This is a genomic window from Hymenobacter sp. DG01, from assembly GCF_006352025.1.
Lineage (GTDB): Bacteria > Bacteroidota > Bacteroidia > Cytophagales > Hymenobacteraceae > Hymenobacter.
Genome location: NZ_CP040936.1, coordinates 2,746,497 through 2,861,839 on the forward strand (window position 1 = coordinate 2,746,497; position 115,343 = coordinate 2,861,839).

The 115,343-nt window shown below is 61.1% G+C and carries 94 protein-coding genes and 1 pseudogene (2 of these 95 cut by a window edge); 45 read left to right on the plus strand and 50 right to left on the minus strand.

What is annotated here, in order from left to right; all coding sequences use genetic code 11:
* The 8 genes from FGZ14_RS11590 to FGZ14_RS11625 all read left to right on the plus strand — a co-directional run.
* On the plus strand, window positions 1–442 hold the end of the coding sequence (locus FGZ14_RS11590; protein WP_139924420.1) for a hypothetical protein. 461 nt of this gene lie to the left of the window's left edge; the window shows 442 of its 903 coding nt (coding positions 462–903); the start codon falls outside the window, past its left edge; it ends in the stop codon at window positions 440–442.
* Window positions 443–547: 105 nt separating this feature from the next.
* Window positions 548–1,279 (plus strand): endonuclease III, encoded by a 732-nt coding sequence (gene nth, locus FGZ14_RS11595; protein WP_257883212.1) that lies wholly within the window; start codon window positions 548–550, stop codon window positions 1,277–1,279.
* A 46-nt stretch (window positions 1,280–1,325) separates the two neighbouring features.
* Window positions 1,326–1,526: a hypothetical protein gene (locus tag FGZ14_RS11600; RefSeq protein ID WP_139924421.1), complete on the plus strand. Its 201-nt coding sequence runs from the start codon at window positions 1,326–1,328 to the stop codon at window positions 1,524–1,526.
* Window positions 1,527–1,529: 3 nt separating this feature from the next.
* Window positions 1,530–1,799, plus strand: coding sequence for a DUF167 domain-containing protein (locus FGZ14_RS11605; protein WP_139924422.1), 270 nt, complete (start codon window positions 1,530–1,532; stop codon window positions 1,797–1,799).
* A gap of 102 nt (window positions 1,800–1,901) precedes the next feature.
* Complete coding sequence (locus FGZ14_RS11610; RefSeq protein WP_139924423.1) at window positions 1,902–2,702, plus strand: ZIP family metal transporter; 801 nt, start codon at window positions 1,902–1,904, stop codon at window positions 2,700–2,702.
* A gap of 115 nt (window positions 2,703–2,817) precedes the next feature.
* Window positions 2,818–4,227: a 26S protease regulatory subunit gene (locus FGZ14_RS11615; RefSeq protein WP_139924424.1), complete on the plus strand. Its 1,410-nt coding sequence runs from the start codon at window positions 2,818–2,820 to the stop codon at window positions 4,225–4,227.
* A 12-nt stretch (window positions 4,228–4,239) separates the two neighbouring features.
* Window positions 4,240–5,445 carry a tetratricopeptide repeat protein gene (locus FGZ14_RS11620; RefSeq protein ID WP_139924425.1) on the plus strand — a complete coding sequence of 402 codons (1,206 nt, stop codon included), beginning with the start codon at window positions 4,240–4,242 and terminating at the stop codon, window positions 5,443–5,445.
* 46 nt (window positions 5,446–5,491) lie between these two features.
* Window positions 5,492–6,700, plus strand: a complete 1,209-nt coding sequence (locus tag FGZ14_RS11625) for a tetratricopeptide repeat protein (protein ID WP_139924426.1) — start codon at window positions 5,492–5,494, stop codon at window positions 6,698–6,700.
* Between the two features lie 154 nt (window positions 6,701–6,854).
* On the opposite strand, the gene FGZ14_RS11630 is transcribed toward FGZ14_RS11625, so the two are convergent.
* From FGZ14_RS11630 to FGZ14_RS11640, 3 genes are all read right to left on the minus strand, one after another.
* Window positions 6,855–8,192 (minus strand): ammonium transporter, encoded by a 1,338-nt coding sequence (locus FGZ14_RS11630; RefSeq protein ID WP_139924427.1) that lies wholly within the window; start codon window positions 8,190–8,192, stop codon window positions 6,855–6,857.
* A gap of 333 nt (window positions 8,193–8,525) precedes the next feature.
* Window positions 8,526–9,722 (minus strand): threonine synthase, encoded by a 1,197-nt coding sequence (locus tag FGZ14_RS11635; protein WP_139924428.1) that lies wholly within the window; start codon window positions 9,720–9,722, stop codon window positions 8,526–8,528.
* A gap of 65 nt (window positions 9,723–9,787) precedes the next feature.
* On the minus strand, window positions 9,788–10,693 hold the full coding sequence (locus FGZ14_RS11640) for a LysR family transcriptional regulator (RefSeq protein ID WP_139924429.1): 906 nt from the start codon (window positions 10,691–10,693) through the stop codon (window positions 9,788–9,790).
* A gap of 258 nt (window positions 10,694–10,951) precedes the next feature.
* Here FGZ14_RS11640 and FGZ14_RS11645 point away from each other — a divergent pair, with 258 nt between their 5' ends.
* Entirely contained in the window at window positions 10,952–15,358 is a 4,407-nt protein-coding gene (locus tag FGZ14_RS11645; RefSeq protein WP_139924430.1) for a DUF2339 domain-containing protein, read from the plus strand.
* 74 nt (window positions 15,359–15,432) lie between these two features.
* Here the strand turns inward: FGZ14_RS11645 and FGZ14_RS11650 are convergent, their stop codons facing one another.
* Both FGZ14_RS11650 and FGZ14_RS11655 read right to left on the minus strand, forming a co-directional pair.
* On the minus strand, window positions 15,433–16,302 hold the full coding sequence (locus FGZ14_RS11650; protein ID WP_139924431.1) for a M28 family peptidase: 870 nt from the start codon (window positions 16,300–16,302) through the stop codon (window positions 15,433–15,435).
* A 286-nt stretch (window positions 16,303–16,588) separates the two neighbouring features.
* The gene (locus tag FGZ14_RS11655) at window positions 16,589–17,020 is read right to left on the minus strand and encodes a hypothetical protein (RefSeq protein WP_139924432.1); all 432 of its coding nucleotides are present in this window, start codon (window positions 17,018–17,020) and stop codon (window positions 16,589–16,591) included.
* Window positions 17,021–17,130: 110 nt separating this feature from the next.
* Between FGZ14_RS11655 and FGZ14_RS11660 the strand changes: the two genes are divergently transcribed.
* From FGZ14_RS11660 to FGZ14_RS11710, 11 genes are all read left to right on the plus strand, one after another.
* The gene (locus FGZ14_RS11660; protein ID WP_139924433.1) at window positions 17,131–22,737 is read left to right on the plus strand and encodes an MG2 domain-containing protein; all 5,607 of its coding nucleotides are present in this window, start codon (window positions 17,131–17,133) and stop codon (window positions 22,735–22,737) included.
* 163 nt (window positions 22,738–22,900) lie between these two features.
* The gene (locus FGZ14_RS11665) at window positions 22,901–23,230 is read left to right on the plus strand and encodes a hypothetical protein (RefSeq protein WP_139924434.1); all 330 of its coding nucleotides are present in this window, start codon (window positions 22,901–22,903) and stop codon (window positions 23,228–23,230) included.
* 92 nt (window positions 23,231–23,322) lie between these two features.
* Complete coding sequence (gene bamE, locus FGZ14_RS11670) at window positions 23,323–23,811, plus strand: outer membrane protein assembly factor BamE (protein WP_139924435.1); 489 nt, start codon at window positions 23,323–23,325, stop codon at window positions 23,809–23,811.
* A 149-nt stretch (window positions 23,812–23,960) separates the two neighbouring features.
* A complete protein-coding gene (locus tag FGZ14_RS11675; protein WP_139924436.1) occupies window positions 23,961–24,740 on the plus strand; it encodes a protease inhibitor I42 family protein in 780 nt (259 codons plus the stop codon).
* Window positions 24,741–24,816: 76 nt separating this feature from the next.
* On the plus strand, window positions 24,817–27,210 hold the full coding sequence (pbpC, locus tag FGZ14_RS11680) for a penicillin-binding protein 1C (protein ID WP_139924437.1): 2,394 nt from the start codon (window positions 24,817–24,819) through the stop codon (window positions 27,208–27,210).
* Between the two features lie 400 nt (window positions 27,211–27,610).
* Window positions 27,611–28,963 carry a TolC family protein gene (locus FGZ14_RS11685; RefSeq protein ID WP_139924438.1) on the plus strand — a complete coding sequence of 451 codons (1,353 nt, stop codon included), beginning with the start codon at window positions 27,611–27,613 and terminating at the stop codon, window positions 28,961–28,963.
* 168 nt (window positions 28,964–29,131) lie between these two features.
* A complete protein-coding gene (locus FGZ14_RS11690) occupies window positions 29,132–30,301 on the plus strand; it encodes an efflux RND transporter periplasmic adaptor subunit (protein WP_139924439.1) in 1,170 nt (389 codons plus the stop codon).
* A 154-nt stretch (window positions 30,302–30,455) separates the two neighbouring features.
* Window positions 30,456–33,683 carry an efflux RND transporter permease subunit gene (locus FGZ14_RS11695; protein ID WP_139924440.1) on the plus strand — a complete coding sequence of 1,076 codons (3,228 nt, stop codon included), beginning with the start codon at window positions 30,456–30,458 and terminating at the stop codon, window positions 33,681–33,683.
* Window positions 33,684–33,992: 309 nt separating this feature from the next.
* Window positions 33,993–35,333: an SWIM zinc finger family protein gene (locus FGZ14_RS11700; RefSeq protein ID WP_139924441.1), complete on the plus strand. Its 1,341-nt coding sequence runs from the start codon at window positions 33,993–33,995 to the stop codon at window positions 35,331–35,333.
* A 65-nt stretch (window positions 35,334–35,398) separates the two neighbouring features.
* Window positions 35,399–38,467 carry a DUF6493 family protein gene (locus FGZ14_RS11705; protein WP_139924442.1) on the plus strand — a complete coding sequence of 1,023 codons (3,069 nt, stop codon included), beginning with the start codon at window positions 35,399–35,401 and terminating at the stop codon, window positions 38,465–38,467.
* Between the two features lie 26 nt (window positions 38,468–38,493).
* Window positions 38,494–39,408, plus strand: a complete 915-nt coding sequence (locus FGZ14_RS11710) for an alpha/beta hydrolase (RefSeq protein ID WP_139924443.1) — start codon at window positions 38,494–38,496, stop codon at window positions 39,406–39,408.
* Window positions 39,409–39,492: 84 nt separating this feature from the next.
* On the opposite strand, the gene FGZ14_RS11715 is transcribed toward FGZ14_RS11710, so the two are convergent.
* Window positions 39,493–39,798, minus strand: coding sequence for a hypothetical protein (locus FGZ14_RS11715; RefSeq protein ID WP_139924444.1), 306 nt, complete (start codon window positions 39,796–39,798; stop codon window positions 39,493–39,495).
* 200 nt (window positions 39,799–39,998) lie between these two features.
* On the opposite strand from FGZ14_RS11715, the gene FGZ14_RS11720 reads away from it, so the two are divergent.
* Together FGZ14_RS11720 and FGZ14_RS11725 are read left to right on the plus strand one after the other, a co-directional pair.
* Window positions 39,999–40,526: a YMGG-like glycine zipper-containing protein gene (locus FGZ14_RS11720; protein ID WP_110978724.1), complete on the plus strand. Its 528-nt coding sequence runs from the start codon at window positions 39,999–40,001 to the stop codon at window positions 40,524–40,526.
* Between the two features lie 99 nt (window positions 40,527–40,625).
* Complete coding sequence (locus FGZ14_RS11725; protein WP_139924445.1) at window positions 40,626–41,099, plus strand: nuclear transport factor 2 family protein; 474 nt, start codon at window positions 40,626–40,628, stop codon at window positions 41,097–41,099.
* Window positions 41,100–41,205: 106 nt separating this feature from the next.
* On the opposite strand, the gene FGZ14_RS11730 is transcribed toward FGZ14_RS11725, so the two are convergent.
* Both FGZ14_RS11730 and FGZ14_RS11735 read right to left on the minus strand, forming a co-directional pair.
* The gene (locus tag FGZ14_RS11730) at window positions 41,206–42,114 is read right to left on the minus strand and encodes a manganese catalase family protein (protein ID WP_139924446.1); all 909 of its coding nucleotides are present in this window, start codon (window positions 42,112–42,114) and stop codon (window positions 41,206–41,208) included.
* A 174-nt stretch (window positions 42,115–42,288) separates the two neighbouring features.
* Window positions 42,289–42,699 (minus strand): DUF779 domain-containing protein, encoded by a 411-nt coding sequence (locus tag FGZ14_RS11735; RefSeq protein WP_139924447.1) that lies wholly within the window; start codon window positions 42,697–42,699, stop codon window positions 42,289–42,291.
* A gap of 132 nt (window positions 42,700–42,831) precedes the next feature.
* Here FGZ14_RS11735 and FGZ14_RS11740 point away from each other — a divergent pair, with 132 nt between their 5' ends.
* Window positions 42,832–43,536 (plus strand): DUF3239 domain-containing protein, encoded by a 705-nt coding sequence (locus FGZ14_RS11740; protein ID WP_180754335.1) that lies wholly within the window; start codon window positions 42,832–42,834, stop codon window positions 43,534–43,536.
* Window positions 43,537–43,626: 90 nt separating this feature from the next.
* Here FGZ14_RS11740 and FGZ14_RS11745 read toward each other — a convergent pair whose 3' ends face one another.
* A complete protein-coding gene (locus FGZ14_RS11745) occupies window positions 43,627–43,968 on the minus strand; it encodes a hypothetical protein (RefSeq protein ID WP_139924449.1) in 342 nt (113 codons plus the stop codon).
* Between the two features lie 208 nt (window positions 43,969–44,176).
* Window positions 44,177–45,703 (minus strand): aldehyde dehydrogenase family protein, encoded by a 1,527-nt coding sequence (locus tag FGZ14_RS11750; RefSeq protein WP_139924450.1) that lies wholly within the window; start codon window positions 45,701–45,703, stop codon window positions 44,177–44,179.
* A 157-nt stretch (window positions 45,704–45,860) separates the two neighbouring features.
* Here FGZ14_RS11750 and FGZ14_RS11755 point away from each other — a divergent pair, with 157 nt between their 5' ends.
* Window positions 45,861–46,811 (plus strand): AraC family transcriptional regulator, encoded by a 951-nt coding sequence (locus tag FGZ14_RS11755; protein WP_257883213.1) that lies wholly within the window; start codon window positions 45,861–45,863, stop codon window positions 46,809–46,811.
* Between the two features lie 181 nt (window positions 46,812–46,992).
* Window positions 46,993–48,237 (plus strand): MFS transporter, encoded by a 1,245-nt coding sequence (locus FGZ14_RS11760; protein ID WP_257883214.1) that lies wholly within the window; start codon window positions 46,993–46,995, stop codon window positions 48,235–48,237.
* Window positions 48,238–48,330: 93 nt separating this feature from the next.
* Here the strand turns inward: FGZ14_RS11760 and FGZ14_RS11765 are convergent, their stop codons facing one another.
* The 3 genes from FGZ14_RS11765 to FGZ14_RS11775 form a co-directional block, all read right to left on the minus strand.
* A complete protein-coding gene (locus FGZ14_RS11765) occupies window positions 48,331–48,633 on the minus strand; it encodes a hypothetical protein (protein WP_139924451.1) in 303 nt (100 codons plus the stop codon).
* 432 nt (window positions 48,634–49,065) lie between these two features.
* The gene (locus FGZ14_RS11770; RefSeq protein ID WP_139924452.1) at window positions 49,066–55,992 is read right to left on the minus strand and encodes an FG-GAP-like repeat-containing protein; all 6,927 of its coding nucleotides are present in this window, start codon (window positions 55,990–55,992) and stop codon (window positions 49,066–49,068) included.
* A 503-nt stretch (window positions 55,993–56,495) separates the two neighbouring features.
* Complete coding sequence (locus FGZ14_RS11775; RefSeq protein WP_139924453.1) at window positions 56,496–56,696, minus strand: hypothetical protein; 201 nt, start codon at window positions 56,694–56,696, stop codon at window positions 56,496–56,498.
* A 293-nt stretch (window positions 56,697–56,989) separates the two neighbouring features.
* Here FGZ14_RS11775 and FGZ14_RS11780 point away from each other — a divergent pair, with 293 nt between their 5' ends.
* Both FGZ14_RS11780 and FGZ14_RS11785 read left to right on the plus strand, forming a co-directional pair.
* Window positions 56,990–57,319, plus strand: coding sequence for a hypothetical protein (locus FGZ14_RS11780; protein ID WP_139924454.1), 330 nt, complete (start codon window positions 56,990–56,992; stop codon window positions 57,317–57,319).
* 261 nt (window positions 57,320–57,580) lie between these two features.
* The gene (locus tag FGZ14_RS11785) at window positions 57,581–58,666 is read left to right on the plus strand and encodes an acyl-CoA desaturase (protein WP_139924455.1); all 1,086 of its coding nucleotides are present in this window, start codon (window positions 57,581–57,583) and stop codon (window positions 58,664–58,666) included.
* Between the two features lie 92 nt (window positions 58,667–58,758).
* On the opposite strand, the gene rfbD is transcribed toward FGZ14_RS11785, so the two are convergent.
* The 5 genes from rfbD to FGZ14_RS11810 form a co-directional block, all read right to left on the minus strand.
* Window positions 58,759–59,622, minus strand: a complete 864-nt coding sequence (gene rfbD, locus FGZ14_RS11790; protein ID WP_139924456.1) for a dTDP-4-dehydrorhamnose reductase — start codon at window positions 59,620–59,622, stop codon at window positions 58,759–58,761.
* A gap of 84 nt (window positions 59,623–59,706) precedes the next feature.
* Window positions 59,707–60,666: a TIGR03915 family putative DNA repair protein gene (locus tag FGZ14_RS11795; protein WP_139924457.1), complete on the minus strand. Its 960-nt coding sequence runs from the start codon at window positions 60,664–60,666 to the stop codon at window positions 59,707–59,709.
* Between the two features lie 11 nt (window positions 60,667–60,677).
* Window positions 60,678–61,562: an alpha/beta fold hydrolase gene (locus FGZ14_RS11800; RefSeq protein ID WP_139924458.1), complete on the minus strand. Its 885-nt coding sequence runs from the start codon at window positions 61,560–61,562 to the stop codon at window positions 60,678–60,680.
* A gap of 76 nt (window positions 61,563–61,638) precedes the next feature.
* Window positions 61,639–61,824 (minus strand): hypothetical protein, encoded by a 186-nt coding sequence (locus tag FGZ14_RS11805; protein ID WP_139924459.1) that lies wholly within the window; start codon window positions 61,822–61,824, stop codon window positions 61,639–61,641.
* A 94-nt stretch (window positions 61,825–61,918) separates the two neighbouring features.
* The gene (locus FGZ14_RS11810) at window positions 61,919–63,187 is read right to left on the minus strand and encodes a putative DNA modification/repair radical SAM protein (RefSeq protein WP_139924460.1); all 1,269 of its coding nucleotides are present in this window, start codon (window positions 63,185–63,187) and stop codon (window positions 61,919–61,921) included.
* Window positions 63,188–63,400: 213 nt separating this feature from the next.
* Here FGZ14_RS11810 and FGZ14_RS11815 point away from each other — a divergent pair, with 213 nt between their 5' ends.
* The 4 genes from FGZ14_RS11815 (at window position 63,401) to FGZ14_RS11830 (ending at window position 67,868) form a co-directional block, all read left to right on the plus strand.
* A complete protein-coding gene (locus FGZ14_RS11815; protein WP_139924461.1) occupies window positions 63,401–65,305 on the plus strand; it encodes a hypothetical protein in 1,905 nt (634 codons plus the stop codon).
* Window positions 65,306–65,514: 209 nt separating this feature from the next.
* Entirely contained in the window at window positions 65,515–66,351 is an 837-nt protein-coding gene (locus tag FGZ14_RS11820) for a S1 RNA-binding domain-containing protein (RefSeq protein ID WP_139924462.1), read from the plus strand.
* A 219-nt stretch (window positions 66,352–66,570) separates the two neighbouring features.
* On the plus strand, window positions 66,571–67,242 hold the full coding sequence (locus FGZ14_RS11825) for an oxidoreductase (protein WP_139924463.1): 672 nt from the start codon (window positions 66,571–66,573) through the stop codon (window positions 67,240–67,242).
* Between the two features lie 56 nt (window positions 67,243–67,298).
* Complete coding sequence (locus FGZ14_RS11830) at window positions 67,299–67,868, plus strand: hypothetical protein (protein WP_139924464.1); 570 nt, start codon at window positions 67,299–67,301, stop codon at window positions 67,866–67,868.
* A 103-nt stretch (window positions 67,869–67,971) separates the two neighbouring features.
* Here FGZ14_RS11830 and FGZ14_RS11835 read toward each other — a convergent pair whose 3' ends face one another.
* The 9 genes from FGZ14_RS11835 to FGZ14_RS11875 form a co-directional block, all read right to left on the minus strand.
* A complete protein-coding gene (locus FGZ14_RS11835; protein WP_139924465.1) occupies window positions 67,972–68,250 on the minus strand; it encodes a hypothetical protein in 279 nt (92 codons plus the stop codon).
* A 104-nt stretch (window positions 68,251–68,354) separates the two neighbouring features.
* On the minus strand, window positions 68,355–69,338 hold the full coding sequence (locus FGZ14_RS11840) for a DUF4249 domain-containing protein (protein WP_139924466.1): 984 nt from the start codon (window positions 69,336–69,338) through the stop codon (window positions 68,355–68,357).
* A gap of 28 nt (window positions 69,339–69,366) precedes the next feature.
* Entirely contained in the window at window positions 69,367–71,763 is a 2,397-nt protein-coding gene (locus tag FGZ14_RS11845; RefSeq protein ID WP_139924467.1) for a TonB-dependent receptor, read from the minus strand.
* Between the two features lie 253 nt (window positions 71,764–72,016).
* Window positions 72,017–72,676, minus strand: a complete 660-nt coding sequence (locus tag FGZ14_RS11850; protein ID WP_139924468.1) for an OmpH family outer membrane protein — start codon at window positions 72,674–72,676, stop codon at window positions 72,017–72,019.
* 80 nt (window positions 72,677–72,756) lie between these two features.
* Window positions 72,757–73,845 (minus strand): succinylglutamate desuccinylase/aspartoacylase family protein, encoded by a 1,089-nt coding sequence (locus FGZ14_RS11855; RefSeq protein WP_257883215.1) that lies wholly within the window; start codon window positions 73,843–73,845, stop codon window positions 72,757–72,759.
* A gap of 191 nt (window positions 73,846–74,036) precedes the next feature.
* Window positions 74,037–74,981, minus strand: a complete 945-nt coding sequence (gene rimK / locus FGZ14_RS11860) for a 30S ribosomal protein S6--L-glutamate ligase (protein WP_139924469.1) — start codon at window positions 74,979–74,981, stop codon at window positions 74,037–74,039.
* A gap of 83 nt (window positions 74,982–75,064) precedes the next feature.
* Window positions 75,065–75,526, minus strand: a complete 462-nt coding sequence (locus FGZ14_RS11865) for a RimK/LysX family protein (protein ID WP_139924470.1) — start codon at window positions 75,524–75,526, stop codon at window positions 75,065–75,067.
* Between the two features lie 120 nt (window positions 75,527–75,646).
* On the minus strand, window positions 75,647–76,777 hold the full coding sequence (locus FGZ14_RS11870) for a sorbosone dehydrogenase family protein (RefSeq protein WP_139924471.1): 1,131 nt from the start codon (window positions 76,775–76,777) through the stop codon (window positions 75,647–75,649).
* 44 nt (window positions 76,778–76,821) lie between these two features.
* A complete protein-coding gene (locus FGZ14_RS11875; RefSeq protein ID WP_180754336.1) occupies window positions 76,822–77,106 on the minus strand; it encodes a 2TM domain-containing protein in 285 nt (94 codons plus the stop codon).
* Window positions 77,107–77,313: 207 nt separating this feature from the next.
* Here FGZ14_RS11875 and FGZ14_RS11880 point away from each other — a divergent pair, with 207 nt between their 5' ends.
* The gene (locus tag FGZ14_RS11880) at window positions 77,314–77,886 is read left to right on the plus strand and encodes an O-acetyl-ADP-ribose deacetylase (RefSeq protein ID WP_139924473.1); all 573 of its coding nucleotides are present in this window, start codon (window positions 77,314–77,316) and stop codon (window positions 77,884–77,886) included.
* A gap of 86 nt (window positions 77,887–77,972) precedes the next feature.
* The gene (locus FGZ14_RS11885; protein WP_139924474.1) at window positions 77,973–78,431 is read left to right on the plus strand and encodes a DoxX family protein; all 459 of its coding nucleotides are present in this window, start codon (window positions 77,973–77,975) and stop codon (window positions 78,429–78,431) included.
* Window positions 78,432–78,455: 24 nt separating this feature from the next.
* On the opposite strand, the gene FGZ14_RS11890 is transcribed toward FGZ14_RS11885, so the two are convergent.
* Together FGZ14_RS11890 and FGZ14_RS11895 are read right to left on the minus strand one after the other, a co-directional pair.
* Window positions 78,456–79,247, minus strand: coding sequence for an alpha/beta fold hydrolase (locus tag FGZ14_RS11890; protein WP_139924475.1), 792 nt, complete (start codon window positions 79,245–79,247; stop codon window positions 78,456–78,458).
* A 404-nt stretch (window positions 79,248–79,651) separates the two neighbouring features.
* Window positions 79,652–80,206, minus strand: coding sequence for a DUF502 domain-containing protein (locus FGZ14_RS11895; RefSeq protein WP_139924476.1), 555 nt, complete (start codon window positions 80,204–80,206; stop codon window positions 79,652–79,654).
* A gap of 161 nt (window positions 80,207–80,367) precedes the next feature.
* On the opposite strand from FGZ14_RS11895, the gene FGZ14_RS11900 reads away from it, so the two are divergent.
* Entirely contained in the window at window positions 80,368–81,309 is a 942-nt protein-coding gene (locus FGZ14_RS11900) for an AraC family transcriptional regulator (RefSeq protein ID WP_139924477.1), read from the plus strand.
* Between the two features lie 92 nt (window positions 81,310–81,401).
* A complete protein-coding gene (locus FGZ14_RS11905) occupies window positions 81,402–82,154 on the plus strand; it encodes an SDR family NAD(P)-dependent oxidoreductase (RefSeq protein ID WP_139924478.1) in 753 nt (250 codons plus the stop codon).
* An 87-nt stretch (window positions 82,155–82,241) separates the two neighbouring features.
* On the opposite strand, the gene FGZ14_RS11910 is transcribed toward FGZ14_RS11905, so the two are convergent.
* From FGZ14_RS11910 to FGZ14_RS11925, 4 genes are all read right to left on the minus strand, one after another.
* Entirely contained in the window at window positions 82,242–83,126 is an 885-nt protein-coding gene (locus FGZ14_RS11910) for a 4-hydroxy-3-methylbut-2-enyl diphosphate reductase (protein WP_139924479.1), read from the minus strand.
* Window positions 83,127–83,260: 134 nt separating this feature from the next.
* Complete coding sequence (gene cmk, locus FGZ14_RS11915; RefSeq protein ID WP_139924480.1) at window positions 83,261–83,977, minus strand: (d)CMP kinase; 717 nt, start codon at window positions 83,975–83,977, stop codon at window positions 83,261–83,263.
* Between the two features lie 41 nt (window positions 83,978–84,018).
* Entirely contained in the window at window positions 84,019–84,411 is a 393-nt protein-coding gene (locus FGZ14_RS11920) for a hypothetical protein (RefSeq protein ID WP_139924481.1), read from the minus strand.
* Window positions 84,412–84,424: 13 nt separating this feature from the next.
* The gene (locus FGZ14_RS11925) at window positions 84,425–85,168 is read right to left on the minus strand and encodes a hypothetical protein (RefSeq protein WP_139924482.1); all 744 of its coding nucleotides are present in this window, start codon (window positions 85,166–85,168) and stop codon (window positions 84,425–84,427) included.
* 229 nt (window positions 85,169–85,397) lie between these two features.
* Here FGZ14_RS11925 and ade point away from each other — a divergent pair, with 229 nt between their 5' ends.
* The gene (ade, locus tag FGZ14_RS11930; RefSeq protein WP_139924483.1) at window positions 85,398–87,053 is read left to right on the plus strand and encodes an adenine deaminase; all 1,656 of its coding nucleotides are present in this window, start codon (window positions 85,398–85,400) and stop codon (window positions 87,051–87,053) included.
* Between the two features lie 87 nt (window positions 87,054–87,140).
* On the opposite strand, the gene FGZ14_RS11935 is transcribed toward ade, so the two are convergent.
* Together FGZ14_RS11935 and FGZ14_RS11940 are read right to left on the minus strand one after the other, a co-directional pair.
* Window positions 87,141–87,560 (minus strand): response regulator, encoded by a 420-nt coding sequence (locus tag FGZ14_RS11935; RefSeq protein WP_139924484.1) that lies wholly within the window; start codon window positions 87,558–87,560, stop codon window positions 87,141–87,143.
* Window positions 87,561–87,612: 52 nt separating this feature from the next.
* Window positions 87,613–88,587 (minus strand): annotated as a pseudogene (locus FGZ14_RS11940) (PLP-dependent cysteine synthase family protein); the annotation flags it as partial.
* 254 nt (window positions 88,588–88,841) lie between these two features.
* On the opposite strand from FGZ14_RS11940, the gene sucD reads away from it, so the two are divergent.
* The 3 genes from sucD to FGZ14_RS11955 all read left to right on the plus strand — a co-directional run bounded on the left by sucD (window position 88,842) and on the right by FGZ14_RS11955 (window position 90,385).
* Window positions 88,842–89,723, plus strand: a complete 882-nt coding sequence (gene sucD, locus FGZ14_RS11945) for a succinate--CoA ligase subunit alpha (RefSeq protein WP_139924485.1) — start codon at window positions 88,842–88,844, stop codon at window positions 89,721–89,723.
* A gap of 192 nt (window positions 89,724–89,915) precedes the next feature.
* A complete protein-coding gene (locus FGZ14_RS11950; protein WP_139924486.1) occupies window positions 89,916–90,113 on the plus strand; it encodes a hypothetical protein in 198 nt (65 codons plus the stop codon).
* Between the two features lie 68 nt (window positions 90,114–90,181).
* Entirely contained in the window at window positions 90,182–90,385 is a 204-nt protein-coding gene (locus FGZ14_RS11955; protein WP_139924487.1) for a hypothetical protein, read from the plus strand.
* 806 nt (window positions 90,386–91,191) lie between these two features.
* Here the strand turns inward: FGZ14_RS11955 and FGZ14_RS11960 are convergent.
* Both FGZ14_RS11960 and FGZ14_RS11965 read right to left on the minus strand, forming a co-directional pair.
* Window positions 91,192–91,929: a hypothetical protein gene (locus FGZ14_RS11960; RefSeq protein WP_139924488.1), complete on the minus strand. Its 738-nt coding sequence runs from the start codon at window positions 91,927–91,929 to the stop codon at window positions 91,192–91,194.
* 168 nt (window positions 91,930–92,097) lie between these two features.
* Complete coding sequence (locus FGZ14_RS11965) at window positions 92,098–92,832, minus strand: outer membrane beta-barrel protein (protein ID WP_139924489.1); 735 nt, start codon at window positions 92,830–92,832, stop codon at window positions 92,098–92,100.
* 160 nt (window positions 92,833–92,992) lie between these two features.
* Between FGZ14_RS11965 and FGZ14_RS11970 the strand changes: the two genes are divergently transcribed.
* Window positions 92,993–94,390, plus strand: coding sequence for a mercuric reductase (locus FGZ14_RS11970; protein WP_139924490.1), 1,398 nt, complete (start codon window positions 92,993–92,995; stop codon window positions 94,388–94,390).
* A 252-nt stretch (window positions 94,391–94,642) separates the two neighbouring features.
* On the opposite strand, the gene FGZ14_RS11975 is transcribed toward FGZ14_RS11970, so the two are convergent.
* The 7 genes from FGZ14_RS11975 to radC form a co-directional block, all read right to left on the minus strand.
* Complete coding sequence (locus FGZ14_RS11975) at window positions 94,643–95,116, minus strand: hypothetical protein (RefSeq protein ID WP_139924491.1); 474 nt, start codon at window positions 95,114–95,116, stop codon at window positions 94,643–94,645.
* Window positions 95,117–95,614: 498 nt separating this feature from the next.
* Window positions 95,615–97,312 carry a ribonuclease Y gene (gene rny / locus FGZ14_RS11980; protein WP_139924492.1) on the minus strand — a complete coding sequence of 566 codons (1,698 nt, stop codon included), beginning with the start codon at window positions 97,310–97,312 and terminating at the stop codon, window positions 95,615–95,617.
* Window positions 97,313–97,447: 135 nt separating this feature from the next.
* The gene (locus tag FGZ14_RS11985) at window positions 97,448–97,738 is read right to left on the minus strand and encodes a cell division protein ZapA (RefSeq protein ID WP_139924493.1); all 291 of its coding nucleotides are present in this window, start codon (window positions 97,736–97,738) and stop codon (window positions 97,448–97,450) included.
* A 31-nt stretch (window positions 97,739–97,769) separates the two neighbouring features.
* Window positions 97,770–98,033 (minus strand): hypothetical protein, encoded by a 264-nt coding sequence (locus FGZ14_RS11990; RefSeq protein ID WP_257883216.1) that lies wholly within the window; start codon window positions 98,031–98,033, stop codon window positions 97,770–97,772.
* Window positions 98,034–98,205: 172 nt separating this feature from the next.
* Window positions 98,206–100,641 carry a phenylalanine--tRNA ligase subunit beta gene (gene pheT, locus FGZ14_RS11995; protein WP_139924495.1) on the minus strand — a complete coding sequence of 812 codons (2,436 nt, stop codon included), beginning with the start codon at window positions 100,639–100,641 and terminating at the stop codon, window positions 98,206–98,208.
* A gap of 148 nt (window positions 100,642–100,789) precedes the next feature.
* Entirely contained in the window at window positions 100,790–101,431 is a 642-nt protein-coding gene (locus FGZ14_RS12000; protein WP_139924496.1) for a DUF1684 domain-containing protein, read from the minus strand.
* Window positions 101,432–101,603: 172 nt separating this feature from the next.
* Window positions 101,604–102,368 carry a DNA repair protein RadC gene (radC, locus tag FGZ14_RS12005; RefSeq protein ID WP_139924497.1) on the minus strand — a complete coding sequence of 255 codons (765 nt, stop codon included), beginning with the start codon at window positions 102,366–102,368 and terminating at the stop codon, window positions 101,604–101,606.
* Window positions 102,369–102,482: 114 nt separating this feature from the next.
* On the opposite strand from radC, the gene FGZ14_RS12010 reads away from it, so the two are divergent.
* From FGZ14_RS12010 to FGZ14_RS12030, 5 genes are all read left to right on the plus strand, one after another.
* Window positions 102,483–103,730 carry a metallophosphoesterase gene (locus tag FGZ14_RS12010; protein ID WP_139924498.1) on the plus strand — a complete coding sequence of 416 codons (1,248 nt, stop codon included), beginning with the start codon at window positions 102,483–102,485 and terminating at the stop codon, window positions 103,728–103,730.
* 152 nt (window positions 103,731–103,882) lie between these two features.
* Window positions 103,883–104,533: a hypothetical protein gene (locus tag FGZ14_RS12015; protein ID WP_139924499.1), complete on the plus strand. Its 651-nt coding sequence runs from the start codon at window positions 103,883–103,885 to the stop codon at window positions 104,531–104,533.
* Window positions 104,534–104,717: 184 nt separating this feature from the next.
* On the plus strand, window positions 104,718–105,359 hold the full coding sequence (locus FGZ14_RS12020) for a carboxypeptidase-like regulatory domain-containing protein (protein ID WP_180754337.1): 642 nt from the start codon (window positions 104,718–104,720) through the stop codon (window positions 105,357–105,359).
* A gap of 229 nt (window positions 105,360–105,588) precedes the next feature.
* Window positions 105,589–106,494, plus strand: a complete 906-nt coding sequence (uvsE, locus tag FGZ14_RS12025) for a UV DNA damage repair endonuclease UvsE (protein WP_139924501.1) — start codon at window positions 105,589–105,591, stop codon at window positions 106,492–106,494.
* Between the two features lie 30 nt (window positions 106,495–106,524).
* The gene (locus FGZ14_RS12030) at window positions 106,525–106,878 is read left to right on the plus strand and encodes a hypothetical protein (RefSeq protein WP_139924502.1); all 354 of its coding nucleotides are present in this window, start codon (window positions 106,525–106,527) and stop codon (window positions 106,876–106,878) included.
* A gap of 76 nt (window positions 106,879–106,954) precedes the next feature.
* On the opposite strand, the gene FGZ14_RS12035 is transcribed toward FGZ14_RS12030, so the two are convergent.
* The 6 genes from FGZ14_RS12035 to FGZ14_RS12060 all read right to left on the minus strand — a co-directional run.
* The gene (locus FGZ14_RS12035; protein ID WP_139924503.1) at window positions 106,955–107,341 is read right to left on the minus strand and encodes a hypothetical protein; all 387 of its coding nucleotides are present in this window, start codon (window positions 107,339–107,341) and stop codon (window positions 106,955–106,957) included.
* Between the two features lie 209 nt (window positions 107,342–107,550).
* Complete coding sequence (locus FGZ14_RS12040; protein WP_139924504.1) at window positions 107,551–108,762, minus strand: aldose epimerase family protein; 1,212 nt, start codon at window positions 108,760–108,762, stop codon at window positions 107,551–107,553.
* Between the two features lie 125 nt (window positions 108,763–108,887).
* Complete coding sequence (locus FGZ14_RS12045; protein WP_257883217.1) at window positions 108,888–110,546, minus strand: family 43 glycosylhydrolase; 1,659 nt, start codon at window positions 110,544–110,546, stop codon at window positions 108,888–108,890.
* Between the two features lie 40 nt (window positions 110,547–110,586).
* On the minus strand, window positions 110,587–111,651 hold the full coding sequence (locus tag FGZ14_RS12050; RefSeq protein ID WP_139924505.1) for a family 43 glycosylhydrolase: 1,065 nt from the start codon (window positions 111,649–111,651) through the stop codon (window positions 110,587–110,589).
* 152 nt (window positions 111,652–111,803) lie between these two features.
* A complete protein-coding gene (locus tag FGZ14_RS12055) occupies window positions 111,804–113,378 on the minus strand; it encodes a RagB/SusD family nutrient uptake outer membrane protein (RefSeq protein ID WP_139924506.1) in 1,575 nt (524 codons plus the stop codon).
* 38 nt (window positions 113,379–113,416) lie between these two features.
* On the minus strand, window positions 113,417–115,343 hold the 3' portion of the coding sequence (locus tag FGZ14_RS12060) for a TonB-dependent receptor (RefSeq protein WP_139924507.1). The gene runs 1,181 nt beyond the window's last position; the window shows 1,927 of its 3,108 coding nt (coding positions 1,182–3,108); the start codon falls outside the window, past its right edge; the stop codon is at window positions 113,417–113,419.

Here is a 115,343-nt window from a genome sequence, read left to right on the forward strand (position 1 = left end):
CATCACGCGCCAGCAGTACACCAATAGTCCGTACGGCTACAGCCCCTACGGCATGGGCCGGTATGGGTACGGCTACCCCTACGGCGGCTACGGTGGGTTTGGGGGCTACCGCACGGTGCGCCAGGAGTACTTCAGCAAAGACAATGGCCCCATTGAGGACCTGAGCGTACGCAACCTGCAGCTGGCTACTACCGATAACCCCGGCGCCCAGCAGCTATTGGCAGATGCCCGCCGCTACCAGACCCTGACCACCTTAAGCTACGTAGGAGCGGGCGGGCTCCTGCTGGCCGGCGTGTTCTCCAGCTTCAGTACCAGCAACGGCGCCTCTATATCGCCGCTGATGTACGCGGCCATTCCGCTGGCCATCGTGCCACTGGTAATTGGCGGCAAGCAGCAGAACAGCATCAAGCAGGCTATTCTGCTCTACAACCGGGGCCAGTAGCCCTGGCGGCTTCTGACTGATGCGAAAAGCCCCTGCCTACCACGGCCGGGGCTTTTTTTTGCGGTAGGCTCAACCACGGCGGCGGCAAGTTGCGTAGGCAACAGGGTGGCTTCATCCTCCCTACCCCTCGCCCCCGACCCAACCTTTTTCGCCCGCCAGGAGCTGGCCCTGTGGGTGCACGAGCAGCTGTGCACCGAGTACGGGGCGCCGTTCCGGTTTTTCAGCTCCAAAGATCCGCTCAGCGAGCTGATTAGCTCCCTGCTTTCGCACCGCACCCGCAACAAGGATTCGCACCGGGCCTACGAGCAGCTGCGGGCCCGCTTCCCGACCTGGGACCAGGTGCGCGACGCGCCCACCACCGAGGTGGAGGAAGCCATCAGCCCGTGTACCTGGCCCGAGCAGAAAGCGCCCCGCCTGCAGCAGGTGCTGCGCGAAGTGAGCCAGCGCTGCGGCGGCCCCTGCAACCTGGAGTTTCTGGCCGAGCTGCCCATTCCGGAGGCCCGGGCCTGGTTGGAGGAGCTGCCGGGGGTAGGCCGCAAAACCAGCGCCGCCGTACTCCTGTTCAGCACCCTGCGCCGGCCCGCCATGCCCGTTGACAGCCACCACCACCGCGTGGCCCAGCGCCTGGGCCTGATTGGCCCGAAGGTGGGCGAGGCCCCCGCGCACGCGCTGCTGGAGGCCCTGCTGCCCCTCGGCTGGGATGCCCAGCAGGTGTACGACCACCACGAGGCCCTGATGTTTCATGGCCAGAAATGCTGCTACTTCCATACGCCCGCCTGCGGCCGGTGCGTGGTACTGAGTCGCTGCCCCTTCGGGCAGGCCCGCGTGAATACCTGACTTCTTCTACCTTGCTTTCCTTTCGCAACTACCTGCTTTCTGCACCATGAAAACGACCTACGGCCTGCCTGCTTTGCTTTCCGCTTTCTTCCCCGGTTTGAGCCAGCTGGTGAAGGGCCAGATTCTGAAGGCCATCTTCATCTGGCTGGTGGGCGGAGCGGTTGGCTTTCTGCTGAGCTGGACGATTATCGTGCCCGTGGCCCTGTGGGCCTGGAACGTGTACGACGCCTACAACGACCCTGCTTAGTCCGTGCCGGTTCTGCACCTGAAAGCCAAGCCCAACGGCCGCCGCAACCAGCTAGAAATTGCCCCCGATGGCAGCGTAACCGTGCGCCTGAACGCCCCCGCCCAGGATGGCAAAGCCAACGCCTGCCTGCTCGGCTACCTCGCCGACGTGTTCGGGGTAGCCAAATCCAGCCTCACGCTGCTCAGCGGCCATACCGCGCCATTCAAGAAAGTAGAGGTAGGCGGCCTCTCGTCGGAAGAGTTTGAAGCGGTACTGGCCCGGTTTCGGGGGTAGGGAAAGTCAACGGGAAGTGCATCTTTCGGCCGAGGGGTTGCGTTGAACGGTTCAGTTCCGGCTTCTGGCCGGGTTCCGTCCTTCTCTCTCCCCTCTCTTTGCATGACTGATTTTCCTACCTGGGCCGTAGCGGGCTTCTGGGGCCTGGTTTCGGGCTCGGCCCTGCTGCTGGGCGCGGCCGTTGGCTACTTCGCCCGCGTGCCGCAGCGCCTGATTGCGGCCATTATGGCCTTCGGCAGTGGCGTCCTGATTTCCACTCTCTCTCTGGAGTTAATGGAAGAAGCCTACAAAAAAGGCGGTTTCAGCGCTACGGCCAGTGGTTTTGTAGGTGGCGCCGCCGTGTACACCCTGGCCAACTGGCTGCTGGCCCGCCATGGCGCCAAGCACCGCAAACGCTCCGGCGAGCACCAGGCACAGGAGCGCCAGGCCGTGCAGGAAGGCCAAACCGAAGCTTCCACATCGGGTTCCGACAATGGTATGGCCCTGGCTATTGGCGCTCTGCTCGATGGCATTCCCGAAAGCATTGTGATTGGCTTGAGCATGCTGGCTGGCGGCGCGGTAAGCATGGTGGCCGTGGTGGCCATTTTTCTGAGCAACCTGCCCGAGGGCCTGAGCAGTGCGGCCGGCATGCGCAAGGCCGGCCGCACCCCCACCTACGTGCTGGGCCTCTGGGCAGGCATCGCCCTGATTTCGGGGGTAGCCTCCCTGGTGGGCTACTCCGTGTTCAGTGGGTTTCCGGAGGAGGTTATAGCCGCTACCATGGCCGTATCGGCGGGGGCTGTTTTGGCTATGGTGGCCGACACCATGATTCCGGAAGCCTTTGAGGTAGCCCACAACTTCACGGGCCTGATTACGGTGCTGGGCTTTCTGGTGTCGTTTGTGTTGAGCAAGCTGGGAGGTTAGCGGCCCGCAGGGGGGTAGGGCCCTACCCCGGTTTTACGCCCGAACCCGGCGCGGTCGTTCCGGCGGGGCCTAAATCTGCGTAGATTGCAGGTATCGACTTATTGTACGGATACCTATGCCCGCTACGCCCGACCCGTCTGCTATTCAACCGCTGCTGGAAGCCCTATCCTTCTCGCCCGATAACCTGGCACTGCGCAAGCACGTGGCAGGCCTGCTGGTGCAGGCCGCCCGCCTGCCGGAAGCCGAAGAACTCTACCGCACCGGCCTGCGCCAGGCCCCCGACGACCCGGATTTGCAGCTGGGTCTGGCTGAAACCTATGCCAGCCTAAGTAAAACATCGGCGGCGTTTGTGGTGGTGGAAGAGCTGCTGGCCGCCCGCCCCGAGCACGCCCGCGCCCACCTGCTGCACGCCCGCCTGCTGCTCACAACCGACCAGGTAACGGCGGCCCGCGAAGCTTACCACACGGCCCTGCACTATAACCCCACCCTGGAAGACGCGGAGCTGGCCGGCCGCCTGCGCGGCAGTGCCGGCGCTACGGCCCAGCCGGCCCATGGGGGTGCCCCTACCCCTTTCCCCGGCGCCAACCCCACCACCTCTGCCGGCTCCGACGATGATTTCGGGAGTCTGGAGCAAAACCTGTTCAGCGGCCTGGAGCGCCCCAAAATCACCTTTGCCGATGTAGGCGGTATGGAGGCCATTAAGGAGGAAATCCGGCTGAAGATTATCCATCCGCTGCAGTTTCCGGATCTATACAAGGCCTACGGCAAGGCGGCTGGCGGTGGGCTGCTGCTCTACGGCCCGCCCGGCTGCGGCAAAACCCACCTGGCCCGCGCTACGGCCGGCGAGGTGCAGGCCAGCTTTATCCACGTCGGCATCAACGATATTCTGGATATGTGGCTGGGCAACAGTGAGCGGAACCTGCACCAGATTTTCGAGCAGGCCCGTCTGCAGGCTCCGTGCGTACTGTTTTTTGATGAAGTGGATGCCCTGGCTGCCAACCGCCACGACCTGCGCCAGAGCGCGGGCCGCACCGTCATCAACCAGTTTCTCTCGGAGCTGGATGGTGCTACCCGCTCCAACGACGGCGTACTGATTCTGGCCGCCACCAACGCGCCCTGGCACCTCGACTCGGCCTTCCGCCGTCCCGGCCGCTTCGACCGGATTCTGCTGGTTACGCCCCCCGATGAGCCTGCCCGCGAGGCCGTGCTGGAAGTGCTGCTGCAGGGTAAGCCCGTAGCCCCTTCCGTGAACCTGCGCAAGCTGGCCGCCCAAACCGCCGGCTTCTCCGGGGCCGATTTGCAGGCCGTGGTAGATGTGGCTGTGGAAGCTCGCCTGCGCGAATCGATGAAAGCCGGCAAGCCCCTGCCCCTGGAGCAGGCTACCTTTCAGGAGGCCGTCGGCAAAGTGAAACCCAGTACCCGCGAGTGGTTCGCCACGGCCAAAAACTACGCCCTCTACTCCAACGAAGGCGGCGTGTACGACGACATTCTGGTGTATCTGGGCATCAAGAAGCCTTCGGCGTAGCAGCAGGAGCCGATGGAAGAAGTCCGCGCTACTAAATGGCAGGAGGCGGTGCAGCATCTGCTGGCCGTGCGCCGGCCGGAGCAGGCTGAGCAGCTGGTGCGGCGGCACTTGGCTTTTCATCCGCTGGATGCCGCCGCCCACGAGCTGCTGGGCCTGGTGCTGCTCAACCTGCCCGGCCGGGAAGCCGAGGCACAAGCTGCCATTCGGGAGGCCATTGGCCTGGACCCGCAGCAGCCTGATGCACACTATTTCCAGAGCGTGGCGCTGCTGCGCAGCTCCCAGCCGTTTGCCGCCCTGCAGGCCATTAACGAGGCACTGCGCCTTAACCCGCGCAACGCCACGTATTTCGGCTACAAGGCCGTTATCCTGAATGCCCGCCGGCAGCCCGAGCAGGCCCTGCAGGTGGCGGATGCTGGCCTGGCTTATAACCCGGGGCATCTGGAGTGCCTGTACCAGCGTATTCGGGCCCTGAAAGCCCTGCACCGGCAGGAGGCCGCAACTCAGACAATCGGGCAGCTGGCCCGGTGGCACCCTACCTCTTTCCTGGCGCACTACCTGTTGGGAGAAGAAGCGGAGCGCCAGGGTCACACCGTGGCAGCGGCTTCTCATCTGCAGGAAGCGCTTCGGCTCCACCCCCACAGCACCCGGGCACAACAAAAACTGTTGCCTCTGTTGGCTGAGCTGGGGCAGGCGGCCCGGCAGCGCGGGGAGGCAGAAGCGGCCCGTGCCTACTTCTGGCAAGCCTGGCACCTGCAGCCCGGCAACCCCGATACGCAGCGGGCAATAGAACAGCTTGCCCAGCACAGCTACTGGCTCAAGCGGCAGCTGCTGCGGCTTGACGCGTGGTCGGAGGCGGTGCAGCAAAACCTGAAAAAAGGTAAGCCGCGTGCTTTCCTACAGCTGTATCTGGTAATGTTGCCGCTGATAGCCGTGTTTTGTCTGCCCTTGCTGCTGGCTATGCTTTACGCTACCGTGCAGTGGCGGCTGCACCCCGATGTACGGCTGCTGCGGCAGCACTCGCGCCGCACCACCGTGGTCCGGGTGGCGCTGGAGGTGGGCGCGGGGCTCCTTGTACTGGGGCTGATTGTGGCATTCCGGCTTTGGCTTGACACCGTACCGGAGGAGGTCATCCTGCTCCTACTGGGGGTGCTAGCCCTTGTTTTGGGCGTGTGGCTGCGCCGCCAACGCGGGCACACGCCTTCCTCCGTGCCCGAGTAACGCTTCTCGCTTTTATTCTCTCCCTGACCGACCCTCTCCTACCCCCATGGAACAAGCCAACTGGCCCGACCGGATTTTACTGCTGCTGCGCCAGGGCCGGGCGGCACAGGCCGAGCAGGAGCTGCGCTGCATTCTGCGCCAGGAGCCCAACGATGCCCTGGCCCATGCCTGGCTGGGCATGGCCCTGCTGGACTTGGGGCAGTTACCCGAGGGACAGGAACACATCGAAATTGCCATTGGCCTGGCCCCGGAGTTCGACTTTGCTTACTACCTGCTCAGCCTAGCCCACCAGCGCCAGCACCGCCTCAACGAGGCTCAGGAAGCTATTGAAGAAGCCCTTCGCCTCGACCCCACCGACCCCAACTACCACCACACCCTCGGCCTGATTCGGTTTCAGCGGGGGCAGTGGGAAGGTGCGCTGCGGGCCGCCGAAATGGGCCTGGCCTACGACCCCGAGCATGTGGACTGCCTAGGGTTGCGGGGCCGTTGCCTGGCCCGCCTCGGCCGCGCCCAGGATGCCGAGGCCTCCCTGCAAACCGCCCTGCGCTACGACCCCGACGATGCCGGCACCCATGCCGACGCTGGTTGGGTAGCCCTGGAGGCCGGCCGCCACCGCGCGGCCCTGGAGCACTTCCGCGACGCCCTGCGTCGGCAGCCTACCTCCAACTACGCCCGCGAAGGGCTGGTAGAGTCGCTGAAGGCGCAGTACTGGCTGTACCGGGCCTTCCTGCGCTTCACCGTCTGGACGGAAAAGCTGGGCGGCGGCATGCGACGCCTGCTATTCATTGGGCTGTACGTGTTGGTGCGGTTTGTGCCGGTGTTGCTGCCCATTTACCTACCTCTGGTGTTCATGAGCTGGTTTGCCGACCCCATGTTCAATGGGCTGCTGCTGCTGAACCCCTACGGCCGCCACGCTCTTTCGGAGCCGCAGAAGCGGCAGGCCTTGGCTTTTGCCGGAGTGCTGCTGGGCGCTACGGTTCTGCTCACCACGGCTACGTTCACGCCCCTGCACGGGCTGGGCATTCTGGGCGGCAGCCTGCTGGCAAGCCTGTTCCCGCTGACGGTGGCGCTGCGGCCCCACGCCACCCGCCGGGCCCGCACCTGGGCCGTGGTGGCCGCTGCCTTGCTGCTGGTGCTGGGGGTAGCCGGTACCGGAGCCAGCTTCCTGCTGCCAGAAGCGGGAATAGAAAAGGGACTGGTGGGGCTGCTCTTCGTTATCTGGCTGGTGTACCTCTGGTCCACGGCCCTGAGCTAGCGGGCGCAGGGCCACTACCACGCATAAGAAAAGGCCACCGGATTCCCCGCCGGTGGCCTTTTCCTGTAATGCCTCTCACCCTTCCATTGAACCTGCTGCCGGAGAGGCGGCCTCCGGATTCCCCGCCCTGAGGCTGTAGCGGCAGGCGTTTTCGTTACGCATTTTCCGGTGTTAGTTCGCGCCGGTACGTGCGCTCAAATTCTTCGTCGATGTGGTAGGTGGATTCCTCGTGCTGGCTTAAATCCAGGCCCAACTCCTCTTCCTGCACTTTTACGCGCAATCCGAAGATACGGTCGGTGATTTTCAATAAAATCCAGGCGCCGCCAAACGAATAGGCAATAACGATGACCAGACCCAGCAGGTGGTAGCCGAACGTAGTAAAGGAACCATGAACCAGCCCCACCTTATCGGCAAACACCCCCGTGAGCAGCATGCCCACAATGCCGCCCAGGCCGTGGCAGGGAAACACGTCCAGGGTGTCGTCGATGGTAGTGCGCGAGTTCTGCCAGTGCACGGCGGCGTGGCTGATGAGGGCGGCCAGCACCCCGAACAAAATGCTTTGCCCATACCCCACGTAGCCGGCCGCGGGCGTAATGGCCACCAGCCCCACCACGGCCCCGGTACAGGCCCCTACCGCCGTGGGCTTGCCGCCCCGGGCTACCTCAATCAGCAGCCAGGCAATAAGGGCGGCGGCCGAGGCCAGGTTGGTATTTACGAAGGAGAGGGCCGCCAGCTCGTTGGCGCCTAACGCTGAGCCGGCGTTAAACCCAAACCAACCAAACCACAGCAGCCCCGTGCCCAGCAGTACGTAGGGCACATTGGGGGTAGAGAAAGACGAGGTGCGCAGGCTGGTAGAACGGCGACCCAGCACCATAGCGCCGGCCAGGGCGGCCACCCCAGCTGAAATGTGTACCACCGTGCCGCCGGCAAAATCGAGCACACCCCACTTGCGCAGGAAGCCCTCGGGGTGCCAGGTCCAGTGGGCCAGCGGGCAGTAAATGAACAGGCTGAACAGCACCATGAAGGCCAGATACCCCTTGAACCGCACCCGCTCGGCAAAGGAGCCGGTAATGAGGGCCGGGGTGATAATGGCAAACTTGAGCTGAAAGGCGAAGTAGAGAATAAACGGGATGCTCGCGGCGAAGACCGGGTTGGGAGCCGTGCCTACGTTACGCAGCAGCGCAAACGTGCGCGGGTCGCCGATGAGGCCGTACCAGGAGTCGCCGTAGCAGAGGGAGAACCCCACGAAGTAAAAGAGCACCGACACCACGCCCAGCGCCACGAAGCTTTGCAGCATGGTACTGATAACATTTTTGGGCCGCACCATGCCCCCATAAAAAAACGACAGCCCAGGGGTCATAATGAGCACAAAGGCGGTAGCCGTCAGCATCCAGGCTACATCGGCGGCATTGAGCGAGCCGGGTGCGGCGGCGGGGTGCGGCACCTCTACCAGAGCCGCTACCAGGGCCAGTACTAGTAGAACTCCCAGCATTAGTAAGCTAAGGCCCGGACGGAAAGAGGTTGCTTTATTGTTCATTACGCGCTTTTTCAGAATACACCATCTTTTTCAAGGTCAATATATCATAAACGTACCTTAAATTTAATTTATGACCCTGAAATAATACGCCGCTTGATCATAAATACTATCAAATAGTCACTACACCCCTTCAAATTGCATAGACTATTATCAAAACAGAAGCTACCTGGGGCAGGTGAGCCGTTATCTTATAGGATAACGGCTCACCTGCCCCAGGTAGCTTCTGTTTATGAAGGCTTGCTTTAGTATTGACGCCGCTTATGTATGCTTGGTGCGGCTCGTGCTGCTTTAAGCCTGACCCACAATATTCTCCAGGTATTTTTGCGCCGAGCCGGTATTGAGCAGCAGTACCCGCTCCTCGGGCCGCAGCCAGCCGGTGCTCAGCAGGTGACGCGCTGCCATCCAGACAGCCGCTCCTTCGAGTGCTACAAACAAGCCTTCCTCCTTGCCCAACTCGCGCAGGCCTTCCAGCATTTGCTTGTCGGTGATGGGTAGGGCCAAGCCTTTCGACTCGTTGAGGACTTCCAGCATCAGGGGCTCCCCCAGGGGGCGGGGCACGGCCAGGCCGTTGGCAATGGTAGGCTGCCCTACGTAGGCGTGGCAGTTGGCCTGCCGCCCGGCCCGGGTTTCAACCAGCGGGCAGCAATTGGCGGCCTGCACCGCTACCATGCGCGGCAGCTTCAGGCCGGCGGGCAGCCAACCCAGCTGCTGCATTTCGCGGAAGGCTTTCCAGATACCGATGAGCCCCGTGCCGCCGCCAGCAGGGTACAGCAGCACATCGGGCAACTCCCAGTTCAGCTGCTCGGCAATTTCGTAGCCCATGGTTTTCTTGCCTTCGAGGCGGTAGGGCTCTTTGAGGGTTGAAACATCGAGCAACTCACCGGCTGCGTTCAACTCCCGCACCCGGGCGGCGCAGTCGTTAATCAGGCCATCCACCAAGTGCACCTCGGCCCCGTACCAGTAGCATTCCTCCTTAAAAGCCTGGGGAGTGTGGCGCGGCATCACCACCACGGCCCGCATGCCGGCCCGGGCACAGTAGGCGGCCATGGCTACCCCCGCATTGCCCGCCGTAGGGATAATGCAGCCCGTAACGCCCAACTCTTTAGCCTTGGAAATGGCCATGCTCAGGCCACGAGCCTTAAAGGAGCCGGTAGGGTTCTGGCCTTCGTCTTTAAGTTGCAGATCCTGAAAACCGTAGCGGGCCGCCAGTCGGGGCAGGGAAAGCAGCGGCGTCCAGCCCTCGCCCAGACTTACCCGGTTTGCCTCGTCGAGGAGGGGTAGCAAGGCGGCGTAGCGCCACATCGAGTTGTCCTGGGGCCGGATGCCTGCGGTTTTCGATAGTGGTTCCTGCAACTCGTAGTCGGCTATCAGGGGTTGGGCGCAGCAGTCGGAAACGCGCTGCAGGCCAAAGGCGGAATACGGGGCGCGACAGGCGGCGCAGTGCAGCTTTTGCAGGCGCGAGGTGGTAGCGAGGAGGGTGGTCATAGCGTGGAGTTCAACGCAAAACTGCCCTGAGCCTATGCCGCTTACAAACGGCAAATTGGAATAGGCTATTCCTGTTTGGAATAATAGCGGCGCGCGAACTGCACGAATTCTTTGTAGGGCAGATTATTCTCGGTGCCCTTGCGCTGCACGAAATCGAAGTGGCGCACCAGGTTCAGGTCCTGAATAGGTACTTCTACCAGCTCCCCCGCCGCCAGCTCTTTCATTACGGATTGGCGGGGCAGAAAAGCCAGGCAGGTATCAACGCGCACAAAGTTCTTGAGGGCCTCGGTACCGCCCAACCGCACTTTCACTGGCAAATCGGTGAGGCGGATTCCTTTTTCGGCCAGCGCCTCTTCCAGTACGGCTAGCGTGCCCGAGCCTGTTTCGCGCAAAGCCACCGGAATCCGGCGCAAGTCCTGGGCCTGCAGCTCCTGCCGGTGCAGAGGGTTGCGGCCGGAGCACACGGCCACTACCTCGTCGGTGAGCAGAGGCGTGTACGTGACGTTGCTGACTTTATGAATCCCCTCGATGATGCCCAGGTCGATTTCGTGCTCCAGCAAGGCCTTCAGGATGTTCTCGGAGTTGCGGTTTTTGAGCGTGAGCTGGGTATGCGGGTAGCGGCCCAGGTAGGCCGAAAGCACCGGCGGAATAACGTAAAGTGAAATGGTGGTACTGGCCCCGATAACCATGTGCACCTGCGGCGAGAACGTGGGGCTGAGCTCCGTAAACTCTTGGTGCAGCTCGTGCTGCAGCTGCCGGGCCAGCAGCAGCTTGCGGTACAGTAGCTCGCCGGCCGGCGTGAGCTGGATGCTGTTGCCCAGGCGCTCAAACAACCCGGTTTTGTAGTGCTCCTCCAGGGCTTTCACCTGCTTGCTAACCGCCGACTGACTCAGGAACAGGGTTTGCGCCGCCTTGGTGAAGCTAAGCTGCCGGGCTACCTCCAGAAATATCTCGTGTGGGTGGGAAAGCATGGCCGGAAGGTAGCGGAATGCCCCGGCAAGGCAAGAGACTTAACCCACCCTTAGCGGCTTCCAAGGGCCAATCAGAAAAAAATATGTATAAAATTTTGGCATCAAATTGATAAATATGCCAAGAGTAATTTGTAGGTTTCAGTCCCTATACTACTGTGAGCTATGGCGGCGGCTTTACTACCGGCCGCGCCCGGCCCACACCATTATGGGCTGCTTGCCGGCAGCCAGTTGTGTTTTATCCTTTACTGTTCTTCATCCATGGGTACTTCCCTGCTGATGCTGGTCACCATAGTGGTGGCTTTGCTGTATCAGAAGAATACCAGGCGCGTGCAGGAGCTAAATGAGCGGCTGCAACAGCGCGAAGACGAGCACCTGGCCCTGCAAACTACCGTGCTCGAGCTGCACGAGGAGCTGCAGCGCCTGAGCGCTGGCCTGGCACCCACCGTGGCAGATGTTCCGGCTTCAGGCATGCCTGCAACGGCGGCCCTGGTGCCGCCAACCATCCGGGAGCGGTATCAGGCTCCTACTCTGGTGCCTGTCCTCACTCCGCCGGTTACGCCGCCCGCCGTGACTATCCCACCGCCGTCGCCGGTAGTGCCAGTACCACCGGCTCCGTTGGCCGCTGCGGCTTCGGTGCCATCCGTAGCGCCACCCGTAGCGCCGCCTACGCCGGCTGCAGAGCCCGCTCCTACCCCGACAGTTGTGGCTCCGGTACCGGCGGAGCCAGCGGTGCCCCTCGTGGCGGCCGCTGCTTCCTCACCACCACTGGAGCCAGTTATTCCGGTGTCTGCTTCGGCGGGCGTCACCACGGAAACGGTTCGTGCGGAAGCTCCTACCCCACCCCAGGCTTCCAAGCCCTCAGCGCCGGCTCCGGTAGCCACCGAGCCGGCCGGCCCCACCTGGTGGAACCGGGCTGAGCAGCTGCTGCTCGACAACTGGACGGGTATTCTCGGGGCCATTGTGCTGGTAACGGGCATTGGTTTTCTGGGGGTGTACACGGCCCTGCGGGTAAGCGCCCCCGCCCGCTTCAGCATGATTTCGGCTTTTGCAGCCGTGCTGCTGGCCCTGCACTACTACCTGCGGCCCAAGCCGTTTGCGGCCCGACTGCACGTATGGCTGCAAAGCAGCGCGGCGGCTGTGTTCCTGTTTGCCTGCGTAGGCGCAGTAAGCGTGCCGGGGCTACAATGGGCGGGCCCACCCCTGAGCTACCTGCTGCTCCTGAGCGGGGTAGCCGCCAACCTGTGGCTGGCCTGGGACGCGAGTCGGGAGTCGGTGGCTACTTTGCACGGGGTCCTGAGCCTGGTAGCCCTGGCCGTATTGCCCCACACCCTCCTGACCCTTGGGGCGGCAGCCGGCGTAACGGCGTTCAGCATTGGTATTACCTACCGGCAGCGCTGGAAATATCAGCTGCTACTGAGCATTATCAGCTTCTTTGCCTTCCATTATTACTGGCACTCTTCCCTGACTGCTACCGGACCGCTCACGGGCGGATTGCGGCTGGGGGCCCTGGGCCTCGTGCTGCTAGTAGGGGTAGCAGCGGCTGTGGTTCAATACCGCAAAGTGTACGCCAGCACCCGTTTTGATGGCCTGCTGTTCTCGGCGCACCTCCTGAACTGGACGTGCCTGGGCATCAATCTGTACCTGTATAGCACCGGCTCGCCCTGGAAAACGGTGCCGCTGGGTCTGGGGGCCCTGCTCACCTTTGGCGTAGCCCGCCGGGCGCGGCAACTGGGTATAGCGTGGCTGTTTCGTACCGACAGCCTCATTTCCCTGGCCCTGGCGCTGTTCACGGCCTTCTCGCTGCAGGGCTGGCATGCTTCCGGCTCGCTGATTCTGCTGTTCATGCTCCTGGAAACGCTGCTGGTGGCCTTCATTATGGCGCGGGAAAACGAAACGATGGTGTCGCAGGTGGCCATGGTAGGCGCCCTGCTGGCGGCGGTAATTCTGCTGGTGCTCAACATCAGCCAGATAGTTCCGTACTCGCCCGCTGAACTGCACCGGAATGCCTTTTTGCTGCTGTTGGCGGGGCTGATTGGGGCGGGGTACTACCACCTGCTGCAGCGCCAGTCAGCGCCCGACGGCCCAGGGGGCCTGATTGGGCGCGAGTTGTACCAGGGTTTCGGGCTGATGGTAGGCGGGCTCTACCTGGGCACCGCTCTGCTGCTTCTGCGGGCACTGTTTGGCGTACCGCATCCACCGGTGGTACCGTTGCTGGGCGGGGCTTTTGCGGCCGCCGGGGTATTATCTGGCATAGCCTGGTGGCTGCGCGGCTACCCGGGCTGGTTTCGGAGCATGCACTACCTGTGCGCGCAGGTGCTGGTGGCCGTTACCATTCTGGGGCTGCACAAGCTGGGCCTGAGCTGGCCGGCCACGGCCGCCCTGCTCTACCTGGAAACGCTGGTGCTGGCCGGTGCCCTGGCCTGGTACGGAGAGGCCGCGCTCGGCAGGTTGCTGGCCGGGGCAGCCCTGCTCAGCGGGGGCTGGTTTTTGCTGGCCTCTACCCAGGCCTTCCGGGTGGTGCCGGAAACTGAACTGCATCTGCGCTTGGTGCGGCTGATGCTGGTGGGGGTAAGCAGCTCGGCGCTGCTGGCCCTGCCCCTACGGCTGCCCCGCCTTGGGCTGGTGCTGGCGTCGGTTTCTGCCCAACGCCTCCACACGAGCCTGCAGCTGTTCACGGTACTGGTGTATCTGACCGGGGCGGGGTTACTGGGGCAGGCACTGTTTGAGAGGGCTCAGCCGCCGGTAGCCGCTTTGGTTGGAGGCACGGTGGCAACGGCCGCCGTGGTGTTTGGGCTGGCGGCGTGGTTACGCGGCAGCCTCGGCTGGTTCCGGCCGGCTCACTTGCTGCTGGGTCAGCTGCTACTGATGCTGGCCGTGCTGGGTCTGCATGAAGCGGGGTTGCCTTGGCCCGCAACCAGCACCCTGCTTTATCTGGAAGTTCTGCTGATGACCGTCTGGCTGGCCTGGCGGGCCGAGCTACTGGTGTACCGGATTCAGCTGTACCTAGCCCTGGGCCTGGCCGCCGTTTTGCCAATTCTGGTGTACCAAACCGGCCTGCTTGCCGACCCGTTGCGGGCCCTGCTGCTGGTAGGGGCGGCGCTGGCCACCCTGGGCACCCAGGTGCTGCTGCGCTGGCGCCGTGCCCCCATGCACGATGCCCTGCCGACGGGCCCTACCCCCACTTACCGCCTGCACCTGCTTAGCCTGCTGATGGGGCTGCACTTGCTGACAGCCGGGGGGCTGGTGTACGAGCATACCTGGGCCGGCTGGGTAGCGGCCGCTCTGGGTGCTGGTTTGCTCGTGGTGCGGCGGGTAGGGAAGGTACCGGGCTTGTGGAGCGGGGTAGCCGGCGCAGCCCTTGGCTACCAGGTGCTGCAGTGGAGTCACGTACTGCCGGCTGGCCCTGTGTTCCGGCCGGGGGCAGTGCTGGCTTACCTGCTGCCGCTGTTGGCTCTGCCCGCAGCAGGCCTGTTCTGCTCGTGGTGGCCGGCCCGGCAGCAGCACGTACGCTGGCCCTGGCTGTATTTGGGTGGCCTGCAGCTGCTGCTGGGAGCGTGGGCAACTTTAGCTCCCAGCACCGAGGCGCTGCCGGTGCTGGCCTGGACCGGCCTGGCGGCGGGCTTGGCCCTGGCGGCCCAGGTAGTGCGCCGCCGCTTTGCGCAGGCTGAGGCCCTGCGCCGCGCCGGCTCGCCCGATAGTTATCTGCTGCACCTGGCATACTTGCTGCTGACGGCTGCTTTCGTGGGGCACTTTGCGCTGCTGGCTACTCATTCTGCTGATGTGCTGCTGGGCCTGCCCGTGCGGCGTGTTACGGCGGCGGCATTGCTCCTGATGGTGGCCGGCTGGGCCTGGCAGCGCCCACCCGCCACCGCCCCGGTGTACCACTCCTGGCGCTACCTGCACCCCTTACTTCCGGAAGTAGCGCTGCTGTTCGGCAGCTTCACGGCGTGGCAGGAGATCCGGGCCGCGTGGCACGCTCCGCTCTGGCTGCTGCTGGCATTTGCCCTCACCCTGGGCGGGCGCTACCTTCCCCTGCGCCTGCGGCGGGTACGGGTGTACGGGCTGCTGTTCTTTGGGGCGGCCGTGCTGAGCAGCAGCTACGTGGCTCTGGCCTACTTGGCACCGGGCCAGTTGCTCACCCTCGCGGGCCTAACTACCATGGGCGCTACCCTGGGCCTGTTTGCATACGCGGCGGTGGCACTACAGCACTTCCCCAGCCTGGTGGCGGCTACCTGGCCACGCCTGCTGGCGCCGCTGGCCGCCCTGGGCCGCCTGCCCACTCAAGTGCTGATTCCGCTACTGCTGTACCCGGCCTTTGGGGTGCTCACGCTGCTGCTGCTGCAAACCTTCGACCGTTCCATTCTCACGGTGCTTCTGATGCTGGAAGTAGTAGCGGCCTTTGTCAGTAGCCTGCTGCTGCGTCGCCAGGATTTGCGCTATGCTTCTCTGGCCGGCACCGTGCTGTGCTTCGGGCGGCTGCTGCTCATCGACCTCCGGCAACATGGTACCATTACCCGCGCGGTGGTCTTTATTCTGATGGGGGTGCTGCTGCTGGGCATGAACGCTCTCTATGCCCGTTTCAAGAGCCGGTTTACAGACCCTACCCCCACCGGGCCGCCCGAACCCGACGCGCTGGCTGCCCCCCTCGCCGATTCGCTGAGTTAAACACTAAGCCGGAGCTGAACCCAAATCAGCTCCGGCTTTTGCATTATTGGTATTCTCCCTACCCCCACACTCGCCTATAAACCCAGAATAGCGGCGTACACCCCGTTTACTACCTCCGCCATGCGCCGGAAGTCCAGGGTTTCAATGGTGTCGGAGGGCTGGTGGTAATGGGGGTTGCGCAGGAAGGCGGTGTCGTTAATCATTACGGCCTCGTAGCCGTAGGCCCAGTAGCTGCGGTGGTCGGAGAGGCCGGCCAGGCCCATTTCGGCGGGCAGGTTGATGCGCTGCACGTCGATATCGGCTTTGGCCTGCATCAACTCCTGTATCTGTTGGGTAAAGTTTTCCTGCCCCGTGCGGCCCACCACCGTGATGAAGTTGCCGGTATTGGGGTAGCGGGCGGCCAGCTGCTCGTTGGGGAAGCGCTGGGAGCCAGGCTCGTCGCGGAAGTAGCCAATCATTTCGTAACAGAGCATGGCGCGCACCGTTACGCCCGCCTCGTGCAGGGACTTGGCGTGCACGGCGCTACCCATATACTCGGAGGCAAAGTATGGCGGTTCCTCATTGGGGTAGGCCACTAGCTCCACGCGGTATTTCAGGTTGGAGCCGTAGGTGTGCAGCAGGCGGGCAGTTTCCAGCAAGCCCGCCACGGCGCTGGCGTTATCATCGGCGCCGGGCGTTTCATCATACACATCGTAGTGGGCACCTACCACTAGGCGCGGGGCGTCACGAGAGCCAAAGGCCAGAATAATGTTCCGATACTCCCGCCCATCTGCCCGAAACCCCTGCTCTTCCACGCCGCCATCTTCTACTTGTAGCTTCTTAAACTCCGCTTTTATATAATCGGCGGCGGCGTTCAATGAGCGTAGGTTACGGTAGTGGCGGGCAGGTTGCAGTGAAGTCAGGAACTTCACGTCGGCGTAAAGGCGGTTTTGATCGGCACCCATAGAGGTATCAGCTTAGGGAAGAGAAGTCGTATGTCCAGTAAACGAACCACAGACAGATACGGCCAAGCTATCCTCTCTACTTCCCGCAAACTGGCGCGAGTTTAGCGCCGCGTAACTCGTGCCGGTGTATGACGCGAGTTTTTAACTCGCCCGCTTGAACGAACCGTTTGGCGCAACACCGACTTGCCGCGTTGTGGCAGTGGAGGCACAGCCTCCAGGGCTGATCACGAGTTACGCGGCGCTAAACTTGCGCCAGTTAAAGTAGACTATGGCCTGCTTTAAGCGTTTAAAAAACGTGTATTTCTTGTAATTCAAGAGAAACAGAAGTTGGCATATACAACACGTTGAGCATAGCCGTTACGTCACTCCATTTCCCATTAAGAGGCAGACTGAACCATATTTCTGCAACAGTCAATATACCTGGAATCCTGTGTTTTCGAGGCATGTGGAAGTTTACTTCTGCATAAGGATTATTGCCATCTTCTACAGCTTCTTCTATTGCCGTGACCTTGTAAATTTCTACCTCAGCTTGGTATTCCGGAAATCCATATCCATAAATAACATCTCTCATTAGTTCAGGTGTCCATTCATAATAAGGATCCTGAAACGTGTACTGGAAGGCCTCCTCGTACCTCTCCTGCTCTAGCAGCCTCACCCATATGCGAACTGCATCTAATATATCTTGATCTGATGCATCTAAGGGCAATGTAACCGGCATATTTCAAACTTGGTTATTGAGGCGAAAGTCAAATTACAAGGTATTAAACCACATCATAGATTCTGGTTTTTCTATACCTTCCGGCGTCCTTTCTAAGCTCCTCCCTATCCATGCTATTCCGCTCCGTTTCTCGCCTGCCGCTGCTGGTGCTGCTGGCTTTGCTGTGTGCCTGCTCTAAGCAGGGCTCCGATGCCACTTCGGACCCCAACGGCGAGGAAATTGACCCGTACCAGAATCTGGTGTTTCAGTTTGCAGACGCAGTAGCCGATAAGGATCAGCAGGACCGTTGGGATACGGTGCAGGTGGTGAAGTTCGAGCCAGCCATGCGCGGCAAGTTCAAGTGGACTTCAGACAGGGAATTGATTTTCTCGCCCAGCACGCCCTTTAAGCCCAGCACCGCCTTCACGGCCACCCTGCGCAAAGAGGCCCTGCCGGAAGGCAAACGCAGCGTGGAGCTGCCCGAGAACCGCCAGAAATTTCACACGCCCTACCTGCAGCTGCAGGAGCCCCAGGCCTTCTGGGGCCGCTCGGAGCGGGCCGCCGGCACGGCCGAAATGCGCGTGGAGCTACCCTTCAACTACAGCGTGAAACCCGCCGATGTGAAGCCCCTGCTGCGCGTGACCCAGAACGGGCAGCCCGTGGCCTTCGAGGTGAGCGGGGAGCCGGGCCAGGTGGTGCGCGTGAGCCTTAACCAGCAGGTGCGCCCCGGCAGCCCCCTCACGGTGGCGCTAGGCCAGGGTCTGCGTGCTCAGGGCAGCGACCAAGCTTCTACCTCCGACTATGAAAAGCAGGTGCAGGTACCCGATCCGGAGGAGCTGGAGATACGCTCCATCACGGGCACCCTGCAATCGGCCGACCCGGTCATTACCATCCTGACCAACCAGCCGGTAACAACCGGCGACTTGCGCAATGCGTTGTCGGTGTCGCCGCAGGTGGCCTATGAGGTGGAGGAACTGGAAAGCGGCTTCCGGCTCAAGGGCGGCTTTGAGGTGGGCAAAAGCTACCAGGTGAGCTTGCGCCAGGGGCTGCGGGGTGGCCTGGGCGGACACCTCAGCGAAGATTTCACCCAGACGGTGAGCTTCTCCGATGAGCGGCCCACCATCAGCTTTGCCAGCGCCGAGAAGGCCATGTACCTCGATGCGCTGGGTTCGCGCAACCTGGGCGTGCGCATCAACGAGGTAGGTCAGGTGAAAGTGACTATTGCCAAGGTCTACGCTAACAACATTCAGCAGCTGTTGCGTAGCGGCACCCAGTACGGCTACCCCGGCTACGACGGTGAAGATTCGGGGGAGGAAGAGGAAAGCGAGGGGGGCGAATACGTGGACCGCTCCTACCAATATTACGATGTCGAGAACCTGGGCAACGTGCTCACGGAGCGCACCTATACCGTGTCGGGCCTACCGAAGGCGCAGGGGCTGCGGCTGCTGAACCTGAACCTCAAGGACCTGGAGTTTGCCGGTGGCCTAAAGGGCCTTTACATCATTAAAGTGCAGGACACTGAGCGCCAGTGGCTGCAAGTGAGCAAGCTGGTGGCCGTGTCGGATATCGGGCTGATTGTGAAGCAGGGCAAGGCCGGCAGCACGCTGGTATTTGCCAACTCCATCCGCAACGCCAAGGCCCTGAGCGGCGTGGAAATGCGCTTTATCAGTACCAACAACCAAGTAATGGGCACCGGCCTTACCAATGGCGAAGGGGTAGCGAAATTCGATAGCACAGCCCAGAACGGCCGGTTCCGGCTGGGCATGGTGATGGCCCAGCAGGGCAACGACTTCACCTTTCTCGACCTGAGCCGCAGCCGCGTAGAAACGTCCCGCTTCGAGGTGGGTGGCCTACAAAGCAACGCCGCACGCTACCAAGCCTTCCTCTACGGCGACCGGGACCTGTACCGCCCCGGCGACACCATCCAGACCAACACCGTCATCCGGACCGAGGATTGGCAGGCGCCGCCCAAGGGCCTGCCGGTGAAAATCAGGTTGCTGCTGCCTACCGGCAAGGAGTACGCCAGCCTGCAGAAAACGCTGAATGCGGCCGGCTCCTTCGAGGCGCGCTTCCTCCTACCCCCCGCCGTGATGACCGGCCTCTATACCCTGGAAGTGCTGACCGGCAACGACGTGCTGCTAGCCTCCCGTCAGATTTCGGTGGAAGAGTTTATTCCGGACCGCATGAAAGTGACGGTGAAGTCGTCTAGGCCAGTCGTGAAGCCCGGCCAAGCTGTTTCGGCCCTGATTACGGCCCAAAACCTATTCGGTCCGCCCGCCGCCGACCGCAAGTTTGAGGTGGAATTCTCGCTCAAGGAAAAACCCTTCACCCCGAAAAACTACGCCGATTACACCTTCGCCATCAACAGCGGCGACAAGCAGCGTGGCCAGTACGGCGACCATGTCTCCACGCCGATTTCCGACCGATTCGAGAAGACCACCCGCGAAGGCACCACCGACGCCGCCGGCCGCGGCACCGCCACCTATGAAGTGCCTGATTATAGTGACCTCGGCATTCTGGAAGGCGCGGCCTTCACGACAGTATTCGATGAAACCGGCCGCCCCGTAAACCGCCTAGCTACTTTCGAGGTGCAAACCCAGCCGGTACTGTTCGGGATGAAAAATATGGATGAGCTGGTGCAAACCCGCCAGGCCCTACCCGTGCAGTTGGTGGCTCTCACGCCAGCCGGCACGCCCACCTCGGCCCAGGCAACGGTGCGCGTGGTGCGCCTGCTTTGGGAAACGGTGATTGAGCGCCAGGGCGGCCGCTACATCTACAACTCGCAGAAGCGTGAGCAGGTGGTGTTGAGCCGCAACGTGACGGTAGCCAGCGGCGGCTCCGATGCTGGCCTGAACTTCACGCCGACTTACTCCGGTGAATACGAAATCCGCGTTTCTAGACCAGGAGCCATTACGTACGTGGCGCAGCGCGTGTACGCCTACGGCTACGGCGACACCCAGAGCAACTCCTTTGAGGTAAACAACGAGGGTGAGGTGACTATTGAGGCCGACAAGCCCAAATACCAGCCCGGCGAAACGGCTAACCTCCTGCTGAAAACGCCCTTCCCCGGTCGCGTGCTCGTGACGGTGGAGCGGGACCGGGTGCTGGACCACTTCTACGTGAACACCGACGAGAAGTCGGCCCGCGTGAGCATTCCCATTCGCACCGGCCACGTGCCCAACGTGTACGTGACAGCCACCGCCATCCGCGAAATCAAGGACAACCGTCTGCCCCTCACGGTGGCCCGCGGCTTCGTGCCGCTCACGGTAGAAAAGCCCGGCGCCAAGCTGCAAGTGGCCATCAAAGCCTCTGCCCAAAGCCGCTCCCAAACTGCCCAGACCATTGAAGTTACCACCGCCCCCGGCGCCCAGGTGACGCTGGCTATGGTGGACGAGGGCATCCTGCAGATGAAGGACTACCGCACGCCCGACCCCTACGGCTACTTTTACCAGAAGCGCGCCCTGGAAGTACAGGCCTACGACGTCTACCCCTTTCTGCTGCCCGAACTAGGGACCAGCAGCACCGGCGGCGACGGTTACGACCTCTCGCGTCGCACCACGCCCGTGCCCAACCGCCGCGTGAAGCTGCTCGCCAAATGGAGCGGCGTGCTCACCGCCGATGCCAGCGGCAAGGTGCGCTACAAGCTGCAAGTGCCCCAGTTCAGCGGCGCCGTGCGCATCATGGCCGTGGCCTACAAGAACGACGCCTTCGGTTCCGCTGAGCACACCATGCGTGTCGCTGACCCAGTAGTCATCAGCACCGCTCTCCCCCGCTTCCTCAGCCCCGGCGACACAATTGACGTGCCCGTAACGCTGACAAACACGACGAAGTATCGAATAATAGGTGGCGTAAGAATATCCACGTCCATACATTCTTCTGAAGATCCTCTGATTCGGGTTCAGACTAAAGACGACCTAGACCCTAACAAGAGTGATAGAGGTATATATGAGGAAGAATTGCATGGCCTTCGAATTGACTTAGCGCCTGATAGAGAGCAACGTGTTGTTTTTCGAGTAGCAGCAACACACATTGGAAATTCTCGAATAAGCATGAATGCTCGGGTTAGACAAATAGGAGCTCCGCAGCCTAAGAAGTCGAAGGTATCTTCTGATCCTTACCAATTTTTCACCGAAACCATCGAGATACCCGTCCGTCCTGCTTCACCACTGCAGAAGCGCACGGGAGCGGGCGTGGTGACGGGCGGCGCAGCCCAGCAGCTGAACCTGAAAACCGACTTCCTGCCTTCGTCGCTGCGGAGCCAGCTGGTGGTGAGCCGCTCCCCCATGACGGAGTTTGCCAAGGACCTGCGCTACCTGCTGCAATACCCCTACGGCTGCCTGGAGCAAACCGTGTCGGCCGCTTTCCCGCAGCTATACTACGGCGACTTAGCCGCCACGCTAGGCCAGAAAACCGGCAAAACCGGTAAGGCGGGCCTGTTCAACCCCAACTACCACGTGCAGGAAGCCGTCCGGAAGGTGGAAGCCCAGCAGATGTACAACGGCTCCCTCAGCTACTGGCCCGGCGGCGACTACGACAACTGGTGGGCTACCACCTACGCCGCTCACTTCCTGCTGGAAGCTCAGCAAGCCGGATTCGATGTAAACAAGAACGTGCTCGATAGGGTACTGCGTTACCTGCAAGCCCGGGTGCGCAAGCGCGAAACCGACACCTACAATATCATTCAGACCGGCGGCGTAATTCAGCCCGTGACGCTGGCGAAGAAGGAAATTGCCTACTCGCTCTACGTGCTGGCCCTGGCCGGCCGTCCCGATGCCGTGGGCCTCAACTATTACAAAGCCAACCGCCCTCAACTGGCCGAGGATTCGCGCTACCTGCTGGCCGCGGCCTTCGCTCTGAGCGGCAACCAGCGCGGCTACCAGAGCACGGTGCCCACCCGGTTCGGCGCCTCACCCAGCATTGCCGGCCGCCAGCTCGACGGGGCCTTCTCCTCCCCCATCCGCGACGAAGCCCTGGTGCTCAACGCCCTGCTCGCCGCCGACCCTGCTAACCCCCAGGTTACCCAACTCGCCCGCCAGCTCAGCCGCCAGGTGAAGCAGGCCGGCTGGCTCAGCACCCAGGAACGCGCCTTCTCGTTGCTGGCCCTAGGTAAGCTGGCTCGCCAAAACGCCGGCAGCACCGTTACGGCTAGCCTGCTGGCCGACGGTAAGGCCATCGGCAACTTCTCGGGTAAGGACCTCACGGTGAGCAATGTGGCTAACCGCCAGCTGCAGCTGCGCACCAACGGCAAAGGCAGCCTCTACTACTTCTGGGAAACCGAGGGCATTTCGCCCACCGGCCAGGTGCGCGAGGAAGACGCCTACCTGCAAGTGCGCCGCCAGTTTCTGGACCGCAACGGCAACTCGGTGGGCTCTACCTCTTTTAGGCAAAATGACCTGGTAGTGGTTAAAATCACTATTCAATCAGCGGAAACGGCGGGTGAGGTAAAGAACGTGGCTATTACGGACCTACTGCCCGCCGGCCTGGAAATTGAGAACCCGCGCATCGGGGCCGTGCGTGACCTGACCTGGGCCACCGACGCCGCCCAGCCTGACTACCTCGACGTGCGCGACGACCGGATTAACCTGTTCACTACCGTTACCACCGCGCCCAAGTCGTTCTACTACCTCTGCCGCGCCGTGAGCAAAGGCACCTTCAAGCTCGGCCCCGTCAGCGCCGACGCCATGTACAACGCCGAGTACCACAGCTACGCCGGCAGTGGCCTGGTGCGAGTACGGTAAGCATTTGCATCAATGACAAATCCAGGGCATGTCATGCTGAGCGCAGCCGAAGCATTTCTACCGCTTCGTTGTAACGATTAAGTTACTTACGGTAGAGATGCTTCGGCTGCGCTCAGCATGACACGTTCTTTTACTATTTCACAATTCGTCTTCACGCTCTATCATGATCAACTTCCGTCTTATTCTGATTTCCATAGCCGTTATGTTCTTCGGCATGATCCTATGGATGGGCTATTACTTTTATTTCCGCACCGATGGGCAGGGCCGTGTTACGCGGGAAGCCGACAGCCCCGAAGCGGCGGCCCGGGGCCAGCAGACCCTACGCCGGGCCGATGCGCTCATCAACCAGCGGCAATATGAGCCAGCCAAAGCCCTGCTCGACTCCCTGCGCGACGCCGACCTCAACCCCGCGTTCTTCGTCAGCACCGAAGACTTGCAGCAGCGTTTCGATACGCTGCGGGCGCGGCGCTACCGGGAGGAAACGGCGCGCTAGCGCTCAAGGGCTTTGGCGGTTGGCAGCGGTAAGGGGGTAAAGCTGCGGCGAAAAGCCTGAACCGTATATACAATCCTGATAACTTATAGATTATGTCGGCAAAGGACTGGAGCGACCTGCTGTTTTACGCGGCGCTGGCGCTTTGTGCTTCCCCCCTATTCATTGTCGTGTTTGCAAGCACGCGGGCTTTGCTTCGCCGCTTTAGCCTCGCGCAGGAACACCCGAAGCGCACGGCTGCTTTGGTAGAGGCCGGTGCTACGCCGCTGCTCTGCATGGCGGGTGCTTACCTGGCCCTGAGCCTGTACCTATACTATCCGCACCGCAACTTCACCAGCACTGGCTGGGCGGCCGACAAAATGAAGCGCTACGAAATGGTGGAGCATCTGCAGACCTCTCACCAGCTCGTAGGCCTGACTAAAGCCCAGGTAGCCGCGCTGCTGGGAACCCCGGATCAGCAAGCTGATGGCTACTGGGAGTATTATCTGGGCATGACGCCAAAGCTTATTCCTATTGATGCCGACGCCCTGACCTTGGAGTTCCGAGAGGGCAAAGTGGTTCGCTGTACAGTACACGAAACCTAAGACGCGGGCGAATTCCCAAACCCCAAGTAGCTCAACCGCAGCTTTTCCCACCAGCACTCGTACACATTTTTACCGCAGCCGGCGCTTCCTCAAGTGGCCGGCTGTGCTGCTGTTACTGAATCCTGCCTCACCCGAGAAACCTACCGCCGATGCTACCTGGTTCTGCTCTTTCCCGCCTTCTACCGAAGCGCCTGCTGCTTCTGCTGCTGCTTGTGAGCGGCGCCCTACTCCCCCTCACGGCGCAAGCCGATATCGTGACGCTCACGGCCGCCGACAATGGCAAGCAGGTGCAGCTCACCGTTGGCGACCAGCTGATTATCCGGCTGCCCACTATTTCGCCGCGCTTCGGCTGGCGCCTGACCCAAACCTACCCCGGCCAGCTGTCGGTGGGCACCAGCAACACCCTGCCCGGCCTGAGCAGCGGGGTACCGGGGGCGCCCGCTACCTTCGAAATTCACTTTCAGGCCACCGGCACGGGCGGACTTGATCTGGCCCTGGTATCGGCGCAGCCGGGCACGGGCTACTCCACGCTGGGCGGTTTCTTCCACGTTTTCATCACCATTGATAAGCCGGGAGTAGCTAAAAACGTGAACATCACGGAGTATGGCAACCACAGCCGCGTGAAAGTAAACAAGGGCGACCAGCTGCAGATCCGACTTGATAACACGGCCGGCGCACAGTACACCTGGGAGGTAATGCCCATTGCCGATAACGTGATACAGCTGGTAACGCCTACGCCGGCCCCGGCAGGCAAGAAGTCTAAGAAGAAAGCCAAGACCGCAAACGCAGAGGATGTTACATTTCAGTTTCAGGCCCTGAACCCCGGCAAAACCACCCTGCGCTTCCTCTACCGGAATGCTACCAACAACGAAGCCCCGCCCAAGCGCGACTTTGAGTTGGAGGTGGAAGTGCCCGAGCCGCCCCGGTAAAAGCACGGCTACCGCCGCCGGCTTTCTATCTTGCTACCCCTAAGCCGTGGCCGTATGCCGCGGGCTGGCGGGCTGCATGAAACGCGCTTTACAGGTTCTTACGGGGGTAGTGCTGTTCCTGGCTCTGGTCGGGGGCCTGGACTTGCTTTTCCCGCTGCCGCCTACCCCCCAATACTCGCCCATAGTGATGGCCACCGATGGCTCGGTGCTGCACGCCTACCTCAACCCCACCCAGAAGTGGCGGATGAAAACCGAGCTGGGCGAGATTACACCCGTGCTGCGCAAGGCCATCATGGAGAAGGAAGACCGATGGTTTCGGTGGCACCTGGGGGTAAACCCGGTGGCGCTGCTGCAGGCGGCCGCCCGCAACGCATTTGGCACGGGCCGCACCACCGGGGCCAGTACCATTACCATGCAGGTGGCCCGCCTGCTGGAGCCCAAGGAGCGCACCTTCGGCAACAAGCTGCTGGAAATGTTGCGCGCCACGCAGCTGGAACTGCATTATAGTAAGGATGAGATTCTGCAGCTTTACCTGAACCTGGTGCCCTACGGCGGCAACGTGGAGGGCGTGAAGTCGGCGGCCCTGCTGTACTTCCAGCAAACGCCCGATTACCTCTCCCTGGCCCAGACCGTGACCCTGGCCATCATCCCCAACCGGCCTAGAGGCTTGGTGCTGGGGAAAAACAACGCGGCCGTACTGCAGGAGCGCAACCGGTGGCTGAAGCGGTTTGGCGAGGCCGGCCTTTTCTCCCGGGAAGAGGTAGCCGATGCCTTGCTGGAACCCCTGGACGTACGGCGCCATCCCGCGCCCCGGCTGGCCCCCCACCTTTCGCGGCGGCTGGTGCGGCAGTTTCCGGGCCGGGCCATCATCCGGAGCAGTTTGCAGCGCAGCAAGCAGGCCCGGGCCGAAGACCTTACGCTGGGCTACGTGCGCCGCCTCCGGGAGCTGGGCATCAGCCAGGCCGCCGTGCTGGTGGTGAACAACCGCACCCGCCAGGTAGAGGCGTACGTAGGCTCAGCCGATTTCCGCGACTTCGGGAGCCAGGGCCAGAACGACGGGATAGTAGCGGTTCGCTCGCCGGGCAGCACGCTGAAACCGTTCCTGTACGCCCTGGCCCTGGACCGGGGCCTGGTAACGCCCAAGCTGCTGCTGCCCGATGTGCCCACCAACTTCCAGGGCTACCGTCCCGAGAACTTCGATAAGCGCTGCAACGGCGAAGTAACGCTGGAGCGCGCCCTGGCCTACTCGCTCAACATCCCAGCCGTGCGCGTGCTCAACCAGTTGGGCGTACCCACTTTCACCGACAAACTCCGCCAGGCTGGCTTCCGAAGCATTACCCGTAACCGGGCTCGCCTGGGTCTGAGCAGCATTCTGGGCGGCTGCGGTGCTTCCCTGGAAGAGCTGACCAACCTGTACGTGACCCTGGCCGAGGGCGGGCCGTATGAGAAATTGGCTTTGGTTGCCTCACCCCCCGGCCCCCTCTCCTTCAGAGAGGGGGAGCCGAACGATTCCGTTCTGCCACCTGCGTCAGACTCCCCCTCTCTGAAGGAGAGGGGGCCGGGGGGTGAGGCGCGCGGCCAACAGCTCATTTCCCCCGCCGCTGCCTTCCTGGTCACCGACATCCTCGCCCAGCTTACCCGCCCCGATTTGCCCCTGGGCGCGGCCAGCAGTATGCGGCTGCCCAAAGTGGCCTGGAAAACCGGCACCAGCTACGGCCGCCGCGATGCCTGGAGCATTGGCTACAACCGGCAGTACACCATTGGGGTGTGGGTAGGCAACTTCAGCGGCCAGGGCAGCCCCGCCCTCACGGGCTCCGACGTGGCTACCCCCTTACTGTTCGACCTATTCAACGCCCTGGCGTATAACTCCCCCAACGATTGGTTTGTACCCCCGGCCGCCCTGGATTTTCGGCTGGTGTGTGCCGAATCGGGCCGGGTACCGGGCGAGAACTGTCCGGATCAGGTTATTGACTATTTCCTGCCGGGTGTAAGCAGCGGGCAGCGGTGCCAGCACCAGCGCGAGGTGCTGGTAGCGGCCGATGGCAGCAGCGCCTATTGCCGGGCCTGTGCGCCAGCGGCCGGGTTTCGGCGGGAGTTGTACCCCAACCTGCTGCCGGAGGTGGCCGCCTACAAGGAAGCCCAGGGCATCCCGTACCGCCGCCTACCCCCGCACAACCCGCAATGCCAGCGGGTGAGCGGGGGCGCGGAGCGGGCCCCCACCATCACTTCCCCTACCCCCAACACCGAGTACGTCCTCAACCGCCACGAGCAGCAACAGCTGCTGCTCAGCTGCACCACCGACAATGAGGTGCGCCAGGTGCACTGGTACGTCAACGACCGGTTTCTGCGTACGGCGGCGGCCACGGAGCGGGTGTTTTTCCGGCCGGCACCTGGCCCCCTGAAAATTTCCTGCGCCGACGACCACGGCCGCAACACCGATGTGCTGGTGACGGTAACGGAGCTGGAATAGTTATTTCCGGCCCGGCTAGTCAGGTGCTGAGGTACCCCCTACCCCCTTCGGCCGCCGCTGGGGCAGCGGCACTGCGCGCACCGGGCGGCGGGGGCTTTTGGTCGGGTGCTAGCTGTTGAGGTAGGATTTTATTTCCGCAGGTTACATAACCTTTCGGCCCGACCCTTGTTTATCAGCCTTGTAATCCTGAAATCATAATTTTATTCGTCTTAAAGAATCCCGGATGAGTACTATACTGAGTTTCAGGAAGCTTCTCTTTTTTTCCCTTCAAACACCACATTTCAGGCAGCGTGGCCGCGCAAAGCCGCGTCCTTGCGCCTGATGTCTGGCCTTCTGGCTGCTGCCAACAGCGGCCTACCGTGCGATGGCTACGTAGTGCAGTAGCTGCTTTACCCCGAATATGAAACAAACAAAAAGGGCGCTCCACTTGCTGCTTGGGCTGTTTTTGCTTGCCCCAGCCTGGCTGCAGGCACAGCCTACCTCCCCTCCGCCACCCCCCAGCTCCCTCACGCTGGAGCAGTGCCTGCAATACGCCCTGCAAAACCAGCCGGTGATCCGCCAGGCCCGCCTCGATGAGGAAACCAACGAGGCTTCCATACGCATTGGGCTGGCTGGCTGGCTGCCCCAAGTAGGCCTTAACGCCACGGGGCAGCATTATTTCCAGCTGCCCTACACCGTATTTCCCAACGCCGAAGGCGTGAACGTACCGCGCCAGATCGGCCTGAAAAACACCTCCACCGTAGGCTTGGCAGCCACCCAGGCCCTGTACAACAACGATGTGCGCCTGGCCCTGCGCTCGGCCCGCCCCTCGAGGCAGTTCTATCAGCAGAACACGATAGGCGTGCGCATTGATGTGGTAACCGACGTAAGCAAGGCGTTTTACGATGTGCTGCTTTCCCAGCGCCAGCTGGATGTCCTCAATGAAGACATCGTGCGCCTGCAGCGCAGCCTCAAGGACGCCCGGGCACGTTACGAGGCCGGCATCGTGGACAAAACCGACTATAAGCAGGCCGAGATTCTGCTCAACAACTCCGTGGCGGCGCGCAAGCAGGCTCAGGAGGCCATCAAGGCGAAGTCGGCGTACCTGCGGGAGCTGATGGGCCTGAGCGGCCAGCAGCCCCTGACGCTGCAGTACGACACGCTGCGCCTGATGCGGGACGCGGCCGTAGATACGGCCATGGCCCTGGACCCGGCCAACCGCATTGAGCTGCAGCAGCTGCAAACCCAAAAGGCCCTGCAGGCCGCCCAAATCAGCTACTACCGCTGGGGCTTCCTGCCCTCACTGTCGGCATTTGGCAACTACAACGCGGCTTTTCTGAGCAACGAAATCAGCACGCTCTACAACCAGCGCCTACCCAACTCCTATGCCGGGCTGCAGTTGAGCCTGCCCATTTTCCAGGGCCTGCGCCGCCTCCAGAACCTGCGCCGCGAACGGCTCACCGACCAGCGCCTCGACCAGGACATTCTGGCCACCCGCAACCGCATCAACACCGAGTTTGAACAGGCCCTGGCCAGCTACAAGGGCTATTACGCCGACTACCTCATTGGGCAGCTCAACCTGGCCCTGTCCAAGGAAGTGTACTCCGTGGTGGACCTTCAGTACCGGGAAGGCATCAAAACCTACCTCGACGTGATTGTGGCCCAGACCACGCTGCGCACGGCCCAGCTCAACTACTACAGCGCCCTGTTTCAGGTGCTGAGCAGCAAAGTTGATTTACTGCGCGCCCAGGGCAATTTGCCAACCAGTTTTTAAGGGCATGAGGGCGTGGGGGTGTGAAGGTAGGAATTGAGCGGGGGTAGAGTGTAAAAGGTAAGTGCTGCCACCGCTTCACCGCCTACCCCTCTTTCCTGAACAATACCTTCTGCCCTCCTACCCTAAAAAACGCCTCGCATCCTTTCCGCCGCTCCTGCTTACCCCGATATGAAAAACACAATTCTTGCCTTGTCTTACGCCGCCGGTCTGTTTGCGGCGGCCAGTTGCGGCAACAAAGAGGCCGAAAAGCCGGCCGGGCCGCCCCCGGCCACGCCCGTAACCCTGGTAGCCGCCCGCGAAACCGATGCGGTGTATTACGATGAGTACCCCGCCACCGTGGTAGCCATCAACAGCGTAGAGCTGCGCAGCCAGGTGGCGGGCTTCATCACCAACCTCTTCTTCAAGGAAGGCGAGGTAGTGACCAAGGGCAAAACCCTCTATGAAATTGACCGCCGCAAGTACCAGGCCGCGTACCAGCAGGCCCTGGCGGGCCTGCGCAGTACCCAGGCCACGGCCGAAAACGCCCGCGTAAACCTGAACCGCTACGAGCGGCTGCTGGAGCAGGACGCTGTGGCCCGTCAGATCGTGGACAACGCCCGCACGGCCTACGCTACCGCCCAGAGCCAGATTGCCGAGGCCCAGGCCGGCGTTTCGGCGGCCCGCACTGACTTGGACTACTCCCTGATTAAGGCGCCCTTTACGGGCCGGATTGGCATTTCGCAGGTGCGGCTGGGCTCCCAGGTCAGCCCGGGCTCTACCCTGCTCAATACCATCAGCGGCGAAGACCCGATGGGGGTTGATTTTGTGGTGACCGAATCGGACCTCACGCGCTTCAACGACCTGCAGCGCCGGGGTAGCGCGGGTGCCGCCGACTCTACCTTCCGCCTGGTGCTGCCCGATGGCACCCCCTACAACCAGCCGGGCAAAATTCTGGCCATCGACCGGGGCGTAAACCAGCAGACCGGTACCGTCCAGATTCGGGTGCAGTTTGCCAACCCGCAGCGCCAGCTGAAGGATGGCATGAGCACCGTCCTGCGCGTACTCAACCGGCAGTCGGGCCACCGCCTGGTGGTGCCTTACAAAGCTGTGGTAGAGCAAATGGGCGAAAACTTCGTCTTCATTGCCGGCGACAGCAGCAAGGCCTACCAGCGCAAAGTGCAGCTGGGCCCGCGCCTGCGCGACCAGATCGTCATCATGGAGGGCATTAAGTCCGGCGACCAGGTAGTAACCGAAGGCCTGCAGCGCCTGCGCGACGGCGGCAAAATCCAGACCGGCCCGCCCGCCCAGGCCCAGGGCGGTGCAGGAGCCCCGGCCGCGGGTGGCGGCGCCAAGAAATAAGAATACAAGAGCCCCTCATGCCGAGCTGGTCGAGACACCTCGCGTGCTGACGTTGAAGTACTACCCAACAATTCGAGCAAGATGTCTCAACCAGCTCAACATGACCCTCTGAATTTGCTGAGAGCAGCCTGCTCTCAGCTAACCGCCTAGCTATATGATTGCAGAAACCTTTATCCGGCGCCCCGTCACGGCCATTGTCACTTCCCTGGTGATAGTGATGGTGGGGGTGCTGGCCATCCTGAACCTGCCCGTAGGCCAGTATCCGGAAATCACGCCGCCCACGGTGTCGGTGAGCGGCACTTATACCGGTGCCGATGCACAAACGGTGGAGCAGACGGTAGCCACGCCCGTGGAAGTGCAGGTGAACGGCACGCCCGGCATGACCTACCTGCAAAGCAACAGCACCAGCAACGGGCAGATGAGCATGACGGTGAACTTCGAGGTAGGCACCGACATCAACATTGCCGCCCTGGACGTGCAGAACCGCGTGGGCATTGCCCAGCCTACCCTGCCCCAGGAAGTGCAGCGCCTGGGCCTGGTAGTGCGCAAGCGTAACCCCAGCATTCTGATGCTGGTGGCCCTGTACGCCCCCAACGGCTCGCACAACAGCACCTTTCTCGATAACTACGCCAACGTGTTCATCAAGGACGCCTTGCTGCGTACCAAGGGGGTAGGCGACATCGTGAGCCGGGCCGATGACTTCTCGATGCGCGTGTGGCTTAACCCCGACCGGCTTTCCCAGCTGGGGGTAACGGCTCAGGAAGTAACGGCGGCCATTCAGGAGCAGAACGCCCAGATTGCGGCGGGCTCCATTGGGGCGCCGCCCTCCCAGCGCGGCCAGACTTTCGAGTACATCGTGTTCGTGAAGGGCCGCCTGACCACCACCGACGAGTTCGGGGACATTGTGGTGAAAACCCGGCCCGAAGATGGCTCCGTGGTGTATCTCAAGGACGTAGCCCGCCTGGAGCTGGGTAAGTTCAACTACGCCAACAACTCCTACGTGGACGGCAAGCGCGCCGCCTACCTGCTGGTGTACCAGGCCCCTGGCGCCAACGCTCTGGAAACCTATGAAAACGTGCTGACCACCATGGGCCAACTCAAGCAGCAGTTCCCCGCCGACCTGGACTACGTGGTGCCCTTCGAGGCCGCTACGGTAGTGAAGGTATCCATTGAGGAAGTGCTGCACACGCTGGTAGAAGCCCTGATTCTGGTAATTGTGGTAGTGTACCTGTTCCTGCAGAGTTGGCGCTCCACCCTCATTCCGGTGCTGGCTATTCCGGTATCCATCATCGGTACCTTCATCATGTTCATTCCGCTGGGCTTCACCATCAATACGCTCACCATGTTCGGCTTCGTGCTGGCCATTGGTATTGTGGTCGATGACGCCATTGTGGTGGTAGAAGCCGTGGAGCACAACATGAACGAGCGGGGCATGAGCCCCCTGGATGCCACGCTGGCGGCCATGCGCGAAATTTCGGCGCCCGTAATTGCCATTGCGCTTATCCTGGCGGCCGTGTTCGTGCCGGTGGGCTTTATTCCGGGCATCACGGGCCGTTTGTACCAGCAGTTTGCCATTACCATTGCCATTTCGGTACTGATTTCGGCCTTTGTGGCCCTCTCGCTCACACCGGCCCTGTGCGTGCTGCTGCTCAAGCCTCACAAGCGCGACGAGAACTCCCGGGGTGTTGACCGGCTGTTCTACAAGTTCAACACTTGGTTCGACAAGGTGACCAGCAGGTACGGCAACGGCGTGCAGCGCGGCATCAAGCACTCCCGCTTCGTGGTGATTATTCTGGTGTGCATCGTGGCCGGCACGGGCCTGCTGTTCGCTAAAAAGCCCGGCGGCTTTATCCCCACCGAGGACGAGGGCCGGGTCATCATCACCTTCAACCTGCCTGAGGCCGCCGCCACAGAGCGCACGGTAAGCACCCTGAATGCCATCATGAAGGAGTTGAGCCAGATCAAGGGCATCCGGCACTACGCGGGCCTGGGTGGTTTGAACGCGGTAAACTTCTCCTCCAAATCCAACAGTGGCACGGTGTTCTGCCAGCTCCAGCCCTGGGAAGAGCGCAAAGACAAAGAGCTGCAGCTTCAGGGCCTGATTGCCACCATTCAGCAGCGCCTGAGCCACCTAAAGGAAGCCAATATCGTCGTGATTTCGCCGCCCGCTATTCCGGGCCTGGGCAACACAGGCGGCTTCTCGTTTATTCTGCAGGAGCGTGAGGCCGGCGGCGACATCAAGAACTTCGATGCCCAACTCCAGAACTTCCTGGGGGCCCTGCGCAAGCGCCCCGAAATTGCGGCTCCCTTCTCGTTCTTCACGGCCAACACGCCCGGCTACCAGCTCACCATTGACCGCGAGAAAGCCAAGAAGCTGGGCGTATCCATTGCCGATGTGGGCACGGCCCTGCGCACGTACCTGGGCTCGGCCTACGTGAACGACTTCACGGTGTACGGCCGCAATTTTAGGGTAGTAACCCAAGCCGACAGCATGTACCGCACCAACATCAGCAACCTGGGCCAGTACTACGTGCGCAACTCCTCGGGCGGCATGGTGCCCCTGAGCACGCTCACCAGCTACCAGCGCACCGAGTCGGCCCCGCTGATTTCGCACTACAACCTGTTCCGCTCCGCCGAAATCAACGGCAACGCGGCCCCTGGCTACTCTTCCGGCGACGCCATTAAGGCCCTGCAGGAAACGGCTGCCCAGAGCCTGCCCCAGGGCTACGGCTTCGAGTTTTCGGGTCTGACGCGGGAAGAGCTGCTGGCCGGCGGCCAGACGGTGTACATCTTCGCCCTGTCTTTGGCCTTCGTGTTCCTGTTCCTGGCGGCTTTGTATGAAAGCTGGTCGGTGCCGTTCTCGGTGCTGCTGGCCGTGCCGGTAGGGGCCTTCGGGGCTATTCTGGCGCTTACCTTCCTGCCCAAGCTCACCAACAACGTCTATGCCCAGATCGGTCTGATCACGCTGATTGGTTTGTCGGCCAAAAACGCCATTCTGATTATCGAATTCGCCAAAGAGCGGGTGGACAAAGGCATGCCCCTGGTGGAGGCGACCCTGGAAGCCGTGCGCTTGCGTCTGCGCCCCATCGTCATGACCTCCCTGGCCTTTATCCTGGGCGTGCTGCCGCTGGTGTTTGCCTCTGGGGCCGGCGCCCAAAGCCGCCAGACCATCGGCTGGACGGTACTCGGCGGCATGCTTTCGGCTACGTTGCTGGCCATCTTCATCGTGCCGGTGCTGTACGTGCTCATCACGCGCTTTGCTTATGGCAAAGAGAAGCTGGCCGAGCTGGAAGCCAACTACAAGCCCGATGAGGAGCACGGCGGCCCGAAGGAAGAAGGCCCCGGTGAAGGCAACCACTCCCCCGCGCCCAGCCCGGCCTAAGCCACTCCAGCTACAGCAGCCTGTTGCTTGTAGCAACCCAAAGCCCCAGTGGCCGACACTCCTTCAGGTGAGCTGTCGGTTCTACTGGGGCTTTTCGTTTGGTAACGCTGGCCTACGCCCATCTATAGCTACCTTACCGCTGACACTATTTATCAGTGAGTAGGCCCTGTTGAACGAACTGCTTGAGACCCTTGACTTACTAAAATCAGTAGCTAAAACGATAGAACAGGCAGACAACCTTATGCTAAAAATATTAGTATATACGGTGTAGATTTCCGAACTTGAGGCCATCAAACAACCCTACTTCGCATGTCTGATTTCGCTTATGCTTATGCCCGTCATTCTGCGCTGGAAGCCCGCCCGGAGGGCAACGCACTGTTACTATCCGCTTTTGCTGAGGATGCTGTAGAATCGGGTACTTCCTGCTTTTTCTGGGGTAGGCTGCGCGACTCCTGGCTGGCGGCCCGCGGACTAAGCACGTTAGCCAAAGTTGTTGCCTCACGATTCGTGCCCCAAAGCGCCGCCCTCCGCGACCCTATCGTGACGGCAGGGGCGGGCCTGTTGCGCTTCGAGGCCTTTTCCTCGTGCAATGGGGTGTACGCCCGCCTGGACCTGGGGCCTGCTGCGCTGGACGGGGAGTTTCTGAGCAGCGGCACCACCAACGTCGATTTCAACGAGCCCATGGTGAATGCCCTGGCCCGCATTTCGCGCACCGAGCCGGTGCTGCTGTCGGTGGGCGAGAAAGAAGTGGTGCTGGAGCGGGCCGAGGGCCGCGTGACGGAGCGCAAAGTAGCCCTGCCCGAGCGCTGGATTAAAGGCCTCACTGCGGTACAGGCCTACCTGGCTCTGATGGAAGAAAAGCTGCGCCTGACCCGCGTGCAGGCCGTGCAGCTGGTGCAGGGCCTACTCGCCGGCAGCGCCAAAGCCGATGTTTTCCTGGTGTTGCGCGGCCCGCGACCCAGCTTCTCGCCGGTGGCCACGGCGGGTTCCGTGCGGGTAGGCGGCGCCCACCGGCTGCGGCTGCTGGAGGGGCTGCTGCCCCTATGCGAAGCCCTGCGCGTGTACGCCACCCCCGATGGGCAGGCCTCGGCGTTTGTGCTGGAGCTGGGCGGCGGGCAGCAGTTTGTACTGGCCCTATCGGCGGATGTGTGGCGGGGCTTTTCGGGAGAAGGCAACCAGCTGGATGCCCTGATGGAGGAACTGCCCACCGAGTGGATTGCCGGTGCCAACAACCTGTTCCGGGGCAACGAGACCTTTAACCCTACCCTCTTCGCCCTCGAAAACGGCCTCGACCCCAGTACCGTGGACAAGCTCTGCGCCAGCCTCTCAGCCATGGGCCTGCTGGGCTTCGACCTGGCTGAAAACCATTATTTCTACCGCCGCCTACCCTTCAAAACCCAACGCATCCTGAGCCTGAACCCGCGCCTGAAAAACGCCCGGGCCCTGCTGGCCGCCGCCGATGGAGTGCAGCTGGTGGGCGTGGCCGAAGGCGGCCGCACCCAGGCCCGGGTGCGCGGAACCGGCGTGTGGCACACTGTGCTGGTAGGCGGGGCGCAGCCGCCCCAATGCACCTGCCCCTGGTTTAGTGAGCACCAGGGCCAGCGCGGGCCCTGCAAGCACATTCTGGCCGCGCAAATGCAGTTCGCCTAACCTTCCTACCCCCGTTATCTGCTCAAACGCGGCCCTATCTGCGGCTGCGTAAGCCCTGCTATTCTATGACTACCGTTGAAACCTTCGAGCACATCATCCGCCACCAAAGCTGCCGGGAGCTGGTACCCTTCCTGGGGGCGCTGGGCAAATCTGACATCGTGCCGGTGCGGCAGAAAACCAGAAGCCTGCTTCGGGAGCTGGACCGCTACGAGAAAACGGAAGTAGGCCTGGGCCGCTGGGAGTACCGGCACCAGCTGAGCCCAGAGCAGCAGATGATGCTGTTCCTGGCCGGCCTAGCCACGTACTCGCGCAAAGAGGCCCAGGCCCGTAGCTTTTTGCTGCCCTGGCACCTTTCTGACCGGGGCCCGGACCCGGAGGGCCACCAGCAGCAGTTTATGACGGTGCTGGAGCAGGCCCGGCCGGAGTGGCTGCAGGAGTGGCTGGTGCGGCTCACGCGCGCCAATCAGTGGGCCGTTATTTCCTACAAACAGCTGCGGGAGCTGGAAGACCGAGGGCTACTGGCCCACGACCCTTGGCTGTTTGCGCAGTCGGTAGCTCACCAACTGACCCGCTACAACTGGCTGCGTAACACCCACAAAAAAGCCGACATCGACGGTTATGACCAGCAGATTCTGCGGCAGCTACAGGAAGACGCTACCCTGCTGCGGCGCGACCTGCCGCTCGTTTTTGACTTTGACAGCCAGGTGGATTCTGACAGCACTTTCAGCGGGAAGAACCGGGACCTGATTAACTGGCTGACATTGTTTCCGCAGCTCATAGCTTCGGGTCACCTGAGCCGTACTGAGGTACTCACGCGCAGCCTGCTGGCCCTGCGCCGCGACTTCCGGCGGCCTTTGCTGACGTGGTTTAAGAACCTGTTCCTGGCCTTGCAGCCTACCCCCGACGAGCGCCTGGACCGGCAAACGGAGCTGATCGATCTGCTGGCTCACCCGCTGCCGTTGGTCATCAACTTCGCGCTTGACCAGCTCAAGGAGCTCTGGACGCAACCAACATTTGATACCGCCGCGCTGCTGCTCTACGCCGACGCCCTGGTTACCCGCCAGGACCTGAAAACCGGACTGCGGACCTTGTTTGGAGGCCTGGAAAAACTGCTGAAGCAGGACCCTACCCTGGCGCCCGCCCTCAGCCGGCTCAGCACCACGGCCCTCACCACCGCCGATGCCAGCGTGCAGGAACGAGCCGGCAAGCTGCTCAAAACCATTCTCGGAGCCAGAAAACCGTTGCTGACCGCGGAAGAGGTAGCCGAAACTACCGAAACCATCAGCCTCTACACCGACCTGCTGGCCCCGGCCACCCGCACCCTGCTGGGACCCTACCTGACTGCCACTCCTCCCGCAGCCGCGGCAGAGCTGGCCGCTGCCACCTACTCACCGGCCCCGGACTTTACGCCCGAAATTGCGGAAGCTACCGCCAGTGCTCCCGTCCGCGACTGGCACGAGCTTCTGTTTCTGACCGGCGAGGTACTGCGGGACAACAGCCCCGCCGCCACGGAGCGGTGGCTTGATGGCCTGGGCCGGCTGCGCGGCCACTACCCCCCCGACTACGCCCAGCAGCTGCGGCCGTACATCGTGCAGGTTTCCTCCTCGGAGCTGAAAAATAAAACCGATGCCGAAATCCAGGAGTACTTCCGGGTGTACTCTTTCAGTGGAATCCGACAGGGGCGCCGGGAGCTGATTACGGCGCTGCTCATTAGCTGGTACCAGGGGTTTACGCAGCGCCACGTTCCGCGCCTGAACCTGAAGCCCCAGCAGTACAGCGCCCCCGATCCGCTGCTGCCGGTAGAGCAGGCGCGGCTAGCCGACCTGGAGCTACGCCTGCAAACTGCTGGCCCCGCCCTACCCCTGCTGAGCACCCCAACCCATGCCCCGCACTGGGTGGCGCCCTCCGTGCTGGTGCAGCGCCTGCTGGAGTACCAGGCCGCCGGCGCCGAGCCCGCCCCCGCCGACCTCAGCATGGCCCTGACCCGCACGGCCGCCACTGCCCCCACTGATGCTGCTGCCGCCCGCCAGCTGCTGCCGCAGCTGCAGCAACCCGAGCTGCGGGCCCTGCTTGCGTGGTATCTGGCCCCTGAGCCGGAGCCGGCGGCCCTACCCCTGCCCGATGCCCCAGCCACCAGCAAGCCTATAGCCCGCGAGCTGACCGAGCGCCTGGGCAAGCTGATTCCGTTTCTAAAGCGCACACCGGCCCCGGAAACCCCACTCCCCCTGGCCGAAGCCCTGCTCTGGCTGTGGGCCGTGGCCGCCCGCACGCGCCTGCCCTACCAGGAGCTGCCGAATCTGGCGGCCCTGCCGGATTATCACGGCGTGACGCGGCCCTGGCACCCCAAGTGGCACTTCGAGCAGAAGACGCACACCTACAAGCAAAGCTGGAACAAGCAGAAACCCGAAGTAACGAATACGTGGCAGGAGCTGATGGTACTGACTACCCCTGTTCCGCGGGGCCTGCCCAACCCGCTGCTGTTGTATTCCTACTATGCCCAGCCGCCGAAATCAACTACTGGCTGGTACTCGCTCTTTTCCCTGCAGCTGGAGCTACCCTTCCTGCTTTCCCTGTTCCCGAACAACCCCGATCCGCTGTACTGGCACCTGATCCGGCTGGGCGGCCGCACCGATGAAGCCGACACGACGGCCCAGGAAGTAATACAAACTGCGCTCTACTCACTCCTGACCGCCGGCCCTTTCTTCAGTGAGCCGGCTACCCTGCTGCTGGCGCTGGGGCTCACGCACAGCGCGCCGGCCGGGCGGGCCGTAGCCCTGGAAGCCCTGCTGGCCTCCATCGACCTGGGGCGCCTGGTACCGGCTGCCCTGGGCCAGATGCTGGGCCAGCTCCTGGCGGTGGGGTTTGCGCCGGTGCAGCGCCTCAGTGATACCCTGGCCCAGGCCCGCGCCATCAGTCCACTGGTAGATGATGCCGTGCGCCAGGTGCTGGAAGCCCTGCTGCCGCTGCTGCCCACGGCCACGCCCCTGCGCAATACCCGTAAACTGATAGAAGCCTACGCCGACGTGCAGATCCGGACCGGCCAGCCGGTGCCGGCAGGTCTGGCCGGCCAGTTCCGGACCTGGAGCCAGTCGGCGGCGCTGAAAAAGGCGGCGGCTAGCTTACTTACAGCGTAATTCATCGTAACCAACCCTTTGCTGCCATGCGCGTCCTTCTGCTTTCCGTTCTGCTTAGCCTGTCTTCTTCCCTATTGATGGCCCAGACCCAGCCTGTTCTGCCCCTGTATGCCGGCGCTGTTCCGAACTCCAAACCAAGCAAAACGACTGAGGCCGTAGCAAAGAGGCCTGATGGCAGCCCGCGCGTTTCGCAGGTGGTGCAGCCCACGCTCACGGTGTATAAGGCGCCTAAACCCAACGGCACGGCGGTTATCGTGTGCCCCGGTGGGGGCTACGGCATGTTGGCCATGGACCACGAGGGCCACGATGTAGCCCGGCGCTTCAACGAAATGGGCATTACCGCCTTCGTGCTGAAGTACCGCCTACCCCTCGACGCCAGCCAAACTGACAAGTCCATCACGCCCCTGATGGATGCCCAGCAGGCCATCCGGCTGGTGCGGCAGCGCGCCACGGAGTACGGTATCAACCCGGCCCGCGTGGGGCTCATGGGCTTTTCGGCGGGCGGGCACCTGGCTTCCACGGCGGGCACGCACTTCACTACCCCCGTCGGCGGCACCCAGGATAAAACCTCCGTGCGCCCCGATTTCCTGATGCTGATTTACCCCGTTATCAGCTTCTCCGACAGCCTGACGCATATGGGCTCCCGCACTAATCTACTCGGAGAGAAGCCGGCGGCTGATAGAGTGAAGCTCTATTCCAACGAGCTGCAGGTAACCACCCAAACGCCGCCCACCTTCCTGGTTCACGCCCAGGACGACAACGTGGTAAAAGTGCAGAACGCCCTGGTATTCTACGAGGCCTGCTTACATCACAAGGTACCAGCAGAAATGCACCTGTACCCGCTGGGCGGCCACGGCTTCGGGATGCACAACAAAACCACCAAAGACAACTGGACCGACCGCCTGCAGAACTGGCTGGAAGCCGGCGGCTGGCTGCGTTAGGATCTTATTCTTCCGTTTACAAGCGAGTATGGTGCGCAGGCTTTGCCTCTGCACCATACTCATTTTGTTACCTGTCTGTTCCACCTAAATCAATTCCTCCCAGCCTACCTCCGCACCCGTCCACCACACCTGCGTGCCAGGAGGCACCGGCGCAGCGCCCCCCTGCCCGAGCAACAGGCCCCGAATAACCGGTGCATCGGCGCGGGTTATTTCCTCGGCGGTAGCAATGGCGGTTTCGGCGTGGCCGGTGGGGTAGCGCAGGCTAACTCTGAGGGCCGTATGCAAGGCTACTTCCAGCAGCTCCGGCACCCCTGACTTGGGCAGTAGCAGCACGCCCAAACCAGGCAGCGAAAAATTTTTATCGACCTGAAATAAGAATTTTTCTTCCATGAGATGCTGTACGCAAAAACCTCGCGCATTGGCTGTAATGCCATATTTTTAGCTTTTCACCTGCCCCGGAGGCAAGCATACATTCGCTTTACTGCCGGGCTAAACCTGCCTAGTATTTCCCCCGTATTGGCATGGTGCTTGTAAAACTGAGTTCAGGGCTACGGATTAACCGGCCCGCTGAACCTAAACTTCTCTTCGCCATGAAAAAGGTAAGTCTGCTTCTCGCCCTGGTTATGTTCTTCTCCGCCATTGCCACCAGCTTTGCGCAGGATCGTAAGATTAGCTCGCACGCCAAAGGTGCCGTAATTGGCGGCCTGGGCGGTGCTGCCGCCGGTGCCATCATCAACAAGAAAAACCGCGTAGTAGGTGGTGCCGTGGGTGGTGCCGCTGGTGCCGGTCTGGGCTACGTTATCGGTAAGAACGCCGACAACAAGCGCAAAGCCGAAGCGGCCCGCGTAGCTGCCGCCCGCCGCGCCGAGCAGCGCCGCGCTGCTGCCTACCGCGCTGGTCTGGCCCAGGGTGCTGCCAAAGCCAAGTCTAACAACACGGCCTTGGCCGCCGCAGCCGTACCGGCTGCCGTTGCTGCTCCGGCCATGATGAACAGCTTTGGCGCTCCGGCCGGTGCTCCCGCCGCACTGTCCATGAGCTCGGCTTATCTGCCTAACAACAACTACGGTGCCCGCGACGCGGCTTATCCTACCTCGGAAGTACGCCGCAAGAGCTGGTAATCCAACTTAGGCCGTAATTTCAAAGCCCAGGCCCCCGGGCCTGGGCTTTCTGCTGCTCAACCTCTCTCCCTTTTCAGCCCTCACCTAACCTCTGTTCCCATGAAACCTCTTTTTGGTTTTCTGCTCGGGAGTGCCGCTTTGCTGGCCTCCTGCTCGGCGCCTAAGCAAGATGACGCCGCTGCTGCCGTCGATGTAAAAAGCCTCAACCAGCAGTTTATTGGTGCCTGGAACGCCAAAAACACTGCTGCCCTCGACACCCTCCTGGCCGACGATGTGCAGTACGCCCAGGGCGCAACCCGCTACAATGGCAAGTCGGAAGTTTCGGATAAGTGGGTGCGCGCTACCCTCGGCACCATTGCCGACCTGAAGCTCTACGGCACCAGTGCTGGTACCGACGCCAACACGGCCTACGAGGCCGGCACCTTCTCCACGGAAGTGCTGCCCGAAGCCCCCGGCCAGCCCAGCGGCGAAGGCGAAGGCAACTTTATCCTGCTCTGGAAGAAAAACAAGAAAAACGCCTGGAAGCTCAGCTACGTGCAGCTCGAAGGGCTGCCGGTGAAAATCAGCAACTAGCTTTTAACGTTTAGCTCTAGTAGCTGCTTACTGTCCCTTGTATACGCACAAAGCCCCGGCCAGAAGATGGCCGGGGCTTTGTATTATAGCTGGTTTGATTATGCTCTTAGCTTTCAGTCGAAGGCTTGCCGCCGCTACCGCTCAGCGTGCCTTCAATCTTGGCAGCGGCGGTGCCGATGAGCGAGTCAACGGCCGTCATTTGCTCCTTTTGAGCGAAAGCGCCCGGTACGGGTGGCGCTAGTTTCGGAATACCGCCCAGCGGAGCCGCTTTTTCTACGTGGAACTCACCTTGTCCGTCAAGCGAGGTGCCCTGGGTCCAGCGGCCGCCCTCGGTGGTTTCCGACCCAATGTAGGTGCTCACGAAAGCGTAGTTGAAGCCCTGTACTTCCTCGCTCTGCGGGAAGCTGTTGGGCACGGGCATGGCGCGCAGGCCGCCGTTTTCCTCAATCACGGCCATCCACTGGTTTTGGTGCATGGTGTCGCGGGCAATTAGGAAGGACAGGAAATCCTTCATGCCAGGGTCGTCGGTCATGTGCCAAAGGCGGGTAGCCAGCACGCGGCCTGTGGTTTCGGCGGCTACGTTGGCGTACATGTCGGCCACAATGTTGCCGCTGCCTACCACCCACGAGCCATTAAACGGTACGCCGTTGGAATCGGCCGCCAGCGCGGCCATACCCGAAGACAGGATGTGGCGCGGGTCCATGCCGCCCATGATGGCGCCTACCACTTTGTCGTTGGCAAACTCTTCCTGCATGCTGGTGGGGGCGCCCTCCAGATTGAGGGCTACGGCCGTGGCCAGCATTTCAATGTGGCTGATTTTCTCGGTGCCGGTTTCCAGCAGCATGTTGCGGTACTTCTCGGGGCCGCGGCTGCCCCAGGCCTGGAACAGATACTGCAGACATACCCGAATTTCGCCCTCAATGCCGCCAATGGCTTGCTGAAGCATGCGGGCAAATGCAGGATTAGGTTTATCGACGCGAACTTTGTACTGGAGCTGTCTATCGTGGTAAAACATAAGAGGGTGTTGAGGTGTGAGAGAATGGATTTCAGCCTGCTCCTGTGAGCAGCCCCTAGGGATACGCGCCTATCAACCCCCATTACCGACGCAGAAATACGGATTTTCCTACGCCCTTCTACGGATTTCCCATGTACAAACACGGATAATCTCCTCCGTAGCCTTGCTCCAAGCTCAGCCTGCCGATGCCCGCAGCGGATACTCCTCGCCGTCATACACTGGTGCCAGATTTGCCGATTCGGCTTCGGTAAACAGGCGGGAGCGGATCAGGAACCGTACGCCCAGCGGAATTTCCAGGGAGAAGCTTGCGCCCCGCCCTTTCGTGACATCCACAGTAAGCTGGGTGTGCTTCCAGTACTCGAACTGCGCGGCGCTCATGAAGAAGTCGCAGCCGTGAATCTGGCCCAGCCATACGTCATTGCTCCCCACCCGAAACTCGCCCGCCGCAAAGCACATCGGCGAGGAGCCGTCGCAGCAGCCGCCGCTCTGGTGAAACATCAGGGGACCGTTTTCTTCCCGGAGCAGGTCGATGGTGGCTTCGGCGGCTGGCGTAACGAGGACGCGGGGTGTGGGTTGACTGGACATAAAGGGGTAGGGATTATAAACGGGTAAGTAACCCGACAATAGCCTGGGCCGTTGCCGTGTATAGCAACTCACCTATTTTTATTCTGTATGGAAAGAACTATTGGCGACCCTGGGCAATTTTTGAATGGTTCCGTGGCTTCTCGAGCCGTGAACATGGAGCCTGACATGCGCAGAGTGCGCCGCTACGACATTTACCACCACCGCTACCGCAACCTGCTGAAAAACTGGGGCACCGCCGGGCTGGTGTTGCTGGCGGGCGGCATTGCCTTGTGCTGGTTTGGGCACCCGTGGTGGGGTAGCCTCCCAATTCTACTGTCGTTGCCAGTGCTGTTCATTGCCGCCCGGCTGCCCCAAACGCTCCGGGGCGACGCCTACCGTAACGGGCTGCTTATTCCGGGCATCATCACTAATCTGGCCCCGCTCACCATGCTGTGCATGACTGATATCCGTACCAGCAGCGGCGACGAGGACGACGAGGACGAGGGGGGCACCGTTTTCTGGGGTGCGAAAGAAGTTGTTATCGAACAGCTGCCGCTGCACCCGGCCCAGGTGGGCGAGCAAGTGCCCTGCGTGTCGTTGTTTGGGGGAAGTGATGAGAAAGGCGAGTACTACCTGAACTTTGAGCCCCGCCCCCTGGCCTGGGGTACTGATTCGGTCAGCAGCATCGAGCAGGCACGCGCCGCCATTGACGATGAGGAGTGGCTTTTACTACCCCTGTTGGCCCAGGCCTACGCCCGCGCCGAGAAGAACGAGGATGGCATTGCCTACTTCGATGTTGACCTCAACCCGCTCAGCGTAGCCGAGGCCGCCCCGGCAGCCCCGGAGCAGACAAGCTAGGCAGGCCTGGTGCACGCCCATTTATGAAAGCGGTGAGCCGGACGCCCGGCTCACCGCTTTCTTGTTTCAGCAGCATTAAAGATTTGCGAGCTACTTAACCCGTCGGCGATAGATATAGGCCGTTCCAGTCCGCTGCTGGCGCACCGTCACGCGTTGGTCGGGCGCTACTTCTCCCGGACGGCTGCTCCACTCGTACGCCAATTGCTGCTTTGCATCCCAGCAGTAGTGACGGTTGCCACTGCTGGCAATACTTTTCTGGGCTGCATTCGGCATCCGGTCGGTATTGAGCGGCAGCGCGGAGGGGCCGGGCTTGGGGGCATCGGCCGTTTCCAGTACCCAGTCAGGGTTCTGGCTGCCAGGAACGGGTAACAGCTGTGCGTGGCCTATGGAAGCTGCGCAGGCTAGTAGAACTAACAAAAAGGCTCGTTTCATAGCGAATAAGATAAGCGGACACAACTTTACACAATTCGCTTTGTACGAGTCGCTTTGCCTTAAGTATAGCAAAGCGGCAATGCTCTGCCCATTTTACTACTCACAGCTGCCATCCTACACAAAGCGAAGGACTTTATCCCGTTGAAAATTACTAATTCTGGCGTGATAAGCTCCCTCACTTTGCTCAGGATAACAGAAGGTTCTCCTCCTAGAAGAAACCCAGCTTCTGCTGGCTGTAGCTGATGAGCATGTTCTTGTTCTGGCGGTAGTGCGAGAGCATCATCTTGTGGTTTTCGCGCCCGAAGCCTGACGATTTGTAGCCACCAAACGGAGCGCCGGCGGGGTAATCGTGGTAGCAGTTTACCCACACGCGGCCGGCCTGAATGGCGCGGGGCACCTGGTATAGCTCGTGCGCGTCGCGGGTCCAGACGCCGGCTCCGAGGCCGTAGAGCGTGTCGTTGGCAATTTCAATGGCTTCCTCTACCGTCTTGAAGGTCGTCACGGACACTACTGGCCCAAAAATTTCCTCCTGGAAGATGCGCATCTTGTTGTGGCCCCGGAACATAGTAGGCTGAATGTAGTAGCCCTCGGCCAGGGCACCGTCTTCCTGCTGGTAGGCGTCGCCGCCGCAGAGCACTTCGGCCCCTTCGGCCTTCCCGATTTCCAGGTAGCTCAGGATTTTCTCGAACTGGTCGTTGCTGGCCTGGGCGCCCATCATGGTTTCCATGTCCAGGGGGTTGCCCAGCTTAATGGCCTTCACGCGGGCAATGACCCGCTCGATGAACTCATCGTAAATGTCTTCCTGCACCAGCATGCGCGAGGGGCAGGTGCAGATTTCTCCTTGGTTCAAGGCAAACATCACAGCACCTTCAATGGCCTTATCCAGGAAGTCGTCATCGGCATCCATAACGCTCTTGAAGAAGATGTTCGGCGACTTGCCGCCCAGCTCCATGGTCACGGGGATGATGTTTTCGGAGGCGTACTGCATAATCAGGCGACCCGTGGTGGTTTCGCCCGTGAACGATACCTTCTGAATGCGCGGCGACGAGGCCAACGGCTTGCCGGCTTCCAGCCCAAAACCATTCACCACGTTTACTACCCCGGCCGGCAGCACGTCCTGAATCAGCTCCATGAGTACCATAATGGAGGCGGGCGTTTGCTCGGCGGGCTTCATCACTACGCAGCAGCCGGCGGCCAGGGCTGGGGCCAGCTTCCAGGTAGCCATCAGCAGCGGGAAGTTCCAGGGAATAATCTGACCCACTACCCCCAGCGGCTCATGAATGTTCAGGGAAAGGGTCGTTTCGTTCAGCTCGGTAGCGGAGCCTTCCTCGGCCCGAATTACGCTGGCGAAGTAGCGGAAGTGGTCGATGCACAGAGGCAGGTCGGCGAGGGTGGTTTCCCGGACGGGCTTGCCATTTTCCACGCACTCCACGGCCGCCAGGTGGGGCAGGTTCTGCTCCATGATGTCGGCAATCTTCATCAGCAGGTTGCTGCGGGTGGTAGCCGAAGTGTGCTTCCAGGTTTTGAAAGCTTCGTGCGCCGCGTCGAGGGCCAGCTCAATATCTTCTTTGGAGCTGCGGGCCACCTTACAGAAAGCCTGCCCATCAATGGGCGAAATATTGTCGAAGTACTGCCCTTTAACAGGCGCTACCCATTTGCCGCCGATGAAGTTGTCGTAGTGCGACTTGAACTTGGGCCGGGCAACGAGGGTAGTGGGTCTTTCGAGGGTTTCCATGGCGGTAGAAATGTGGTGGGTTTTGGATAACCCAAGCTAGCTTTCTTTCCTACCTCAGCCGTTGCAGTATCCTCTCACAAAAGCGGCCTATCGTCGCAAGTTGCTGGCCTGCTAAGTAAGGACTCACTATATTGTATAGCCTCTCCGTTCTATCCGCATGAAAGTTTCCGTAACGCCCATGCCTACCCCCACGCACCTGCCCGCTCCCATTGCCCTGCACCAGCCCCACCAGCTGAGCACGCTGATTGAAAACCGCACGGTGTACTCGCTGGAGGCTTTTGAGCTGAACGTGTTTGAAACCCACCGCACCGCCCACCAGGTGCCCCTGAGCATGGGCCAGGTGGTACTGACGACCATGCTGCGGGGCAAGAAGGTAATGCACCTGCCCGGCCGCCCGGCCTTCGAGTACCTGCCCGGCGAGTCGGTGGTAGTGAGCGAGAAGGAAACCATGGTTATCGATTTTCCGGAGGCCAACGAGGAGCAGCCCACCCAGTGCCTGGCCGTGGCCATCCCCACGGAAACCATCCGGCAAACCGTGGATTTGCTGAACGAGCAGCAGCCCCGCGCCGAAGAGCACCTGCCCTGGCACCTCGACACCCTCGACCACGCCCACTTCCGGAACACGCCTGAGCTGACCGGCACCCTGGAGCGCCTCGTGCAGCTTTCCCGCGACACGGGCCGCATCAAGGATGTGCTGGCGGGCTTTACCATTCAGGAAATGCTGGTGCGCCTCATGCAAACCCAGGCCCGACAGCTCATCTTCCAGAACTATAAGCAGCATGCCACTTCCCACCGGTTTGCGGCCGTGGTGCAGTACATCAAGCAGCACCTGACGGAGCAGATTACCGTGGAAAAGCTCTCGGAGCTGGCCTGCATGAGCAAGGCTACCTTCTTCCGGGTGTTCAAGCGCGAACTGGGCCTGACGCCGGTGGAGTACATTATTCAGGAGCGGCTGGCCGAAGCCAAGCGCCTGCTGCGCAACCCGCTTACCTCTGTGGCTGAGGTGTGTTTCCGGGCCGGCTTCAATAACACGGCTTATTTCCAGAAGCTGTTCAAGCAGTACGAGGGCATGACTCCGGGGCTATATAAGCGGCAGTACGGCGCGTAAGCCGCACTACCTATGCACAGAGCTCAGATCTAAAGAGCTCAGAACTTAGTTTGCTCTGTTTCTTCCCTCTACGCTTTGTTGGCGGCACGCCGAAGCAGAGGCTACAACCTTCTGGGGCGAAAGTTGGTTATCTGAACCCACTGAGGCGGGTGCCACCCAGCGCCCGCCGTTTTTTTGCCCCATGACTGAAGTAGCAGCGGCTGGTTTTCAGCCCGTGACAGAGGACACGCGTCCTACCACTCCACAAGCACCCCTGGCCCCGGCCCTGGTCTGGCTAATGGCCATAACCTGCGGACTGGTAGTGGCCAATATTTATTACAACCAGCCTTTGCTGGCCGAAATTGGCCGCACGTTTGGCCTCTCGGAAAGCAACGTTAGCCTGGTGGCTACCATTACGCAGGTAGGCTACACGCTGGGGTTGTTGTGTGTAGTGCCCCTCGGTGACAAGCGCGAACGGAAAGGCCTGACCCTGATGCTGCTGTTGTGCGCGGGCGTGTGCATGGCAGGCGCCGCCGTGGCCCCCACGTTTGCCCTGCTGGCAGCGGCCAGTCTGCTGATTGGCATTTTTTCGGCCGTACCTCAACTCCTGATTCCCATGGCGGCCTCCCTGGCCAGCGACGAGGAGCGTGGCCGGGTGGTAGGCAAGGTAATGAGCGGCCTGCTGATTGGTATTCTGCTTTCGCGTACTATCAGTGGCTACGTGGGCGCCCATTTTGGCTGGCGTACCATGTTTTGGGCTGGGGCGGGGGTAATGGTGGTGCTCACGGGTATTCTGGCCCGGATGCTGCCCCGCAACCAGCCTCAGTTTGCCGGTAGCTACGGTAGTTTGCTCAGGTCCCTGGGCACCCTAACCCGGGAGCTGCCGGTGCTGCGCCGCTCGGCTCTGGTGGGTGCCTGCATGTTTGCCGGCTTCAGCGCGTTCTGGACTACCCTGGTGTTTTTCCTGGAAAGCCCGGCCTACCGCTACGGCTCCGACGTGGCGGGCTTGTTCGGGCTTATCGGGGCCAGCGGGGCGTTTGCGGCTTCCTTCGCCGGTAAGTCGGCCGATACGAAGGGAGCCGACTACGCCCTCAACCTCGGGATTCTGCTGTTTCTGGGGGCCTATGTGCTGCTGGGTTTCGGAGGCACTCATCTGCTGGGACTGATTGCGGGGGTGATAATTCTGGACATCGGGCAGCAGATGACCCACATTTCCAACCAGGCCCGCATCTTCACCCTGCGCCCCGAGGCCCGCAGCCGCCTCAACACCGTGTACATGACCACCTGCTTTGTCGGGGCTTCCGCGGGTTCCTTCGTGGGTGGCCTGGCCTGGGTGCGCTTTCAGTGGGCGGGCGTGTGCGGCGTAGGGCTGGCGTTTGTGGTTCTGGCTTACCTGGCAAACCGCTTTTACGGCCGGAGCGAGGGTAGCGCGGCCCTGGCGGGATAGCACGGGTTGGGGCTGTTAATAGTGAGTTCTTGCCCCACCACAGCTACGTAAGGCTATCAGGCAGCACCGAGACAGGTTAAGCCCACTGCTATTCTAGCGGGAATAATAGTAGCGCCAGACCCGGATCAGAGAACTGTCGGGGTCGGTGGTGCTGTCCCGCGCCACCAGCCGGGAAGCTGTTAAAGCGGTAATCAGTAAGGTATCAGAATACTCCGTTAATTTTCCGAGGTCCTGCCAGCTCCCATATCCGGCCCGCACTGCCGCCGAATCAACCAAGCGCTGAACAACCAGTTGGTTTCCCTGCCGGGTGTAGCGGTGCTTTTCCCGCACTCCTCCCGAGTAGCTCCAGCGCCCAGCCCGAACAGTCAGGTACGTTTTGGGGGGCATGGGTTCCATAAACCGATTCAGAAACTGTCGCTTCGAGTTATAGAAAGCAGCTCCCGCCGAATCGTAACGCCAAATCCCTTCCACCTGCGCTGGTTGCTGCGGCTGGGCTGCTGTTGCTGTGTCAGCCTCCAGCTGCTCACAACCTGCCACGGTCACCAGCAGCAAGCCTGAGCCGCATAAACAGAGCAGCTGCGCGTATGTAAGCCTCATAGCCGCAAGATAGCCGTCTGCTTTTAGCTAGGCAGACATTTTCAGGCTTATGAGCGGCGGGCGGCGGGCCAATACCCACCACCCGGCCCCAACAGCATCAGTCGGTTTAACCCTTCAAATAGAACAACCCCTAACGCACCTGAGCCACAACCCGGCGGCACGATATGCTGCTTGGTTGTGGCTCAGGGCAGGCGCCCCCGTGGCCTACGTGGTGTAGGTTGGGGGTATCTTTTATTCTATCATCAGATGCCCCACGGCCTGCGGGCTACCCTCCACGCTCAGCCGAACCAGGTATAGCCCAGCCGCCAAGCCAGGAATACGAATAGTGGTACGGCTGCCGGCCGGGGCAGCGGCCAGGGCCTGCGTGTGCATCACCTGGCCCAGGCTGTTTACCAGGCTAAGGGTACCCGGGCGCAGCAGCAGGCCCGCCGGCAGCTCCACGGTAACCTGTTGGTGAGCCGGATTAGGGTAGAGGGCAACCAGGGCTCCCAAAGGGTTGCCCGGTGTGGCGGCCAGGGGTACGCCGGGGCCGTTCAGGCGAAAGGCCAGCCCAGCACCGGGTGTGCTGTCGTCGCTAAGGTCCAGGTCGCCGTCCCCGTCCAGGTCGCCGAGGGCCATGGATCTGGGCGGGCTGTTCGTGGGCAGGGGCGTTACGGGGCTGAGCGTGCCCCGCCCATCGTTCAGGAACAGCCGGATAAACTGCTCCGGATTGCGGTAGTCCTGGCCCGAGGTGAAGGCATCTACGTCGCCGTCGGCATCCACGTCGCCCAGCTCCAGCACGTCGGCCACGGCGCCGGGGGTAGGCAGGGCGCGCCGGGCTCCCACGGTGAACCGGGCGGCGCTGTTGTTGCGCAGTACCGTCAGGCCCCAATGGTCGGCGCCGGGCAAGTCTTCATAATCTGTGATAACAGCGTCGAGGTTTCCGTCACGGTCCATATCAGCCAGCTTCAGGCCGGTAGGCACGGTGGGCAGGGGTAGGCTGGTAGTAGCCGTAAACTGGCCGTTGCCATCATTGAGCAGGATGCTCAGCACTCTTCTGGCCGGATCGGCATCGGATTCCCTGATGGTCACCAAGTCCAGGTCTCCATCGTTATCCAAATCGCCCAGGCGGAAGATGGTGAAGTACACGGCCAGCTGCTGCTGGGTGCCCGGGCTGAATACGCCCTGGCCATCGTTCAGCAACGCCGTGATGCTGCCCTGGTTGGGGTTGCCGGTTACGAGGTCCAGGTCACCGTCGGCGTCAACGTCGCCCACTTCCAGGGGAATTTCCCGGTAGGCTCCACCGCCAAACCCGAAGGAAGGCACGTTCTGGCTGCCGCTAAGGTTGCCGCGGCCATCATTCAGCCGGATAGCCACCAAACCAAAGTTGTAATAGGTAGCCACGTCCAGGTCCCCGTCTCCGTCGAAGTCGCCGAGTTGTAGGGCAGGGTTGGCACTGACTACCGGGTTCGGGGTGTACAGGGGGGTAGCAAACGTGCCATTACCCTGATTGAGCGCAACGCCCAGCTGGTTGTAGCCGCTGTTCGTTACCACATCCAGGTCCCCGTCGCCGTCCATGTCGCCCAGGCGCAGGGCGTTGACCGAAAGCTTGAGCGGCAGGTTGGCAGGGCCGGCGAACGTGCCACGGCCCGGGCCGCTGGTCGCCGCCCGAAACTGAAATACCCGCTTCATCATTTGGCCGCCTTCTGCTCCCAGCAAAGTAGGGGGCAGACTGACGCTGACTTGCTCGCCGGGGGCGAAGGGCCGGGCTGGCACAAAGCGCAGCGCCGCCGTGCCGCCCCCGGTCAGTGTGCCCGTGCGCTGGCCCTGGCGCTGGTTGCCGAACACGCGCAGGCTGCCGGCCGAAGCCGCCGAAATAGCCCGCGAAAACGACACCTCGATGGGGCTGGTGGCAGGTACGTGCGAGGCGTTCGGGCCCGGCGCCCAGGTAGTAGCTACCGGCGCGGCCAGCACCGTGAACGGACTGGTGCTGGTACCCGTCCCGCTTGGTGAGGTCAGGCGGATAGTGGCTGTGGCGGCGCCTTCGGGCACTACGGCCGTGACTTCCGTAGCCGACACCACCGTGAACGAGGCCGCTGCTACTGTCCCGAAGCTGACGCCGGTGGCCCCCGTGAAATAGCTACCCCGCAGGGTAACTACCAGGCCCGGGCCGCCGGCCGTGGGGCTGAAGGAGGCAATGGCTGGCGCGGGCAGCACGAAGGGCGCGGCACTCACGGCTGTGCCATAGGGAGTAGTTATTTTGATTACGCCCGAGGTAGCCGCGGCCGGCACGGTAGCCGTTATCTGGGTAGCCGAAACCACAGTAAAGCTGACCCCTACCCCGTTAAAGGTTACCTGGCTGGTTCCGGTGAAGAACCGTCCGGTAAGCGTAACCAGCGTCCCGGCCTCGCCGGTGGTGGGCGTGAAGCTGCTGATAACCGGAGCCGGCAGCGAGTTCAGAAATACTTTTATGAACCCGCTGTTCAGCTGATCATCCACGGAAACCAGGTCCAGGTCCCCGTCGGCGTCAATGTCGCCGAGGGCCATTTCCCAGGGAGCTGAGCCGACGGGAACTTCCTGGGCCGCTGAAAATACGCCTTGTCCGTCGTTGAGACGTACGCTGGTGGTTTTGCCGGTTGCGTTGCTGGTAAGCAGGTCCAGGTCGCCATCGGCATCAATATCCCCCAGGAGTACTGCTTCGGGCTGGCGGCCTACCGCTACGGTCTGGATGGCGCTAAACTCGCCCCGCCCGTTGTTGAGGCCAATGGAAACGCCTTTATCCAGGTAATCTTCGGTAGAAGCTACCAGGTCCAGGTCGCCGTCGTTGTCCACGTCGCCGAGGGTTACGCTCTGGGGCCGGCCGCTCACCGGCACGTTCTGCGTGCCCGAGAAAAAGCCCAGCCCGTTGTTGAGGCGCACACTCAACACGTTGGGCCGGTCGGTGTAGGAATCAGAGCCATTGGCTACCACTAAATCCAGGTCGCCGTCGTTGTCCACATCGCCCAGCACCAGGCTTTTGGGCTGAGTGCCCACCGCCACCGCGTGCTTGCCCGAGAAGCGGGCCTGTCCGTTGTTGAGGCGTACATATACACTGTCGCTGCTGTAGTTGGCCAGCACAATATCCAGGTCGCCGTCGTTGTCCACGTCACCAGTATTCACCGAGTAAAGGCGGCCGGGCACCGGAATAGACGGGGCCGCCGTGAAGTTTCCAGTGCCGTCGTTTAGCTGAATAGCCACTTCACCGACGGTACCGCCCCAGCTGCAGTGACAAAGCGAAATTACTATGTCCAGGTCCTGGTCGTTGTCCATATCGGCCAGCTTTATCTGTCCCGGACCTGTGGGCATGATTATTTCCTGGGAGCCGCTAAAGAAGCCTTGGCCGTTGTTGCGCCGGATGCTGATGGTTTCGCTGCGGGCGTTGCTGCTCACCAGGTCCAGGTCCCCATCATTGTCCACGTCGCCTAACGCTACGCCCAGGGGCAGCTGGCCTACTTCTACTGGAGGCGCCGCCACAAAATTACCGGTGCCCGAGCCGCTGGTAGCCGCCCGAAACTGATACACCTGCTGCACCGCACTTCCGGCAGCTCCCTGCAGCGTATTGGGCACTACCACCGTTACCTCTTCGCCGGGAGCAAAGGGCTGGCTGGGCGCGAAGGACACTGTAGGGGTACCGGCCCCGGTCAGGCTGCCGCTCCGTAAGCCCTGACGCTGGTTGCCAAAAACCCGCAGGTCGGTGGCCGTTTGCATGGGCTGCGCGAAGGTGAGGGCCACCGGGCCAGCCACGGGGGCCGTATGGCTGTTGCGGGCCGGGCTCAGACTGGTAACCGCTACGGGCTGCGTAATTGTGAAAGCCTGCTCGGAAGCGCCCGTACCAGCCGGCGACACAACCGTGACAGGGCCCGTAGTAGCAGCCGCCGGAACCCGCACGGTTATTTGCGTGGCCGAGTTGATGACATAATAAGAGGCGGCCTGCCCATTGAAACGCACCTCCCGGACGCCCACCAGATTGCGGCCCGTCAGGAGCACCAGGCTGCCCACCGGGCCCCGGCCCGGACTAACCTGGCTTATCACGGGCGCGGGGGTAGGCTGGTTGAAGCGCACACTCACGCTGTTCCCATAAGTGTTGGCCGTAAGCAGGTCCAAGTCGCCATCGTTATCCAGGTCGCCCAGGGCAATCTGGTAGGCAGCGTCGTTGGGCGTTATAATGGCGCTGGGAGCAGGGGCAAAACCGCCGTGGCCATCGTTGAGGCGCACACTGACGGTATTGAGGCCGGTAAGCTGCTGCTGGTAGTTCGGAACCACCAGGTCCAGGTCCCCGTCGGCATCCACGTCGGCCAGCTCCAGGGCGGTAGGGTCCGGACCAACCGGCACGGCCTGCAGGTTCCCGAACTGCCCGTGGCCGTCGTTATACTGAACATGCACACGACCAGCCGCCCGGTGCACGGTGATCAGGTCCACGTCCTGGTCACCGTCGAGGTCGGCCAGGGCTACGGCCGTAGCACCAATTCCTACCGCCACGGCCGGGCCCGGCGTGAACCTGCCTCGCCCATCGTTCAGCCCGACTTTGACAAATTTGCTGGTGGAGCCGTGGGTGGTTACTACGTCCAGGTCACCGTCGTTGTCCACGTCGGCGAGGGCCAGGCCCACGGCGTCGTCCAGGCCCGCATAGGCGCCGGTCGTGAAGGTGGCGTTGCCGTTGTTGAAAAGAATGTTCGGGCCAGGCCCACTGTCGGCGCTCAAGATATCTGCATCACCGTCCGCGTCAATATCCCCCACGGCCAGAAACTCGCCTCCCACCAGCGTGGTGGTGCCCGAGAAGTTGCCGCGCCCATCATTCAGGCGCAGGCTGATTTTACCAATGCTGCTGCTGACCAGCAAATCCAGGTCACCGTCGGCGTCCAGGTCGCTGAGCAGAGCCTGTTCAGAGAAGATATCAGTCGGAATTTCCCGACTCGCCGGGAAGTTGCCGGTGCCGTCGTTGAGGCGCAGCATGACAGTGGTACCGCTGCTTTTAGTGACTATCATATCCAGGTCGCCGTCGTTATCCACGTCGCCTACCGTCACGTCCCGGCATTCGCCTCCTACCCCAATGTTTTGTGTACCTGTGAAATTAGCCTGCCCCGACACGCCCGTAACGGCCGTCCGAAACTGGAAGACGTGGGGCGTTACGCCCCCGTTCGGCCCTTCCACCGTTGCCGGCACCGACACGCTTATTACCTCGCCGGGCGCATACCTTTGGGCAGGGCTGAAGGTGAGGGTAGCACTACCTCCGCCCGTAACGGTGCCCGCCTGCCTACCCCCCAGCAGGGAGCCAAACACGCGCACGTTATCGGCTGAGGCCGCCGTCATGGGCTCCGAAAAAGTAATCTGCGCCGTCGTGCTGCGGTCGGCAGCTACGGTGTTGCGGGCGGGCGCCACGGTAGTTACCACGGGCGGCACTTGCACCACATAGCTGGCGGCCGAGGTGGTAGTACCAAGGGGGGTAGTAACCGTCAGGGGGCCCGAGGTGGCGCCGGCCGGTACGGTCACCGTCAGGCGTATGTCCGAATCAACAGTGAAGTCAGGAGCAGGAATGCCGTTGAAGCGCACCTGGGTAGCGGCCCACAACCCGGCCCCCGTCAGGACCACCGTTGTGCCCACCCGGCCGCCGGAGGGGTTAAAGCTGCTAATGGAAGGCGGGCGCGAAACACCATTCAGCCGGACACTTACCGTACCCGCGTCTTCATTGCTGGCCAGCAGGTCCAGGTCACCGTCGGCATCCACGTCGGCCAGGGCCAGGCCCGTCGGCTTGAGGCCCAAGGCTACCGGCACCACGGCCGTAAAGGCGGCGCTGCCATTATTCAGAAATACGGTTGCCGTTTTCTTACCGGCGGCCACCAGGTCGGTGTCGCCGTCGGCATCAATATCGCCCAGCACCAGAGCCCGGCCGGCTTCGGGCAGCGGCAGCGCCAGCGTGCCCGTGAAGGTGCCTGCTCCCGTGTTCAGGCGCACGCTCACCGATGAATCTTCGTCGTTAATCGTGGCGAAATCCAGGCTGCCGTTGCCATCCAGGTCGGCCAGCACCACGTCTTCCGGTCCAGCGCCCACGCCTACCGTGGTAGCGCCGCTGAAGGTGCCGTTACCCGAATTCAGCCGTACGCTCACGGTGTTGTCATCGGCATTGGCCGTGAGCAGGTCCAGGTCGCCGTCGTTGTCGATGTCGCCCAGGACTACCTTTTGGGGTAGGGCACCCACGGCTACCGTGCCGGAGCCCGAAAATGCACCCGCGCCATTGTTGAGCCGGACGCTCACGGAGTTGCTACCCGCGTTGGCGGCTACAAAGTCCAGGTCGCCATCCGCGTCCAAGTCACCGAGGGCCACGCTGGAAGGACGCACGCCGACTACCCTGCTCTGGGCCCCGAGTACGGTACCCAGAAACTCTCCTTTGCCATTGTTGGTGCAAATGCTCACACTGCCAGCACCTCCGCCCTGTCCGGCGTCCTGCGCGTCGGTTACCAACATATCCAGGTCACCATCCCCATCCACATCGCCCAGGGCCACGCTGGTGGGGTGGCCGCCCACGATGGTGTTATAAGGCGCCAGAGTGTACGTGCCGTCGCCATTGTTGAAGCCCACGGCTGCCCGGAACAGGTAGTCGTGAACCGTCACAAAATCCAGGTCCCCGTCCCCATCCACATCGCCCACCGCAATATTGGTGGGCCAAGTGCCCACTACTACCTCGGAGCCCCCCGTGAAGGAGCCCTGCCCGGTGCCACCCGCGGCGGCCGTAAACTCCAGCACCTGCTTAATGGCTCCGCTGCCTGTAGCACTTTGCAGGGAGGCAGGCACCGAAACCCGTACTTGTTCACCGGGTGCAAAGGGTTGGCTGGGGCTGAACGTGAGGGTAGCCGTGCCGCCGCCCGCCACGGTGCCCGCCCGCCTACCCTGCCGCTGGGCGCCAAACACCCGCAGGTTGTTGGCGGTAGCGGCGGTAATGGGCTGCGAAAACTGCAGTGTAACCCCAACCGACGCCTCCAAAACGGCCGTATGGCGCGCCGGAATAGTGCCGGTTACCACAGGCGCCTGCGCGTTACCAGTGGCCGATACCAGCAGCGCTCCGCAGGTCAGGCCGAATGGTGCGCGGGAAAGAAAACGAGCCAGGAAATACCCAAAAGCAAAAGAAGGGGTAGAGTTCTGCAAATTCAAAACAATTAATTGTACTATAGCTTGAATAAACTCAATTTATTCCCCTAAATGTAAGTGCCTTCGGGAGTTATATTTCTTCTCCAACGGAAATTCACCGTTGAGCTTTATTGCGCCCCATCCCTATGCCCGCTCCACCCTGCAACACGCTGCTTTTCCTGCATACCAATCTATCGGTAGCCGCCTCAGGAAGGCCATTTGAGACGTTCTTAAACTTCTCAGCTATTGATGCCCCATGTTTAACAACCCAGGACTGTAAGGGCGGCTAATAGTGCATTCTGCCGGGAAAGCGGCCTTGCCCCTCGCGGCGGAAAGAACTGTTACGCTACTCGCCACAAAGCCCAGCAGGGCCAGGCACTCTAAAGAAAGAGGCTGGCTATTGCATTTCCGGGGTATTATGTTGGAAACAGTAGTGCAGAAACGCCGGTAGTTAGCGAGGAAGCCGCATACTATGAAATAGCGCAAAGCCCGGCGGGAAGCTGGTCAGCGGCGCATTTCCTTCAGGGTTGGGAAGGTGCCTCCCGCAGGGCACACACGTCTTCCCAGCTAAGCTCCCCATCAATATACCGGCGGTAGAGCTGCGCAACGTAGCCGGTGGCCTTTTTGTACAAATCGGGCCGCACGGCCTGCATCTGCGCCAGCACATAGGCCCGCTGCTGAGGCGTTTGTGCGGCTGGGCCATATTTCGGATCAGTCTTCATGAGCAGGCCATCTAGGACGGCAAGATGCTGAATTACAGGCCCGATGTCCAGGAAAATTCGAGGCCTTTTGTGACACCCGTTCCGCGCCCGACGCAGGGGTAACGCCGATGCCTGCGGAAGGCCACCTGCTGGTAGAGAGAATATGGCAGCAGGCCGATAATTCCGGGGCATTGAAAGATACTACCCAGTTGCGGCCAGGCAAGCTTCAGGCCGTGGCATCAGGCTTGCGAAGGGTTCGTCAGGCACCCAGTGCCACCTACTAACCCTTTCACTCGCAACAAATTCCTTCTACCATGAAAGCCTCCATCTTCTCCCTTGTTGCTGCCCTGGGCCTGCTGGCCAGCTCTGCTTCCTTCGCCGCCTCAGCCGCTGCCGCTGATCCGTACAAAGCCCGCAAGGAAGCCATCCGCTACGACCGTAAAGCCGAGGTAGAGCGTGCCCGCCGGGAGGCCGCCTACCGCAAAGCCGAGCTGGAACGCCAGCGCCGCCTGGCCGCCGAGCGTCAGCGCCTGGAACAGCAGCGCCGCCTGGAGCAGCAGCGCGCTCAGGAGCGGGCCCGCTGGCAGTCCCAGCAGCGCCACGACGACCACAGCCACGGCCGCGACTATGGCTACCGCCACTAGCCCCCCTTTCCCTACCTTCTTGTGACTACCAAAGCCCCGGCCTGCCCGCCGGGGCTTTGCGTTGGAGATGGCTGCAGACCAGAAAAGCTGGCTTATGAACTAGCCCCAGGATTTCAACACAGAACCACCTATAAGCTGGACAATTCCTAGAAAACTGCCTGTCCAGGAGCTTTCCGTGCGGGATGCGGGTTAGAAGAGGTAGATTTCGTTTTCTTTTCAGGCCAAGGCAGTGTGTATTGCTTTCGCGTACTACTGCTTTCAATGACCAAGCCCCTCAAGTTTACCAACGCCAACCGCTCTACTTTTTTCGCCACAGTGCGCGAGCGGGTAGATGTTTACTTTCAGAGCCAGCAGCTTTCCCGCCACGCCAACGGCGCTATGTGGGCCAAAACCATCTTCTTCCTGGTGGCCTTCGTAGGGTTATACTCCCTGATTATGTCGGGGCAGTTTGGGCCCTGGGCCATGATGGGGCTGGCGGGCATGTTGGGCGCGTGTTGCGCTTTTATCGGGTTCAATATCTGCCACGATGCCCTGCACGGCGCCTTTTCGGCCAACAAGCGGGTGAACAAGGCGTTCAGCCTTCTCTTCAATCTGATTGGTGCCAACCCCTACGTCTGGACCATCACGCACAACATCGTGCACCATACCTACACCAACATTCCCGGCCACGATGAGGACATTGAGGTAGCGCCGGGTTTGGTGCGGCTATCGGCGGAGGAGCCGGTGCGGCCGTGGCAGCGCTTTCAGCATCTGTATGCTTTTCCGCTGTACGGGCTGGCCTCCCTCTCGTGGGTGGTACGCAAGGACTATATCAAGTTCTTCAAGTCGAAGATCGGTCAGCACCCAACCGCTAATCATCCGCGCAAGGAGTACGTCAACCTCTTTGCCTACAAGGCCCTGTACTACGCCCTGTTCATTGTGGCGCCGCTAGTAGTGCTTGACATTACCTGGTGGCAGTTTCTGATTGGCTTTCTGACTTTGCACCTGGTGGAAGGTCTGGTGCTGGGGCTGGTGTTTCAGCTGGCACACGTAGTGGAGGGCACGGCCTTCCCTACCCCTGATGAAACCGGCGACATGCAGGAAGCCTGGGCGGTGCACCAGCTGCGCACCACGGCCAACTTTGCCCCGCGCAGCGCGGTAGCCAGCTTTCTGTGCGGCGGCCTGAACCGGCAGATTGAGCACCATTTGTTTCCGCGTGTCTGCCACATTCACTACCCTGCTTTAGCCGGCATTATCCGGCAAACGGCCCAGGAGTTTGAGCTACCCTACCTCGAAAACCCATCGTTTCTGGCCGCGCTTCGCTCCCACTACCGCATGCTGCATCAGCTGGGCCGGGCGGCCGCGTAGCCAAGCGTTTTCGCTGAACGCCTACCCCTTTCTATACACCAAAGCCCCGGCAGTATTGCCGGGGCTTTGGTGTATAGAAAGGGGTAGGGCTTTTAAGCCTCCAGTCGGCTTAGGCACACCTTCAGGCTTTCGCGCCAGTGCGGAATAGCCACGCCCAGCTGGGTTTTGGCCTTCGATTTATCCATGACCGAAAAGGCGGGCCGGGTAGCTTTGGTGGGGTATTCGGCGGTGCGGATGGGTAGGGTGCGGGTAGGCAGGCCGCTCAGCTCGAAGACGGCCACTGCGAAATCGTACCAGGAGGTTAGGCCCTCGTTGCTGTAGTGGTAAATGCCGTACTGCTGGTTCTGCTGCTCGATGATGGTGAGGATGCAGCCGGCCAGGTCGATGGCGTAGGTGGGGGTACCCACCTGGTCCCAAATCACCTTCATTTCCTCCCGCTCCCGGCCAAACTTCAGCATGGTTTTCACGAAGTTGCCGGCGTACTCCGAGTACAGCCAGCTGGTGCGCAGGATGAAGTATTGGCTAGTGAGGGCCGGAATTACCTGCTCGCCTTCCAGCTTGGTGAGGCCGTACACGCTAATAGGCGCGGCTTCGTCGGTTTCCAGCAGGGGGGTGTTGCCCGTGCCGGCAAACACGAAATCGGTGGAAATGTGGATGAGCGTGGCGTTGTGCTCCCCGCAGAGGCGGGCCAGGTTTTCGGCACCGTCGCGGTTTACTTTGCGGGCGATTTCTACTTCATCCTCGGCCTTATCCACGGCGGTGTAGGCGGCGCAGTTAATCACGTAAGCCGGCTGGTACTGCTGAAAAACAGCCTGCAGCGCTTCTACATTCAGAATGTTGGCTTGCTCCTCGGGCAGGAACACTATGCTGGTTAGGTTACGCTCCCTGGAAACGTGTTGCAGGCATTGGCCCAGTTGCCCGGAGGCCCCGAAAACGAGAGTAGTGGTCGTGCTCATAAGTAACAAAGGGAGGAGAAATTGGCTGGTCGGGCTGGATCAGGGCAAGATGCCGAAAACCCAGAACGGGCGCAAATTACCCTTTTACTCCGGCTGCACATCGGGGGCCGCCCCCAGCGCGGGGCCACCGGGCTGCACGGGCCGCTTGTTCTTGATGGGCTCGAAGCGCTGCTCCCGGGGCTGCTTTTCGCTGAGGTAGCGCCAGTAGCGCAGGGGCATGTGGCGGCGGTGCAGCTTCATGTTTTTGCGCTCCGGAATGTTTACGTGGTCGAAGTACGACTGCCAGAGCAGCTTGAACAGGGGCTCCCGCTCGTCGAGCACGGTAGCCGAAATATCGGTGGTGCGCTGGGGCGCAGTGGTTTCAAACTGCACCACATCAGTGCGGTGCAGATCGTAGTAGAGGCCGTAGCGGCGGCGCCGGTCAAAAATCAGCCAGCGCTGGTCGGCGTAGCGCTTCGTGAAGTGGGGCGCAATCAGGGGCAGCACGTCAAAGTCGGGGTCGATGGTGGCGTGAAACAGCCCGTCGGAGGTTTTTTCGAAGCGCACGAAGGCTTCCATGCGGTGCTTCTCGCGGTACATCTGCTGGGCGATATGGGCCACGCGGCGCACATTGTCGTCGGCATAGTTGTCCGATATGTCGCGGCCGGCGCGCATGGCCAGGTCGGCATAGCGGAAGATGAGCAGTTCCCGATCGGGCTGTTCGCTCAGGAAAGTGTGAAACAGGCGGGTGCGCGCCTCTTGGTCCATGTGGCGCAGCAGGCCTTCCCATACGCGGGCGGCGGTGGCCTCGTCGGTATCAATCTGCACGGGCCGGGCAAACAGGCCACCCTGCACGGCCCCGAGGGGCTGAATGCTATTGGGCGCGGCCTTGCGGTCATAAATGGCAAACAACACCGTCAGCAGCCCTTCAAAAGATCCATCATAGGCGTAATCCAGGGGCGAATTGGTTAACGCCACCACCGGGGGGCGGGGGGGTACGGCAGCGGGGGCCGGGCGCGCGGGGGTAGCTTTAGCGGAAGGACGCGGCGAGAGGGAACGGCTCATGAAAGAGGAAGTCAAGTAACAGAAGCAGGCGCGTCGGCCCGCAGAAAATCCAGCAGCAGGCGGTTTACTTCCGCGGGCTCCTCCTGGTGCAGCCAGTGGGTAGCCCGGTCGAAGTACGTAAGCTCACCTTGGTCGCACTGGCCCAGACTCAGCTCAGCCAGCACCGGCTCCAGAAACGCATCGAGGCGCCCCCATAAAATACGGACCGGAATCCGGATGCGGCCGGTAGGCCCTACCCCCCCAGCGGCACGCAAGGCCGCCCGGTACCAGTTGATCATGCCAGTGGGGGCGCCGGGGCGGGCCCAGGCTTCGGTGTACTGGCGCAGGTCGTCGGTGGTGAAAGTGCCGGGCCTACTGGTACCGCGTAAGGCCCCGCGCCCAAACCGAAACTGCCGGCGCCGGAACAGATGCTCAGGAAGCCAAGGCAACTGAAAAAAGAAGATATACCAGCTTTTCAGCAGCTGCCGCGGCGCCCGGCGCAGGGCCCGGCCCAGCACGGCAGGGTGCGGCACATTCAGGATGGCCACCCGGCTGAGCCGCTCCGGGTGGTGGGCCGCCAGCCACCACGTAACGGCCGCCCCCCAGTCGTGCCCAATTAGGGCCGCCTTTCCTACCCCCGCCGCGTCCAGCAACCCCAGCACATCGGCACCCAACTGCCCGATGCGGTAGTCGGCTATGCGGGGCGGCTTGTCGCTGAGGTTGTAGCCGCGCTGGTCGGGGACCCACACGCGGTAACCCGCCTCGGCCAAGGCCTGAATCTGGTAGCGCCAGCCGTACCAGAACTCCGGAAAGCCGTGCAGCAGTATTACCAGCGGCCCGTTGGCAGGCCCGCACTGCACCACATGCAGGCGGATGCCGTTGGTTTGAATCTGATGATGCTCAAGGTCGAAAGCCATAGGTTTCCTACCCCCGGCGGCCCGGCAAGGTTGCCTTAACCAAGATGCAGACTCTCTCGTCTCTACCCGCTTTTGCCTAGGCTGCTTCGGAGCGCCGTGCTTTGCGGGCGGCGTTGCCACGAGCGGCTTCGTGGTGCAGCTGCTGCACCATGGGTAGCAACTCCGAGAGCTTGCAGCAGCAAGCCATACGGGCTACTTTCACAGGCGTGCGGGTTTCCGCGGAAGCGGCCGACGCGTCGGCGGCGCGATGGGAGATAGTCATGGCGGTTGGGGGTTTAGTTGCCCATTGTGGGTTGAGAGTTGCCGGTTTTTATCACTGAAATCTGGCAACTCTCAACCCACAACGGGCAACTCATTTACGAGGCTTGGGCAAACAAATCGAGCTGCTGGGTAACCAGGGCCGAGCGAACCGAGCCGGCCCCGAACAGGATCTGACGGCGAATGGTCTGCTCGTCGTAGTCGCGCTTTTCCAGGGCCTGGCCGCGGCAGGTCAGGAAGAACTTGGCCCGCTTCAGCACCACCCCAAACTTGTGCAGGTGGTCGAGGGTGATGGGCGAAAACCGGCGGGCGGCCACAATGCGCTTGGCGGAGCGCGCTCCTACCCCCGGAATCCGCAGAATCATCTCGTAGTCGGCGGTATTCACGTCCACCGGGAATACGTGGCGGTTGCGCAGGGCCCAGGCCAGCTTGGGGTCAATTTCCAGGTCGAGGAAGGGGTGCGCAGGGTCGAGAATTTCATCGGCCTGGAAGCCGTAGAAGCGCATGAGCCAGTCGGTCTGGTATAGGCGGTGCTCCCGGATCAGGGGCGGCTGCGTAACCTGGGGCAGGCGGGCATCGTCGGTAACGGGGATGTAGCCCGAGTAATACACGCGCTTGAGGCCGTAGCCCTTATACAGCTGATCGGAAAGATTAATGATTTGTAGGTCGTTTTCCTGGGAGGCGCCCACAATCAATTGAGTGCTCTGGCCGGCCGTGGCAAACTGCGGCACCTTCTTGAACAGGGCCTTCTCGTCCTTGTTCTGCTGAATACCGTCTCGGATCTGGGCCATGGGCGTCAGAATCTCCTGGTAGTTCTTTTCCGGGGCCAGGTTCTGCAGCGCCATTTCCGAGGGCAGCTCAATGTTCACGCTCAGGCGGTCGGCGTACAGGCCCGCCTCCTGAATCAGCTCCTCCGAAGCCCCCGGAATGGCCTTTACGTGTATGTAGCCGTTGAAACGGTGCTCAGTACGCAGCTTTTTGATGATGCGTACCAGGCGCTCCATGGTATAATCGGGCGAGGAGAAAATGCCGGAACTCAGGAACAGCCCTTCGATGTAGTTACGACGGTAGAAGTTCATGGTCAGGTCCACGACTTCATCCACCGTAAAGGCGGCGCGCTTCACGTCGTTGGAGCGGCGCGAGACGCAGTAGGCACAGTCGAAGATGCAGTGGTTGGTGAGCAGAATCTTGAGCAGGCTCACGCAGCGGCCGTCTTCGGTGTAGCTGTGGCAGATGCCCATGCCCTCGGCATTGCCCAGGCCTTTGTCTTCGTTTTTGCGCTTACCACCGCTGCTCGAACACGATACGTCGTACTTCGCGGCGTCTGCCAATATGCTTAGCTTTTCCTGAATGCGCTGCTCGTTCATGGGGCCGGGTTATGGGCTTAAAAATAAAGAATTGCGCGCATGTGCGCATCATCTCTTAAGGCTAATTTCTTTAGAAATGTTCCGTAGCCGGCAACTTTCCCGCCGCCGGGCCGGGCCCGGAGCTCGGGGTAATTTTCGGCAGCATCAACCTCAACAAAACCCGGCACGAAACGCATTTGCGCTGTATCTTGCCCAGACTGGCTAACCTGAAATATGAAGTACCTAGTGCGGATGTGGGGAATTTTGCTGGGGCTGACCCTGGCCCTCCCGGCACGCGCGCAAACGCCGGCTCTGCCCCGCCCCGATACGACCAAGCTGCCCGGCGCCCGCCCCGATTCGCTGCGCCGACGCTTCGATCAGGAACGGATGCTCAATAGCCTGAAGGCCTACACCAAGCGTAAAACCATTGCGGGTAAGGCCGCCTCCGCCCTGTTCAACTTCACGGAGCGGCGCGAAGACCGGGCCGGCCTGGATGCTACCTTGCTGGACCGCCAATACGACCGCCATAACTACAAGACGGTGCGGCGCATCAACATCCGCACCCTGGATGCGTTTGGCTTCAGTATTTCCGACTCTACCCGCCGGCCGGGCAATATTCTGGAGAAAACCGGCAATGCCTTCCACATCAAAACCAGCAAGCTGCGGGTGCGGCAGGTGCTGCTGTTTCGGGAGGGTGAGGAGCTGGAGCCCCAGGACCTGGCCGAGTCGGAACGCCTGCTGCGCCAGACCTCAGAAATTCTGGATGCCCGCGTATTTGTAAACGAGGCCACCAGCACCGCCGACAGTGTGGACATTCAGGTGATTACCAAGGATGTGTTCAGCCTCAGCGGCTCGTTTCAGCTGCGCGACGTGGCGGCGGGGGTAGTGGGCGTGCGCGACGTGAACTTTCTGGGGCTGGGCCACCAGCTGCGCAACCGCTACGAGTACGGCCGGCGCGACATCGGCCCCGGCGCCCAGACCTGGCGCTACATCGGCAGCTACCAGATTCCGTTCCGCAACTTCGTGTATGGACAGGCCCGCCACCGCAACGAAACCCGTAACCGCGAAACGGGCATCACTTTCAGCCGCGACTTTTACTCCATCAATACGCGCTACGCCGGGGCCATCAGCTACGACTTCATCGACCGGCTGGTAGCCACTGATGGCAGCGGCACCGAGGAAGAGCCCTACATTTTCAGGCCCCTGCGCTACAACGTGCAGGACATGTGGCTGGGCCGCACCCTGCGCCTGAAAAGCTACGACCTGGGCTACGAGAGCCCCGGCCGGGTTATCGTGTCGGGGCGGGTCATCCGAACCAGCTTCTCCCAGAAGCCTACCCCCGACTATTTCAACGCCAACCTGGTGCTGGGCACGGTGGGCTACAGTGTGCGCCGCTACTACAAGGATAAATACCTGTTCGGGTTTGGACGCACCGAGGACATCCCGACGGGCACGCTGGCCAGCCTGACCACCGGCTACGAGTTTAACAACCAGGCCAACCGTCGCTACTATGGAGTGCGCCTGGCCTACGCGGGCTACCACCCCCAGCGCGGCTACCTCTACCTTAACGGCGAATTCGGCTCCTACCTGCGCGGGCGCGACAATGACTGGCAGCAGGGTCTGCTCAGCGGCGAGCTGCTGTACTTCACGCGCCTCTACCACACGGGCAACTACCAGTGGCGGCACTTTTTCTGGCAGCGCACCAGCCTGGGCCTCAACCGCCGGCCGGGTGAGCAGCCCCTCAGCATTGATGGGGAGCATGGCCTGCGAGGGTTCCAGCCCGAAGGACTCCTGCTGGGCACCAGCCGCGTGACGCTCAACTACGAGGCCACCCTGTTTACGCCGGTGTCGTTCCTGGGCTTCCGGATGGCGGGCGTGGCCTTTGCCGACATTGCCTGGCTTAATGCCCGCTCCCAGCGCCAGATACTGCCTTTTTTTGAGGCCCCCTACACGGGCTTCGGGCTGGGCCTGCGCTTCCGCAACGAGTACGCCGCCCTGCGCACCTTCCAGATTACCTTCGGCTTCTACCCCCGCGGCATGACCCAACCCAACGGCATCCGCATCTTCGAAAACGCCCGCCCTTACTACGACTTCAGCGACTTCAGCTTCGGGCAGCCCGGCGTGGTGCGGTATCAGTAAGGGAATTAAAATTTATGAAGTAAGAATTAAAAATTATGGATGGGGTTATCTGACCTTTGCTACCTGGCTTCGCTTCGGTATTTCCCGTAGCGGAACCGCAAGCCGGCTGCCCTCTGCGTAAGTGTAACGGTAGTCAATACGGCCTCTGCCTGGCTGCGTACACTGCTACGGGCCAGGTTTACTTTTTAATTCTCAATTTTTGATTACCCATGCAACTAGGTGACTTTAACGACCTGGAAGTAGCCCGCGAGGTTGATTTCGGCATGTACCTGACCTCCGACGACGGCGACCTGCTGCTACCCCGCAAGTACATTCCGGCCGGTACGCGCGTGGGCGACGTGGTGCGCGTGTTTGTGTACCGCGACTCCGAAGACCGCCTGATTGCCACCAACCTGGAGCCCTACGCGCGGGTCGGCCAGTTTGCGGCCCTCACCGTCCGCGACGTGACGCCCACCGGCGCCTTCCTCGACTGGGGCCTGGAAAAAGACCTGCTCCTGCCCTACCGCAACCTGCGCCGCACCCTGCGCCCTGGTGAGCGGGCTACTGTGTTCGTGTACCTCGATGATACCACCGACCGCATTGTGGCCTCGGCCAAGTGGGAGTGGTTTCTGAGCGAGGCCCCCTTCCCGGGCAAGGCCGGCGACGCGGCCGATTTGTTTGTGGCCGAAGAAACCGACCTGGGCTACAAAGTTATCGTGGATGGCACCCACCAGGGCCTGCTTTACCACAACGAGGTGTTCAAGCCCCTGCGCCTCGGCGACGTGCACACCGGCTACGTGCGCCAGGTGCGCCCCGATGGCAAGCTCGACCTCAGCCTGCAGCGCCCCGGCTACGACGAGGCCCTGGCCGCCGCCGATGCCCTGCTGGCCGCCCTGCGCCAAGCCCCAAACGGCACCCTACCCCTCGGCGACAAAAGTGAGCCCGACGACATTTACCGGCGCCTGGGCATGAGCAAGAAAGTGTTCAAAAAAGCCCTGGGTTCCCTTTACAAGCAAGGCCTGGTGCACCTGGAGCCCGAAAAAACGCAACTGGCTCCCGGTAAATAACCGGGCGCTGCCCGCCCTACCCCACCCCCGGCTTCAAACCCGCCCGCCGGATTGAAGCCGGGGGTGTTTTCTGTGGGGTACCCCGCCCCTGAAGCACCGCGTGCCGGGCAACGCCGGGGCAGACTTGTGCATCTGAGTGGAGGAAAGGCAGCGTTTCAGCGGCGGGGTACGTACCTGCCAGTACCGCCGCCTCCTTTTCGGCTTCTTTTTCTTCCGCTCATGCAAAAAACCGCCCTCCTTGTCGGCGCCACGGGCCTGGTCGGAGGTCAGCTGCTTCCCTTGCTGCTGGCTTCCGAGCGCTACAACCGGGTTATTGTGGTGGGGCGGCGCCCGGTGCCGCTGGTGCACCCCAAGCTGGAGCAGCGCATCCTTCACTTCGACGAGCTGGAAAGCCACCGCCTGCAGCTGATTGCCGACGACGTGTTCTGCTGCCTGGGCACCACGCTGCGCCAGGCCGGCTCCAAAGAGGCCTTTTACCGCGTCGATTATTTGTACGTTGTGACGCTGGCGGCGCTTGCGGCGGCCAACTTTGCCGCGCAGCTGCTGGTGGTATCCGCCATGGGGGCCAGCGCGAAGTCGCGGTTCTACTACAACCGGGTGAAGGGAGAGATGGAAGATGCCCTGGGGCCACTGCCCTTCCGGGCCATTCATTTTTTCCGGCCCTCTCTACTGCTGGGGTCCCGGCCCGAAAAGCGCCTCGGCGAACAGCTTGGGGCAGTGGTGCTCCGGGTACTACAACCGGCCCTGATAGGCCCTCTGCGGCATTACCGGGCCATTGAGGCCGCCGCCGTAGCCCGGGCCATGCTGCGCGCTGCAGAGCAGGAAACTAGTGGGAAGCACGTTCATCTTTCCGAAAGTATCCGGCAAAAAGGAGCCACCCGGCTGCATTAGTTCGGCGGGCGTGGTACTTTTGCGGGAAAGTTGACAGTTTACTACTTCTTTCCCGCATGAAGCGTTTGATTTTTGGCCTCGCAGCCCTGGGGCTGCTGGCAACCACCGGAGGGGCCCAGGCTCAGAGCAAAAAGAAAAGCGGCGGCAGTGGTGCCGGCTATGAAACCGCCATTGGCCTGCGCGGCGGTGGCTGGTCATCGGGCCTCACGTTTAAGCATTTCCTTAGCGGCAAAAACAACGTGGCCTTTGAGGGCCTGCTCACCCGCGAGTACCAGGCCCGTGGCGGCCGCCTCACGCTGCTGCTGGAAAAGCACCTGCCCGTGTCGGATTTCAAGGGCCTGCAGTTTTATTACGGAGCCGGGGGCCATATTGGCTCCTATGCTGGCCGCTACTACGTGCTGGACGGCCGCTACATTCGGGGCAAGAGAAACGACTTCTACTACACCTACTACCGCGACGACCGGAACTACATCGTGGGCGGAGCCGACCTGATTCTGGGTCTGGAGTATAAGATGGAAGACCTGCCCTTCACCATTGGCGTCGATTACAAGCCCTTCTTTGAGGTATTCGATGGCTACACCGGCTTCTACAACGACGCCGCACTGAGCCTGCGTTTCGCCTTCTAGGCCCTTTCCGCTCCTGAATGCCTGAGCGCCAGCCTATCATTCAGCACAAAGCCCCACCGATACCAATCGGTGGGACTTTGTCTTTAAAAAAAGCAGCCGTGAGCTACCGGATTCGTCCGTACGGCCGGGCCTGGTAGTGCGGACGCGGTGCAGGAACTACTACCTGGCGCCGGGGCTCTACCACTATTACCCGGGCCGGGCGCGGACGGTAGTAGGGCCGGTAAGGCCGGTGGTAGTACGGGCGGGCCGGGTACCGGTAGTAAGGCGTCGGGGTCGGTGCTACCACCACTCCGGGCTGGGCCGTAGCCACGCATCCGGTAAGGGAGGCAGCGGCCAGCAGCAAGGCAAAAAACAGGGCAGGAAACTTCAGAAGGCTTTTCATACGTCGGGCAGCTGCTGGTTAAGACGGCTTCTATCTTTTGACGTACCCGAAAGCCTCAGGTTTAATGCCTTGGCCTAAAAAAGCCGGTAGCGCCTACCCCCTGCTTACAGCTGAATCCGGTAGATTGTACCCGACATGCCCCCGAAAAAGCCGTACCCGTTCCGGATGTTGGAGTACAGGGGCGCGGGCTCGGCAAAGGGGTTGTCCTCGGTATCCTGGTAGCGCTGGCGCGACTGGTAGAACTTGTAGGCATCGGCCGTGAGGTTCAGCACCTGCAGCTCCAGGTAAGCCGGCACGGGCACGTTGCTTCCCCCGTAGCTGTTGGAGCTTACCACGTTGCTGCTGAGAGTAAACTGCCGGCCATTTACGTTGGTATCAGGGTAGGGCGCCAGGCTGCTGTAGTAGTCGTTGTAGAGCGAGGACAGGGCGAAGGTTTCGCCCACGTTGCCAAACTCCGTGTTGGTATCCTCGGTCATCAGGTCACCGTACAGGCGGCCCTGGGTGTCGTAGAGTTTACCTATCACCACGTAGTAGTCGGCGGTGGCGGCGGGGTCCGTGAGCACCAGGCTCAGGCGGCCCCGGGGCTGCCCGTAGTCGCCGGGCGGGCGCTGGGTGTAGGTGGCGCGCTCAATCTGGGGGCGGGCCGGCAGGGTTAGCTGGCTCTCTACGGTCTCAAAGCCGGGCAGCCGGCCGCGCAACGTGTAGGTCTGGCCGGGCTGGGCGGCGAAATTCATCGTCGGCTCGTAATAGCCCGGCTCGTAGCGGGGGCGGGGGTAGGTTTGCCACTGCTTGTTGGTGGCCTGTCGGAACCGCTCCACTACCGTGCCGTTGGCGTCCAGTATTTCCACCGTTGCGTCGGACCGGCCTTGCAGCTGGCGGGCATCAAACATGCGTTGGCTGTGGCTTACATAGAGCTGGTTAAAGGCCTGCATGGCCTCCGACTGCTGGGCCGGAGCAACATCGCTCAGCAGGTAGCGCAGGGCAATGCGGGGGGTGTGCTCAGGCTCGGGCAGGTTCACGTCGGTTTCGCAGCCCGCCAGCACCCCCGCCATCAGCAGGAGCACCGGGAATAACTTGTTTATCAACATCGGATCTGAATGATTGCCGGCCCCGCCGTTAAAACCGGAAGGCTTTGCTGAAAGAAGGGATAATAGGAAACAGCGAAATCTGCTTGTAGGTGGCTTTGCGCTCCACGTTGCCGTACTGGTCCAGGTAGCCGCGCTGGAAATAGAGATAATAGGGGTTGCGGCGGCTGTAGGCATTGTAAAGGGAAATGCTGTTCACCACTTCGCCCCACTTTTTCTTTTTGGTACGGCTCAGGTCGAGGTCCATGCGGTGGTAGGCCCGCATGCGGTAGCTGTTGCGCCCGCCGTAATCCTCGTACTCCTGGTAGTCGCCGAGCTGGAAGCGGCCCTGGCCCAGCGTCACGGCGTTGCCGGTGCCATACACCCACGTACCGGAAAGCGTGAGAGTGGGGCTGAAATGGTGGATGATTACCAGGGAAGCATCGTGGCGGCGGTCGTACTTGTAGGGGAAGATGCGGCCCTGGTTCAGGTCAGGGAAGCGGCGCTTGCTCCAGGCCAGGGTGTAGCCAATCCAGCCGGTCGTGCGCCCCGATTTCTTCTGCAGAAACAGCTCGCCCCCGTAGGCCCAGCCGTCGCCGCTGGTCACTTTCTCCTGCCAGTTGTTGTCGGTGGTACCCAGAAAGCTGGCGCCCTCGCGGTACTCAATCAGTTGGCGCATGGGCTTGTAGTAGCCCTCCAGGCTGAACTCATAGTCCTCGTCTTTGATGCGCACGGTGCGGGCCGCGCCCACGCTGAACTGCTGCGCTTTCTGGGGCTTTACCTTGGCCGTGGCGGGCACCCACAAATCGGTGGGCAGGCCAATACCGCTGTTGGTGAGCAGGTGAATGTACTGGGTGGTGCGGGCGTAGGCGGCCTTCAGGGCCCAGTCCTCGGTCAGAAGGAAGCGGGCGGCCAGGCGCGGCTCTACCGATGGGTATAGGGTTTTATCTACCAGAAAGCCGTTCAGGCGCAGGCCAGCGTTTACTTTCAGGCGCTCGGTCAGGCGGTAATCATCCTCCAGGTACAAGGAGGCCTCACTGGCCAGGGTGCGGCTGCCGGCCTTCAGGTCCGAGTCTACATCGGAGCCGTTGCCCTTTACCTGCAGGGCGCCCGGCCGGAACGAGTGCTGAATAAACTGCCCCCCGAAACGGATGTAGTGGTCGGCGGTAGGCGTGTAGTCCAGGTCTGATTTCAGGCTGAAGTCCCGGATGTTGGAGAGGTACTTCAGGGCAAACTTGTCGGTCTGGTTTCTGCCGTTGTTATCGGGGTAGCGGCTCTCGTTTTCCTCCGTTACGTTAAACTGGTACTTGCTGTAAGTGAGGTGGGTGTTCAGGAACAGCTGGTCGTTGAGGACGTGGTTCCAGCGCAGGGCCGCCGTGAGGTTGCCCCAGCCCAGCCCGGCCTTGTTGCGGTCGTAGTTGCTGCCGTCTTCCTCGCGGTAGCGGGCGTAAAACTTGTCGTAGCCGGTGTAGGCGCTCAGGTACAGCCGGTCGCGGCGGCTTACTTTCCAGTTCAGCTTGCCGTTAAGGTCATGAAAAAAGTAGCCAATGGAGCCTTTTTGCCCCTCGTTGGCCAGGGTGGCTTTAATCAGGGGCTGGGCCAGAATATCAATGTAGGTGCGCCGGGCCGAGAAGATAAACGAGGCCGTATCCTTCTTGATGGGGCCTTCCAGAGTGATTTTGGAGGCAATCAGCCCGATGGCGCCCTCGCCCTGGAACTTCTGCATGTTGCCCTCCTTCATCGAAATATCCAGCACCGAAGAAAGCCTACCCCCGTACCGGGCCGGAAAGCCGCCCTTGATCAGCTCCACATTATTGAGAGCATCGGCATTAAACACCGAGAAGAACCCGAACAGGTGAGAAGCATTGTACACGGGCGTGCCATCGAGCAGAATCAGGTTCTGGTCGGGGGAGCCGCCGCGCACGTACAGGCCGCTGGTGCCCTCGCCCCCGCTCTGCACGCCGGGCAGGAGCTGCAGCACCTTCAGCACGTCCCGCTCGCCGAGCAGGGCCGGTACGGCCTTAATCTGGTTGAGCGGGATGTTGACCGTGCTCATGCGGGTGCTCTGGGCAATTTTCTCCTCGCGGCTGCCTACCACCTCTACCCCGCCCAGGTCATTGGCGGCAGAGCGCAGGCGAAAATCGTGGGCGAGGCTGCGGCCCACGGGCGTTACCCAGCGGGCTTTTTCGTAGCCCAGGTAGCTGACCAGCAGCCGCACCGAGTCGGTAGGAGCCGGCAGGGTAAGCGAGTAGAACCCGTAGGTATTGGTGGCGGTGCCCTGGCCCGTGCCCGGACTGACTACGGCCACGCCGATGAGGTTTTCGCCGGTGGCGGCGTCGCGGACGTAGCCGCTGATGGTAACCCGGGCCGGGGTGGCCTGCTGGGCAATAGCGGGGGAGGTAGCCAGCACGGCAGCGCCCACCGAAAGTGAGCGGAATAGTCGGCTCATAAGAGGGAATAGAAGTTAGCTATATAGGCATATTTCAGCGTGAGCAGAAACGCGCTGACCAGCGCGTTGGTATCGGCAAGAGCTCGGGTTCGGAGAAAAGGTTGCCCCGGGCCGGCGAATTATTTAAGGCTAAGCTACAGACAAAAACGCCCGCTTTTCAGAGGAAGAAAAGCGGGCGTTCAGAAAAAACAGGCAGCTACCCCGGGCGCGGCGGCAAAGCCAGGGTTTTACTGACTCAGGTGGGCCGGGGCGCTTACTTTTTACCGGCCCGGTACTCGTCGTTGAGGTACTTGAGCACCGGGGTGGTAATGTCGAGGTCTTTGCGGCCGTAAGCCAGCGAGCCGCTCAGAATCAGGCGGTAGCCATGGGCCTTGCCGTACTTCTCAATTTGCTTGTTGGCCCTGTCCAGCACCTGCTGGGTCATTTTAGCTTCTTCCTCCTGAGCCTGGCGCTGGAGTTTTTCCTGCTCCTGAGCTACCTGCATCTGGCGGCCCTGCAATTGTTGCTCGGTGGCGGCACGCTGCTCCTGGGTCATGCTTTCGGCCTTTTGCTGGTACTGCTGCACGGCCGTCTGGAAGCCCTGCACCAGAGTTTTGTTTTGGGCTTCCCAGCGGCGGGCCTTGGTTTCAAAGTTCCGGCGGGCATCCTTCATGCCCTGGTAGCCATCCAGCAGCTTGCCCGACTCCACGTAGGCTATTTTGTTGGTATCGGCCACGGCGGCTACATCGGTGGGATCTTCTTCCACCGCATCAGGGGCATCGGCGCTGGCCGAATCAGTGGGGGCAGCCGTTGTGGTAGTGACAGCTGCTTTTTTGGTAGCCGCGGCCGGTTTGCTGGCGAAGTGCAGGTAGAACAGAACCGCTACGGCCACGGCCAGCACTGCGTTAATTGCTAATTGAAGCGAATTTTTCATTCAGGAAATAAGGAAGAAGATCAAAGGCCGTACGGCTCTTCAAAGTAACGCAAAATGTAGCAAGCCGATGAGCTTTGGGGCTATTCACCGTCCCGCATCAGCTCTTCGCCGGCTTCCTCGTCTTCCTCCGTTTCACTTTCCAGGGGCCGCATCGGCTTTTCCTCGAACGGGGCCGCCAGATCGGCGCGGGCGGGCGCGGCATCCGTGCGGCCTACGTGCACGAGGGCATCGCCCTGGTTTACGACGGGCATGTGGTTGAGCCCGATGATGTAGCCCGCCACCGGCGACTCCAGGCGCACAGAGTTTTCTCCGTAGGGGTCGGCTACGGCACCGAACACCTCGCCTTTCTGAATGTACTGCCCCAGGTGCACAAAACTGTGAAACAGGCCGGCGTACTTGGCCCGCAGCCAGGTAGAGCGCATGCATACCACCGAGGGGTAGGCAGGAGCCGGCACCTCTGGCATCATGCCTAGGTGATGCAGCACCCGGAAGGTGCCGGCAATGCCCAGGTCAATGCCTTGCTCATCGAGGCGCAACGACTCGCCGGTTTCGTACACGATAATGCGGCGGCCCTGCTGCATGGCCGTTTCGCGCAGAGAGCCGGGGCGCAGGCCTGCGTGCAGGGTGAACGGCGCCCCGAAGGCTTCGGCCAGGGCATCGGTTTCGGCATCTTGGTGGAGCAGGCACCGGATCTGGGGGATGTTGGCCCGGGCCGCGCCGCCCGTATGAAAATCAATGCCGTAGTCAATCAGGGGCATGATTTCGCGCATGAAGCGGTGCGCCACGCGGCTGGCCAGCGAGCCGCGCGGGTTGCCCGGAAACGAGCGGTTTACGTCTTTGCCGTCGGGTACCTCGCGCGAGAAGTTCAGGAACCCATAGATGTTGAGGATGGGAATGGCAATGATGGTACCCCGCAAGGGCTGCAGCATCTGGCGCCGCACCATGCGCCGGATGGTTTCAATGCCGTTTACCTCGTCGCCGTGCAGGCCCGCCATCAGCAGCACCGTGGGGCCCGGCTCCAGGGCGCGGTACACATGCACCGGAATATCAATGACGGTGCCGGAGGGCAGCCGCGAAATAACCAGCCGCGTCAGGACCTGCTCGCCGGGCTTGATAACCAGGCCATTCAGGCACAAATCGGGAGGGCTACAGACAGATTCAGTGGACAAAACAAGCAACGCTTTGGCGCGAGGCTACCTCACGCTCCATACAACAACGGCCGGCAGCACTTCCGTACCCGACACGAAATCGGGCGCGTCAATTATCGTTCCAAGGCTGTGAGGATCAGCTAATCGTGCGCAGCTACTACTGCCCGCCCGAGCGGGCTAGGTGGGCGGTAACAGGCGGCAGCAGAGGTGCCTTAGTCAACTGGGGTATCGGGCAGCACTTGGGGCGGTGCGGGGCTGGCGGCCGGCTTCTTGCGCTTCCGTTTGTGGGCCAGCTGCTCGGTGTACTCAATGATTTTGCCGGCAATGTTGAGGCCGGTGGCTTTTTCAATGCCTTCCAGTCCCGGCGACGAATTTACTTCCAGCACCAGGGGGCCACGCTTGCTTTGGAGCATATCTACGCCGGCAATGCCCAGGCCCAGGGCTTTGGTCGCCAGCAGGGCGGCAGCTTTTTCGGCGCGGCTCAGCTTCACGAGGGTGCCGGAGCCGCCGCGGTGCAGGTTGGAGCGGAACTCGCCTTCCTTGCCCTGGCGCTTCATGGCTCCTACTACCTCCCCGTTTACCACGAAGGCCCGCAGGTCGGCGCCTTTGCTTTCGGCAATGAACTCCTGCACGATAATGCGGGCCTTGAGGTTGTGAAACGCTTCAATCACCGACTGGGCCGCCTTAGCCGACTCGGCCAGTACCACGCCCAGACCCTGGGTGCCTTCCAGCAGCTTGATAATAACCGGGGCGCCGCCTACCTGCTGAATCATGGCCGGCACGTCGTCGGAGTAGTTGGTGAAGGCGGTTTTGGGCATGCCTACCCCGGCCCGGCTCAGAATCTGCATGGAGCGGAGCTTGTCGCGGCTGCGCACGATGGCCTGGCTTTCCACGGCCGTGCGCACCTTCATCATCTCAAACTGCCGCACCACGGCGCAGCCGTAAAACGTAACCGAGGCCCCAATGCGCGGAATAATGGCGTCGAAGCCTTCCAGCTTCTGGCCTTCATATACAATGCCGGGCTGGCCTTTTTCCAGCACCAGATTGCAATGCAAATGGTCGAGCACAACGGCCTCGTGGCCCCGCTCTTCAGCGGCTTCCACCAGGCGGGTAGTAGAATATAGCTTCGGCTCGCGCGATAGAATCGCCAGTTTCATCAGGATGCAGGGTACTTGTGAGAGAGGATAGGAGCGGAAGCGCCAGGCAAAGATAGGCGAGCCAACCGGCACGCCGGGCGGGACTACTGGGCCGCAGGCTGATTTTTATAGGATAGGTTGCGCCGGGCTACATCCACAATCAACCGCGCCTCCCGCAATAGTACTCGCCCGATTAATACGGGATATTTCATGTCGGAGCGGTCGGAGAGCGAAAATTCCGTGATAAAATCCTGCCCAAACAACCGAATGGCCGCCCGGATTACATAGCGCTCCTGCACTTCGCCGTTGGAGCTTTTGATGTCGCGCAGCCCAAACTCGTCGAACTGCATGGGCGAGCCATCGAAGTTGGGGTGAGAGGGGTCCAGCAGCTGCACATGCAGGCGCTGTCGGCCCTGGCTATCATTTTCCACCCGAATGTTGGAGCAGTGAATGGCCCCGGTATAGGCCCCGGTATCCACCTTGGCCTCTACCCCCCAAAGCTGGAACTCCGGGAAATCTACCAGCTCCCGCCGCCCTACGGTCCGCTTGGGTCCACGCTGTTTCATGTAAGTGGCAAAATGGAGAGGTGGTGAAACGGAGAGTTTGACGTTCTGCGGGCGCAATATGCGCAAGGGGCGCAGAAAGAACGTCAAACTCTCCGTTTCACCACCTCACTATCTCGCTTTCTAGCCTTTGTAGCTAATGCGGTACACGGCGTCGTTCTGGTCGTCGGATACGAGCAGGGAGCCATCGGGGAGTACTAACAGGCACACTGGGCGGCCCCAGGGCGTCTGGCCCTGCAGCCAGCCTTCGGCGAAGGTTTCGTAGCTCTTGGCCTGCTTGCCGGTGGCATCGAGGCGCACGAGGGTTATGCGGTAGCCAATTTTGTTGCTACGGTTCCAGGAGCCGTGTTCCGGAATAAAAATCTGATTGCGGTACTGGGCCGGGAATTGCTTGCCGGTGTAGAACTTCATACCCAGGGCGGCTACGTGCGGGCCCAGCTTGCGGGCGGGCTTCACGTAGGTATCCGCCGATTTGCCTTTGCCAAACTCCGGGTCGGCAATATCACCGGCAAAAAAGTACGGGAAGCCAAAGTGCTGGCCGGGGCCGGCGGCGCGGTTCAGCTCATCGGGGGGCAGGTTGTCGCCCAACTGGTCGCGGCCGTTATCCGTGAACCACAAGGCCTTGTCCTGGGGGCTCCAGTCGAAGCCGACGGTGTTGCGCACGCCGTACGCATACGTTTCCAGGCCCGAGCCATCGGCGTTCATGCGGTTGATGGTAGCGTAAATCGGCTCCTCGGGCAGACAGGTGTTGCAGGGCGCGCCCACCGGCACGTACAGCTTGCCATCGGGCCCGAAGGAAATGTAGCGGAAGCCGTGCCACTCCTTAGTGGGCAGCTTGCCATACACCACTACCGGCTTAGGCTTTTGCCGGAGGCGGGCAGCAATGTTATCAAAGCGGATAATGCGGTTGATTTCGCCCACGTACAGGGCTCCGTTGCGCACAGCTACCCCATTGGGTGCGTTCAGGCCGGTAGCTACGGTCACTACCTCATCGGCGCGGCCATCTTTGTTGCGGTCGGGCAGGGCGTACACTTTGTCGTCCTTGGTGCCCACGTACACCGTGCCATCGGGGCCCACGGCTAGCTCGCGGGCGCTTTTCACGCCTTTGGCGAAGTAGCTGATGGTGAAGCCGGCCGGCAGCTTGATTTTGCTGAGGTTAGCATCGGGGGCCGGGGCGGGCTCCGGCTTGGTGGTGGAAGAAGCCAGGGCCAGCGGAACCAGCGCGAGCAGCGGAAGGAAGTAGCGCGTTTTCATACTGCCACAAACCCCTACCCCTGCCCGAAGGTTGCACCCGGCCGTTACACCCGGTCGGCCCGCTGGCGCACCAGCCGCTCATACTCCCGCTCCGAGAGGTTGCTGCGGCTCATGTTGCCGTAGGTAGCGAAGCCCTGAATAGCTACGCCTACGCCCCAGAACACCGTTGACCAGATGGGCCAGGGCAGGGGAAAGCCAGGCCGGCCCGTCAGCAGCCAGATGGTCCAGAGCAGGGCATTCACGGTTACGTAGGTGAAAAGGTGGGATTTAAACTTGGCGCGGTCTTTTGCCATCCGCCACAGTTCCGGGTCGCGCTGAGAAGTTTCCATAGTTGAGTAGGTTTCGGGTTGTTGGATGCTCAAACGTATGATGTTCATAAATATACGCAAACCCATATCTACCCAAGCGGCTATTTTGCGGCCTGAACCCACCAAAATTGGCCCCGAACCGCTCAGCGTATTTCCGGAGGGGCGCTGTGCTCAGCCATAACGCCGTCCGCAGCCGGTGCGTTATTCCATCAAAACTCTTTGTCCTTTATGCCAGCCTCCCCTACCCCCCACTGGCGCGCCAATGCCTTGTCCTTCGGCCGCATTGTGCTCTACCGCGGCGACATCACCCGGCTGGATACCGACGCCATTGTGAATGCGGCTAATTCCAGCCTGCTGGGCGGCGGTGGGGTTGATGGGGCCATTCACCGCGCCGGCGGCCCCGAAATTCTGGCTGCCTGCCGGCAGCTACGGGCCAGCCACTACGGCAGCGGCCTGCGCACCGGCGAGGCCGTTATCACCACCGGCGGGCGCCTGCTGGCCCGGCACGTTATTCATACAGTGGGGCCGGTCTGGAACGGCGGGCACAAGCACGAGCCCGAGCTACTGGCCAGTTGCTACCGCAACAGCTTGGAGTTAGCGGCCAAGCATGGGGTAGGCAGCGTGGCCTTTCCGGGCATCAGTACCGGTATTTACGGCTACCCCAAGGAGCAGGCCGCGGCCATTGCCGTGCAGGAAGTACGCCGGTTCCTGCAGGCGCACGAGCAGCCCCGGGAGGTCGTGTTCGTGGCCTTCGGGGAAGATGATTTTCGCCTTTATGAGCAGGCGCTGGACCAGCGGTAAAGAGCCCGGGCTGGTGGCGCATTCCTGGAAATACTGTTGTATATTTAGTAAGGGTCAACCTTCTCACTTTCAGCAGCCAAACTCATATGGAACTCTCCCGCCAATTTCCGGTGGCCAACCGCCGGCCCCGCAACAGCGCCAGTAACCCTATCTGGATGGATGGGCTCCGCATCATGCTCGGGGCATTCCTGTTTATCAAGGGAATTTCTTTTCTGGATAACTCCTCTGATGTTTTTTACCTGCTCAGCCAGCAGCAAAGTATGGAAGGGCTTAAAAAAGCGTCGCTCTTCATCAGCACATTTCACATCGTGGGCGGCCTGATGATTGGTATCGGGGCCCTCACCCGGTTTGCCTTACTGCTCCAGATTCCTATTCTGGCGGGAGCCGTGCTGCTCGTGAACTTTCGCAACGGCCTGCGCCTGGATAACACGGAGCTTTGGGTTTCGATGCTGGTACTGCTGCTTTGCCTCTTCTTCCTGATTGCCGGACCGGGCCGCTTTTCCATCGACCATAAAGTTTTCCGTAACCAGCCGTCTCGCCCATAAGCGCCCTGCTTCGCGCAGGAGTCGTCAGAGCCGCAGCGTGGGGTTGCGGCGCAGGTAGGCGGCCACCTCGTAAATCAGGCCGGCGTGCCCTGCCTCCAGCATTACCGTGTGCGCCTGGTGCAAAGAGCCAATAAACTGCTGCAACCCGGCGTGCGGAATAACCCGGTCGTGGCGGCCCAGGAACAAGGTAACCGGCGTGGGCCGGCGGTTAAGCGTGGCCGCCAGTTTTTTCACTTCAAAGGTCAGATTCCGGAAGCCCACCCAACTCCGGTACACGCGCAGGCGCTTCTCGCGGCTGTCTAGCTGCCACTGGGCGAAGCGAATGAGGTTGGCATCCAGGAGGCGGCGCTGGTGCAGGGCATCGAGGAAGCGCAGCAGGCGCTGGGGGCGTAGCACGGCCCGGCCCAGCACTCCGCGCATCCACGGGGGGTAGGTTGCCAGCGCGTACCAAAACTGGCGCTGCAGCCCGTCGGGCGCAATCAGCCACACCTGTTCCACTGCCTCCGGGAAGTGCTCCGCGGCCGTCAGGGCAAATTTGGCGCCCATGCTGAAGGCCAGCAAGCTAAACCGAGTAACGCCCTGGTTTGCCAGAAACTCGCCCAGTAGTTCGGCCAGCCGCTTTTTACTCAGGGGCGCATCGGTGCGGGACAGCCGGCTGCGGCCGTGGTAAAACAGGTCGAAGGCGTACACCGTCACCTCTGGGTCCAGCACCGTTATCAGGCTTCGCCAGTGCCCCTCGCCCTGCCCGTACCCATGAAACGCCAGCACCACCCGTGGCCCCGTCCCGTATTTCTGAAAGTGCAACTGGGTTTTCATGGGGTTGGGTGATGGAGTGATGAGGTAAATAGTGACAGGTGACAGGTAAGGGGTGGTCAGGTGATGGGGTGAATTGTGATAGGTGAAGAGGTTGATGTTGGAAGGCTTTGCTCGGTTTAGGGGGGTAGGCCGGCCTACCCCCTAAACTGAGCAAAACCCTAGCGGGGCGACACCATATCGTTCAACGACGTGGTGCCGCCCCGCTGGGGTTTTACGTTGTTATGCGTACCAAGATGCTACCAAAATACCGTCCTCACGGAGCTGATGGGGAATTTTGTTGCTTCTGTGTTATCTATCCGTTTACCGCCTCATCGCCCCCTACCCCTCTTTGCCCTGTCAAACTCTTGTCAGCATTTACCTGTCACTTGTCACCCCATCACTATTTACCTCATCACCTTAAAAACTCACCCCAACCTCGATACGCCGCCGGATACGATGAATTTCATCACTTCACTGCTGGGCAGATCGAGGTAGGTGATGTTCTGGACTGGCACCAGCACCAGCTCGCCCGAGAAGTTGTAGGAGTGCGGAAAATACACCGCCAGCAAGTCGTCGCGGTGAATGGCGGCCATGGTGGGCTGCGTTACGAAACCCATTTTGAAAGTTTGCTCGGCGGCGCTCAGGCGCACCAGCACCGGCCGGTTGAACTTCTGGTTGTCGCCCACAAAGGCATCGAACAGGTCTTTCAGGCTGGAATAGATGATGCTGACCAGCGGCGTACGGTGCAGCAGCCGCTCGGTAATAATCAGGAAGGGCCGCACCAGAAACGACTTGGCCACGAACCCCACCGCCGTAATCAGCAGCACCGCTACCACCAGCCCCAGCCCCGGCACATCAAAGCTCAGCCCGGCGAACAGGTCGTCGAGCCAGCGCAGCAAGGCAAACAAAATGTACACGGTGAGCCCAATGGGGGCCACAATGAGAAAACCGCTGAGGAAGTAGTTGATGAAACGACGCATGGGCACGAAATTGAAGCGGCTGGTATAGCGGCCGCCCGGGGGCGCAAGATACCCGCACCCGCTAAAACCCGAAAGCCAGGCTACGCGCTACCTCACCGGCCCTTGCAGCCACGCGGGCCGGTGGTTTGTTGTAGCTTTGATTTTCACAACGCACGCCCTTTATGAAAGCTGCCCCCCTGGCCGAGTTCTACCACGACGTAACTGCCTGCACTGGGGCCGAGTTGAGTGCGCTGCTTCCCGATGGCATTCAGCAGGACGTTGGGCATTTTAACGTATTTGAACTGGGCCTGCCGGGGCAGTGCCTGCGCGAGAAGCCCACCGTGCCCTATGCCTGCCGGTCGTTCTACAAAATCAGTTTGCTTCGGGGCCGCAACCGCATTGACTACCCGGATAGCAGCCTCGACCTGGCCCAAAACGCCCTCATTTTCTCCACGCCTAAGGTGCCGCACTACTGGCTGCCATACAACGCCGGCCAGACGGGCTTATTCTGCGTGTTCACCCCCGAGTTTTTGCGGCCGGCCAACAGTGGGGTGGTGCTGGACGAGCTGCCGCTGTTCAAAGCCGAAGGCTACCCAGCCTTTCAGCTCTCCGATGAGCAGGAGGCCCGGGCTACCGCCATTTTTCGGCGGATGCAGGAGGAAATGGCTTCTGACTACATCTACAAATACGACTTGCTGCGCACCTACGTGCTGGAGCTGATGCACCTAGGCCAGAAGCTGCAGCCAACTACTGCCCTGCACCCTGCCTACAGCGCCGCGGCCCGGCTCACGTCGTTGTTCATTGAGCTGCTGGAGCAGCAGTTTCCGTTGGAGACGCCCCAGCAGCGGCTCCGCCTGCGCACGGCCACCGACTACGCTGACCACTTGGCTGTGCACGTCAATCACCTCAACAAAGTGCTCAAGGAAACTACTGGCCGCACCACCACCGACCTGGTAGCAACCCGCATTGCCCAGGAAGCTAAAGCCTTGCTCCGGCAAACCACTTGGACGCTGGCCGAAATTGCCGACGCCCTGGGCTTCGCCGACGTGGCTCACTTCTCCAACTTCTTCAAGCGTCAGTTGGGTGTGGCCCCCGGCGCCTTCCGGCTGCAGGCCCTGGTTTGATTTTTACATAAAACAGATTGGCATTCACAAAATGCCCGCTGGTTGTCTGGCAGACCTTTGTCGGGTTCTTATAACCCAACCATTTTCTTCTCATGACAACTTCCAAAATAGCCTTGGTGACCGGCGGCAGCCGCGGTATCGGTAAAGAAATTGCCCTTCGTCTGGCCCAGAAAGGCATTGACGTGGTCCTGACTTACCACCGCCAGCAGACGGAAGCGGCAGCCGTAGTGGCAGCTATTGAAGACCTGGGCCGCAACGCCGTGGCTCTGCAACTCAACACTGCCGACGTGCGCAGCTTCGATGCCTTCTTTGCCCAGCTGCCCGGCGTGCTGCAGGCATCTTTCGGCACCAGCCGCTTCAATTTCCTCATCAACAACGCCGGCACCGGCCTGCAGGCACCTTTCGCAGAAACCACTGAAGCCCAGTTCGACGAGATGCTGAATATTCACCTCAAGGGTGTGTATTTCCTGACTCAAAAAGCCCTACCCCTGCTCCAGAACGGGGGCCGCATCATCAACATGTCGTCGGCTACCACGCGCATTTCCTACCCCGGCGCCTCGGCCTACGGGATAATGAAAGGCGCGGTGGATGTATTCACGCGCTACCTGGCCGTGGAGCTGGGTGCGCGGGGCATCACCGCCAACGTGGTGGCCCCGGGTGCCATTTTTGGCGGCGGCGCCATGACGGACACGCCGGAAATGCGCGCCTTTGCGGCCCAAATCTCGGCCCTGGGCCGGGTGGGCCTCCCCAACGACGTAGGTGGGGTAGTAGCCTTTCTCTGCACGGAGGAGGCCAAGTGGCTTAACGGCCAGCGGCTGGAGCTAACGGGTGGCGTAAGCCTATAAGTCAGCAAGTTTGTTGTCCTTTCGCAAAAAGAGTAGCCCCGGTGCAGCTAGCTGCACCGGGGCTACTCTTTTTGCGAAAGGAAGCTGCTACGCTACGTGCTCAGCCACTTCCTCAATCCGGTTTTTCACGCGCTGCATCAGCCACATGGGTGTGCTGGTGGCCCCGCAGATACCTACCGACTCGGCGCCCTGGAACCACTCTTCGCTCAGCTCCTCCTCGTTTTCCACGAAGTAGCTGCGCTGATTGGTTTTATTGACTACCGAGAACAAGGCCTTGCCGTTGGAGCTTTTACGCCCGCTCACAAACACCACTACGTCGTGCTGCTGGGCAAACTTGGCCAGGGCCGGCTCGCGGTTGCTTACCTGCCGGCAAATGCTGTCGTTAGCATCAAAGGCTTCCAGGGAGCCCCCAGCGGCCTTAATCCGGTTTTCTATCACCTCCTTCATGTGGTAGAAGCCGGCCGTGCTCTTGGTGGTCTGGCTGAACAGGGTTACGGGGCGCGAAAAGTCCACCTGGTCCAGGTCCTGCTCCGTCATGACGATGAGGGCCTGGTTGCGGGTCTGCCCCGTCAGGCCGATGACCTCAGCGTGGCCGGGCTGTCCGTAAATCACAATCTGCCCATCCTGGCGGGTAGTGGCGTCGAAGGCGTGCTTCACGCGGTTCTGCAGCTTGAGCACCACCGGACAGGAAGCATCAATAAGTTCGATGTTATTGCGCAAAGCCAGCTCGTAGGTTTCCGGCGGCTCGCCGTGGGCCCGGATCAGCACTTTGGCGTCGTGCAGTTCCGCAAGCTGCTCCCTATCAATAATGCGCAGGCCTAGGGCGTGCAGGCGCTCTACCTCCATGCGGTTGTGCACAATGTCGCCGAGGCAGTACAGGGTTTCCTGGTTTCCCAGCTCATCCTCGGCCATCTGAATGGCGAACTCAACGCCGAAACAATAGCCGGAATTCTTATCAATGGTGACGTTCATGGGCTCTTATAGTATGACGGCGAGGCTCCATAAAAGCCGGGTCGTCGGCGCGGGATTCGCTTCCCGCAAATCCGATACCTCTATTTCTCTACAACAACTTTGCCGCACTTTTGCTCCGGGCGGCCGCTTACTTCTTATTTCTGTTCGTTGCCCTGCCAGCCGGCCGCGGCCAGCGAAAACAGCGTGGCCGAAACGCGCTCCAGCACGAAATCTACCTGCTCATCAATCATCATGTGGGTGGTATCGAGCAGCACGGCATCGGAGGCGCGGCGCAGGGGGCTTTCGGCGCGGGTAGAATCCAGGTGGTCGCGCTTGCGCAGGTTTTCCACAATGTCTTCCACCGGTACGTGCTCCTGCTTCAGGGCCAGCTCTTCCTGGCGGCGCAGGGCGCGCGTGAGCACGTCGGCCGTCATAAAGATTTTCACTTCCGCATCGGGGAAAACGGTGGTACCAATGTCGCGGCCGTCCATTACTACCCCCCGCTTGCGGCCCATGCGCTGCTGCTGGGCCACCATAGCGTGGCGCACGGCCGGAATTACTGATACTTCGCTCACGGAGTTGGAAATGCGCATCTGCCGGATTTCGTCTTCCCGGATTACTCCATCGAGGCACAGCTCGTTGCGGCCGGTTTTGCGGTTGCGCTTGAAGGTGATGTGCATCTCCTGCAGCGCCTGCTCAATGCGGGGCAGGTCGTCGAAGGGAATGCCGTGCTCCAGCAGATACAGCGTTACGCCCCGGTACATGGCTCCGCTATCAATATAGGCGTAGCCCAGCTCCGCGGCCACGGCCTTGGCCGTGGTACTTTTGCCACAGGAAGAGTAGCCGTCGATGGCAATGACGATTTTTCTCATGGCGAGGTCGGGGCTAGGCTCAAGCAAACTAAAGGGGCTCACTAAATCCAGGATTTACGGCCCGGCTTAGCAGCCAGGCGCTCGGGTACACCCGCGAAGAAGGCAGCAACGGACTGGGTCTCGCCCTTGGCCAGCTGCTCGCTTACGCGGTAAAATGGGTTGAAAAACGAGGTTTGGTTGATGCCTACCCCCGTGGTGCCGTCGGGGCCCTGGGCCCAGGTACCGCCGTAGGTTTCTACCAGGCACTGGCCCAGAAAGCACCCCAAAGCGGTAATAACGCCCTGCCGGTCGGTTTCTTTCAGGGTAGGCCGCTGCCCTTCAATAAACTCGGCCAGCAGCTGCACGGCGGCCGCATCAAACTGGTTGACGTGCAGCTGCTGGCGCACGGCTTCGGCAGCGGCTACCAGGGAGGCAAGCGGGTTCTGATCGGGCATAAGGGCGCGGAGCTTAACGGAAGATGGTACTGGCAGCCTCGTAGCTGACCTGTCCTATTTCGCGTTTGAAAATGTAGGAATAGATAACGCGCTTAAAATCATCCAACCCCACGTAGCCGGCCGACAGCTGTTGACACAGGGCCGGATAATCGATAAAAAGCCGGGCCGTAGCAGGACCAAACGCGTCGGACGAGCCAGGTACTACGTACAGGCTGGTATCGGCGGGGGTCCGCAGCAGCCAAGTGGTCATCAGGGTTTTGCCGCTGCCGCCCCCGTACATCATGCCGCCGGCACCCTGCATAGGGAGGTTATTGGTTATCACCAGCCGCTCGTGCTCCAGCACTTGCACGTTGCCGCTCAGCTTCACCCGGCAGAAATCAGGCTGGGCCGAAAGCAACGTCTCCTTGGCGTCCAGATGCCGGAAGTGGCGCACCACAATCAGCGAATCCGCGCCAATCACTACGCTTTTAAGAGCAGCGGGGGCCAGGTTGAGGGGCGCGGTCTGCTTACCCTGATCCACCTGCAGTAGGTTGCGCTGCTCATCGCGCCATATACGGATGCTGCCCGCGTGCCGCTGTCCATCCAGGGTGGTATAATGGCCAGGCCGGAACTTACCGGCGCTGGCCTTTTCCAGCAGCCCGATAGAGCGGTCCTGAGCCTGCGCACCGAGGGCTACTCCTAGCGCAACAACGAGCAGCAGCCAGCATAGCGCAACCCGCCAGGGCCGGAACTGTGCTTCCGGGTTAATGACTTTCACAGGGACAGGGAAGTTTACCGAATTTAGCTTTCCGCTTCATGGAGGCAGTTTTCTTCTGCTGAGGGGTGCGGGCAGCGCAGCCTGTGGTGAGCAGGCCGGACCCCCCAAGCAGGGCAGCCAGTAGCAAAGTCACAATCTTTCTCACGGCGCGGATTTTCGGCAAATATACGGTTCTTTACCCGTTAGCCGCCCTCCGGCTCCACAATTCACCGCGCTTCGTGCCTTGCCTATGTCCGCCGATTTTCAGCTGCTCGCCAACGTCATTGACCTGTTTCAGAACACAATACTACCCGCTACCGTGCACGTAACCGCCGGCCGCGTGCAGCGCATTGAGCCTACCGTCGCCTCTGCTCCGGACCCAGCCCTGCCCTACGCGCTGCCAGGTTTCGTGGATGCTCACGTGCACGTGGAAAGCTCCCTGCTGGTGCCCTCGGAGTTTGCCCGGCTGGCGGTGGTGCACGGCACGGTAGCTACCGTTTCGGACCCCCACGAAATAGGCAACGTGCTGGGCGTGGCAGGGGTGAAGTACATGCTGGAGAGCGGCCGGCAGGTGCCGTTCAAGTTCTGCTTCGGGGCACCTTCCTGCGTGCCGGCTACCCCCTTCGAAACGGCCGGGGCCGAAATAACCGCCGCCGACATTGAGCAGCTGTTCCAGGAGCACCCCGAAATCGGCTACCTAGCCGAAATGATGAACTGGCCCGGCGTGCTCAACCGCGACGAGCTGGTGATGGAGAAAATTCGGCTGGCCCAGCAGTACGGCCGCCCCGTAGATGGGCACGCGCCCGGTCTGCGCGGCCCCGATGCCCAACGCTACGCCGAGGCCGGTATCAGCACCGACCATGAGTGCTTTACGGCCGAAGAAGCCCTGGACAAGCTGGCGGTGGGCATGAAGATTCTGGTGCGGGAAGGCTCGGCGGCTCGCAACTTCGATGCCCTGATTGATTTGCTACCCCAGCACTACGAGCAGATGATGTTCTGCTCCGACGACAAGCACCCCGATACGCTTGTGCTGGGCCACATCAACCAGCTGGTGCAGCGCGCCGTGGCCCGCGGCCAGGAGGTGCTGAAAGTGCTGCGCGTGGCCTGCCGCAACCCCGTAGAGCACTACCGGCTGCCGGTAGGCTTGCTGCAACCCGGCGACCCGGCCGACTTCATCGTGGTCAACAACCTCACCGATTTCAGGGTGCAGCAGACTTACCTCAATGGCGAGCTAGTAGCCGAAAACGGCCAAACGCTGATTCCGGCGGTGCCGGTGGACGTTGTCAACAACTTTAACACCAATCCCGTGCAGCCCGCCGACTTCCGGCTGCCCGCCCCACAGTCGGCCGCTACCATTCGGGTAATGGAGTGCTTCGATGGGCAGCTCATTACGGCCCGCCACGACGTGCCGGCCCGCGTGGAAAACGGCGTGGTAGTGCCCGATTTGGCCCAGGACATACTGAAGCTGACGGTAGTAAACCGCTACCACGCGGCCCCGCCGGCCGTGTCCTTTATTCAGGGTTTCGGCCTGAAGCGCGGGGCCCTGGCCAGCAGCGTCGGCCACGACTCGCACAACATCACGGCCGTAGGCTGCGACGATGAGAGCCTGGCCCGGGCCGTGAACCTAGTTATTGAAGCGCGCGGGGGCCTGGCTGCCGTGTCGCCCGATGGGCAGGAAATGCTGCTCCCCCTGCCCGTAGCCGGCCTGATGTCAAACCAGGAGGGCTACCATGTAGCCGAAGCCTACGCCGCCGTCGATGCCCTAGCCAAACAGCTGGGCTCTCCGCTCCAGGCTCCCTTCATGACGCTTTCCTTTATGGCCCTGCTGGTTATTCCCAGCCTCAAGCTCAGCGACAAGGGCCTGTTCGATGGGGAAGCCTTCCGGTTCGTGGAGGCGGTAGTATAACCTCCCCCACCCTACCCCCTCCGGAACCACAAAAGCCCGGCGCTACGCAGCGCCGGGCTTTTCTATGGTACTGATGAAGCAGATTTGCTAGGCTGCTACGAAGCGCTTCTGCATCAGCTTTTGCATCTTTTCTTCGGTCAGGGGCTTGGCCAGATACTCCACGCCTTCGTACTGCGCTACCCGCGCCGTGTCGGCGGCGTGCATGGAGGTAGTCAGCACGGCCATCACCGTCTTTTCCCGCACGGCTTCGGGCAGGGCGCTGTAGAGTTTCAGGAACTCGAAGCCATCCATACCGGGCATTTTCAGATCCACAAACACCAGCTCAGGGGCCTCGGTGGTAGGCTGCTCGCCTTTCTCGCCGCCCCAGATGTGCTGGTAGGCCTGCTCAGCTTTGGAAAAGGTATGCACCTGCTCGGCCACGTCGAGGCGGCTGAGCAACCGGTTATTGAGGAAACTGGTGGTTTCGTTGTCGTCCACCAATACCACGCTGCGCAACTTTTTAGACATGGGTTCTGGGTTTAGTAAGCTTGTATGAAACGGATAGGCGAAGAGGCGGCTAGAGCCAGCCCTGTTCGCGCATCCAGTCGTCGTTGTAGATTTTACCGAGGTAGCGCGTGCCGTGGTCGGGCAGCACAATCACCATAGTATCGTCTTCTTTTAGGTGCTCTTTCGCGTATTCCAGCGCGCCGTACACCGCCGAGCCGCACGACCATCCCACGAACAGGCCTTCTTCCTTGGCCAGACGCCGCGTCATGAGGGCCGCATCCTTGTCCGACACTTTGATGAAAAGGTCGATCAGGTCAAAGTTAACATTCTTAGGCAGAATATCTTCCCCGATGCCTTCCGTCTTGTAAGGGTAGATTTCGTTTTCGTCGAAAATGCCGGTTTCCTTGTACTTTTTGAAAACCGAGCCGTACGTATCTAGGCCTACCGTTACAATGTTCGGGTTTTGCTCCTTCAGGTACTGGGCCGTGCCGCAGATGGTGCCGCCGGTGCCCACGCCGGCGGCGTAGTGCGTGATTTTGCCTTCCGTCTGGGCCCACAGCTCGGGGCCGGTGCTTTCGTAGTGGGCCGCCGAGTTGGAGGGGTTATCGTACTGGTTGGGGTAGATGGAGTTCGGAATTTCCTGGTTGAGCTTGCGGGCCACCGAGTAGTAGCTGCGCGGATCATCGGGGGCTACGTTGGTGGGGCACACGATTACCTCGGCGCCTACTGCCCGCAGAATATCCTGCTTCTCCTTGCTTTGCTTGTCGCTCATCGTGAAGATGCACTTGTAGCCCTTCGCAATGGCGGCCAGGGCCAGGCCCATGCCCGTGTTGCCCGAGGTGCCCTCAATGATAGTGCCGCCGGGCTTCAGCAAACCGGCTTTCTCGGCATCCTCAACCATTTTGAGGGCCATGCGGTCCTTTACGGAGTTGCCAGGGTTAAAATATTCCACCTTGGCCAGGATGGTACCTTTGATGCCGTCGGTGACTTTGTTGAGCTTCACCAGCGGGGTGTTGCCGATGGCCTCAACGATGTTGTTCAAATACATGGGTGAGAGGTAGGTGGTGTTCGAGAGAGAAGACAAAGGTACGGATTTCCGTTGGGAGGCCGGGATACCCGACCGGAGCCAGCCAACCTCTATGCAACAACTTCCGCCCCCGCGGGTTAGATTTCCGGCTCGGGGCGGAATGATAAACATTGCTTCGCCCGACACCCAAAAAAGCCTACTTTTGCGCACCGTCGGCCGGTAGCCGGTGGTGAGTATCCCACCCCAAATCCGCATCTTCCTCTAACCCCACTTCTATGAGTGTTCTGGTAAACAAGGATTCCAAAGTGATTGTGCAGGGCTTCACGGGCTCCGAAGGCTCGTTTCATGCCCAGCAGATGATTGAGTACGGCACCAACGTGGTGGGTGGCGTAACGCCCGGCAAAGGCGGCTCGCAGCACCTCGAGCGCCCGGTGTTCAACACCGTAGCCGATGCCGTAGCCCAGACGGGCGCTGACACCAGCATCATCTTCGTGCCGCCGGCTTTCGCCGCCGACGCCATCATGGAAGCCGCCGACGCCGGCATCAAGGTTATCGTGACCATCACCGAGGGCATCCCGACCAAGGACATGATTGCGGTGAAAGAGTACCTGAAAGGCCGCGAAGGCCTGCGCATGATCGGGCCGAACTGCCCCGGCGTGATGACGGCTGGCGAGTGCAAAGTGGGCATCATGCCCGGCTTCATCTTCCAGAAAGGACGCGTGGGCATCGTATCGAAATCAGGCACGCTGACCTACGAAGCCGTTGACCAGCTGACCAAAGCCGGTCTGGGCCAGACCACGGCCATCGGCATCGGCGGTGACCCCATCATTGGCACCACCACCAAAGAGGCCGTGGAGCTGCTCATGAACGACCCCGAAACCGAGGGCATCGTGATGATTGGCGAAATCGGCGGCGGCATGGAAGCCGAAGCCGCCCGCTGGATTAAGGAAACCGGCAACAAGAAGCCTGTAGTAGGCTTCATTGCTGGCCAAACGGCACCTCCCGGCCGCCGCATGGGCCACGCCGGCGCTATCGTAGGCGGTGCCGACGATACGGCCGCTGCCAAGATGGCCATCATGCGCGAGTGCGGCATCCACGTAGTGGACTCACCCGCCGAAATTGGCGACACGATGCTGCGCGTGCTGGGTAGCAAGTAGAATTTGACTTACTGCCAATGATAAGCCAAGGGCTGCTACCGCTAGTGCGGGGGCAGCCCTTTTTCGTGCGTAAATTTATTTTAGTAATACTTTAAAAATATAATTTATAAACTCTATGTCCGCACCGCTAGCCCGCAGTAGCCGAAAAGCGGTAATAGAGTAGGCAGTATTTTTAAAATAATGTGTAACTGTATGAAAAAGAAATTATTCGCCGCTCTTCTGTCCGCAGGACTGGTTCTTGGGGCCGTACAAACTGCTTCGGCCAATCCATTCATCGGATCAGAATCGGTTCCCGGTGAATGCTTCGCGGGTGTTCGTCCAGTGTATACCACCATCTATATCTTCTGGCTAGAAGTTAGCCATGGGGTTGAATACGAAGCCTGCTCTTAGTGTGCTCGTAATACAGTACCGGGGTAAACTTTACTCCGGTACTTTTCACGAAACCAACTCTGTATGCTATGAAAGCTCTAGCGAAAGTATTTGCTGCTGCTATTTTGTTAATAGGAGCTATTGGAGCAGTTGCGCCTACCCCAATGTTTGGGAAGAAGTTGACTGGAAAAGCTAAATGCGTAGATAATACAGCCTCTTTCGAGACCAAACACTATTATTTCTGGGTGAATATTTACGCTGATTGGGACAACACGGGGATTAAATGCAGGTAATTTTTCAGTTAGTTATCTCCCACAAAAGCTTCGTAGCAGTATGCAGTATTCTAGTGTCTTATTTCTTCTCCTTTGCTTCCTGAGCCAGAATAATGCTATTGCTCAGACTACCCCAAGTTCTGCCACTGACTCTGCTCGTGTTATTGCCTTACCAGATGTGCAAATTGCGGGTAGCTCACAGCAGCTCGTAGTGGCGTCGGGCACCGAGGACAATAAGCACGCACATATAATAGGCCCTGGTGGCGGTAATGCAATCCGTTTTCTGGCAACGCAGGAGGGCGACCACCAACTGCGCCAAGTACGCCTGCACCTTCGACACGCCAGCGAACTGCCGGCCAATAAGATACAGGTGCGTGTAGCCTCCGTAACGGACGCCGGTAACCCCGCAGATGACAATCTGCTACCTACCTCCGTGTTGCTGCAAACCAGTGATTTACAAAAAGCTCGGCGTACAATAACTTTGCAGTGGCCGTTAAATGCAGTGCCCGTACCGGAGCGAGGATTTTTTATTGTAGTGGAGGGCTTGGGCGAAACGGCCGACGAGTACGTGAGTGGAGTGATAGAGGAGCACAAACATGTGTATTATAAAATTTCTCGTCGTAGTCAGCCTGGCACAGTGGTACGAACCATTGATGCATTTAAGCTTCCCCGGCTAAAAGGCACCCGGCCTGATCCCAAACAAATAAGCAGTTGGCACCGGGACACCCTAACGCGACAGTGGCGCCCAGACCGCGCGGGCAGCTCTGTGCTATTAGTAGAGGCTGTTTTTGAGTAGCTAGCTGGGCCAGCTTCCGGCGCCCTACCCCTTACCAGTTGCGCAGGCCCGGGCGCCACACTAGGCCCAGGCTCACTAGGAAACTGGGCAATTGGATGTATTGCACCCCAAAAGCCGTCGGATCGTCATCAGCGCCGTCGCCCGGACGACGACCAGCCGAAATGCCGATGCTGGTTTGGGTTTGCCACTGCGCCCCCCAGCCGGGGTTGTGGCGTAGGTTCAGCAAGATTTCGTGGCGGCTCATACGCTGCAGGGGAAGGTCCTGGGCTTCGTCGCGCAGGCGGCGGAACCGCACGGCGGTGAGGCGGTAGCCCAGGCTGAGGCTGCCGCCATTGTCGAACTGCCAGCCTAGGCCCCCTTGCCCAAACAAGGTGCTGTAGCGCGCCTGATACTGCTCCCGGCCACCGAGTATCTCCTGAAAACGCCGGTTGGTGCGGGCCGCCCCTGCCCCGAGCATGCCGCTGAACAGCACTTGCTCACTGAGTTTTGCGTAGCCGCCGGCCATTGCCTCCACCTGCTGTACTCGGAAGAAAGTAGAAGAGGAAAAATTAGGCCGCGTGCTACCCCCAACGCCCACCAGCAGATGCCGGGCAGGCGAGTATACTCCGCGCGCTTCTACCCGCCCGTTCAGCTGCATGCTACCACTGACCTCCGCCTCGCCTTTACTTTCCACCATGGGCACGGCCGGCGAAGTAGGCGCGTAGGCACCGCAGCCCGCCAGAAACATCAGGCTGCCCAAAGCACCGGGAATACGTAACAGAAGGGGCATAACAGGTCGGATAAGAATACTTACCCAAGGTAGAGGCGCGCCCCTGGCCAGCTAATACCACTTTTCCTTCCAATCCGACTTTCCAGGTAGACCCCGCAAGCCCGCTACCTACCCCGTGGCCGCTACCTAAGCGGATTCAGGACCTAAAAATCCGACTTTTGCCTTCCGCTACTTCCCCCCGCTCTGCCCGCCCACGTTCACCACCAGCCCGAACTGAAACACAGAGTTGGCGGCCTTCAGGTACTTGCGGTGCCGCAGGCCAAAGTTGCTCCCGCTGATGAGCTGGAAGTCCAGGGGGCCCACCAGATTGATGCGGGTATAGGTAATAGGCTCCAGAAACACGTTGTCCTCGGAGGCGTGGGGCTGGTTATCGAGGCGAAAGTTGGTGAGCGTCACGTAACTCAGGCGCAGAGCCGTGCCGTAGGTTACGGGCCAGTCGCGGCCGAGTACGTGGTAGGTTTTCTTGTCCTTGGAGGTGTAGTTCACCTGAGTAAAGTACTTGTTCAGGCTGCCTTCCAGGGTGCGCGTGATGCCCTCGGCCGGGGTGCGCTCAATCCGCCGGGTGTGGCCCAGGCCGTAGCCCCCGTAGATTTCCAGCACCCGTTTGTCGCGCAGGCGGGTGTAGTAGCCCAGCCCTACCTCGCCAAAATCGTGGTCCTCGGCCCGCTTCTTCTTGTCGGTGTGCAGAAAGGAGGCGGAGCCCATCACGCCCAAGTGGTCGGTGAAGGCGTAGGCGCCCTGCACGGACGTATTCTGGCTGAAATTGGTGTGAATGCCCCCACTCCACTCGCCCTTTTGGGTAAGCAAGGGCACCTGGGGCGGCGGCGGAAAGTACAACGACGAGCAGCTGGCCAGCAGCGGCAGCAGCAGCAGCGCCCGAATATGGCGGAACACAAATGGCATAGGCAAAACAGGAAGAGAGCTTGGGGCAGAACGTTAGAAACGGGCTTTCGTTGTGCCGCTGGGGGTAGGAGCCGCAACAACCAGGCCGGCGGTTTACGCCTGAGCTTCGTATAGGGGAGCACGGGCCCGCCATTGGCCTGGTTTCCGCTACCCTGTTTCTATGGCTGCTACCCGCTTCGATGCTGTTATTATTGGCTCCGGCCAGGCTGGCACTCCCCTAGCCAGTGCGCTGGCCGGGGCGGGCCAGAAGGTAGCCTTCATCGAGCAAAATCAGCTGGGCGGCTCCTGCATTAACTATGGCTGCTCGCCGGTAAAGGCCATGCTGGCCTCGGCGGAGCGGGTGCACCAGGTGGCTACCGCCGCCGACTACGGCATCAAAGCCGGCAAGCCTACCCCTAATCTGCGCGCTATAGTAGCGCGGAAGGATACCATTATTCAGGCCAAGCGCGACGGTATCCTGAAAAACCTGACCCAGGAGCAGGAAGGCATTACTCTGCTGCACGGCCGCGCCACCTTCACCGGGCCCCGCAGCCTGCGCGTAGCCCTGGCCGCTGGCGACGAGCAGCTGCTGACCGCGCCTCGCATTTTCATTAACACCGGCACCCGGGCCGCCGTGCCCCCTATTGAAGGGCTGGCGGAAAGCGGCTTTCTGACTAATGTGGAAATACTGGACCTGAAAGAATTGCCTGAGCATCTGCTCATTCTGGGTGGGGGTTACATTGGCCTGGAGTTCGGGCAGATGTTCCGGCGCTTCGGCAGCCGGGTCACCATCATCAGCACCGCTACCCACCTGCTGGACCGCGAAGACGACGAAGTATGCGCCGCCATGCAGGCCCAGCTGGAGGCTGACGGCATTGAGTTCGTGATGCAGGCCAACGTGCACCGGGTATCCCGCAATGCGGATGGGGCCTACACCCTCACGGCCACTACGCCGGCCGGCGAGCGGCGCCTGCGGGGTACGCATCTGCTGGTAGCCGTGGGCCGGGAGCCTAATACGGATATGCTGGGGCTGGACGCCGCCGGAATTGAAACCAATAAGGAGGGCTACGTGCTGGTAAACGAGCGGCTGCAAACCAACGTGCGCGGTGTGTATGCCCTCGGCGACGTGCACCCGGGCCCGCAGTTCACCCATATCAGCTACGACGACTACCGCCTTGTGCGCGACAACCTGCTGCACGGCAAGCGCCGCACTACCAAGGGCCGGCCAGTGCCCTACGTGGTGTTCACGCAGCCCCAGCTCGGCCGCATCGGTCTGAATGAAAAGCAGGCAAAGGAACAGAAGCTCAGCTACCGGGTAGCCACCATGCCGGTCCGGACCATTGGCCGAGCCCAGGAAACAGGCCACACCACGGGCTTTATCAAAGTGCTGGTTGATGGCCGGGGCTACCTCCTGGGAGCAGCTGTTTTCAGTGAGCAGGGCGGCGAAATTATGTCGATGCTGCAGCTGGCCATGGCCGGCGGCCTCACCTGCGACGATCTGCAGGACATGATTCTGGCCCACCCTACCTGGGCGGAATCCTTGAACAACCTGTTCAGTAGGCTGGAAGAAGGCAGATAGCAGAACTACGGCTTCTGATTGCGGCCACGAAGCTGCCCTGGTCGGAAGACCAGGCCGTATCCAATCAGCGTATTTCTGGCATCCAGGTACTTGTCTGTTGGGTCTTTTCTTATTCGCCCGTTAGGCAGAGAGCTACCAATGCTTAACTGGCTTTGCAGGGCGCCCCGGCCAAACCGCATAAACACCGTAGGCTCCAGATAGAATGTAGCAGTTGGAGTAACTGGCTCGTCATTGCGCCGAAGCTTGTCGTAATTAACCCAGGTAGCCCATCGACGACACGCCCCCGTTCAGCCAGCCCGCTTCTTCGCCAAACATGACCAGATAGCCTTGCGCATAGTAGCGGGAGTAGGTAGCCTGATACCGGGTAAAGCCAGGGGAGGAAACTTCGCCGTTGCGTACGTCGGAGGCTGCGCGGCCTACCCCACCCACCAGAGCCGCATGCAGGGGAACCGTGCCATTGAAGCGCTGATACACCCCTAGCCCCAGGTTGAGCTGACGGTTCTGGTTAGGCGATGAATCGTCGGCGTTTACCAGCCGGACAGCCGCCTCGGTAGTGAGCATTACGTGGTTGACCGGCGACCAGGCTGCCCCTACCTCAGCCGACGACATCAAACCCCGAACACCGCCATAAACTTCCACCTCTCCTTTCTGCACCAAGGGCGTACTCGGGATGGTGGGCGTATAAACAGAGCAGCCGCTCAGCAGCACTGAGCAGATTGAGGCCATGCGCGGGGGTAAGGTATCAGGCAGAGGCATTGGTAATATGCACTAGTAGATATTCTGAATGTATGGATGCTGCCTACCTTCGTCAACCCATTTTATTGCCTTTCCTGACTTTCTACCGGTCACTTCTCCTACCCCTTTTCAGCCCAATACCGTTGCTTGCGGCTCATCAACCAGCAACCTGCCGGCTTCTGCCTGCGCGTTTTCAGCCCAATACCGTTGCTTGCGGGTGCCCTGCTACTTGGCCCCTGGCAAGCATTAGACTTTACAGCTTCAAGAAGCCTACCGGTTGCGGCCAGCATACTCGCGGAATGAATAAGGGTGACGGGCTACCCTAATCGTGGTGTATAACCGTCCTTCGTGGCGTTGATATCGGAATTAGGGGAATATATCCTGCCAGCACAGGCCTGGGAGTATTCGTGACGCAAACGCTGCATAACGCCAAAGCGCCCCCGCAGCTACTGCTACAGGGGCGCTTTTAATTAGCGGAGACTACGGCAATTATTTGGCGTAGGCTACGGCGCGCATTTCCCGAATTACCGTGATTTTGATCTGGCCGGGATACTGCATTTCCTTCTCAATCTTCTGGGAAATTTCGTAGCTCAGCTCGGCGGCACGCTCGTCGGTTACGTTCTCGGCGTCCACCATCACGCGCAGTTCGCGGCCGGCCTGAATGGCGAAGCACTGATTTACGCCTTTGAAGCCGTTGGCCGTTTCCTCCAGCTGCTTCAGGCGCTTGATGTAGCTTTCCATCATTTCGCGGCGGGCACCAGGGCGCGAGCCAGAAATGGCGTCGCAGGCCTGCACCAAGGGCGAAATCATGGCCGTCATCTCAATTTCGTCGTGGTGGGCCCCAATGGCGTTGACCACGTCGGGGTGCTCCTTGTACTTCTTGGCCATTTCCATGCCCAGGATGGCGTGGGGCAGCTCAGGCTCCTCAGTGCTCACCTTCCCGATGTCGTGCAGAAGGCCGGCGCGCTTGGCATGCTTCACGTTCAGCCCCAGCTCGGCAGCCATAGTAGCGCACAGGTTAGCTACCTCACGGGAGTGTTGCAGCAGGTTCTGGCCGTACGATGAGCGGAAACGCATCCGGCCCACCATCTTGATCAGCTCGGGGTGCAGGCCGTGAATGCCCAGGTCGATGATGGTTTTCTCGCCAATCTCAACGATTTCCTCGTCGATATTCTTCCGGGTTTTGGCTACGATTTCCTCGATGCGGGCGGGGTGAATCCGGCCATCCTTCACCAGCAGGTGCAGGCTCAGGCGGGCTACCTCGCGGCGCACCGGGTCGAAGCCGGAGATGATGATGGCCTCGGGCGTATCATCTACTATAATCTCAACGCCGGTAGCGGCTTCCAGGGCGCGGATGTTGCGCCCTTCCCGGCCGATAATCTTGCCTTTTACGTCGTCGGATTCAATGTTAAACACCGACACGCAGTTCTCAATGGCGTGCTCGGCGGCGGTGCGCTGAATGGTTTCCAGCACTACCTTTTTGGCGTCTTTGGTGGCCGTGAGCTTGGCCTGAGCTACTACGTCCTTGATGTAGCTGGAAGCCTGAATCTGGGCCTCATTCTTCAGGGACTCTACCAGCTGCTCGCGGGCCTCGGCGGCCGTCAGGCCGGAAATGGTTTCGAGCTGAGAAGTTACTTGGTGCAGCTTGCTGCTGAGTTCCTGGCGGCCTTCTTCCAGCTCGGCTTCTACTTCCTGCTCGCGCTGTTCCAGCTTAGCCAGTTGGTTTTCGAGGGTAGTGCGGCGCTTTTCTTCCTGGGCTTCCAGCTTTTCGCGCTGCTGCTGGGCCTGGGTTTCAATTCGCTCGCGGGTAGCGTCCAGCTCTTTTTCTTTGCGCTGAATCTGCTCCAACTGCTTCTGGGTAGTGAGGGTCAGCTGCTTGATGCTCTGCTCCTGCTCCACTACGGCGGCGCGGCGCTCGGTCAGCTCCTGCTCCAGGGCTTGCTTCTGGCGGCGGCTTTCCTGTTCGAATTCCTGCTTGAGGGTGCGGAATTTATCTTTCGACTGCTGAATCCGTTCGTCGCGGGTGCGCGAGGCCTGGGCTTCGGCTTCAGCCAGAATCTGCTGAGCGCGCGCTTTGGCATCGGCTTCGTGGTCCTGCCGGGCTTTTCCCGCCAGCAGGCGTCCCAGCACTACACCAACCACGAGGGCCAGCACGGCGGCAAGGACAATATAAAGAGGTTCGGACATGAGCTATGAAGGGGTTTATAGGAAGGAAGAAACCCATAGCCCAGGCAGAAACACCAATGCCCGCGCAGAAAGCAGGGCCGATTACCCCACCCTGCTCGGGCTTACGCTTCGCGCTACTGCTAGCCGCGCAACTGGCTAGACCAGCACCACTCCCGACAGCAACTCGTCCAGGCGCGCGAGGCGCTCGGCCAGGGCCGCGTCGGTCCCGTCCTTTTCCTTGCTGACCTTGAGTTGGTCAGCCATTGTTGATAACGCAATCATGGCCAGCAAGTCCTGCTTGTCCTGAATGCCGTACCGTTCCCGAAATTCCTTCAGCCGCTCGTTTAGCAGCCGGCCCGCTAGGCGCAGGCGTTCCTCATCCTGGGGGCTTACCCGCATGGGGTAGTCCCGGTCAGCAACGCGGATTTTAATGGACAAATCGGACATCAGTAGCCAGTGGGCGGTGGGTTGGTGGTGGTTACTCCCTCAAATAGGCAAGGCACTTATCTATTTCTCGGATGTATTCGTTGAGGCGAAGTTTCAGCTCGTTGACATTGGCCGGTTCTGCACCAGCTATGGTATTGACAAGTTTAGTGATATTCTCCTGATTCTGGAAATCCTTCAACTGCCGCTCCCGGTCGCGCACGTCGGCCCGAAGCTGTTGAATGGTGGTATGGGCATCGGCCAGCTCCTCGCGCAACTGCTGATAGGCAGCCACTAACGTGGTTACCTGTCGCTCCATGCGGTCAAGTTGAGCAAGCTGCTGGGTAGAAGCCATTTTTTGGATTAGATGAGTGGTGAAGATACGCAGCTACTGCGAAGCTCCTACACTGTCATTCCGACCGAAGGGAGGAATCTGAGTTGTCCTTTGATGAGGACCCCAGATTTCTCCCTTCAATCGGAATGACAACGGGCTACTTCCGGATCAGGGCCCCTACCTGCTTCTCGAACTGCTGAATCAGGCGCTGCATCACGCCATCGATGGCCTGATCGGTCAGGGTTTGGGTGGGGTCCTGGAGCAGGAAGCTCACGGAGTACGACTTCTTGCCGGCCCCGAGGTTATCGCCCTCATACACGTCAAACACATTTACCTGCTGCAGGAGTTTCTTCTCGGTGCGGCGGGCAATCTGCTGAAGCTGGTCGAAGGTGATGGTTTTATCCACCACCAGGCTCAGGTCGCGGCGCACCTCCGGGAACTTGGGCAGCTCGCGGGCCACCAAGTTGTTCTTGTACTTGCGCATCAGCCAGTCCCAGTCCAGCTCGGCGTACCACACTGGCTGCGACACGTCCAGGCGCTTGAGCACTACCCCCGACACCGCGCCCAACTGGGCTACCGGCTGGTTCTGGGCCAGCAGGGTAAGGCCCCCGGCCAGGTACGGGTGCTGCACCGGCTGCGAAGTTGGCTGTGCGAAGCCTAGCGAGGCTAGCACTTGCTGCACAGCTCCGGCCAATTGGTGGTAGGTGGCCTTTTCCGATTTCTGCTGCCAGGTTTCGGCGGCCGTGTTGCCGGTCAGGTAGATGACGAGCTTGTTCTTTTCCTCGTACTGGCCGTCGGCCTTCTGGTGGTAGGTTTTGCCAAACTCGTACAGCTTCAGGTCGCGCTGGCGGCGGTTCACGTTGTGGCGGATTACCTCCAGGCCGCTGTGCAGCAGCGTGGGCCGCAGCACGTTCAGCTCGGCGCTGTTGAAGTTGAGCAGACGCACCAGGGTAGCATCCGTCTCCCCTTCCTTCTCGAAATAGAGGGAATTGGTGATGGAGTTGGTGATAATTTCCGAGAAGCCCTGGCCGCTGAGCAAGCGGGCCGTGTTCTGCCGAATTACCTCCGGGTCGGGGTTCGGGAATTGGGCGAGGTAGGAAGCCGAGTTGTGCGGCCGCAAAGCCACGTGGTTGTAGCCGTAGATGCGCAGGATTTCCTCAATCACGTCGGCCTCGCGGGTTACATCTACCTTGTGCGGGGGCACCGACAGAATCCACTCGGCGCGACCGGTTTCGTCGGTCAACTCCTCGGAAATCAGAATATCAAGATCGGTGAGAATCTGACGGATGCGCTCGGGCGCGATGAACTGTCCCACCAGCTTTTCCACTCGCGGCAGGCGCAGGCGCACCAGCGTGTGGCTGATGTGGGTGGGGTACTCATCCACGACCGGAGCGGCTACCGTAGCACCCGCAATTTCCTGGAGCAGCAGAGCCGCGCGCTTCAGGGCCACGGGCACCATGTGCGGATCGGTGCCCCGCTCGAAGCGGAAGGAAGCATCTGTTTTGAGCTGGTGGGTCTGGCCGGTTTTGCGTACCACGGCTGGCGCGAAGTAGGCGCTTTCCAGGAATACCCGGGTAGTAGCGTCGGAAACACCGGAGGTCTTGCCCCCGAATACCCCGGCCAGGGCCATGGGCGTGCCATTGGCATCGGCAATAACCAGGTCTTCGGCGCGCAGGGTGCGCTCTACCCCATCCAGGGTCACGAACTTCTCGCCTGCCTCGGCGCGCTTCACCCGGATGTGGTTGCCGGTAATCTGGTCGGCATCGAAGGCGTGCAGGGGTTGGCCCAGCTCGTGCAGTACGAAGTTGGTGATGTCCACCACGTTGTTGATGGGCGAGAGGCCAATGCTGCGCAGGCGGCGCTGCAACCACTCCGGCGAAGGACCTACCTGTACGTTTTCCAGCAACAGCCCGGCGTAGCGCGGCGCGGCCGCGGCATCTTCCAAAGTTACCCGAATGTTCTGGGCTGCTTCCTGGGGAGCGTGAAAATGGCTGACGTCGGGCAGGTGACAGGGCTGACGGAGCAGGGCGCGCAGCTCGCGGGCTACCCCGTAGTGCGAGGCCGCATCGGCGCGGTTCGGCGTCAGGCCAATTTCGAACACCGAATCAGAACCCAGGCCGAAATACTCAGCGGCGGGGGTGCCGTTGGGCAGGTCGGTGTCCAGCTCCATGATGCCGGCGTGGGAAGTCCCCAGGCCGATTTCGTCTTCGGCGCAGATCATGCCCTCGGAAGCAGCACCCCGGATTTTCGATTTCTTAATCTTGAATGGCTCGCCCTGGGTAGGGTGCAGGGTAGCGCCTTCCAGGGCCACTACCACCTTCAGGCCGGCGCGCACGTTGGCGGCGCCGCACACAATCTGGCGGGGGGTAGCGTCGCCTACGTCCACGGTGGTGAGGCTGAGCTTGTCGGCGTCGGGGTGCTTTTCGCAGGTGAGCACCGTGCCCAGCACTACCCCGCGCAGGCCGCCCGGTACGCTTTCCAGCTCTTCAATGCCTTCCACTTCCAGTCCCGAGCCCGTCAGGAGCTGGCCGATTTCCTCGGCGGGTTTATCAGTAGGAATAAGCGTACGAAGCCAGTCGAGGGATATTTTCATCAGTTGTCAGTGGTCAGTTGCCGGTTATCAGTTGTGGAGGGTCAACTGGAGGGCTTACCAGAAAGGAACTGGCAACCGGCAACTGACCACTGACAACTGATTCGTGGCAAAGGTACGGATTCGGGCGGGTGGCTAAAACCACCGCCTTTTAGTGGTTGTGGCCGGTGTGGTCGGTTTCGGGGAAGGCCATTTCGCCAGCTCGGACCTCTAGGGCCAGGCGGTTTTCCTGGGGTGGCAGAGGGCAGGCGAAGGCCGCCCCATAAGCGCAGAACGGGTTATAGGCCTCGTTGAAGTCGAGGGTAACTTCATCTTCCCCATCGGCGGGCAGGGCTACATCGAGGTAGCGGCCACCGCCGTAGGTAGTAAAGCCGTTGGTTTTGTCGGTGAAGGGCACGAAGAGCTTCCCGTCTTTCTCATCGGGCTTGAGCAGGAGCACCAGCTGCTGCGGGGCGTCGGCCAGTTTGAACGTGGCGCGGCCCCAGCGCAGATAGGTATCCGCCTTGCCATCGGTCAGCGGAATCTGCACCGATTCGGGCTGAGCGAACCGCTCTACCTTGGCGCTGACGCGGTACGATTTTTCGGGCGCGAAGTAGCGCAGGCTGTCAAACTCCTGGCGCTGCTCCGAGGATAGCGGCGAGTCTTTGGCCCGGCGGAAACTGTCGTTTTTAGCCGCGCGGGCCTTGTAGATACCGGCGTTGTACTGGCTGCTGCCAAACACGAGGTCCTGGAAGGAGTAGCCCAAAACCAGCAGCAGCCCGAGGGCAATGAATAACTTAGGATTGATGCGCATCCCGCAAAGGTAGGTACCCGGCTCCGCAAGCCAGAAACTGCCCTTCCCTACCCCCTCTCCTTAAGTGAATGGGCTGCGGATACTCTGGCAACATCAGCACGCGAGAAGCCCTGATAAATTCGACATGGCGGGCTTGCTGTATTCAGATGCTCTACTCCACATTCGCGAACCCTTACAGCATACCCTCGTCGGCGAAGCTGAAATAGCCGGCGTCGGTGTAAATCAGGTGGTCGAGGATGGGCAGGTCCAGGAACTGGCCGGCTTCCCGGAGCTTGCGCGTGAGGGCAATATCGGCGGCCGAGGGGTTGCGGTTGCCGCTGGGGTGGTTGTGAACGAGGATGATGGACGAGGCCAGCTGCTCCAGGGCTTCCTTGAAAATCAGCTTGGGGTCGGCAACGGTGCCGGCCACCCCACCCCGGCTGACGGCCACGGTGCGCATTACCACGTTGGCCCGGTTCAGAAGCACCACCCAAAACTCTTCGTGGGGCAAATCCTGGAGGTAGGGTCGCACCACGCGGTAAATGTCGCGGGAGTTGGTGATGGTGGGGCGGGCGGGCGCATCGGCCTCCTTGCGGCGGCGGCCCAGCTCCAGGGCGGCCACAATGGTAATGGCCTTGGCCTCGCCAATGCCTTTTTGGCGCATCAACTCTTTCACCGAGAAGCGAGCCAGCTGGTTGAGGTCGTTGCCGGCGGCATTCAGCACCAGCTTGGCCACATCTACGGCCGAAAGCTTGGCCGTGCCGGAGCCCAGCAGAATGGCCATAAGCTCGGCGTCGGAAAGGGCGGCGCGGCCTTTCTGCAGCAGCTTTTCGCGGGGGCGGTCTTCCTCGGCCCAGCTCTTGATGCCAAAGGAGGAAGGGGTTTCGTAACGGTTGGGAGTAGGCTCGGGGGTAGCGGATTCAGATAGATTTCCCGTCAGATTGTCAAACTCTTGCATAGGGCATTGTTGTTGTAACGCCCGGAATTTAAAGCAAAAACCCGGCTCCCGCGTCTGCGTTCATGGCAACTCCGCCCAAACCGAATGCTCCCGCGCGGGTTTGCCTTTCTACCTATGTCAAGATCCGTCATTCCCTTCATTTTTTTCGCGCTGGTAATTGCCGGCGAGTGGTACGGTTTTCAGGCCGTACGCACGCTGGTTCAGAACTCCTCCCCCGCTACGCGCCGCCTTACCCTGGCCGTGTATTGGGTCCTGACGGTGGTTATCTGGGGCCTGGGCATTTGGGCCATGAGCAACCGCCGCCAGCACGCGTCTTTCAAATCGTACTTCGGGGGGCTACTGCTGGCTATGCTGGCCGCCAAAATCGTCATCGTTATTCCGCTGTTGCTCGAAGACCTGACGCGGGTAGCGCGGTGGGCCGTGCAGGCTTTGTCGGGCCCCAAGGGTAGCGGCGAAGGCCGGGCCATTTCGCGCAGTGAGTTTCTAAGCAAAGCTGCCCTGGTAGTGGGAGCCGTGCCCTTTGTGTCCCTGATTTGGGGCATGGTGAAAGGCGGCACCGATTACACCGTGAAGCGTGTGACCTTGCGCTTTCCCAACCTGCCGGCCTCGTTTGACGGGTTCAAGCTGCTCCAGATTTCAGACCTGCACACGGGTTCCTTTCAATCCAAAGAGCCGCTGCAGCGGGCTGTGGCCCTAATCAATCAGCAGCAGGCCGACCTGGTGTTCATGACCGGCGACCTGGTGAATAACTACGCCCATGAGGTGGAGGAACACATTGATACACTGGCCGGCATCAAGTCCAGCCTGCCCATCTATTCTATTCTCGGCAACCACGACTACGCCGACTACGTGAACTGGGCGGAGGAAGGCGGTGCCGAGGCCAAAACAGCCAATTTGGCCCGCATCAAGCAGAACCACGCCAAAATTGGCTGGGAGCTGCTGCTGGATGAAGCCCGCACCGTGGAGCGCAACGGCGAGAAAATTGCCATTCTGGGGGTACAAAACTGGGGAGCCCGCGGCTTTGCCCAGTACGGCAAGCTCGACAAGGCCCACGCCGCCGCCGACCCTACGGCGCCGTTCAAGATTCTGCTCTCCCACGACCCTTCCCACTGGGATGAGCAGGTGCACGGCTACGAAGACATCGACCTGACGCTTTCGGGTCACACCCACGGCATGCAGTTCGGCGTGAACCTGCCGTTTCTGAAGTGGAGCCCCGTGCAATACGCCTACAAGCAGTGGGCTGGCCTGTACCAGCGGGGCCGCCAGTACCTGTACGTGAATGCCGGGCTCGGCTTTATCGGCTACCACGGCCGGGTGGGCTTCCTGCCCGAAATAACCGTGTTTGAGCTGCGCCGGGCCTAGTTTTGACCTGCTGCCATTTCCTGAAAAGCCGCCGCGACTCCTCGCGGCGGCTTTTCTTTTTGCGGAAGTAACCGCCACCGTAGTAGGCCCGTATAGCAGCCATTGGAATTTTCCACCCTCCCTCTCCCTCACTTCTCTCAACTTCTCTCCTCATGAAAAAGACCCTGCTTCTGCTCTCCGCAGCTGCTGCCTTTACCATGGCATCGTGCTCGGAAAATAAGACCGGTGAAACTGCCAGCACCGACACCACGACTACCTCTACCACGGCCCCGGTAACTTCTACGGCCTACTCCTCGGAGGCCATTGAGCGCCGCGCCGACCGGATTTCGGCCGACATGGCTACCAAAATGAAGTTCGATGAGGCCACCCGCGCCAAAATCCGGACGGCTTACGTAACCCGCGGCCAGCGCATTGCCGAGCTGCAGACCCGCTACGCCACCGACACCGCAGGTATGGCCGCCGCCATGCGCGACGTGTACATGAACACTGACACGGAGCTGAAAACTATCCTGACCGACCCCACCCAGTACTCGGCCTACGAGTCGAGCCGGATGGAGTACATGGATGACCGCTACATGGACGATGACGCCAGCATGTCGGGCTCCGATATGAGCTCTTCTTCCTCGATGAGTGATGCTTCCGGCATGGAAGCAGGCTCGGCCGGCGGCGAAGGCAAGCTGAAGGTGAAGCGCGACGGCGACATCAAAATCAAAGACGCGGAAGGCAACAAGCTGAAAATGGATGCCGACGACGGCACCGTGAAAGCCAAGCCCGAAAACGGCGAAAAAATCAAAGAAGAATAGGCTGGCTCGCTTTCTGCTTGCCCTGCCAAGCCCGCACCTGCAACGGTGCGGGCTTTTTTTGTCTCTCTTTGTTGTTGTTCCGTCGATGATACCCTGCTTTTGGTAGGTTCTTCTCGCTTTCTACCTGGCAGCAGCGTTAGTTTACTGAATAATGAGTGTTCGGCTTTCCTTTTTCTGGCGTGTAGTGTGGTTGTTGCTTCTGCTGACGGGGCTGCGGGTGGGCAGTGCCCAGGCGCAGATCCGGGTGACGGGCAGCATTTCCGATGCCAGCACCCGCAAGCCCGTGCCCGGAGCCTCGGTGGTGGTGCAGCGCACCCGCCAAGGGGTAGTAGCCAACCAGGAGGGCGACTTCAACATTTCGGCCAACAGTACCGACACCTTGATTTTCCGGGCCGTGGGCTTTAAGGCCCAGCGCCTGCCGCTGGGGGGCTCGGGCCTTTCTCAGCTCATCGTGCAGATTAAGCTGCTCCAGGACACGGTGATGCTGGGCGAAGTGCGGGTAACCGAAGGCCGCCCCGACCGCGCTACTATCAACAAGGCCCTGCGCAACATCAAGCGGCCCAGCACTGCGCCCACCAGCTATGTGAAGCGCCCGCCCGCGCCCAAACCCATGTTCCCCGTCGATTCGGCGGCGCCCAAGGCGCCTACCCCTACCATAGGCAGCCCCATCAGCCTGATTTACGAGCAGTTTTCCAGAGCCGGTAAGGAGCGCCGCAAAATGGCCGAAATTCAGGCTGAGGAAGCCGCTGCTAAAGCGGCCGAACAAGCCCGCAAAGCCCGCATCCAGTACAATAAGAACTTCAAGGACAACCGGGGGTATGAGTAGTAAAGTGGTGAATGCGTTGTCATGACGAGACACCGAAGCCATCCTCTCCTCCTGTGACAAGCCTGATGAACAGACAAGCCCTTACTTCCAGCACGGAGGTAAGGGCTTGCCACATCTTAGGGGTAGGGCGTTGGTCAGGACGGATGGCTTCGGGGCCCTCGCCATCACAATGCACTCATTCACTACTTCACCACCCCACCATTTCGCCATTTCCTACGTAAGCAGGTCTATGAGAATAGGCTATCCTTGCGTCAACGAGTCGTTAGACTGCACTTCTACCAGCACTTTCCGGCTGGCTTCCTACTCCGATGAGCGGGTAGAGTTGGCCGTAGCGAATAATCTGGCCTGCCTGCAGCGCATTCTGGTGTGGAATGTGTCTCAGCACCTGCTGTTTTTCCGCATAGGCTCGGGCATTGTACCCTTTGGCTCCCACCCCGTCAATACCTTTCCTTGGCAGACGCGCTTCGCCGAGGAATTCCGCAGCGTGGGCGACTACATCAAGGCCAACGGCATGCGCGTGTCCTTCCACCCCGACCAGTTTGTGGTGCTCAACTCCCCCGACGCGGGCATTGTGGAGCGCAGCATTCAGGAACTGGTGTACCAGGGCTCCATGCTGGATCTGATGGGCCTGGACAGCACGCACAAGCTGCAGATTCATGTGGGCGGCCTCTACAACGACCGGGAGCTGGCCATTTCCCGCTTTATTGCTACCTACCATACCCTGCCCGAAGCCGTGCGGGCCCGCCTCGTCATCGAGAACGACGACCGGCTGTTTAGCCTGCAGGACTGCCTGCGGGTGCACAACGCGGTAGGGATTCCCATTCTGTTCGACAACTTCCACCACGAGTGCCTCAACAACGGGGAGCCCATGTCGGAGGCCCTACGCATGGCTGCCGCTACCTGGCACCCCACCCGCGACGGGATAATGATGATGGACTACAGCTCGCAGGCGCCCGGCGAGCGGCGCGGCAAGCATACGGCCTCGCTGGTAGAAGAGCTGTTCCAGGGCTTTCTGCAGGAGCTCGGCGACCTGGACGTGGACATCATGCTCGAAATCAAAGACAAGGAGGCCAGTGCCGGCCGGGCCTGCCTTATGCTCCGCGACCTGGGCCGCATCGTAGCGCTAACCGCTTAACTTTCCTACCCCTCTTTTCTTCCCCAACCCATGTCTGAATTTTCTGACCTGCTGAACAGCACCGTGCAGTCGTTGAGCAACGGCGTAACCGGCCTGCCCATCAGCGCCGCCATGGATACCACCGAAACCTGGCAGCAGCACTTCCTGCAAAGCGGCGACCCTACATTGCAGAACATTGCCCGCGAAATCGGCAACCTGCAGTCCTTGCTCAGCAGCGAAAAAACCGCCGGCCTCGACGGCCCCTCCATTGGCCGTTCCCTGAGCATGCTGGGCTCCCAAACCGCCGAGGTAGCCCGCACCGCCCCCGATGCTGTGCGCAGCAACCTTACTAGCCTTTCCGACACCTTGCTGCGCATGGGCGGACAGCTGGAGCAGGAAGCGTAGCCCCGCAACCTCCAAAGTAAAAGGCTCTCTAACCTGGTTAGAGAGCCTTTTTCTTTGGAAGTACTTACCCGTGTTGTTACGGCCGCGAATCGGTGGGGGTAATGGGGGTAGTGGACTGCTGCTGCAAGGTGCCGCGCGGTGCCGTGGTTTGGCGTCGGGCGCGCGGGGCTACGCGCGTAGGCCGGGCCGGCTGGCGCAGCTCCTGCTCCGTAGTCATGGGGCGCGGAGGCTGGGGCGACTGGTCGATGGTGCCGATTACGCCCTGCTGGGTAGGGCTGGCCGTAGTGGAAGTGCGCTGATCCAGGGTGCCCGGGTTGGTGGTGGGGTTAGCCGGATTGATGGGCGGCACCGTGGACTGGTTGACGGCTCCCGCGCGCTGGGGTGAGGTAGGCGTAATCTGGGCCGAAGCCAGGGTGGCAGTGCCCATCAGGAGAGCAGCCGCCAGAAAAAATTTCGTTTTCATATGTCAGGCAGAAGTAAGCTCAAACGCCCGAATGGCGCGAACCTACCTCTATACGCAGGTGCCCTAGTGCCCAGCTGATAATACCATAATCTTATTTTCAGGCAAACATCTATTTATCAATCATATATAGCAAAAAACAAACAGTCCGCAGGCAAAGCCCACGGACTGTTCGGCCCTGATGTATCAGAGCTGCTGATTGAAGCCAGAAACTATTTGCGCACCCCGAAACGGTACTCCGTGATGGAGCGGAACGTCTGGCCGGGCTCCAGAATAGTGCTCGGGAACTTGGGCTGGTTAGGCGAATCGGGGAAATGCTGGGTTTCCAAGCAGAAACCGTAGTGCTGGGGGTAGGCCGTGTTGCCCTTGCCCGTGAGCGTGCCCTTGAGGAAGTTACCGGAGTAGAACTGCACGCCGGGCTGGTCCGTCAGCATTTCCATGGTACGGCCCGAAACCGGCTCGTACACGGTGGCTGCCAACTCGGGCTGGGTGCGCTGCCGGTCGGCCAGCACCCAGTTGTGGTCGTAGCCACCGGGCGCGGCGCCGGGCACCTGCTTGATTCGCTCGCCAATGGCGTGGGGCTGGCGGAAATCCATGGGAGTGCCTTCTACCGAACGCAGCTCGCCGGTCGGAATCAGGGTAGTATCCACCACCGTGAACCGGTCGGCCTTCAGGGTCAGCACATGGTCGAGGGCGTTTTTGGCCTGGCCGTGGTTGAGGTTGAAGTAGCTGTGGTTGGTGAGGTTGAGGGGGGTAGCCTTGTCGGTGGTGGCGGTGTAGTCGAGGCGCAGGGCGTCGTCGTTGGTAAGGGTGTACACCACCTTCACCGTCAGGTTGCCGGGGTAGCCTTCCTCGCCGTCTTTGCTGGTGTAGGTAAGCGTGAGGGTTTGCCCATCGGCCGAAGTGCCGGGCTCAGCCTGCCATATCACTTTATCGAAGCCGCGCTTACCGCCGTGCAGGTGGTTGGGGCCGTTGTTCTGGGCCAGGGTGTACTGCTGCCCCCCAAGGGTAAACTTGCCGCCCTTGATGCGGTTGCCGTAGCGTCCAATGAGGGCCCCGAAATACGGACCGGCCTCCAGGTAGGCGGGGCTGGTGTAGCCTTCCACGTTGTCGAAGCCCAGCACCACGTCGCCGAGCTGGCCGTTTTTATCGGGGGTGAGCAGGCTGGTGAGCGTGCCGCCGTAGGTGGTAATGGTGGCCTTCAGGCCGTGGGCATTCGTGAGCGTGTAGAGCTGGGCTTCGGCGCCATCAGGAGTTTTGCCGAACGAGGAAGAGGTAGGCATAGCGGTTGGTTGCGTAGAATCAGCAGATGCAGCCGTGGAGCCGGAGCCGGCAGTCTGCTCGGAGGAAGAGGAGGTGGAAGGGTTGCAGGCGGCCAGCGCCAGCAGGCCGAGTAACGCCCCGTTCCGGGAGAGGTTGCGCATGTGGGTCAGGAAAATTCGAGAGTTGAAAAGAGAAAGCGCAGCTGCCTGGCCTAAGCCGAATAGCGGGTAAAAGGTACTGCAGGATCGTCAGGTCGAGCCTGACGGGACCCGACAGATACAATTAACTACTGCTTACCATCCGGGGCATTACCACCAGACTGAGCCGTAATTACCTGGCTTTGCAGGCTGAAGTTTTCAAACGATACGGTAGCCGTAGCGGGCCCCTTGACCAGCACGCCGGCCCGCACGCCCCGGTCCCAGGGCGGCAGGTAGGTGCCATTGATGGGCGCGCTCTGGCCGGGTAGGCTCTGCCAGGTTTTGCCCCCGTCGGTGCTCCAGCCGAAGCGGAACAGGTTGCCGTTCTGGGCCTGCATCCGCAAGGTCAGGGCCGTAGTGGCGTTGGGCAGTCTGGCTTCGCCGAGAGTCTTTTGCTTGCCTTTCTCCAGCTGCCAGAGCTGCAGCTTGCCGCCCCCCACCGTGAGGGCCAGGGTGTTTTCCGGGTCGCCGTGGGCGGCAATGCCGGCCAGGGTGCCGGCCGGGAGCTTGGCGGGGTTGAGCAGGGTAGTAGTAGCGGTGTAGTCAGCGGTGGTGGTGTGCTGGCCGAGCACGGCGCCGCTGTGTTCGGGGCGGGCCGTCAGGCGCAGCTGGCCGCCTTGCACGGCCACGGTGGGCCGCTCCTGCACAGGCCACTGCCAGGAGGGCTGCAGGGTAGCCTGGTCGAACTCATCGGTGAAACTGCGGGCCACGGCCGGGGGCGTGCCTTTATCGGGCACGGTGCCGCCGCTGCGGAACTCCGGCCAGCCCTCGGCATTCCAGGTAAACTCGCTTACTACCCCCTGCCGGCCCACAAACTCGAAGCTGCGGGTGTCGTAGGCGTGGTGCAGCATGTACCAGCGGTTGCCGCGGTTGAACACGGTGCCGTGGCCGGGGCAGGCCCACTTCTCGTTTTTGGTTAGGATGGGGTTCTTCTCGTATTTCTCCCAGGGCCCCAGCAGGCTTTTGGAGCGCGCTATGCCAATGCCATAGGTGCAGTTGTGGCCGCAGCAGCCGTTACCGGCATAAAAGGCGTAGTAGTAGTCGTTGCGCTTCACCATGCTCACGCCCTCCACCAGGTTGCCCTCCCAGGGCACTGTGTTGCGGAACAGCTCTTTTTTCTCCCCGATCAGGGCGGTGTGCTCCTCGTTGAGGCGCTGGGCCCAGATGGGGGTAGGCTGCCCAACGCTGTTGCCGTCTTCCTTCCAGATCAGGTACAGCTCGTCCTTCTCGTCACGCATCGGGAAGCCGTCAATCGAGCCATCCTTCTGAGCTACCAGCGGGCCCAGGTCGCGGTACGGGCCGGCGGGGTTGTCGGCCACGGCCACGCCCACGGCCAGGTTACCACCCTTCTTGTGGGCCGTGTAATACACGTAAATCTTGCCGTTTTCCTCGCTGATTTCCGGGGCCCAGAAGTAGTAGTCGGCCCAGTCAGGCAACTCATTCGGAAAAACGTGGCCTACCAGCTCCCAGTCGGTAAGGTTAGTGGATTTGAGCAGCGGAAACGCCGGCCCCCAGTTGGAGGAGGTAGCCGTAGCCCAGTACGTGTCGCCGACTTTGGTGATGGACGGGTCCGGAAAGTCGCCGGCCAGCACGGGGTTCACAATGGGAAGAGCCGGCAGTTCGGCCTCGGCTACCGTTTCGGCGGTGGTGGACGTGGGAGTGCTGACGCTGGTGTTGGCGCTCTGGCAGGCCCCGAGCAAGCCCAGGGCCAGGGTGGCAACCAAGTGGGATTTGGAAGGTAGGATCATGATAGGTCAGGATGCGGGTTTGAACGTGCGCGGGGTGCGGCTACTCGCCGGCCGGCCGGGGCAGAGCCGTGCCCACGGCTACCGGCGTCCCGAAGTCAGGAGTGCCGTCGGCTTTCCAGGTAAACTTCTGCATGCGCGGGCTCCGGTTGTCGCCGCAGCCCTGGCCGGGCTGGGGGTTGGCGTGGTAAATAATCCAGTCCTCGGTACCGTCCTTCGACTGGAAGAAGCTGTTGTGGCCCGGTCCGTAGGCCTGGCCAGCCGGGTTTTTCACGAATACGGGGGTAGCCGATTTCTTCCAGGAGCTGAGTTGCATGGGGTCGGCGGTGTTAGAAGCCGTGAGCAAGCCCAGGGCGTAGTCGTCGGTGCTGCAGTGGCTGGCCGAGTACACCACAAAGGTTTTATCGGCGTGCTTCAGAATCTGGGGGCCTTCGTTTACGGGCGGGTTGCCGTTCCGCTCCCAGGCGTACTCGGGGTGCGAAAGCTCTACCCGTGGCCCTACCAGGGTCCAAGGGTTGCTCATTTCCGAGATATACAGGCGCTGCACCTCGCTTTCGGCTACCTCATGGCCCGACCACAGCAGGTAGCGCTTGCCGTTCTGCTCCAGCACGGTGCCATCAATGGCCCACAAATCTTGGCCGGGCACGGCAATGCGGCCCTTGTCCACCCAGGTACCGGTAGTGGGGTCGGGGCTGCTGTTTTCCAGCACGAAAATGCGGTGTCCGCCGCAGCACTGGGGGTTGGCTGAGTAGTAGATGTACCACTTGCCATCGAGGAAATGCAGTTCCGGCGCCCAGATTTCGCGCTGGTTTGAGCCCACCTGCTGGGGCGACCATACCACGGTGCTTACCGCCGAGCCCAGCTCCGACATCTTCGCGGTTTTGCGAATAACGAGGTTGCCCCCGGTGGTGTGCATGTAGTAGTACGTGTCGCCGCGCCGGATTACCCACGGGTCGGGCCCCACCGTCAGCAGGGGGTTGGTGAAGCTGGTAGCGGTAGGAACCGTGGGAGGCGGCGGGCTCACGGTGGGCGGCGCCGACGACTTGGAGCAGGCCAGGGTGCCCGCCAGCAGCAGGGAAGCCCAGAAGGAAGAACGAAGTAAGAGCATAGCTTGGGTGGAAAGGAGAATGAGCAAGTAAGGCAAAACGCGGGGTCCGCCGCCGGGCAGGGCCCGTTCCCTACCCCCTCACTTTATGCAAACAGCCGCTGCGCCTGGCTGGCACAGCGGCTGTTGCGCATGTTGGCAGGCGCTGCCCGGGGCTAGTAGCCCGGGTTCTGAGCCAGCCGGAGCAGGTCCACATCGGCCTGGGGCAAGGGCAGCAGGCGCGACTTACCCACCACGAAGTTGGTGAAGTCCTCGTCGCGGGCCTTGAGCTCATTTACGCCCGCTGGAGTATCGAGCAGGCCCCAGCGCTGCAGGTCAAACCAGCGCACGCCCTCGCCGGCCAGCTCCGTGGCGCGCTCGTGCATGAGCTGGGTACGCAGGCTGGCCTGGGTGAAGTTGCTGGCCACCAGGGGCGCCAGGCCGGCACGCTGGCGTACCTGGTTGATCAGCTGAATGGCAGCAGCAGTCTGGTTTTGCTCGTTCAGGGCTTCGGCCTGCAGCAGCAGCACATCGGCGTAGCGCATCACCCGCTGGTTAATCGGAGAGTCGAAATCCTCGAAGGTGCGGTAGTAGTCGGTCTGGTACTTGCGCCAATACACGCGGGCCCGGTTGCGGGCGTCCTTGCCGTAGCGGGTCAGGAAGCCTACGCCATAAGCCAGGGTGTCGGCGTCGGAGGGCAGGGCCGTCGGGAACTGGCCCTGGTCGCGGCGGTTGTAAAACACGGTAGCAGCCAGGCGCGGGTCACGCTGCCCGGTGGTGGTCGGCTCCTTCAGGAACTCGTTCACCAGCCAGGGCCGCACCTCCCCATCGTTAAAGCCATAGCCCGGCACACCCCAGAACTGGGAGCGTTGGCCACCCTGCGAGGAGGTAGCATCGGGGCCACCCCCGGAATCGTTGCCGCCTTTCTTCTCATCGGAAAACTGCACCTCGAAAATCGACTCGGCGTTGTTTTCAGTGGTGTGGCGGAAGTTGTCGGTGTAGGCGGCGCTAAGCCGGTAGGTACCCGAGCTGATGACCTGGGCAAACTGGGTCTGGGCATCGGCCCAGCGCTTGTTTTGCATGTAGGCCTTGCCCAGCAGGGTTACAGCGGCGCCCTTGGTGGCCCGACCCAAGTCGTTGCCGGAGTAAGAAGCGGGCAGATCGGCCTGGGCAGCCTGCAGGTCGCTGATTACCTGGGCCCACACCGTGGCCTCGGTGCCCTGGGGCGTGCTCTGGGCCAGATCAGTGGTGTACTGCAGCGCCAGGGGCACGTTGCCGTAAAGCGACACCAGATTAAAGTAAGACAGGGCGCGCAGGAAGCGGGCCTCGGCCACAATGCGCCGCTGCAAGGTGGCATCCATGCCCTGAATGCCGGGCACTTTGTCAATTACCTGGTTGCAGCGGAAAATGGTGCGGTAATGGTCACGCCAGATGTTGTTAGATACCTCAAAGTCGTAGTTGGTCTGCACGAAGCGGGTGAAGTCGCGCAGCTCGCCCCAGGGGCTCTGGCTGAAACCGATGTCGTCGCGCAGATCAAAGGCAAAGTTCAGCCAGCGGCGGTACATGCCCAGGCCTTGTAGCCCGGCATAGCAGGCCGTGGAGGCTTTCACGGCGTCGTCGCTGGTCTGGAAGAACGATTCGGTAGTGGGCAGGTTGGGGTTTACCTGGTTCAGGGGGTCTTTCTCGCAGGCGGCCATGCTCAGGAGCAGCATGCCGGCCAGGCCCGTCCGGGTCAGAAAGGAGGATTTCATATCAGCACTGATTTAAAGTCGGGGGAAGGAAGAAGGGCCTAGAAACCGGCCTGAATGCCCAGCGTGAAGGAGCGCAGGTTAGGGTACGAGCCCTCATCGACGCCACGGGCCAGTGTGCCGCTACCCACCGTTTCGGGGTCGTAGCCGGTGTACTTGGTCACGGTAAACACGTTCTGGCCGGTAGCGTACACGCGCAGGTTGCTGATGTACTTGGCCCGCTCCAGCATGGTTTTGGGGAAGGTGTAGCCCACCTGCAGGTTTTTCAGGCGCAGGTAAGAGCCGTCTTCGAGCCAGCGTGTGGAGTTAAACCGGGCGTTGTTGCCGGCCGAGAGGCCCCCGCCCCCGGCAATAACCGCCCGGGGGGTAGAGTTGGAGGGGTTCTCGGGGGTCCAGGGGCTAAAATCGGCGCGGTAGCTGCCATTGTCGTCGGTACGATCGAGCCAGTAGCGGGTAGTGTTGAACACGTCATTGCCCTGCACGCCCTGGAAGAAGGCCGTCAGATCGAAGCCGCCGTAGCCGGCCGTCAGGTTCAGGCCGTACTGGATTTTGGGGAAGATGCGCCCCACGTGCACCCGGTCCTTGTCGTCGATGAGGCCATCGGAGTTGGTGTCCTTGTAGCGCACGTCGCCGGCCTGCAGGCCCGCCGGAATGTTCTGGTCGCCCGCCTGGTAAATACCATCGAACTGGTAGAGGTAGAACGAGCCGATTTCGTAGCCCACCTCGGTGCGGGTAATGCTGTTCGGGCCGCTTACCAGGAAGTTGGGAGCTGTGCCTTCAATAGCCCCGCTGTTCAGGTCCAGCACCTTGTTGCGGATGGTGGTCAGGTTGGCCGTGGCGCCGTAGCGGAAGGGCTTGCTGTTCTCGGTGTAGCCCAGCTGAAACTCAAAGCCGCGGTTTTCCAGCTTGCCCAGGTTCTGATAGGGCAAAGACCCGGCGTTGGCGGCCGTGGCCGGCAGGTTGGCCTGAATCAGGGCATCTACGGTCTGAGAAATGTAGTAGTCGGCCGAGAAAGTCAGGCGGTTGTCAAGCACGCCCAGATCGAAGCCGTAGTTCTGGGTGCGGCGCTGCTCCCAGCGGATGTTGCTGGCCAGGGTGGTCTGAATGGCCCCGTTCTGAATGGTGCCGCCCAGCACGTAGTTGGCGTTGGTGTTGATGAAGCCCTGGTAGAGGTAGGAACCGCCGTAAGCACCCGTCAGGTACTGGTTGCCCAGGCTACCGTAAGAGGCCCGCAGCTTCAGGTCGCTGATGCCGCTGATGCCCTCAAAGAACTTCTCCCGCGAAATGCGCCAGCCCACCGAACCGGCCCAGAAGTCGCCCCACTTGCGCCCGTCGGCAAAGCGCGACGACCCGTCGCGACGGTAGGCCCCCGTCAGCAGGTACCGCTCGTTGTAATCGTAAGTAACCTGCCCGAAGTAAGACTGCAGGGCCTGCACGTAGGAGGAGCCGATGGTCTGAGGCGTTTGGGTGCCGGCATCCAGGGCCCAGTAGTAGGTAGGGCCGGTGCCGTAGCCGAAGTTCACGCCCCGCGTAAACTCGAAGCTGCGCCGCTGCCGGCTGTAGCCCGCCACGGCCGTCAGGTTGTGCTGGCCAAAGCTCTTGTCCAGGGTCAGGGTGTTTTCGGCCTGCCCAAACAGCTCGTTGCCCTGGCTTTCGCCATAGTACGAGGGGGTAGTGGCATCATTGCGGCGCCAGATGCCGAACTGCCGCTTCTGCTGGTCGCGGAAGCCGTGGTATTCCAGGCCCAGGTTCAGGCGGTAGCGCAGCCAGTCAAACAGCTGCACTTCGGCGAAAACGTTGCCCAGCAACCGGTTCGAGGTGCCGGTGTCGTTCAGCAGCTTCTGGAGGGCAATGGGGTTGGTGCCGAAGGTAATGGCGTTGTCGGTACCAATTCCGAAGCCGCCCGGCACGGTGGGGTCGTACACCGGAATAACGGGCAGCATGCGCACCACGTCAATAAAGGGCAGG

Excerpts from the sequence above, each read along its gene's own strand:
- FGZ14_RS11600 (WP_139924421.1), top strand. The coding sequence starts at position 1,326 with ATGAAAACGACCTACGGCCTGCCTGCTTTGCTTTCCGCTTTCTTCCCC.
- FGZ14_RS11610 (WP_139924423.1), top strand. The coding sequence starts at position 1,902 with ATGACTGATTTTCCTACCTGGGCCGTAGCGGGCTTCTGGGGCCTGGTT.
- FGZ14_RS11615 (WP_139924424.1), top strand. The coding sequence starts at position 2,818 with ATGCCCGCTACGCCCGACCCGTCTGCTATTCAACCGCTGCTGGAAGCC.
- FGZ14_RS11620 (WP_139924425.1), top strand. The coding sequence starts at position 4,240 with ATGGAAGAAGTCCGCGCTACTAAATGGCAGGAGGCGGTGCAGCATCTG.
- FGZ14_RS11625 (WP_139924426.1), top strand. The coding sequence starts at position 5,492 with ATGGAACAAGCCAACTGGCCCGACCGGATTTTACTGCTGCTGCGCCAG.
- FGZ14_RS11630 (WP_139924427.1), bottom strand. The coding sequence starts at position 8,192 with ATGCTGGGAGTTCTACTAGTACTGGCCCTGGTAGCGGCTCTGGTAGAG.
- FGZ14_RS11635 (WP_139924428.1), bottom strand. The coding sequence starts at position 9,722 with ATGACCACCCTCCTCGCTACCACCTCGCGCCTGCAAAAGCTGCACTGC.
- FGZ14_RS11640 (WP_139924429.1), bottom strand. The coding sequence starts at position 10,693 with ATGCTTTCCCACCCACACGAGATATTTCTGGAGGTAGCCCGGCAGCTT.
- FGZ14_RS11645 (WP_139924430.1), top strand. The coding sequence starts at position 10,952 with ATGGGTACTTCCCTGCTGATGCTGGTCACCATAGTGGTGGCTTTGCTG.
- FGZ14_RS11650 (WP_139924431.1), bottom strand. The coding sequence starts at position 16,302 with ATGGGTGCCGATCAAAACCGCCTTTACGCCGACGTGAAGTTCCTGACT.
- FGZ14_RS11655 (WP_139924432.1), bottom strand. The coding sequence starts at position 17,020 with ATGCCGGTTACATTGCCCTTAGATGCATCAGATCAAGATATATTAGAT.
- FGZ14_RS11660 (WP_139924433.1), top strand. The coding sequence starts at position 17,131 with ATGCTATTCCGCTCCGTTTCTCGCCTGCCGCTGCTGGTGCTGCTGGCT.
- FGZ14_RS11665 (WP_139924434.1), top strand. The coding sequence starts at position 22,901 with ATGATCAACTTCCGTCTTATTCTGATTTCCATAGCCGTTATGTTCTTC.
- bamE (WP_139924435.1), top strand. The coding sequence starts at position 23,323 with ATGTCGGCAAAGGACTGGAGCGACCTGCTGTTTTACGCGGCGCTGGCG.
- FGZ14_RS11675 (WP_139924436.1), top strand. The coding sequence starts at position 23,961 with ATGCTACCTGGTTCTGCTCTTTCCCGCCTTCTACCGAAGCGCCTGCTG.
- pbpC (WP_139924437.1), top strand. The coding sequence starts at position 24,817 with ATGAAACGCGCTTTACAGGTTCTTACGGGGGTAGTGCTGTTCCTGGCT.
- FGZ14_RS11685 (WP_139924438.1), top strand. The coding sequence starts at position 27,611 with ATGAAACAAACAAAAAGGGCGCTCCACTTGCTGCTTGGGCTGTTTTTG.
- FGZ14_RS11690 (WP_139924439.1), top strand. The coding sequence starts at position 29,132 with ATGAAAAACACAATTCTTGCCTTGTCTTACGCCGCCGGTCTGTTTGCG.
- FGZ14_RS11695 (WP_139924440.1), top strand. The coding sequence starts at position 30,456 with ATGATTGCAGAAACCTTTATCCGGCGCCCCGTCACGGCCATTGTCACT.
- FGZ14_RS11700 (WP_139924441.1), top strand. The coding sequence starts at position 33,993 with ATGTCTGATTTCGCTTATGCTTATGCCCGTCATTCTGCGCTGGAAGCC.
- FGZ14_RS11705 (WP_139924442.1), top strand. The coding sequence starts at position 35,399 with ATGACTACCGTTGAAACCTTCGAGCACATCATCCGCCACCAAAGCTGC.
- FGZ14_RS11710 (WP_139924443.1), top strand. The coding sequence starts at position 38,494 with ATGCGCGTCCTTCTGCTTTCCGTTCTGCTTAGCCTGTCTTCTTCCCTA.
- FGZ14_RS11715 (WP_139924444.1), bottom strand. The coding sequence starts at position 39,798 with ATGGAAGAAAAATTCTTATTTCAGGTCGATAAAAATTTTTCGCTGCCT.
- FGZ14_RS11720 (WP_110978724.1), top strand. The coding sequence starts at position 39,999 with ATGAAAAAGGTAAGTCTGCTTCTCGCCCTGGTTATGTTCTTCTCCGCC.
- FGZ14_RS11725 (WP_139924445.1), top strand. The coding sequence starts at position 40,626 with ATGAAACCTCTTTTTGGTTTTCTGCTCGGGAGTGCCGCTTTGCTGGCC.
- FGZ14_RS11730 (WP_139924446.1), bottom strand. The coding sequence starts at position 42,114 with ATGTTTTACCACGATAGACAGCTCCAGTACAAAGTTCGCGTCGATAAA.
- FGZ14_RS11735 (WP_139924447.1), bottom strand. The coding sequence starts at position 42,699 with ATGTCCAGTCAACCCACACCCCGCGTCCTCGTTACGCCAGCCGCCGAA.
- FGZ14_RS11745 (WP_139924449.1), bottom strand. The coding sequence starts at position 43,968 with ATGAAACGAGCCTTTTTGTTAGTTCTACTAGCCTGCGCAGCTTCCATA.
- FGZ14_RS11750 (WP_139924450.1), bottom strand. The coding sequence starts at position 45,703 with ATGGAAACCCTCGAAAGACCCACTACCCTCGTTGCCCGGCCCAAGTTC.
- FGZ14_RS11755 (WP_257883213.1), top strand. The coding sequence starts at position 45,861 with ATGAAAGTTTCCGTAACGCCCATGCCTACCCCCACGCACCTGCCCGCT.
- FGZ14_RS11760 (WP_257883214.1), top strand. The coding sequence starts at position 46,993 with ATGACTGAAGTAGCAGCGGCTGGTTTTCAGCCCGTGACAGAGGACACG.
- FGZ14_RS11765 (WP_139924451.1), bottom strand. The coding sequence starts at position 48,633 with ATGGAACCCATGCCCCCCAAAACGTACCTGACTGTTCGGGCTGGGCGC.
- FGZ14_RS11775 (WP_139924453.1), bottom strand. The coding sequence starts at position 56,696 with ATGAAGACTGATCCGAAATATGGCCCAGCCGCACAAACGCCTCAGCAG.
- FGZ14_RS11780 (WP_139924454.1), top strand. The coding sequence starts at position 56,990 with ATGAAAGCCTCCATCTTCTCCCTTGTTGCTGCCCTGGGCCTGCTGGCC.
- FGZ14_RS11785 (WP_139924455.1), top strand. The coding sequence starts at position 57,581 with ATGACCAAGCCCCTCAAGTTTACCAACGCCAACCGCTCTACTTTTTTC.
- rfbD (WP_139924456.1), bottom strand. The coding sequence starts at position 59,622 with ATGAGCACGACCACTACTCTCGTTTTCGGGGCCTCCGGGCAACTGGGC.
- FGZ14_RS11795 (WP_139924457.1), bottom strand. The coding sequence starts at position 60,666 with ATGAGCCGTTCCCTCTCGCCGCGTCCTTCCGCTAAAGCTACCCCCGCG.
- FGZ14_RS11800 (WP_139924458.1), bottom strand. The coding sequence starts at position 61,562 with ATGGCTTTCGACCTTGAGCATCATCAGATTCAAACCAACGGCATCCGC.
- FGZ14_RS11805 (WP_139924459.1), bottom strand. The coding sequence starts at position 61,824 with ATGACTATCTCCCATCGCGCCGCCGACGCGTCGGCCGCTTCCGCGGAA.
- FGZ14_RS11810 (WP_139924460.1), bottom strand. The coding sequence starts at position 63,187 with ATGAACGAGCAGCGCATTCAGGAAAAGCTAAGCATATTGGCAGACGCC.
- FGZ14_RS11815 (WP_139924461.1), top strand. The coding sequence starts at position 63,401 with ATGAAGTACCTAGTGCGGATGTGGGGAATTTTGCTGGGGCTGACCCTG.
- FGZ14_RS11820 (WP_139924462.1), top strand. The coding sequence starts at position 65,515 with ATGCAACTAGGTGACTTTAACGACCTGGAAGTAGCCCGCGAGGTTGAT.
- FGZ14_RS11825 (WP_139924463.1), top strand. The coding sequence starts at position 66,571 with ATGCAAAAAACCGCCCTCCTTGTCGGCGCCACGGGCCTGGTCGGAGGT.
- FGZ14_RS11830 (WP_139924464.1), top strand. The coding sequence starts at position 67,299 with ATGAAGCGTTTGATTTTTGGCCTCGCAGCCCTGGGGCTGCTGGCAACC.
- FGZ14_RS11835 (WP_139924465.1), bottom strand. The coding sequence starts at position 68,250 with ATGAAAAGCCTTCTGAAGTTTCCTGCCCTGTTTTTTGCCTTGCTGCTG.
- FGZ14_RS11840 (WP_139924466.1), bottom strand. The coding sequence starts at position 69,338 with ATGTTGATAAACAAGTTATTCCCGGTGCTCCTGCTGATGGCGGGGGTG.
- FGZ14_RS11845 (WP_139924467.1), bottom strand. The coding sequence starts at position 71,763 with ATGAGCCGACTATTCCGCTCACTTTCGGTGGGCGCTGCCGTGCTGGCT.
- FGZ14_RS11850 (WP_139924468.1), bottom strand. The coding sequence starts at position 72,676 with ATGAAAAATTCGCTTCAATTAGCAATTAACGCAGTGCTGGCCGTGGCC.
- rimK (WP_139924469.1), bottom strand. The coding sequence starts at position 74,981 with ATGAAACTGGCGATTCTATCGCGCGAGCCGAAGCTATATTCTACTACC.
- FGZ14_RS11865 (WP_139924470.1), bottom strand. The coding sequence starts at position 75,526 with ATGAAACAGCGTGGACCCAAGCGGACCGTAGGGCGGCGGGAGCTGGTA.
- FGZ14_RS11870 (WP_139924471.1), bottom strand. The coding sequence starts at position 76,777 with ATGAAAACGCGCTACTTCCTTCCGCTGCTCGCGCTGGTTCCGCTGGCC.
- FGZ14_RS11875 (WP_180754336.1), bottom strand. The coding sequence starts at position 77,106 with ATGGAAACTTCTCAGCGCGACCCGGAACTGTGGCGGATGGCAAAAGAC.
- FGZ14_RS11880 (WP_139924473.1), top strand. The coding sequence starts at position 77,314 with ATGCCAGCCTCCCCTACCCCCCACTGGCGCGCCAATGCCTTGTCCTTC.
- FGZ14_RS11885 (WP_139924474.1), top strand. The coding sequence starts at position 77,973 with ATGGAACTCTCCCGCCAATTTCCGGTGGCCAACCGCCGGCCCCGCAAC.
- FGZ14_RS11890 (WP_139924475.1), bottom strand. The coding sequence starts at position 79,247 with ATGAAAACCCAGTTGCACTTTCAGAAATACGGGACGGGGCCACGGGTG.
- FGZ14_RS11895 (WP_139924476.1), bottom strand. The coding sequence starts at position 80,206 with ATGCGTCGTTTCATCAACTACTTCCTCAGCGGTTTTCTCATTGTGGCC.
- FGZ14_RS11900 (WP_139924477.1), top strand. The coding sequence starts at position 80,368 with ATGAAAGCTGCCCCCCTGGCCGAGTTCTACCACGACGTAACTGCCTGC.
- FGZ14_RS11905 (WP_139924478.1), top strand. The coding sequence starts at position 81,402 with ATGACAACTTCCAAAATAGCCTTGGTGACCGGCGGCAGCCGCGGTATC.
- FGZ14_RS11910 (WP_139924479.1), bottom strand. The coding sequence starts at position 83,126 with ATGAACGTCACCATTGATAAGAATTCCGGCTATTGTTTCGGCGTTGAG.
- cmk (WP_139924480.1), bottom strand. The coding sequence starts at position 83,977 with ATGAGAAAAATCGTCATTGCCATCGACGGCTACTCTTCCTGTGGCAAA.
- FGZ14_RS11920 (WP_139924481.1), bottom strand. The coding sequence starts at position 84,411 with ATGCCCGATCAGAACCCGCTTGCCTCCCTGGTAGCCGCTGCCGAAGCC.
- ade (WP_139924483.1), top strand. The coding sequence starts at position 85,398 with ATGTCCGCCGATTTTCAGCTGCTCGCCAACGTCATTGACCTGTTTCAG.
- FGZ14_RS11935 (WP_139924484.1), bottom strand. The coding sequence starts at position 87,560 with ATGTCTAAAAAGTTGCGCAGCGTGGTATTGGTGGACGACAACGAAACC.
- sucD (WP_139924485.1), top strand. The coding sequence starts at position 88,842 with ATGAGTGTTCTGGTAAACAAGGATTCCAAAGTGATTGTGCAGGGCTTC.
- FGZ14_RS11950 (WP_139924486.1), top strand. The coding sequence starts at position 89,916 with ATGAAAAAGAAATTATTCGCCGCTCTTCTGTCCGCAGGACTGGTTCTT.
- FGZ14_RS11955 (WP_139924487.1), top strand. The coding sequence starts at position 90,182 with ATGAAAGCTCTAGCGAAAGTATTTGCTGCTGCTATTTTGTTAATAGGA.
- FGZ14_RS11960 (WP_139924488.1), bottom strand. The coding sequence starts at position 91,929 with ATGCCCCTTCTGTTACGTATTCCCGGTGCTTTGGGCAGCCTGATGTTT.
- FGZ14_RS11965 (WP_139924489.1), bottom strand. The coding sequence starts at position 92,832 with ATGCCATTTGTGTTCCGCCATATTCGGGCGCTGCTGCTGCTGCCGCTG.
- FGZ14_RS11970 (WP_139924490.1), top strand. The coding sequence starts at position 92,993 with ATGGCTGCTACCCGCTTCGATGCTGTTATTATTGGCTCCGGCCAGGCT.
- FGZ14_RS11975 (WP_139924491.1), bottom strand. The coding sequence starts at position 95,116 with ATGGCCTCAATCTGCTCAGTGCTGCTGAGCGGCTGCTCTGTTTATACG.
- rny (WP_139924492.1), bottom strand. The coding sequence starts at position 97,312 with ATGTCCGAACCTCTTTATATTGTCCTTGCCGCCGTGCTGGCCCTCGTG.
- FGZ14_RS11985 (WP_139924493.1), bottom strand. The coding sequence starts at position 97,738 with ATGTCCGATTTGTCCATTAAAATCCGCGTTGCTGACCGGGACTACCCC.
- FGZ14_RS11990 (WP_257883216.1), bottom strand. The coding sequence starts at position 98,033 with ATGGAGCGACAGGTAACCACGTTAGTGGCTGCCTATCAGCAGTTGCGC.
- pheT (WP_139924495.1), bottom strand. The coding sequence starts at position 100,641 with ATGAAAATATCCCTCGACTGGCTTCGTACGCTTATTCCTACTGATAAA.
- FGZ14_RS12000 (WP_139924496.1), bottom strand. The coding sequence starts at position 101,431 with ATGCGCATCAATCCTAAGTTATTCATTGCCCTCGGGCTGCTGCTGGTT.
- radC (WP_139924497.1), bottom strand. The coding sequence starts at position 102,368 with ATGCAAGAGTTTGACAATCTGACGGGAAATCTATCTGAATCCGCTACC.
- FGZ14_RS12010 (WP_139924498.1), top strand. The coding sequence starts at position 102,483 with ATGTCAAGATCCGTCATTCCCTTCATTTTTTTCGCGCTGGTAATTGCC.
- FGZ14_RS12015 (WP_139924499.1), top strand. The coding sequence starts at position 103,883 with ATGAAAAAGACCCTGCTTCTGCTCTCCGCAGCTGCTGCCTTTACCATG.
- uvsE (WP_139924501.1), top strand. The coding sequence starts at position 105,589 with ATGAGAATAGGCTATCCTTGCGTCAACGAGTCGTTAGACTGCACTTCT.
- FGZ14_RS12030 (WP_139924502.1), top strand. The coding sequence starts at position 106,525 with ATGTCTGAATTTTCTGACCTGCTGAACAGCACCGTGCAGTCGTTGAGC.
- FGZ14_RS12035 (WP_139924503.1), bottom strand. The coding sequence starts at position 107,341 with ATGAAAACGAAATTTTTTCTGGCGGCTGCTCTCCTGATGGGCACTGCC.
- FGZ14_RS12040 (WP_139924504.1), bottom strand. The coding sequence starts at position 108,762 with ATGCGCAACCTCTCCCGGAACGGGGCGTTACTCGGCCTGCTGGCGCTG.
- FGZ14_RS12045 (WP_257883217.1), bottom strand. The coding sequence starts at position 110,546 with ATGATCCTACCTTCCAAATCCCACTTGGTTGCCACCCTGGCCCTGGGC.
- FGZ14_RS12050 (WP_139924505.1), bottom strand. The coding sequence starts at position 111,651 with ATGCTCTTACTTCGTTCTTCCTTCTGGGCTTCCCTGCTGCTGGCGGGC.
- FGZ14_RS12055 (WP_139924506.1), bottom strand. The coding sequence starts at position 113,378 with ATGAAATCCTCCTTTCTGACCCGGACGGGCCTGGCCGGCATGCTGCTC.